Source organism: Chlorogloeopsis sp. ULAP02 (assembly GCF_038404745.2).
Classification (GTDB): domain Bacteria; phylum Cyanobacteriota; class Cyanobacteriia; order Cyanobacteriales; family Nostocaceae; genus Chlorogloeopsis.
In genome coordinates, this window is sequence record NZ_JAYKTT020000079.1 from 1 (window position 1) to 99,181 (window position 99,181).

At 41.3% G+C, this 99,181-nt stretch carries 84 protein-coding genes, 2 tRNA genes and 3 pseudogenes; 32 read left to right on the forward strand and 57 right to left on the reverse strand.

Annotation, left to right across the window (positions count from 1 at the left end):
- Positions 1 to 1,009 precede the first annotated feature (1,009 nt).
- The 5 genes from U2718_RS28060 to U2718_RS28080 form a co-directional block, all read right to left on the reverse strand.
- The gene (locus U2718_RS28060) at positions 1,010 to 2,446 is read right to left on the reverse strand and encodes a hypothetical protein (RefSeq protein WP_341993497.1); all 1,437 of its coding nucleotides are present in this window, start codon (positions 2,444 to 2,446) and stop codon (positions 1,010 to 1,012) included.
- The gene (locus tag U2718_RS28065) at positions 2,427 to 3,230 is read right to left on the reverse strand and encodes an alpha/beta hydrolase (RefSeq protein ID WP_341993498.1); all 804 of its coding nucleotides are present in this window, start codon (positions 3,228 to 3,230) and stop codon (positions 2,427 to 2,429) included. The genes U2718_RS28060 and U2718_RS28065 overlap by 20 nt, the downstream gene beginning before the upstream one ends.
- Before the next feature lie 27 nt (positions 3,231 to 3,257).
- The gene (locus U2718_RS28070; protein ID WP_341993499.1) at positions 3,258 to 4,226 is read right to left on the reverse strand and encodes an SDR family oxidoreductase; all 969 of its coding nucleotides are present in this window, start codon (positions 4,224 to 4,226) and stop codon (positions 3,258 to 3,260) included.
- A 521-nt stretch (positions 4,227 to 4,747) separates the two neighbouring features.
- On the reverse strand, positions 4,748 to 5,368 hold the full coding sequence (locus tag U2718_RS28075) for a hypothetical protein (RefSeq protein WP_341993500.1): 621 nt from the start codon (positions 5,366 to 5,368) through the stop codon (positions 4,748 to 4,750).
- Positions 5,369 to 5,371: 3 nt separating this feature from the next.
- The gene (locus U2718_RS28080) at positions 5,372 to 6,565 is read right to left on the reverse strand and encodes an AbrB family transcriptional regulator (protein ID WP_341993501.1); all 1,194 of its coding nucleotides are present in this window, start codon (positions 6,563 to 6,565) and stop codon (positions 5,372 to 5,374) included.
- A gap of 167 nt (positions 6,566 to 6,732) precedes the next feature.
- Between U2718_RS28080 and U2718_RS28085 the strand changes: the two genes are divergently transcribed.
- Entirely contained in the window at positions 6,733 to 6,879 is a 147-nt protein-coding gene (locus tag U2718_RS28085) for a hypothetical protein (RefSeq protein ID WP_341993502.1), read from the forward strand.
- A 7-nt stretch (positions 6,880 to 6,886) separates the two neighbouring features.
- On the opposite strand, the pseudogene U2718_RS28090 reads toward U2718_RS28085, so the two are convergent.
- The 4 genes and pseudogenes from U2718_RS28090 to U2718_RS28105 form a co-directional block, all read right to left on the reverse strand.
- Positions 6,887 to 7,048 (reverse strand): annotated as a pseudogene (locus U2718_RS28090) (carboxyvinyl-carboxyphosphonate phosphorylmutase); the annotation flags it as partial.
- Between the two features lie 72 nt (positions 7,049 to 7,120).
- The gene (locus U2718_RS28095; protein WP_341993503.1) at positions 7,121 to 7,549 is read right to left on the reverse strand and encodes a type II toxin-antitoxin system VapC family toxin; all 429 of its coding nucleotides are present in this window, start codon (positions 7,547 to 7,549) and stop codon (positions 7,121 to 7,123) included.
- Entirely contained in the window at positions 7,546 to 7,857 is a 312-nt protein-coding gene (locus tag U2718_RS28100; RefSeq protein ID WP_341993504.1) for a type II toxin-antitoxin system HicB family antitoxin, read from the reverse strand. Before U2718_RS28100 ends, U2718_RS28095 begins: the two co-directional genes overlap by 4 nt.
- A 405-nt stretch (positions 7,858 to 8,262) precedes the next feature.
- Entirely contained in the window at positions 8,263 to 9,144 is an 882-nt protein-coding gene (locus U2718_RS28105; RefSeq protein WP_341993603.1) for an oxaloacetate decarboxylase, read from the reverse strand.
- Positions 9,145 to 9,547: 403 nt separating this feature from the next.
- On the opposite strand from U2718_RS28105, the gene U2718_RS28110 reads away from it, so the two are divergent.
- The 4 genes from U2718_RS28110 to U2718_RS28125 all read left to right on the forward strand — a co-directional run bounded on the left by U2718_RS28110 (position 9,548) and on the right by U2718_RS28125 (position 14,590).
- Positions 9,548 to 11,029 (forward strand): dihydroorotase, encoded by a 1,482-nt coding sequence (locus U2718_RS28110; RefSeq protein WP_341993505.1) that lies wholly within the window; start codon positions 9,548 to 9,550, stop codon positions 11,027 to 11,029.
- A gap of 228 nt (positions 11,030 to 11,257) precedes the next feature.
- The gene (locus U2718_RS28115; protein ID WP_341993506.1) at positions 11,258 to 12,106 is read left to right on the forward strand and encodes a thermonuclease family protein; all 849 of its coding nucleotides are present in this window, start codon (positions 11,258 to 11,260) and stop codon (positions 12,104 to 12,106) included.
- 401 nt (positions 12,107 to 12,507) lie between these two features.
- Positions 12,508 to 13,788, forward strand: coding sequence for an ABC transporter substrate-binding protein (locus tag U2718_RS28120; protein WP_341993507.1), 1,281 nt, complete (start codon positions 12,508 to 12,510; stop codon positions 13,786 to 13,788).
- Positions 13,789 to 14,083: 295 nt separating this feature from the next.
- Positions 14,084 to 14,590: a gamma-glutamylcyclotransferase family protein gene (locus U2718_RS28125; RefSeq protein WP_341993605.1), complete on the forward strand. Its 507-nt coding sequence runs from the start codon at positions 14,084 to 14,086 to the stop codon at positions 14,588 to 14,590.
- Positions 14,591 to 14,618: 28 nt separating this feature from the next.
- Here the strand turns inward: U2718_RS28125 and U2718_RS28130 are convergent, their stop codons facing one another.
- The 5 genes from U2718_RS28130 to U2718_RS28150 all read right to left on the reverse strand — a co-directional run bounded on the left by U2718_RS28130 (position 14,619) and on the right by U2718_RS28150 (position 18,568).
- The gene (locus U2718_RS28130) at positions 14,619 to 15,488 is read right to left on the reverse strand and encodes an aminotransferase class IV (RefSeq protein WP_341993508.1); all 870 of its coding nucleotides are present in this window, start codon (positions 15,486 to 15,488) and stop codon (positions 14,619 to 14,621) included.
- A complete protein-coding gene (locus tag U2718_RS28135; protein ID WP_341993509.1) occupies positions 15,489 to 16,337 on the reverse strand; it encodes a hypothetical protein in 849 nt (282 codons plus the stop codon).
- A 51-nt stretch (positions 16,338 to 16,388) separates the two neighbouring features.
- Entirely contained in the window at positions 16,389 to 17,468 is a 1,080-nt protein-coding gene (locus tag U2718_RS28140) for a hypothetical protein (RefSeq protein WP_341993510.1), read from the reverse strand.
- A gap of 477 nt (positions 17,469 to 17,945) precedes the next feature.
- On the reverse strand, positions 17,946 to 18,173 hold the full coding sequence (locus tag U2718_RS28145) for a hypothetical protein (RefSeq protein WP_341993511.1): 228 nt from the start codon (positions 18,171 to 18,173) through the stop codon (positions 17,946 to 17,948).
- A gap of 146 nt (positions 18,174 to 18,319) precedes the next feature.
- Complete coding sequence (locus tag U2718_RS28150; RefSeq protein WP_341993512.1) at positions 18,320 to 18,568, reverse strand: hypothetical protein; 249 nt, start codon at positions 18,566 to 18,568, stop codon at positions 18,320 to 18,322.
- Between the two features lie 1,011 nt (positions 18,569 to 19,579).
- On the opposite strand from U2718_RS28150, the gene U2718_RS28155 reads away from it, so the two are divergent.
- The 8 genes from U2718_RS28155 (at position 19,580) to U2718_RS28190 (ending at position 33,771) form a co-directional block, all read left to right on the forward strand.
- Positions 19,580 to 21,904: a GMC family oxidoreductase gene (locus U2718_RS28155; RefSeq protein ID WP_341993514.1), complete on the forward strand. Its 2,325-nt coding sequence runs from the start codon at positions 19,580 to 19,582 to the stop codon at positions 21,902 to 21,904.
- 163 nt (positions 21,905 to 22,067) lie between these two features.
- Entirely contained in the window at positions 22,068 to 23,132 is a 1,065-nt protein-coding gene (locus U2718_RS28160; protein ID WP_341993515.1) for a DUF6765 family protein, read from the forward strand.
- Between the two features lie 321 nt (positions 23,133 to 23,453).
- Positions 23,454 to 25,151 (forward strand): alpha/beta fold hydrolase, encoded by a 1,698-nt coding sequence (locus tag U2718_RS28165; protein ID WP_341993516.1) that lies wholly within the window; start codon positions 23,454 to 23,456, stop codon positions 25,149 to 25,151.
- Between the two features lie 143 nt (positions 25,152 to 25,294).
- Positions 25,295 to 26,758 carry a hypothetical protein gene (locus U2718_RS28170; protein WP_341993517.1) on the forward strand — a complete coding sequence of 488 codons (1,464 nt, stop codon included), beginning with the start codon at positions 25,295 to 25,297 and terminating at the stop codon, positions 26,756 to 26,758.
- A 37-nt stretch (positions 26,759 to 26,795) separates the two neighbouring features.
- Positions 26,796 to 28,463, forward strand: coding sequence for a hypothetical protein (locus U2718_RS28175; RefSeq protein WP_341993518.1), 1,668 nt, complete (start codon positions 26,796 to 26,798; stop codon positions 28,461 to 28,463).
- 460 nt (positions 28,464 to 28,923) lie between these two features.
- Positions 28,924 to 30,291 (forward strand): cytochrome P450, encoded by a 1,368-nt coding sequence (locus tag U2718_RS28180; protein WP_341993519.1) that lies wholly within the window; start codon positions 28,924 to 28,926, stop codon positions 30,289 to 30,291.
- Positions 30,292 to 30,513: 222 nt separating this feature from the next.
- Entirely contained in the window at positions 30,514 to 31,344 is an 831-nt protein-coding gene (locus U2718_RS28185) for an N-acyl homoserine lactonase family protein (protein ID WP_341993521.1), read from the forward strand.
- A gap of 144 nt (positions 31,345 to 31,488) precedes the next feature.
- Entirely contained in the window at positions 31,489 to 33,771 is a 2,283-nt protein-coding gene (locus U2718_RS28190; protein WP_341993522.1) for a family 1 glycosylhydrolase, read from the forward strand.
- Positions 33,772 to 34,037: 266 nt separating this feature from the next.
- Here the strand turns inward: U2718_RS28190 and ilvA are convergent, their stop codons facing one another.
- The gene (gene ilvA, locus U2718_RS28195) at positions 34,038 to 35,549 is read right to left on the reverse strand and encodes a threonine ammonia-lyase, biosynthetic (protein WP_341993523.1); all 1,512 of its coding nucleotides are present in this window, start codon (positions 35,547 to 35,549) and stop codon (positions 34,038 to 34,040) included.
- A 118-nt stretch (positions 35,550 to 35,667) separates the two neighbouring features.
- Between ilvA and U2718_RS28200 the strand changes: the two genes are divergently transcribed.
- From U2718_RS28200 to U2718_RS28210, 3 genes are all read left to right on the forward strand, one after another.
- Positions 35,668 to 35,811, forward strand: a complete 144-nt coding sequence (locus U2718_RS28200; protein WP_341993524.1) for a hypothetical protein — start codon at positions 35,668 to 35,670, stop codon at positions 35,809 to 35,811.
- A 95-nt stretch (positions 35,812 to 35,906) separates the two neighbouring features.
- Positions 35,907 to 36,731, forward strand: coding sequence for a M90 family metallopeptidase (locus U2718_RS28205; RefSeq protein ID WP_341993525.1), 825 nt, complete (start codon positions 35,907 to 35,909; stop codon positions 36,729 to 36,731).
- On the forward strand, positions 36,722 to 36,892 hold the full coding sequence (locus tag U2718_RS28210) for a hypothetical protein (protein ID WP_341993526.1): 171 nt from the start codon (positions 36,722 to 36,724) through the stop codon (positions 36,890 to 36,892). Before U2718_RS28205 ends, U2718_RS28210 begins: the two co-directional genes overlap by 10 nt.
- A 77-nt stretch (positions 36,893 to 36,969) precedes the next feature.
- Here U2718_RS28210 and U2718_RS28215 read toward each other — a convergent pair.
- Together U2718_RS28215 and U2718_RS28220 are read right to left on the reverse strand one after the other, a co-directional pair.
- Positions 36,970 to 38,001: pseudogene (locus U2718_RS28215) on the reverse strand (AIPR family protein); the annotation flags it as partial.
- A 19-nt stretch (positions 38,002 to 38,020) separates the two neighbouring features.
- A complete protein-coding gene (locus tag U2718_RS28220; protein WP_341993527.1) occupies positions 38,021 to 38,689 on the reverse strand; it encodes a hypothetical protein in 669 nt (222 codons plus the stop codon).
- A 248-nt stretch (positions 38,690 to 38,937) separates the two neighbouring features.
- Between U2718_RS28220 and U2718_RS28225 the strand changes: the two genes are divergently transcribed.
- Positions 38,938 to 39,339, forward strand: a complete 402-nt coding sequence (locus tag U2718_RS28225) for a hypothetical protein (RefSeq protein ID WP_341993528.1) — start codon at positions 38,938 to 38,940, stop codon at positions 39,337 to 39,339.
- Positions 39,340 to 39,983: 644 nt separating this feature from the next.
- Positions 39,984 to 40,292 (forward strand): hypothetical protein, encoded by a 309-nt coding sequence (locus U2718_RS28230; protein ID WP_341993529.1) that lies wholly within the window; start codon positions 39,984 to 39,986, stop codon positions 40,290 to 40,292.
- Positions 40,293 to 40,948: 656 nt separating this feature from the next.
- Here U2718_RS28230 and U2718_RS28235 read toward each other — a convergent pair.
- Both U2718_RS28235 and U2718_RS28240 read right to left on the reverse strand, forming a co-directional pair.
- Positions 40,949 to 41,815, reverse strand: coding sequence for an NAD(P)-dependent oxidoreductase (locus U2718_RS28235; RefSeq protein WP_341993530.1), 867 nt, complete (start codon positions 41,813 to 41,815; stop codon positions 40,949 to 40,951).
- 376 nt (positions 41,816 to 42,191) lie between these two features.
- Positions 42,192 to 43,547: a class I SAM-dependent methyltransferase gene (locus U2718_RS28240; RefSeq protein WP_341993532.1), complete on the reverse strand. Its 1,356-nt coding sequence runs from the start codon at positions 43,545 to 43,547 to the stop codon at positions 42,192 to 42,194.
- A 241-nt stretch (positions 43,548 to 43,788) separates the two neighbouring features.
- On the opposite strand from U2718_RS28240, the gene U2718_RS28245 reads away from it, so the two are divergent.
- Both U2718_RS28245 and U2718_RS28250 read left to right on the forward strand, forming a co-directional pair.
- A complete protein-coding gene (locus tag U2718_RS28245) occupies positions 43,789 to 44,241 on the forward strand; it encodes a globin domain-containing protein (RefSeq protein WP_341993533.1) in 453 nt (150 codons plus the stop codon).
- Positions 44,242 to 44,259: 18 nt separating this feature from the next.
- A complete protein-coding gene (locus tag U2718_RS28250) occupies positions 44,260 to 44,514 on the forward strand; it encodes a hypothetical protein (RefSeq protein ID WP_341993534.1) in 255 nt (84 codons plus the stop codon).
- A gap of 9 nt (positions 44,515 to 44,523) precedes the next feature.
- Here U2718_RS28250 and U2718_RS28255 read toward each other — a convergent pair whose 3' ends face one another.
- The gene (locus U2718_RS28255) at positions 44,524 to 44,724 is read right to left on the reverse strand and encodes a DUF2281 domain-containing protein (protein ID WP_341993535.1); all 201 of its coding nucleotides are present in this window, start codon (positions 44,722 to 44,724) and stop codon (positions 44,524 to 44,526) included.
- A 769-nt stretch (positions 44,725 to 45,493) separates the two neighbouring features.
- Here U2718_RS28255 and U2718_RS28260 point away from each other — a divergent pair.
- The gene (locus tag U2718_RS28260; RefSeq protein WP_341993536.1) at positions 45,494 to 46,426 is read left to right on the forward strand and encodes a hypothetical protein; all 933 of its coding nucleotides are present in this window, start codon (positions 45,494 to 45,496) and stop codon (positions 46,424 to 46,426) included.
- Between the two features lie 65 nt (positions 46,427 to 46,491).
- Here the strand turns inward: U2718_RS28260 and U2718_RS28265 are convergent.
- The 4 genes from U2718_RS28265 to U2718_RS28280 all read right to left on the reverse strand — a co-directional run bounded on the left by U2718_RS28265 (position 46,492) and on the right by U2718_RS28280 (position 49,388).
- Positions 46,492 to 46,563 (reverse strand) — tRNA-Thr (locus U2718_RS28265).
- Positions 46,564 to 46,636: 73 nt separating this feature from the next.
- A tRNA-Tyr gene (locus U2718_RS28270) sits at positions 46,637 to 46,719 on the reverse strand.
- A 187-nt stretch (positions 46,720 to 46,906) separates the two neighbouring features.
- Positions 46,907 to 48,730 (reverse strand): ABC transporter ATP-binding protein, encoded by a 1,824-nt coding sequence (locus U2718_RS28275; protein WP_341993537.1) that lies wholly within the window; start codon positions 48,728 to 48,730, stop codon positions 46,907 to 46,909.
- Positions 48,731 to 48,905: 175 nt separating this feature from the next.
- Positions 48,906 to 49,388 carry a MarR family transcriptional regulator gene (locus tag U2718_RS28280; RefSeq protein ID WP_341993538.1) on the reverse strand — a complete coding sequence of 161 codons (483 nt, stop codon included), beginning with the start codon at positions 49,386 to 49,388 and terminating at the stop codon, positions 48,906 to 48,908.
- A gap of 270 nt (positions 49,389 to 49,658) precedes the next feature.
- Here U2718_RS28280 and U2718_RS28285 point away from each other — a divergent pair, with 270 nt between their 5' ends.
- Both U2718_RS28285 and U2718_RS28290 read left to right on the forward strand, forming a co-directional pair.
- Positions 49,659 to 50,252, forward strand: a complete 594-nt coding sequence (locus tag U2718_RS28285) for an SgcJ/EcaC family oxidoreductase (protein WP_341993539.1) — start codon at positions 49,659 to 49,661, stop codon at positions 50,250 to 50,252.
- A gap of 14 nt (positions 50,253 to 50,266) precedes the next feature.
- Positions 50,267 to 50,803 (forward strand): SgcJ/EcaC family oxidoreductase, encoded by a 537-nt coding sequence (locus U2718_RS28290; protein WP_341993540.1) that lies wholly within the window; start codon positions 50,267 to 50,269, stop codon positions 50,801 to 50,803.
- A gap of 21 nt (positions 50,804 to 50,824) precedes the next feature.
- Here U2718_RS28290 and U2718_RS28295 read toward each other — a convergent pair whose 3' ends face one another.
- The 7 genes from U2718_RS28295 to ffh form a co-directional block, all read right to left on the reverse strand.
- Positions 50,825 to 51,604, reverse strand: a complete 780-nt coding sequence (locus U2718_RS28295) for a DUF6816 family protein (RefSeq protein ID WP_341993607.1) — start codon at positions 51,602 to 51,604, stop codon at positions 50,825 to 50,827.
- Positions 51,604 to 52,011, reverse strand: coding sequence for a ChuX/HutX family heme-like substrate-binding protein (locus tag U2718_RS28300; protein WP_341993541.1), 408 nt, complete (start codon positions 52,009 to 52,011; stop codon positions 51,604 to 51,606). The genes U2718_RS28295 and U2718_RS28300 overlap by 1 nt, the downstream gene beginning before the upstream one ends.
- A 102-nt stretch (positions 52,012 to 52,113) precedes the next feature.
- The gene (locus U2718_RS28305) at positions 52,114 to 53,067 is read right to left on the reverse strand and encodes a PhoH family protein (RefSeq protein WP_341993543.1); all 954 of its coding nucleotides are present in this window, start codon (positions 53,065 to 53,067) and stop codon (positions 52,114 to 52,116) included.
- A gap of 376 nt (positions 53,068 to 53,443) precedes the next feature.
- Positions 53,444 to 53,617 (reverse strand): 30S ribosomal protein S21, encoded by a 174-nt coding sequence (gene rpsU / locus U2718_RS28310; protein ID WP_289790874.1) that lies wholly within the window; start codon positions 53,615 to 53,617, stop codon positions 53,444 to 53,446.
- Positions 53,618 to 53,893: 276 nt separating this feature from the next.
- Positions 53,894 to 54,325: a KH domain-containing protein gene (locus tag U2718_RS28315; RefSeq protein WP_341993545.1), complete on the reverse strand. Its 432-nt coding sequence runs from the start codon at positions 54,323 to 54,325 to the stop codon at positions 53,894 to 53,896.
- A complete protein-coding gene (gene rpsP / locus U2718_RS28320) occupies positions 54,288 to 54,548 on the reverse strand; it encodes a 30S ribosomal protein S16 (RefSeq protein ID WP_341993546.1) in 261 nt (86 codons plus the stop codon). Before rpsP ends, U2718_RS28315 begins: the two co-directional genes overlap by 38 nt.
- A 218-nt stretch (positions 54,549 to 54,766) precedes the next feature.
- Positions 54,767 to 56,230 carry a signal recognition particle protein gene (ffh, locus tag U2718_RS28325; protein ID WP_341993547.1) on the reverse strand — a complete coding sequence of 488 codons (1,464 nt, stop codon included), beginning with the start codon at positions 56,228 to 56,230 and terminating at the stop codon, positions 54,767 to 54,769.
- A 691-nt stretch (positions 56,231 to 56,921) separates the two neighbouring features.
- Between ffh and U2718_RS28330 the strand changes: the two genes are divergently transcribed.
- A complete protein-coding gene (locus tag U2718_RS28330; protein WP_341993549.1) occupies positions 56,922 to 58,211 on the forward strand; it encodes a pentapeptide repeat-containing protein in 1,290 nt (429 codons plus the stop codon).
- Between the two features lie 92 nt (positions 58,212 to 58,303).
- Here the strand turns inward: U2718_RS28330 and U2718_RS28335 are convergent, their stop codons facing one another.
- Entirely contained in the window at positions 58,304 to 59,731 is a 1,428-nt protein-coding gene (locus U2718_RS28335; RefSeq protein ID WP_341993550.1) for a sodium/proline symporter, read from the reverse strand.
- 118 nt (positions 59,732 to 59,849) lie between these two features.
- Positions 59,850 to 60,347, reverse strand: coding sequence for a DUF427 domain-containing protein (locus tag U2718_RS28340; RefSeq protein ID WP_341993551.1), 498 nt, complete (start codon positions 60,345 to 60,347; stop codon positions 59,850 to 59,852).
- Between the two features lie 533 nt (positions 60,348 to 60,880).
- Between U2718_RS28340 and U2718_RS28345 the strand changes: the two genes are divergently transcribed.
- The 3 genes from U2718_RS28345 to U2718_RS28355 all read left to right on the forward strand — a co-directional run bounded on the left by U2718_RS28345 (position 60,881) and on the right by U2718_RS28355 (position 65,738).
- Positions 60,881 to 61,876, forward strand: a complete 996-nt coding sequence (locus U2718_RS28345) for an AraC family transcriptional regulator (protein WP_341993553.1) — start codon at positions 60,881 to 60,883, stop codon at positions 61,874 to 61,876.
- A 171-nt stretch (positions 61,877 to 62,047) separates the two neighbouring features.
- Positions 62,048 to 64,708: a TonB-dependent siderophore receptor gene (locus tag U2718_RS28350; protein WP_341993555.1), complete on the forward strand. Its 2,661-nt coding sequence runs from the start codon at positions 62,048 to 62,050 to the stop codon at positions 64,706 to 64,708.
- A 43-nt stretch (positions 64,709 to 64,751) separates the two neighbouring features.
- Positions 64,752 to 65,738: an iron-siderophore ABC transporter substrate-binding protein gene (locus U2718_RS28355; RefSeq protein ID WP_341993557.1), complete on the forward strand. Its 987-nt coding sequence runs from the start codon at positions 64,752 to 64,754 to the stop codon at positions 65,736 to 65,738.
- Here U2718_RS28355 and U2718_RS28360 read toward each other — a convergent pair.
- The 14 genes and pseudogenes from U2718_RS28360 to U2718_RS28425 form a co-directional block, all read right to left on the reverse strand.
- Positions 65,710 to 65,838 carry a hypothetical protein gene (locus U2718_RS28360; protein ID WP_341993558.1) on the reverse strand — a complete coding sequence of 43 codons (129 nt, stop codon included), beginning with the start codon at positions 65,836 to 65,838 and terminating at the stop codon, positions 65,710 to 65,712. The two genes, U2718_RS28355 and U2718_RS28360, sit on opposite strands and share 29 nt — an antisense overlap.
- Before the next feature lie 219 nt (positions 65,839 to 66,057).
- A complete protein-coding gene (locus U2718_RS28365) occupies positions 66,058 to 66,621 on the reverse strand; it encodes a Uma2 family endonuclease (RefSeq protein ID WP_341993559.1) in 564 nt (187 codons plus the stop codon).
- 238 nt (positions 66,622 to 66,859) lie between these two features.
- On the reverse strand, positions 66,860 to 68,443 hold the full coding sequence (locus U2718_RS28370) for an HlyD family efflux transporter periplasmic adaptor subunit (RefSeq protein WP_341993561.1): 1,584 nt from the start codon (positions 68,441 to 68,443) through the stop codon (positions 66,860 to 66,862).
- A gap of 92 nt (positions 68,444 to 68,535) precedes the next feature.
- Entirely contained in the window at positions 68,536 to 71,535 is a 3,000-nt protein-coding gene (locus U2718_RS28375) for a peptidase domain-containing ABC transporter (RefSeq protein ID WP_341993563.1), read from the reverse strand.
- A gap of 248 nt (positions 71,536 to 71,783) precedes the next feature.
- A complete protein-coding gene (locus U2718_RS28380) occupies positions 71,784 to 72,539 on the reverse strand; it encodes a peptidylprolyl isomerase (RefSeq protein ID WP_341993565.1) in 756 nt (251 codons plus the stop codon).
- 335 nt (positions 72,540 to 72,874) lie between these two features.
- A complete protein-coding gene (locus U2718_RS28385) occupies positions 72,875 to 74,464 on the reverse strand; it encodes a B12-binding domain-containing radical SAM protein (RefSeq protein WP_341993568.1) in 1,590 nt (529 codons plus the stop codon).
- A 150-nt stretch (positions 74,465 to 74,614) separates the two neighbouring features.
- Positions 74,615 to 74,959: a hypothetical protein gene (locus U2718_RS28390; protein ID WP_341993570.1), complete on the reverse strand. Its 345-nt coding sequence runs from the start codon at positions 74,957 to 74,959 to the stop codon at positions 74,615 to 74,617.
- Positions 74,960 to 75,276: 317 nt separating this feature from the next.
- Positions 75,277 to 76,074 carry a DUF2993 domain-containing protein gene (locus tag U2718_RS28395; RefSeq protein ID WP_341993572.1) on the reverse strand — a complete coding sequence of 266 codons (798 nt, stop codon included), beginning with the start codon at positions 76,072 to 76,074 and terminating at the stop codon, positions 75,277 to 75,279.
- 135 nt (positions 76,075 to 76,209) lie between these two features.
- Positions 76,210 to 76,407 (reverse strand): NblA/ycf18 family protein, encoded by a 198-nt coding sequence (locus U2718_RS28400; RefSeq protein WP_016876721.1) that lies wholly within the window; start codon positions 76,405 to 76,407, stop codon positions 76,210 to 76,212.
- A 78-nt stretch (positions 76,408 to 76,485) separates the two neighbouring features.
- Positions 76,486 to 76,914 carry a photosystem II assembly protein Psb34 gene (psb34, locus tag U2718_RS28405; RefSeq protein WP_341993574.1) on the reverse strand — a complete coding sequence of 143 codons (429 nt, stop codon included), beginning with the start codon at positions 76,912 to 76,914 and terminating at the stop codon, positions 76,486 to 76,488.
- 111 nt (positions 76,915 to 77,025) lie between these two features.
- A pseudogene (locus tag U2718_RS28410) lies at positions 77,026 to 77,181 on the reverse strand (Rieske (2Fe-2S) protein); the annotation flags it as partial.
- 21 nt (positions 77,182 to 77,202) lie between these two features.
- On the reverse strand, positions 77,203 to 77,562 hold the full coding sequence (locus U2718_RS28415) for a response regulator (RefSeq protein ID WP_341993609.1): 360 nt from the start codon (positions 77,560 to 77,562) through the stop codon (positions 77,203 to 77,205).
- A 3-nt stretch (positions 77,563 to 77,565) separates the two neighbouring features.
- Complete coding sequence (locus U2718_RS28420; protein ID WP_341993577.1) at positions 77,566 to 77,718, reverse strand: hypothetical protein; 153 nt, start codon at positions 77,716 to 77,718, stop codon at positions 77,566 to 77,568.
- A gap of 288 nt (positions 77,719 to 78,006) precedes the next feature.
- Complete coding sequence (locus U2718_RS28425; protein WP_341993611.1) at positions 78,007 to 78,408, reverse strand: fasciclin domain-containing protein; 402 nt, start codon at positions 78,406 to 78,408, stop codon at positions 78,007 to 78,009.
- Positions 78,409 to 78,851: 443 nt separating this feature from the next.
- On the opposite strand from U2718_RS28425, the gene U2718_RS28430 reads away from it, so the two are divergent.
- Positions 78,852 to 79,112, forward strand: coding sequence for a hypothetical protein (locus tag U2718_RS28430; protein WP_341993578.1), 261 nt, complete (start codon positions 78,852 to 78,854; stop codon positions 79,110 to 79,112).
- 346 nt (positions 79,113 to 79,458) lie between these two features.
- On the opposite strand, the gene U2718_RS28435 is transcribed toward U2718_RS28430, so the two are convergent.
- The 3 genes from U2718_RS28435 to U2718_RS28445 all read right to left on the reverse strand — a co-directional run bounded on the left by U2718_RS28435 (position 79,459) and on the right by U2718_RS28445 (position 81,659).
- Positions 79,459 to 79,944: an allophycocyanin gene (locus tag U2718_RS28435; RefSeq protein ID WP_341993579.1), complete on the reverse strand. Its 486-nt coding sequence runs from the start codon at positions 79,942 to 79,944 to the stop codon at positions 79,459 to 79,461.
- 157 nt (positions 79,945 to 80,101) lie between these two features.
- The gene (locus tag U2718_RS28440; protein WP_341993581.1) at positions 80,102 to 80,431 is read right to left on the reverse strand and encodes a pentapeptide repeat-containing protein; all 330 of its coding nucleotides are present in this window, start codon (positions 80,429 to 80,431) and stop codon (positions 80,102 to 80,104) included.
- A gap of 328 nt (positions 80,432 to 80,759) precedes the next feature.
- Positions 80,760 to 81,659: an acyl-CoA desaturase gene (locus U2718_RS28445; RefSeq protein ID WP_341993583.1), complete on the reverse strand. Its 900-nt coding sequence runs from the start codon at positions 81,657 to 81,659 to the stop codon at positions 80,760 to 80,762.
- Positions 81,660 to 82,147: 488 nt separating this feature from the next.
- Here U2718_RS28445 and U2718_RS28450 point away from each other — a divergent pair, with 488 nt between their 5' ends.
- Positions 82,148 to 82,360 carry an NACHT C-terminal helical domain 2-containing protein gene (locus U2718_RS28450; protein WP_411813381.1) on the forward strand — a complete coding sequence of 71 codons (213 nt, stop codon included), beginning with the start codon at positions 82,148 to 82,150 and terminating at the stop codon, positions 82,358 to 82,360.
- Between the two features lie 197 nt (positions 82,361 to 82,557).
- On the opposite strand, the gene U2718_RS28455 is transcribed toward U2718_RS28450, so the two are convergent.
- Positions 82,558 to 91,176 carry a phytase gene (locus U2718_RS28455; protein WP_341993585.1) on the reverse strand — a complete coding sequence of 2,873 codons (8,619 nt, stop codon included), beginning with the start codon at positions 91,174 to 91,176 and terminating at the stop codon, positions 82,558 to 82,560.
- 309 nt (positions 91,177 to 91,485) lie between these two features.
- The gene (locus U2718_RS28460) at positions 91,486 to 91,818 is read right to left on the reverse strand and encodes a Uma2 family endonuclease (RefSeq protein ID WP_341993587.1); all 333 of its coding nucleotides are present in this window, start codon (positions 91,816 to 91,818) and stop codon (positions 91,486 to 91,488) included.
- A 379-nt stretch (positions 91,819 to 92,197) separates the two neighbouring features.
- On the opposite strand from U2718_RS28460, the gene U2718_RS28465 reads away from it, so the two are divergent.
- The gene (locus U2718_RS28465; protein ID WP_341993589.1) at positions 92,198 to 93,220 is read left to right on the forward strand and encodes an AraC family transcriptional regulator; all 1,023 of its coding nucleotides are present in this window, start codon (positions 92,198 to 92,200) and stop codon (positions 93,218 to 93,220) included.
- Positions 93,221 to 93,256: 36 nt separating this feature from the next.
- Here U2718_RS28465 and U2718_RS28470 read toward each other — a convergent pair whose 3' ends face one another.
- From U2718_RS28470 to U2718_RS28480, 3 genes are all read right to left on the reverse strand, one after another.
- Positions 93,257 to 93,520: a type II toxin-antitoxin system RelE/ParE family toxin gene (locus tag U2718_RS28470; protein ID WP_341993591.1), complete on the reverse strand. Its 264-nt coding sequence runs from the start codon at positions 93,518 to 93,520 to the stop codon at positions 93,257 to 93,259.
- Positions 93,517 to 93,741 (reverse strand): hypothetical protein, encoded by a 225-nt coding sequence (locus tag U2718_RS28475; protein ID WP_289790893.1) that lies wholly within the window; start codon positions 93,739 to 93,741, stop codon positions 93,517 to 93,519. The genes U2718_RS28470 and U2718_RS28475 overlap by 4 nt, the downstream gene beginning before the upstream one ends.
- Positions 93,742 to 93,828: 87 nt before the next feature.
- Positions 93,829 to 94,041 (reverse strand): hypothetical protein, encoded by a 213-nt coding sequence (locus tag U2718_RS28480; RefSeq protein WP_341993594.1) that lies wholly within the window; start codon positions 94,039 to 94,041, stop codon positions 93,829 to 93,831.
- Positions 94,042 to 94,259: 218 nt separating this feature from the next.
- On the opposite strand from U2718_RS28480, the gene U2718_RS28485 reads away from it, so the two are divergent.
- Positions 94,260 to 96,875: a TonB-dependent siderophore receptor gene (locus U2718_RS28485; protein ID WP_341993595.1), complete on the forward strand. Its 2,616-nt coding sequence runs from the start codon at positions 94,260 to 94,262 to the stop codon at positions 96,873 to 96,875.
- Complete coding sequence (locus tag U2718_RS28490) at positions 96,863 to 97,897, forward strand: iron-siderophore ABC transporter substrate-binding protein (RefSeq protein ID WP_341993596.1); 1,035 nt, start codon at positions 96,863 to 96,865, stop codon at positions 97,895 to 97,897. The genes U2718_RS28485 and U2718_RS28490 overlap by 13 nt, the downstream gene beginning before the upstream one ends.
- 185 nt (positions 97,898 to 98,082) lie before the next feature.
- Here the strand turns inward: U2718_RS28490 and U2718_RS28495 are convergent, their stop codons facing one another.
- The gene (locus U2718_RS28495) at positions 98,083 to 98,445 is read right to left on the reverse strand and encodes a DUF4351 domain-containing protein (RefSeq protein WP_341993598.1); all 363 of its coding nucleotides are present in this window, start codon (positions 98,443 to 98,445) and stop codon (positions 98,083 to 98,085) included.
- A 6-nt stretch (positions 98,446 to 98,451) separates the two neighbouring features.
- Complete coding sequence (locus tag U2718_RS28500; protein WP_341993600.1) at positions 98,452 to 99,036, reverse strand: YdeI/OmpD-associated family protein; 585 nt, start codon at positions 99,034 to 99,036, stop codon at positions 98,452 to 98,454.
- Positions 99,037 to 99,181 lie beyond the last annotated feature (145 nt).

The window sequence follows — 99,181 nt, forward strand, 5'->3', positions numbered from 1 at the left end:
ATTACAAATCACAAAAGGTAGAGATAGCTAAACTCTTATGTGTTTTTCGAGTTGGATTAGGTAAATGTGAGTTATTAATATTGAACTATATAAATTTCAGTTTTTTTCAGTAGCTAGATCTAGTCTTTTCTGGTTGAGTGCAATACAGTAATAGAAGTTGATTTACTCATAATTGACTAGTTTAAAAAAGCTTATAATTAATGTGAGATAATTTTTCAAAAGATATTGCTAGATAGTTGTTGTATTATATACAATTGAAAATTAGTAAATATTCTTTTTGAAATCTAAAAAATAAACTATTGTTATATTAAATATAAATTATTGTCAAAAGTCTTCAGGGATAAAACTTTTACCGTCTAAGTCATAAAAAAATCATGGGAATTTTTATAAAGATTGTATGAAGTTATTTCTACAGCACTCTATAAAAAATAATTGATTTTCTGGTATGGTAGTATCATTAACAGAATGAATACTCTAGAATCAAGAAATAAGTAAAGAGTTTTCGTGTTGAGTAAAATTCAACGAATTAAATTTTAAATTTAACTGAAGCTAGAACACCACTATTGCTTCTAAATATCAAAATTTTAGAAGTTAGAAGTAGGCTTGCAAGAGGCTGTACAAGCAGACATTAGCCCTTCACAATTGCAATAATGATTTAACTTATCCGTCTTGGATAGGGTGTATTAGCGATCACTACTGCTACCGATTTTGACTTATGGTGCAAGAAACTGTATAAATTGCACAATGATGCTACTTGTAAATGTTCCAATCTCAATTTAGAGCTGGAAGATTTTAAAGAGCTAGCAGTACCATAAACTTTTCGATACCGCAATTCATATCACGTCTGCTTAAAGACTTATTAAGGCAGACGCGGTGAAGAAGCTGTTCTCCAAACTTCTACAAAGTCGGCAGAGCCAAGGCAGGTGCTGCAACATGAGGAACCCCCGCACTAGCTCCTTAACGCAACACCTCGTCCCCAATCTGCCAATCTTTGCGCACCGAACCACTATCACTCCCAATTTACCAGGAAGCGATCGCCCGTTTCTTGAACAAACTGATCTAGTTGCTCTAAAGTTAACGAACCAGGGAGCGGGTAGCGTGATGGAATAACTCGTTGTAAATCGGTGTAATAGCGAATTAGCGTAGCAAAATTCCTGGGGAATTTATCCTCTTCCACGCCAATAAACTCACCACGTTTGCGAGCTCGCCTGAAAACCTGACGCCATGATTCAATGCTAGGTAAACCTACCGCATCTACCCCGTGGGAGAAAAGGATCATGTAAATTTCATCGTAGGGATCGGTGTTTTCCAAATAATTTTCAATCCACTCTAGCGAAGGCTGCATATTAAACTTCATCCAAAATGGCACGGAACCAGTACGCAAAGCCCACATTGGTTCTAGAAGAATAAATGATTCCACCAGCAAACGGTTGGCAAGCATACCGCGCTGTTTGTACCAGTGGCGATAAAGTTCAGCTACAAAAGGACTGAGATGCTCTGGTTCTTGAAAGACAATCCGCCGGATTTGATAGCCGCGATCGCGAGCAAAATTTTCTATATCATTGCGCAAGCTAGGCTCAAATCCCCATTCGGCTTCAGGGCGATCACCATCGGGTGTAGGCGGATTCCACTGCTGCTTGGGTACGTTGTAACGCTCCAAGTATTCTGGCACGCGATCGCTACCGTGCATAAATTCTTCCGGTGTCGCGCCACCCAGCGCCCCAAACTGGAAAATGTGGCGATCGCTAACTTGCGTCGTCGGCCAGGTGCGCTGACACTCGACAATAAAAATAGTGCCACCTCTGGGCAGACAATCTTGTAAAAACCGCTTGTAAGTTTCACCAAGGCGCAGGCGCTTGACGCGGAAATAATCCATGCCCCGCAAAGTCAAACGATCTTGGTTGGGATCGTACATATGATGCAATACCAAGTCTGGGTTAGCATCAAGGAGAGGCTTTGCTACTTGCCTGCCCCACTCCATCGCCTCTTTGGGATTATCTGGATTCAACTCCGGATGCAAAACCGGGATCATAAAGGTTTGCGGCAGCCAAGGCATATCCAATGCCGCACTCAGGTGAACAAGCGCACCACTGGCAGAACCAATTGCAACTGCTGGATATTGGCGCTGGGGATACTCGCTCACCATCCACTGAGAAACTACCTCGGCACTTACACCTGATAACTGTTGGGGAAGAATTGCCTCACCTGCACTGCCCAGTGTGTAGATGAATTCTTGAACTTGTTGGGGGAGCTTGTTAATCAAAGTTGCGATCGGTTCTGCGGCGGGTGGTGTTGTACCCATGCCAGGAAAATCTTCTCCACGCAGATAAGCAGCAGTGGCACGCAGCATAGCTGAACCGGAATCAAAATTAGCAATATAAGGCGGTGCAATCCTAAACTTGGCAGCCAAAGAAGCCACATTCCGATTAAACAAGGGTGTTTGCATTAAACTTCTCCTTTTGTTCTGTAGCGTCGATAAACGCTCTTGTCACACGAGATAGTTCCAGGGGTTTACTGTAATTGAGGGTATGTCCTCCGCCCGGAATTACAACTAGTCGAGCATCTGGTAAGAGATTGACGACTTCCTCAGCCCACTCTTGAGACACAACCGGATCTTCTTTACCGCGTACGACGAGGGTAGGCACGCGCACATAAGGAAGTTTGGTTTCGATGGGATCTGTTAGCGCCATCTGAACAGTACGAGCAAAGCGTGGCAAGCCAGCCAGCCAATAATCATAAATTTGAATGGGGGTTTGAGAAGGATCTTCCAAAGGGGCGTTGAGCATAAAACGCCAGAGTTGTTGCGGTAAATTGCGTGCGTGTCGATCAATTGTCGGCCCCTGCAACACCGCTCGCTCAAGGCGATCGCTATGGCGCACGGCAAACTCTGCAATAATTTGACAGCCAAAGGAGTTACCGAGCATTGTTGCCCGCTCAATTTCCACCGCATCCATCCATCGACATAAAGTGTCTGCCAACTCCGGCAATTCTAATACGTGCTTTGGCTTGTCACTTTCACCATAACCAGGAAAATCTGGTGCATAGACACGATAATAGGGAGCCAGCAACTCGGCAGTAGGAATCATATAACGGCTGGAAACCACCACCCCATGCACCAAAATCACCACAGGAGCATTCTGGTAAAGTACATCCACTGATACGCGTGAATGCATCCACAAACCGTCAACATTTGTGTACTGGCTCTCCAATCTTCCTTTGCGTAGGTTCATATTTTAGCCATTAACAATTAACTATGCTTAGTAAATCGGTATACCTAGTACCTTTGCAGCCCGTCTTGCCAAGTCCCAAACATCTTGCGTTGTGATACCGCCAGTACCCAGCCAATTGCCACTGATACCTGTGTAATCTTGCATTGGCTCAAACAAATTGCCATCTGTTGGTGTGGCTGGTTTGTAGTCTTGGAAATGATCCTCATCGACTTGCCGTGCCATCATCCGCTCTTCTAAATCGGGTGCTACGGTTTTTTCTAGGGCGAGAAGATAACCAGCTTGTCCGACAATGATTTCGCGTTGCGGTTTTTCCACCAATCCAACGATCGCATCAGCCACATCTTTAGCAGGATATACGGGGCTGAGTGCTTTGGTTTTGCGACCGGTATAGTTAGCTGCGTGTTGAAATATAGGTGTATCTATGGAGGCTGGCAACACAGTGCAGACATGAATATCAGGTGCGTTGTCTAGGTACAACTCCATGCGGAGGGAATCGGAAAGGCCGCGAATCGCATATTTACTAATAGTATAAGGGCTAGTGTATGGCTGACCGGTTATGGCTACAATCGAGGAAACATTAATTAAGTTACCGCTTCCCTGTTCGCGGAAATAAGGTAGAGCTGCACGCGCACCGTGAATATAACCAAATAAATTAGTATCGATTACCCGTCGAAAAGACTCCATCGGCACTTGCTCAAACCGAGCAAACAAACTGACGGCAGCATTGTTTACCCACACATCCAAGCGACCAAAATTTTCAATTGCACGGCGTGCCAGTGATTGCACATCTGATTCAATTGTCACATCGGTTGGCACAGCTAGAGCTTGTCCGCCCAAGCGATCGCACTCCTGGGCAACTTCTTGCAAAGCAGCTTCGCGCCGAGCTGCCAGCAGTAACGTTGCGCGTTGTTTGGCAAACTCCAGCGCTGTGGCACGCCCAATTCCGCTTGACGCACCCGTAATCACGATGACTGAATCTTTGATTGCTCGTGGCATATGACTGACTCCTTATTTGGTGGCGATCGCGCTTGTTAAGAGTGAATGTCCACTTTTAATGGAAAGTTTGTCTGCAATCAAATTTCCTCTTCCTAGCGAGTGAAAATGCTTTTTTCAAGCATTAAAAGCTTGTTGATAATTTTCAGCTTAACTTCTCAAAACCTTTATTGATTCCTTTTGTTTTTAAAGCAATTTTTCCGTTTTTTGGTTGAAAATTATTTATATGCCAATCCTGAATTGATAATAGGGAATAAAGGGACTTAGAACTCCGACTTCTTTAATAAGTAGGAGTTATATCCTTCACGGTTTCTGTCCTTCACGTATTTCTATCTTAGGATAGAGGAAAAATTAACTAATTTAAATTAATCGCTTGAGTGACTAAATAGTATGGTTCTAAATCATGTAGATTGAAGCAAATTAAGTCGTCTACCCTAAATTATTTAAAATCTAAGCTCAATTACTGAGGTGTATGAGTAAGGTACTGCTTTTTCAAGTGTTATTCAATACCCAGCCTCTTAAAATTAAGAGTTTAATATACTTACTAAAATATTAACCAGTTCGGCTAATTCTTCTGGTACACGATATAATTTTATATCTTCATTTATCTGTTTAATTTGACGATAATATATAGCAAATCGCCAATCTTCACCAGTAGTTACTGCTCCATAAAGAACGGGTGAATCTGAATTTATCCATTTATCTAGCGCAATTAATTCGACAGCTAATTGTGTAAAACCTCTACTTAAATCTGCTTGTTTAGCTTCAACTACCAATAATCCTTTTCCTTTCCCTTTATCAATGTAGTAATCCAAGTTTCCTTTGAGTTGATCGCTAACACTAATTGAGTACTCGATGTTCAATTGAGCTTGGGTAATTTCACAAACTTCTAGCAATATGGGTGCAATAATTGCTTGTTTACGTGCATCTTCATTAAGTAGCTTGACATGCAACAAATTGCGTTCAATTATTCGTTGTAATTCTTCAATCCGATTGAAGTTAAACTCTGATTTTGGTAAATGTAAGCGTTCGCGTTGATGAGAACAGCCAAGCTCTGCCAGAATATCTTCTGGAGAAAACGGTAGCTCAAAATATTTGCTGAATGTATAACTTTGACTGGGCTGGATTATACGAGGGCGGCTCATAATTTACAATAATTCCTCTGTTTGATTGTCAAGATGACGAAATAGAAATAGCCAAATCGGCAAGGAACTGTTAATAGCAATGAGCCGCACTAAATGACTTGCCGTGACAACTTCTACATTATGATTTAATGCCAGAGCCACTAGGATCATCTCGGCAGAGCCTCCTGGTGCTGTTACTAAAAGACAGGTTAACCAATCCCAAGATGTTAGTTGCATAGCAAGAATAGCAGCGATCGCCCCTGTTGCGAGAGTCATCGCCACAGACATTAAGGCATATCCTATAGTCCGTTTCTCTAAAACGGGTTTTTCACCCCAATACTCACCAATGGTAATTCCCAAAAGCATTTGACCTAGTAAATTTACTAGAGGAGGAGGAATAAAATTAACATCACCAACTAGATGCAAGCAATTCAGCAAAGGATTAAATGCAATTCCAACCAGTAATGCTCCAAAAAAATCGCCAGCAGGAATTTTGCACAATACAGCCAAATAAACTCCTAATCCGCACAACAGCAGTGCCAACAAGAGTAATTCAATCCCAGATGCATCGAGACTGAGCAATGCACCTGTAATCAAGCGTGGTTGTGGATAAATTAAATTACCAGAGTAAAATGTCTTAATAAATAACGGAATCAGAAATACTACGCAAGTGACGCGAAGCGCTTGAACTAATGACACAAGGGACACATTTCGATTGTAATCGGCGGCGATCGCTGACATCGGCCCCACACCTCCGGGAACTGTAGCCAGCATCGCTGTCAACAAATTAGTATTGCTTAAACGAGAGTAAATGTAGCCAATCAGACTACCACACAAAAGTAAGAATAAGGTAAGAAAAACAAAAACAGGAATACCAAACGCAGCACCAGCTAAATTACCGTGAGCAATGGAAAAGCCAACATTTAAGCCAACAAGCGCCATGCCGATTTTTCTGGCAGTTCGATTCGGTTTAGGGGAATGGTTGTAAAAAACCCGACAAGTTTGCAGTATCGCTGCACCGGAGGCAATACCACCGAAAATCCAGGCAATTCCCCCAACATTAAAGCGGGAGAGAGCTAAACCTAAAGGTAAAGCTAAAAGCAGTTCTAACGCAAGGACTACTAGTTGCTTGAGAAATTGCTGTTGCTTAGTAACAACAAGATTTTCTGTTGTGCTGTCCTTACTTATAGTAGGAGCAACGCTTAAGCTTTGATTCATTAGCAGGCGCTTTGTAAAGTTATTTTGCTATGTAACCAAGCTAGCGCGATCGCATCACAGATGCAGTAACTTTGGTAGGATTTGTGATTTTTGCACAGATAGATGCGGGAATTAGAACTAATTAGACGGACAAGCACCACGCTGGCGTACATTTAATTGTCGTAAATGTGGAGATTGATCCAGAATCGCTAGAGCAGTTTTTTGTGGAGGATGGGCAGTATGGTTCTGATGTCCAGAAATTGCTGTTCAAAGGGGAAGACTGGAAACTCTCATTTTATCCCACCGTAACTCTAGCAATGCGATCGCCCACATAACCAATTCCTAACCACCAAACTGCTTCTCCATTTGCAGATATTTGGGAACGCCCATCAGTTCTTGAAAATCTTTAAACTTAACTAAATCTTGTAAATTAGCTGTAGTTCCCTGTTCTTTAATGTGCCGCAACCAAGCAGTCATAGTCTGTGTTACTGCCAAAACAGCAGTGCGATCGCGGATCTTGTAGGGTGCGTTAATAAAATGTAACGCACTATCTGTATGCTACCAATATATATTGAGCTATGCTGACCAATCTTGAATAGTTAGCCCTGGTACTTTCTCAAAGTCCTTCAAATTTCTACTTAATAAAATACCGCCATGAACGAGAGTGATTGCAGCGATTCGTAAATCTAAAGTACCAATACGAATTCCTGTTTTTCTAAATTCTCTAAAATATTCATCTGCTTTGAGGTCGTACTCTAAAATGTCTAAATCCGAAAACAAAACGAAGATTTCCTTTAATTTATCATATGCCCCAACCAATGCTTGAGGTGTAGTAGCTTTACGAATTTGAGCTATACGTCCAGCATACTGCTCCTCAAGACTCACAACTGTTGTATACAGTGTGTCAGATGAGTGTTGCCGCGTCCTAACAACGCGAGCGCACACTTTAGAGTGAGCGCGCTCGTAGAGACTGAGATGGTCTGTATCCATTATGTAGCAAGTCATTCAAAGACTTCTTCTTCTGAAACCTGCTGACGATAAGCTGCAACTTCTGCCAAAAAATCGTCAAATGTTGGGTCTGATGCAAAAATACCCATATGCTTGAGCCAAGGGTCTGTTTGTTGCTGTGAGTGTTCTTTACCCACCTCGATTGTAACTAACTCACCCGATGCCAGTTGGGACTCCAAGGCAGCTTTGGCAAGCGCTATTGCTTCTTCTCTTGTACCACCTTCAACTGTGCTATTAGGAATACCAACCACAGAAGCAATAAATTTATTCTCTGAATAACTTTGAACAAGAACCTGATACTGCATAATTAATTTTTTTACATATATTATTATTTATTTTAAAACAAATGGATTGAGACCTCATAGTTTATATTTATACTGATGTAACTACTTGTATTCTGCTCTCAGAAACTTACTCAAACCTACCTAATTCCAAGATTCAATAGATTCAACGTTCAGTGTGATCGCGGTTCTTGTAGGGTGCGTTACATTGCATTTAAAATATGGATCAATTTGGCATGGATACAATAACTACGTTGCAAACAAAGTGCTAGATGATCTCGAAAAATATCTCCTCAAAACCCCTTAACCCTAGCCGCTTCTTCTCTCTTCGCCAATCTTACCCCCGAAGAAAGTGCTCACTGCAATATTAACAAAAGCTCCGCAACGGCAAGCAAAATTATTCCTTGCGATCGCCCACATAACCAATTCCTAACCACCAAACTGCTTCTCCATTTGCAGATATTTGGGAACGCCCATCAGTTCTTGAAAATCTTTAAACTTAACCAAATCTTGTAAATTAGCTGTAGTTCCCTGTTCTTTAATGTGTCGCAAGCAAGCAGTCATAGTCTGTGTTACTGCTAAAAGGGCAGTGACTGGAAAAAACACTATCTTAAAACCCAACTGCTGTAACTCGGATGCAGAAATCTGAGGAGTTTTGCCGCCTTCGACAATGTTTGCAATTAGTGACACATTTGGGAAGGCTGAGGCTATTGCTTGCAGTTCCTCAACAGCTTGGGGTGCTTCCACAAACAGTGCATCTGCCCCAGCTTCAATGTAAGCGCTGCCACGTCGAATTGCTTCTTCTAAACCTAGTTGAGCACGAGCATCAGTGCGGGCAATAATCACCAAACCGCTATCACCTCTTGCCTGTGCTGCCGCCCGAATTTTTCCGGCGTGTTCTGCCATCGAAATGACTCGTTTCCCCTCGAAATGACCGCATTTTTTCGGCCATTCTTGGTCTTCCAAAATCACTCCTGCTACACCTAACTGTACGGCATCTTTAACTGTACGAATCACGTTCAAGGCATTACCGTAGCCAGTATCTAGATCGGCAATCAACGGAATGCTTACTGACTGAGCAATTCGCCCGACAGTGTATAGCATTTCTGTGACAGTCAGAAAACCATAATCTGGTAAACCGAGCGTAGAAGCAGCTATACCAAAGCCACTGGTAGCAACAACATCAAAGCCTAGTTGTTCCACTAGCTTGGCTCCCAGACAGTCGTAAACTCCAGGAATTACAAGAATTTCCGGACGTGCAAGCAACTGTCGCAGTTTTTGTCCAGAAGTTTGCTCAACGCCTGATGGCATATACTCAAAACTTGACGGCATCTAAAGTTTGCTGACTCAGCATAACATGGGAGTGCTTTGCAAACTATAACTTTAACTTTGAAAATCGATATTTCACCAGTTTAATGCTTCTTGTTAAAGGTAATCACACCGCCTGAGCAGGCGATCGCTTCACAAGGGTATCAGCTTGTAGCAATAATATTATCGGTATTGATATCATCTCTGAAAATTTAAACTTTAGATTTTGCAATAAGTTTCAACTTTTTTGTAATAAAAATAAATTATTTTTATTGTGTTTATAAATGAAATAATCTCATCAGCTTTTATAACAACCCTAAATGATTCATGAAATAATCTCGTTGTATACTTTGTGGTTCGTTACAGATAAAAATTATTTCTGCTTTACTGTTAATTGAGGTGCATTATGTCTGAAAATTCTCTACTAGATAAAGTCATAAAAAATGTTCGAGTAGTGCGTCCCAACCAAATTTCGATGGAAACACTCGATATTGGCATTAAAAATGGCAAGTTTGCCCAAATAGCACCTCAAATCAGTCCAGAACAAACTAAAGAAGTCTTTGATGCTAAGAATTTATTGGGTTTTCCTGGTATTGTCGATGCTCATATGCATATTGGTATTTACCAACCTCTAGCACAGGATGCAGTGAGCGAAAGTAAAGCAGCAGCAATGGGAGGTGTTACCACTAGCTTAAATTACATTCGCACAGGTCAGTATTACTTGAACAAAGGCGGTTCCTATCGAGATTTTTTTCCAGAGGTTTTAGCTCTATCTAAAGATAATTTTTATGTTGATTACAGCTATCACATTGCACCTATTGCCAGCCAGCATATTGACGAGATGGCTATGCTATTTGCAGAGTATGGAGTCTCCTCATTCAAAATCTTCATGTTCTACGGTGGTTATGGGCTGCATGGTTTGTCAGATCAACAAAACCTGTTTTTGATGATTAATAAAGAAGAACGTTACGACTTTGCACATTTTGAATTCATCATGCGTGGTTTGACTCGCTTAATGGAAGAACACCCAGAAAAGCGAGACAGCATTAGCTTGAGTTTGCATTGTGAAGTTGCGGAAATTCTTAACGCCTATACCAAAATTGTTCAGCAAGAAAATACTCTCACTGGCTTACACGCTTACAGCGCAGCCCGCCCGCCTCATTCTGAAGGCTTGGCAATCTGCATTGCTTCTTATTTGGCACACGAAACAAATTGCGCCAATATCAATTTGCTGCACCTAAGTTCTCGCAAAGCGATGGAAGCAGCTTTAACTATGCAGGCGGCTTTTCCTCACATCAACTTTCGCCGAGAAGTAACCGTCGGGCATTTGCTTTTAGATGTGGATATTCCCAATGGCACTTGGGCAAAAGTCAATCCGCCGATTCGTCCGCGTGCCGATGTAGAATTCGTATGGCAAGCAGTGCTAAATCGCCAGGTAGATTGGATTGTCAGCGATCACGCTTGTTGTTCGGCAGAACAAAAAAGAAGTGCTTTAGAACCGAATAATATTTGGCTGGCAAAATCTGGGTTTGGTGGTACAGAATATTTGCTTTCCGGTGTCTTTAGCGAAGGTAGCAAGCGCGGCATGAGTTACAATCACATGGCAGAATTATTATCTTGGAATCCTGCCCAGCGCTTTGGACTTTTTGAGAAAGGCGATATTGCTGTTGGCTATGATGCTGACTTGGTGCTTTTAGATCCAAATGAAAGCTTTGTGGTGCGTGCTAGTGAATCTCAGTCTCAACAAGGATATACACCTTTTGAAGGTGCTGAGTTAACTGGTAGAGTCAAGCATACATTTTTGCGCGGTCATTTAATCTACGACAAGGGAGAGGTAGTTGGTTCACCGACTGGACAGTATTTGAAAAGAAATGTTCGCAGGGTATAAATTTAAGTCTAGGTATTAGCGATCGCTTACAGGTATCAAGCATCTATATGGCTACAAAATTTTTACTCAGCAATTAAACCCACCTGTATAGATATATCTGCTCAGGGAAGCCCAGGCTAAGTATTGATAGAAATTTAAAATATTTCAGCCAATGTTGCACTAAATTACATACATCGTGATTGTATCCCTAGTTGACCTATTGAACTTTTCAACACTAAGGACAAGATTATGCCGTTTTTGCTGATTAGAGGGACTTTTGAACCAACCAGCGGGGTTCCCGATGGAGATTCAGTTCGGTTTCAGGCAGAGGATGATACATTGTTTGATAAGTTAGAGGGGCGAATTGAATTCAAAAGTGGTGGACAAGTTCAGCTGCGCTACGAAGGTATCGATGCTCTTGAAAAAGCAGCGATTCAACCCTTTTCCTCAAACGCTACCAAACGGAATATAGAGTTACTTGGGGGTGAGCAATCCGGATTACCTGGATATATTTTATCCAGCCATGCTGACGGCAATGGACGTCCTGTTTGCTTTGTCTTTACTGGCGATCCACCAGATTGGGACAATACCGGAAGGGGGGATGAACTTCAAGCCGACTTGCTGCGTCAAAGCATCAACTACAATTTGCTCCAAGAAGGGCATGCCTACCCGATGTTTTATGATACTCTTTATAAAGAGTTGCGCGATGAGATGGTAGCTGCAACTGAAGAGGCACGAGCAGCAAATCGAGAAATTTGGTCTAGCGATCGCTCAACGGATGGATTTGAAGTAGATGTCCCTCCGGATCTCTCAGCATTACCACCTATCTTTCCAAAACTTTGGCGGCGGCTGCAATCGTTTTATCAACGTCGATCTAATCGCAATAAAGGACTTGAGGCGTTTATTCGAGAGCTATCGAGAGGAAAAGATCGGCTTTTTACCATTCCCGATCAACGTTGGATTAAGTTTTCCACGGCACTACAAGTGGATGGGAATAACATCAAAATGCTGTATAAACCTGAGGAAATGGTGTTTGAGTCGGATGTTCGTTTAGAACGTCTGGCTGCTAGTATCGCTATGTCCTCTATCTTTGCATAAGCAGTCTTTACCACGGCTCCTTGGCAGAATACTAGGGGCTAACTTGGTGCGGAGCTATGGAAATCCCTGCTCAAGACTGCGACGTTTCAAATCAGACGGGCAGATATCCAAGGTAATGCTCAGTCTGTAATCTGAGATGAATAGTAGTCCGCCACGCAAATTGTGAGAGGTTATAGATCCCCGACTTTTTTGAAAAAGTCGGGGATCTCAATAGCAGCAAGAGCGATCGCACAGTCTGAGGTATTCCTGAATTTCAAAAATAAATATGATGAAGTTTATGAATTGATTGCTAGTTAGTTTTAAGCGATATTGAAATGTAACAGAAATAATGCATTTAACACTTGGTAAAACACCAGGCAAAGTTTAACAAATATTTTAGTAAATATATGCACGCTAAGAGGATGAGATTCTTCCACATTCGCTTTAGTCTATTGGTGCTACTACTACTAAGTACTTCTTGTGAATTCAGAGCTAATTCATCTGTTAGTAATTCGCTCAAAATTGGTACACTTTTACCTTTAACAGGAGAGATTTCTGCATATGGTATACCTATGCAAAAAACTGCCAATCTCTTAATCAAAACTGTTAATGCTTGTGGTGGAGTAATGGGGAAGCCAGTCACCTTAATTTCGGTTGACGATCAATCAAAACCACAAGTAGGAGCCGAGGCTATGTCTAAACTAGCTTATTTAGATAAAGTTTCTGGTGTGGTAGGAGGCGCTGGAAGTGCTACATCTGCGGCAGCAGTAAATATTGCTGTGAGAAATCAAATAGTGATGATTTCTCCTTCTAGCACTAGCCCTAGCTTTACAGAACGAGCAAAGAAGGGAGATTTCAAAGGCTTTTGGTTTCGTACAGCTCCTCCAGATACTTTTCAAGGGCCAGTAATTGCTCACATAGCTCAAACAAAAGGATATAAAAAAGTTTCTATTTTAGCTGTTAATAATGATTATGGAAGAGGTTTAGTTAATGCTTTTATACCAGCTTTTAAAGCTTTAGGAGGACAGATAGTAAATAAAAATAATCTTGCTTTTTATCCATCCAATGCAATTACATTCAACACCGAAGTATTAAATTCCTTTCAAGGTAATCCAGATGCTGTACTCTTGATAGATTATTCCCAAACAGGTAGCCTCGTATTACGTTCTATTTATGAACGCGGATTGTTAGCAAAAACTCCATTAATTTTATCTGATGGATTGAAGGATGCTAATTTATCTCAACTAGTAGGAAAAAGTCATGATGGAAAATTAATTTTGCCGACTGCTAATATTACTGGTACAGCACCTAGTGCAAAAGGCCCAGCATTCTCAAAATTTAGAGAGATTTATAAAAAAGCCTACAATGGTCAAGAACCAAGTATATACGATCCTAATACTTGGGATGCTACGACTGCTTTAGTTTTAGCAGCAGAATCAGCTAAATCTACCTCTGGTGAAAATATCAAAGAACATATACGAACAGTTACTAACCCTCCCGGAGAAAAAGTTAGTGATGTTTGTCAAGCATTAGATCTGATTCGACAAGGTAAGAAGATTAATTATGAAGGAGCTGGGAGTAATGTTGATTTTGACTCTCAAGGAGATGTCACTGGTAACTATGATATCTGGACTGTTGTGGGTGATGGAAGTATTGAGGTTGTTGAGCAGATAACTCCTGAAAATCTTCAGGCATTTAAATAGCAGTTCATTGTGTAAATATATTTTTTTACAAAAATAAAATTAATAAGTATTATTTGTAGCAATTCTATAAATATAAATGGTCGTACAATATTTATTGCATATTCTAAGTAGAATGACTAAATTAAATTAAAGTTCGTAGTCTGCGGCTCTAGCCCTCAAAACCTCTATTAAGAGCGATAAATCGCTTACTATGAATAAAACTCTAATCTTACATTTAATTATGTCTACCTACTGAGTATGCAAAATATTTCTACTTTTGACAAAATATATACTTGCTGGTTGTTGAAATATGAATATGCAATCAATTCATAAAGGTGAACAAAAAATTACAAAGAAAAAATTACATAATGTCTTTTCGTATGGTTCAAATCTAAATCCAATGCGTTTGCGATCACGGATTCGGAACTGGGATGGTAGCTATCAGCTTGCTTCCTTGTCAGGATATGAATTGCGTTTTAATATGTTTGCAGAACAACAGAGAGTAGGAGCAAATATAGTTCCCCATCCTACACGACAAGTCAGAGGAATTATTATTCAACTTGACGAAATAGATTTATTTGAGTTAGATAAATATGAAGGGCATCCTATACTTTATAAACGTGTTGAAGTCAAAGTAAACTTAGATAATACCTCTAGAATTGAGGCTTATACTTATGTTGCTCAACCTCAATGGATTACAGAGGGATTACTACCGACAGTTGACTATTTAGAACATATTATTAATGGAGCTTCGGTTTGTGGTTTGCCCGCAGATTACATTCAAGCTGTTCAAAAATTGGGTACATTTTTACATATAAAATAATTAAGCTTTAACAAAAAAATTAATAAAGTTATTGATGTGTGATTTCTCTAAATTCTTTTAAAAGGCAACGATATAAAGGATGACTTGAGGAATTATATTTATACCAATCTATCCTTTCTAATGGTTTTAATTCCATTAAAGTAGAAGCTAAAAAAGCTCCCTCAAAATTTTCCAATTCCTCAGGATATACATCACGCTCTACTACTTCTATGCCTAAAGACTTAGCAATATCAAGCAAGGTGAATCGCGTTATTCCAGGGAAAATTTCTGGAGTGAGCGCAGGTGTGACAATTGTTTCTTGATTCAACAGAAAAAGATTTGCAGCCGATGCTTCTGTAATTCGACCTTTTTGATCCAGCATAATACCATCATTAAATCCAGCTTTCTCTGCTGCACGTCGGGCTAGGTAACTGTTGACGTAAGAACCACAGATTTTCCAAGTGACGGGAATTGCAAGGCTGGATACGCGTTCATAGGGGGAAATGTGGCAAGAAAGAGGTGTGTCAAGATCACGTGGAGCAATAACCCCAAAAATTGCCACATCAACAGCCATGCGATCGCTTCCTGTGACATTGATTTGAGGACATGAACGGTAGACAATAGGTCGAATATAATAATCAGTTGGGGGAAGCTGACTTAAAAGTTCCTCTATACCTAGTTTTAACTCATGACAAGACCAAGAAAATCCTAGATCCATTTTTTGGGAACCGATGCGAAAACGTTCTAAATGTGCATCAATTTGGTGAACGTAGTAGCGATCGCGATTCCAATAAGCCATCATTCCATCAAAAACTCCAATGCCTAAATGAAGAGAGTGGCTAGCAATGGATGGTGCAGCTTGTTCGCGCTCAACTAAACGCCCATTATACCAAGCAATTTGTGTAGCCTCAAATAGCATCTAAACGACTCCTACATTTGCCATAAGGGATTCCAAATGAGGGCGTGATGCAATTGTAACTTTATGCCAAGGAATGCAGTCTAAAACATGATAATCAGATGTCTCTGGTTCTTGATAATCTGAAGGAGTGTCATTAAAGACAAAAAACTGTAAAGGTTGACCATTACTAGCTGATACCAAATTATGCTTAACACCTGGTTGCACAAGAATAATATCGCCACTACGCACAGGCCAAGCAATATAATGTCCATCATCTTCAACAACTAAGTAACCTACAGTAGCTGCTGATGAACCTTGAATAAAAATTAAGTTTTTTAGTCTTTGATGTATATGTAAACACGCTTTTTTTTCTTGTTGATTTTCTTCTGGTGGTATATTAATTGCGTATCCATTCCAAGGAAAGAGAAAGTCACTACCGTATACTTCAAAATTTAATTTTCCTACCCAAGCTTCATACTTGTCATACCACACTAACTGCGGACAGTGGTATAAAATATGCTCTGGAATTGTTGAATCTTTTAATGACCAAGTAATTAATGCTAACGTGCATCCTTCTTGACTAGCAAATACTTGATTAATTTTAGATAGACTAGCCAGCGAACCTCGTTCTAATTTCATTTTTGGAGTGACAAGCGAACCATCAAGTACAAGTAGTAATATTGCTGTTTTGGCAACTTGTTCATCTGTCCATCCTATTGCCTTTTCAAGCAATGTATTAGCTTGCAGTTGTATAGTTATAAACTTGCGATCGCCAAGAGCAGGTAACTGAGATATGGAAACAGAATCTGCTGATGATTTTATTGCATCGAATTTAACAATCTTGGGTTTGAATAAATGTTGCTTTTTCATGATTTTTCTTGATTTTACTTATAATCCAACATCTACTATAATTTATCTATGCTAAATGTGGTAATTTAGGTCATAGGCAAGATAAGTCTCTTTAAGAAGATTATTATTTAAAACGTTTTCCAGAAGTTTTGATAATTGATTTAGGCGAAATAGACGACCACAAGGCATATGAACTTCGATAATTATATATCGTCTATCAATAGAAACAGAATAACCTTCTAAAACATCTTTAAATTCTCGAATATGTGTACTAATATTGGCAATTAATCTGTCGCTGATTGTACCATCTCCAACAAAACGTAACTTAATAAAGGCTTTTACACTACGAAGCTCTTCATAGGGAAACTCTTTTTGATAAAGACGTTTTCCTGGCTGAAAAATATCTTCTTGTGATGGAAAAGATGCGTGAGTATGAATTCGTGAATATTCATCACTGATTTTAATCAAAAAAATACCATAGTGGCTACCATCATGAGGCTCATCTAATATTCCAGAAAGTTCTTCGTGCAGAGACTGATTAAAACTATTAATTATACTCTCCGTAGCTCTAAATGTGACTAGTAATTCGGCGTTGCCAAGCAAAGACCAAACAACGGCTTCTTGAACAGATTCGCTGAAAAGTTCATCCGATTTATATTGCAAGATAGTTCTTAAAAGCCTAGCTTTACAATTTTTGAAGTGCCTGGTGTTTATGAAAATATAGCAAAGGTCTGAATTACTTGAAGATTCAATTGTAAAGGTTTCTTGATAATGTTGATGAAATAAAATGTGGGCTGGACAAAAATCAAACCCTGGGGCGATCGCATCTTCTTCAGAGTAATTCTCTATCAATGTGGAATTTTCTTGCGTTTGATTGCCTTCTGGCTGTGAATGCTGCAACCATGTCTGCTCTATTACACTTCGTAGATTCTTTTTGGTAACTTTTTCTCCTATTATCCTTGTCAGCAGATTCCACAGTTCGGGAGCAACTGTTCGCTCTATGTATCCAGGAGCGTAACCAGGAACCACAAACTCCCCATATTTCTGCCCATGCCAAGCAGCTACAAAGACTATCCTTTGAGGCTCAGATAGACGCTCTTCTATTGGTGTAAGCAATTCATCTATAAACCGTAATGCTTCTTCAATCTCCATAATCTATGAGTTTCTTGAAGTCAAGAAAGTAAAAAATTTATACTTTGCCAATGTGCTACTAAAAAGAAGCCCTGACAGTAATCACTACAAATACTTAGTTTTATATTTAGCATAGGTTATTTTTTCTTAACTTTTTTAAATATCTTGCCTTTAAGCTCTCAACCGCCAAGAAATAAATTTAACCGCGAGAAGCTAAAGTCTACTAAAGTAGACTGAGTAAGGTTTTCAGTCAGATTTAACAGACTTGAACTATAAGCCTGGTAGACGCTTTGCGTAGGGTACTTTACCAGGCGTTTGAGGGGCGAGGTACAAGATCTAAGTTTTCAAACCTGTTCTGTTGTAAACAATTTCAGCTGTGATTAAGCAGCCTTTGGTTGAGAATTAGTCAGCCAAAGGCATACAGCAAGAATTATGAGATATTTTGGTCAAATTTCTACGTGCCTAATCCAAGAAAATAATGGCGGGACTTTACTGTATTTAGCGCACAGATTCAATGATGATGGTGATTGCGATCGCACAAAATAGGATAATGCCCACTCGTACAACAAAATCTATGACTATCGGCAGTAACATAACAGCAATATTTAATGCGCCAAAACAGGCTGAGATAACATAAGCGATCGCAAGTCCTATTAATGCTAATAAAAAATATTTGAGAGAGTTAAAAGCAAACTTAAATAGACGACTGTCCTGATTGGTTTTCATTGTTCTGCACTTGAAATTGATAGTTAATTACCTTGAAACTCCTCATCCCACACTTATAAATTTCTTTCTCCTGCTCTGAGTTGCGAATCATTATTTAAATTCGCTGAGGATTTCAATCATTAATATTTTCATCAAGAGCTTGGTTATTAATAATTAAGTGGTGATTGTGTAGGAGCCTCAATAGGTATTGTTTTTACTAATGGACAGGTAGGATTTTTTTGGTCATTTAAGTGGATATTTTCTAGATGGTAAGGTAAAAAATCCACCTGATAGCTTGTAATTAGTAAGCTAGCGAGGGCGCTAATTATAGTAGCAACTCCATTTACAAATTTACTACCACGACGACTACTATAATTGGGAAAAACTTTGATAATGACATGAAAGATAATTCTCATTTTGCTACCTCATGTTCTGATATTGATAAAAATGATAGTGATTTAACAATCACTGATTAGATATTGATTATTCATCAAAAATTTACTGATTTTTCTTGTAGATGCCTAGTATAGTATTGGTTATGTAAATCATTTGATTTTTGTAAGTTGTTTATATAATAGATATAAATTACATAGATATGTCAATTCATAATACTCATCATTAAATAAAATATGAGTAAAAATATTTTTTAAAAAAGAATTTATTGTTTTCTGAACTTTATTTATGAACTTTGGTCAAATTATTCATAAAAATCAGAGGAGAATTCTCATAAAATAAGTTCCCCGACTGCTTTGAGAAGTCGATGAATTCTATCTTGAAAACTCTTCTTGGCTTTGCATTTCCTCAGTCTCCATATCGTCAAGATGCAAGAGTGAGTAGGTAATAAAGAATAAAGACTTGCAGAAATGCTATTCATTAATTAAGACCATAGGAACAGCATACGCTCTCATTGGAAATCAAGAGTTTTCCCTGAATACACTTGCCTGTGCTAATAATGTCACTACTTTCGTAAAAAATAGTTAAAATTTACACTCGTATAATTGCTTACAGTTATACTAGCTCTCGAAATTCTAATTAAACCTGCTATTAGCCTAAATCTAACCCTTTAAACAACTTAGTATTTGTTTAACTAGTCCATCTCTTTAGAGTAATCATTTTACTTGTAGGCGAGGGCTAATCATGATGAGATTAAGTCGAATTAGCTACTAAGAGGTTCCAGAGAAAATCATCAAGCCGTGTTGTCTTCTATTGTTATTCTTGATTGAATACAACTTTGCATCAACCTGGATGCATTCACTTGAAACCATCAAAATTTGTAAATTTTACAGAATTACTTCTTTTGTTGTTGAAGTACACAATTAACCCAGCGATATCTCAATATCTCAGCTTTGGTTCGATGGACTGTATTAATTGTTCTGCATTGGCTGGGGTGCATTAGCTAATTTCTATTATTACAAGGAAAAGATAGCATGGTTCGCTTATCAAGTCCGATTGAGAACATTAAAAATCACTATACAGTTGTTGTTATAGGTTCTGGATATGGGGGCGCGATCGCTGCATCACGCCTATCTCGTGCCGGACAACAGGTATGCGTACTAGAGCGGGGTAAAGAATTTAAGCCCGGTGAATACCCCAACAACACCAAAGAAGCCTTAGCAGAAATGCAACTAGACTTACCTGGTGGTAAGCATGTTGGTTCACGCACGGGTTTGTATGATTTTCATATAGATAAGGATATCAATGTATTTGTTGGTTGCGGTTTGGGTGGTACATCCTTAGTTAACGCTAACGTATCGTTGCGAGCGGAACCTCGCGTTTTTACAGATCCGCGCTGGCCGAAGGGTTTGCGTGACGATTTAGATACTCTATTAGTAGAGGGATATCGTCGTGCCGAAGAGATGCTCAAACCAACTCCCTATCCAGAAAATTTGCCAAAGCTACGAAAATTACAGGCATTAGAAAAATCCTCTAAATACCTAAACGAAAAGTTTTATCGACCACCCATCAACGTTACTTTTGAAGATAAAGTCAATCACGTAGGTGTAGAACAAAAAGCTTGTAACCTCTGCGGTGACTGTGTATCTGGTTGCAATCATCAGGCAAAAAATACCGTATTGATGAATTATTTACCCGATGCAAAGAATCACGGAGCGGAGATTTACACCCAAGTAAGCGTGCGGTATCTGGAACGGGAAGGCGATCGCTGGCTGGTTCACTACCAATTACAGAATGCTGGGCAAGAAAAGTTTGACGCTCCAACAATGTTTGTCAGTGCCGATCTTGTGATTTTAGCGGCAGGCACTTTGGGTTCTACAGAAATTTTATTGCGTTCTCAAGCAGCTAGTTTGTCCTTATCCGAAAAAGTAGGACACAACTTTACTGGCAATGGAGATGTGCTGGCATTTGGTTACAACACCGAGCAAACAATTAACGGCGTTGGTTTTGGCGAACGTCTCCCAGAGCAACAAGAACCTGTCGGCCCTTGCATTACAGGTATTATTGATATGCGCGAGCAGCCTGTACTGGATAACGGCATGGTGATTGAAGAAGGCTCAATTCCCGGAGGGCTGGCTCCCATCCTACCGCAAACCTTTGCCGCGGCTGCCCAAATACTAGGCAAAGACACTGACTGTGGCATAGGCGATCGCATTAAAGAAAAATTCAGAGAAGCACAAAGTTTAGCTCAAGGTGCTTATACGGGCGCAGTTCGCAATACCCAGACATACTTAGTCATGACTCATGATGATGCCGCTGGACGCATGTATCTAGAAAGCGATCGTCTTCAGATCAAATGGGAAGGTGTCGGCAAACAATCCATCTTTCAACGAGTGAACAATCGCCTAGAAGAAGCAACTCGCCCCTTAGGCGGTACACAAATTCCCAACCCGATCTGGACTAATGTTTTTGGACACGATCTGATTACCGTCCATCCTTTAGGTGGCTGTATCATGGCAGAGGATGCCGAATATGGTGTAGTTAATCACAAAGGACAAGTATTTTCCACACAGCACGGCACAGATGTCTACAAAAATCTCTACGTTGCCGATGGTTCAGTCATTCCCCGTACGCTAGGAGTAAATCCATTACTAACAATTTCTGCTATTGCCGAGCGCTGCTGTGTCCTTATTGCCAAAGATAGGGGTTGGACAATTAACTACGACTTGTCTTCAGTGCCAGTAACCCCAGCTACTCCAGGCAAACTAGGCATTCAGTTCACCGAAACTATGCGCGGCTTCTTTTCAACGCAAATTCAAGACGACTATCAAAAGGCGGCACAGCAAGGTAAAAAAGACGGCACACCCCTACAATTTACCTTAACCGTAATTTCAGACGATTTGGAGGTGCTCCTTAACGATCCTAACCATCCAGCCAATATAGTTGGTACGGTAACAGCGCCCGTTATTTCTCCAGAGCCACTCACAGTTACCAACGGCGAGTTCAATCTATTTGTACTAGAAAAAGACCAGCCCCAGACACGACAAATGCGTTACCGGATGCAGATGACTGCGGAAACAGGAGAAATTTACTACTTTGAGGGCTTTAAGGAAATTCACGACGATCTGGGCTTAGATGTTTGGTCTGACACCACCACTCTTTACATCACCGTTTATGCAGGTGACAGCAGCAACAGTCCCGTCTTGGGTAAGGGCATTCTCAAAATCCATCCCACAGACTTTATCAAGCAAATGACTACAATCAAAGTCACAAATGCTGAAAATCGCTGGCAACAAATGCAAGCCCTCGATCGCTTTAGTCGTTTCTTTGTTGGCACGCTATCTGAAGTCTACGTCTGAGCGATAGGGAGAGAAAGACGCGGGGACGCGGGGACAACAAAGCAGGGGAGCAGGGGAGCAGGGGAGTAGGGGAGATGGGGAGATAAGGAGAGAACAACTAACCACTAACCATTAACAAATGCCCAATCACCAATGACAAATGACCAATCACCAATGACTAAATATGCAAATTGACTTTCATCATGGTGTTACTTACGTCACTGCCCGACTGGCTGGATTTGAACATCAAGCTGCTAGTATTATCGCTTATTGTGCTCAATACGTAGATGATGCCACTAATGCCGGGGTGATTCGTTTTGATAATGGGGCATTATTTAGCCGCATCAGTTCCGCCCACAAAATGCTCGACTACCGCAACTTTCGGGAATTGGCAAATAACCTCGTCTGGATTCCCTTTCATTTTCTGCCAGGTAACGATGGGCTACCAGCAACAGCAGATCCTCTAGATAAATTTATTGACAAGCTGATTTGTCGCCCCAACAGCTATGTCGCTCAAGAAATGGTCAGAGAGTGTATCCTCCGTCAAGACACTCCCTATGCTCTGCATCGCCTCGGTATCACAATGCATGTCTATGTTGATACATGGGCGCATCAAGGATTCGCTGGTGTTAACCATCGAGTTAACGAAGCTAGAAACTTAGTGGACGAATATGGCAAACCCGATCGCAGTCTCATGGATCGCCTCACAAATTACTTTGTCAGTGAAGCTTTACCTCTGGGACATGGGGCAGTTCTCAGCCATCCCGACAAGCCTTTTTTACGCTGGGGTTACACCAACGGACGGGGCGAAAAAATCGTCAGAGACAATCCCAAAGACTTTTTAGAAGCGGCCGATCAAATGTGTAAAGCTATGCAGCGTTACCTAGCAGGCGATCCCAATGCCACTGTCACAGGATTGCCAGAACCGGATCGGACTGCGATCGCTCTCTTGCTAAGAAAAATCACAGAGAATAGCGGTAGTTTAAGACACCAAAAGTGGTTGCAGGCGATCGCTGAGGGTAAGTTTAGTTTTGGCAAAGAAATTGTTACCTATATCCCCAAAGGCAAAAATTCATGGAAATTTCTAGCCCTTGGTACTGAAGAAACTATTGACCGGGGAAACGAAGTATTTTCCTATCATCCCACCTTTTTAGCCAGTGATTGGAAATTATTTCACGACGCTTTGCAAGCCCATCACTTCTACATCAGCCACGACCTATTACCCAAATATGGCATCTGTGTTGCTTGATAGTGGTTAGTCATTAGTCATTGGTCATTAGTCAAGAGTCATTAGTCCCTAAAGCGTGTTTTCAAAGTCTAATGATCCCCCCAACCCCCTTTGGAAAGGGGGAAATAGAATCAAAGTCCACGGCAGGTGCTTTATGCCGGGGAACCCGTCCACCGCACTGCCTCCCCTTTTTAAGGGGGATTTAGGGGGATCTAAAAACCTGAAATGGCATAACGATTAGTTTGAAAACATGCCCTAGTTCCTGTTCCCCCAACCCCGTTCCCTTTTCCCTGTCTCCACGAATAAATTTAATTTTGCCCAACTACTTAACCGAGGTGTTCAATGCCAACAACCCAAGCTACACAAAATAAAGTGGGAATTCAGTTCACTGAAACCATGCGCGGCTACTTTTCAACGCAAATTAAAGACGACTATCAACGTGCAGCCCAGCAAGGTAAACAAGATAACTCCCCGTTTGACTTCACCGTTACTGTCACCTCCGAGGATTTGGATGTGATGCTCACCGATGAAAGCCACAAAGCCAAAATCGTTGGCAGTGTCACAGCGCCCGTTCTATCGCCTGAACCTCTAAAAGTCACCAATGGCGAATTTAACTTATTTATTATCGATCCAGACTGGGTGAATACGCGCCGCATGGTCTATCGCATGACAATGACAGCCAGCGATGGTAAAGTTTATTACTTAAATGGTTTTAAAGTTGTACACAATGATCCGGGCTTTGATATCTGGGCAGACACAACAACTCTGTATATTACTGTCCATGATGGTGACAATCTCAACGCTCCAGTGCTAGGGCGGGGAATTTTAAATATCCAGCCAGCAGATTTTCTGCGGCAGATGTCTACATTGCAAGTTACCAATACCACCAGTCTCAAGCAACAGTTGGAAGAAACCGCCCGCTTTGGTAGCTTTTTTGCTGGAGTCTTGTTCAACATTTACGGTGGAATATTTGCCCCCTCAAAAGTATTCGATCCAGATGCACCACCCCGCCAAAAGCGTCCCCTGCGGATGTCGGCTCCCCAAGTTCATTTCTTTAATACAACTGATGGTGTACAACTGCGACTAACTCGCTATCAAGGCGGAACGAAAGGGCCAGTTATGCTCGCACCAGGCTTTGGCACTTCTACCTTGGCATTTTCCATCGATACTGTTGAGACAAATCTACCGGAAGTATTGTACGCTCAAGGCTATGATGTCTGGTTGTTCGATTATCGAGCTAGCGCCGATTTACCATCTGCTACTACTCAGTTCTCTACTGATGAAATTGCCCTTTATGATTGGCCAGCAGCAGTGGAACAGGTACGTACTCTCACTGGGGCAGAAACAGTCCAAGTTGTCGGTCACTGTGTTGGTTCGATGTCTTTCTTGATGGCTATGCTAGCAGGTCTTGAAGGAGTACGTTCCGCAGTTTGCTCTCAACTTACCACCCATCCCAGAGCTGCAACCCTCAACGAAATCAGAGCTGGTTTACGTCTGGCATCGTTTCTAACAGTGTTGGGGGTAGAAACTCTTAATCCTGACTTTGATACCCATGCCGATTGGCAGGATCGTCTTTATGACATGGTTTTGAGGTTTTATCCCACCAAAGAACCTTACAACAATCCTGTTGACCGTCGGATTCTGTTCATGTACGGAGAAGTTTACAAAATAGATCAGCTCAACGAAGCTACTCACGACGCCATTCATGAGATATTCGGCCCGGCAAATATGACTTTCTTCAGACATATTTCTCTAATTTTGCGTCGAGGGCAAATAGTAGATAAAGATGGTAAAGATATTTACTTGCCTCATTTAGATCGGCTTGCAATTCCGATCGCATTTATTCACGGTGCAGATAACGCCTTTTTCCTACCTGAAGGTTCGGAAATTACTTATAAGCTATTGTGTGATAAAAACAGTAAAGACTTGTACGTGCGCCATGTCATCCCCGATTATGCACATATGGACTGTTTTATGGGTAAAAACGCAGCCAAAGACGTTTTTCCAACCATTTTGGCGGAATTAGAAAAGTTTAACTAGTTTTACTTGTTGGTTCCGAAACAAACGCCCAACAGCTTGAAGTCTATCTTCGGCTGTTGTTTGTAAAGCGGTTTTTTGTAAGGTGGGCATTGCTCACCGATATCTCAAATATTTACTTTGACGGGCAATGCCCACCCTACTATATGAGCGAAACTAATCAACTCATCAGTGAACCTCTAGCATCTACGATCGCAAAACATCCAGGTTTGGTGGAGCTATTTCGCTATCCATTAATGGAAGCAATTGTAGAGCGTCGCACCCGCAGAGTAGCTCGTGGTGCTTGCATATCGGCAGGAGAACTCAGCTATACTAGCCCGAATCAACCCGAACCCCTCAGTCCTCTAGAAGAGGCGATTTTAATTGTAGCCACGGGGATGACAGGAATCACGACTCACGACGGGCCGCTCTATAAACCAGAAGGAGGCAAGGAACTAGGAACTCCTTTTTTGAATATTGTTGCTCGTTCGGGTAGTAGTGCAGATAATTCCCAAGCCACATCCTTTTTCATGATTAATGACGAAGGCATCTGGCTGATCAAGAAACTCAAGGGACGCGAAGCTTTAGCCGCTCTTGGCGATTTGCCTCCCAAATGGGAAGACTGGACAGAGGAACACTGGCTCAAAACTGCGGCAGCTGTTAAGCATCGAATTAGCGATCGCCGTCTAGATTTCCCCCGGATCTATCCTTATTACCTTGGCTGGAACAAGCAAATTTCTAACCTGCCAGGGACAACTGTCTTTTTCCCAGTTGTCGATTGTACCCGCCAGTATATTAATGTTCTGCTCATCCTGCTATCTGAACCGGAAGGACAAAAACCCTTGTTCGTGGATGACTGGCAAAAGTTTCGACCGAAAAGCTGGGCAGATTGGAAAGCATGGATTGGTATGCATTTAGGGTTGGTTCCCTGGATTCCCTATCAACCCATCGGCGGCATCGATCGCGCCCAAGGAGGCTTTGTCAATCCTAACAACGTTGTTCCCTTGGGACTTGCTCAAACAATGCGTACTGATTACGAGTGTTTTTTCATCTTGCAGAATTTAATGCTCATCAGTCAGGCAATGGGACTTGGTAGCTGGATACACGGTTCAGTCTTCCAGCCTTACATTCTGGAGCGCAATCCAGCCAAGGATTGGTATGGTTTAGGATTCCGCATGGAAAAACCCACTCCCGCTAAAAAACGGTGGGCACCACTACCGACTCCTCAAACTAACCCCGTAGGTATTGATGGAGTGCTGGAAGGACTATGCCCGCCTTACGTGAAATCAATGGATGAAGCAGTGGATCGGGTGATCGAAGACAAATTCGGCAGCCAAGGAGCCTATGGAGATAAGGACGTATTTACCCGCCCTTACAAAAATCGCAGCAGTGGTGAAGCTTTCTTGCGCAACGCCGAACCCCACTCTAAGGAAGCTATTCAGTATACCAAAGATATCTGCAATTATATCTGGGAAACTTACGGTCGCTTCCCCGCACACATTGACGCATTTTACGTTCCTGGCATCTGGCTGCAATTCTCGAACCTGGAGATGGAATATTACCAGCAATACTACGATCCAGAATTGTTCCGCCGCCAAGCCCAGCACGATCAAATTTGGGGTAAAAAGTAACAGCTTGATTTTGATTTTGGCGTTGCTGATTTAGAGTATGAACTCACGCAAAGCCGCAGAGCCGCAGAGAGTAAGAGTTTTAAATTTCATACCTCAATTCCGCAACGTCTGGATTTTCAATAGCCGAGAAAACAATATGCTCAAAATCATTAAAATTGGTGCTATTTCCCTGATTACGATCTTGCTGGTAGCGATCGCTGGTTTTTTCTTCCTACAATCAACTTGGGTAAAGCCAGAATTTAGAACTCCCAAAGAGGCATTTCTGCACGGCAGTATCGGTACTGAGTTAATGCCTTTGCCAGTGTTTCAAATCCTGCCAGATTTATTCCCCGATAAATTTCAGCCCGCAGGTAAAGAAGCAGGAGATTGGATTCAACAATTTGGATTTATTAGAGGAAAACCCAACGAGAACGAAGGACTACCAGTAGGTTTTAATACGTCCAATTATCAACCACAATCGGGATCGCCTTCACCCACAAAATTCGTAGGCTTTAGTTGCGTATTGTGTCACTCCTCGCACATTAGAAGGTTTGAGGGAGATGAGGAGATTGTAGTCACAGGCATGGGCAGTACATCTTTAGATTTATTTGCTTGGGTTGATGCAGTCAAATCATCCCTGCTTGATGACAAACGTCTTACCCTCACAAATATTGCCCAGGCGTATGAATCCAAGTACGACAAACAATTAGGGATTTTAGAAAAAGCCACGATCGCCTTTTGGTTATCAACAGCAAGGCGGGAAGTAGCGGCTTCACTGCCTAAGTGGGACAATCCTTATACTGGCAAAGACCTGAGAAACCCTCACCTAGAACCTAACGGCCCCGGTCGCACTCAACCTTTTAGAGAATTAGTGCGCTTTGTCATGGATCGACCAGGGGCATCGGATCGGTCTTTTTCCAAACTTCCTTCCTTATACGAACAAAAAAATCGCGAATGGGTGCAGTATGATGGTAGCGTTCGAGACCGTCTCAGCCGTAGCGTTCTCGCTGCGATCGCAGCCGGAGCCAATCCAAATAACTTACTGGTGCCGGAAATTTCTCATAATGCTGTCCAAGCTATTGAGTACACGTTAGATTTAAAGGGGCCAAAATATACAGAGGTCTTTAAAGATATAAAACTAGATCCGCAGAAAGTAGAACGCGGTCGTGCTGTATATATGCAAAATTGCAGCACCTGTCACGGGTATCGCAACTCAAAAGATGACAGTTGGATCAAAGGAGAAGTTCAAGGTTTAATTACACCGATCGCAGAAATTCAAACCGACTCCGAAAGACTCAACTATCGTTACTATCAAGAACTGCCCGATGCTGTGGAGACTTACTTTCCTGAAGATCATCCCTTAAAGCCAAAGCGGGAAAACCTCAGACCGGGGCCAATGGGAGATACCAAAGGTTTTATTAATGCTCCCCTAGAATCTGTTTTTGCCCGCGCTCCCTACTTGCATAATGGTAGTGTCCTGACATTAGCAGAGTTAATTAATCTCAAACCAAGGCGTGAGATTTTTTATCGCGGAGATAATCTTTACGATCCAATTGATGTAGGATTGGCTTCACCAACAGAGCCAAACGAAAAAACCTACTATAAATTAGATACCCATGCTTTAGGTAACTCTAATAAAGGACACGATTATCCTTGGCCTTATCAAGGCGCGGGTTGGGATAAAGCTGCTTTGGAAGATTTATTGGAGTATCTCAAGACTCTTTAGTAAATAAACCGAGATCCTGATTTTTTCTCGTGAACTAGTTAAGGTCGTCATATGTCCTTTGTCATTGGGAGCCACTGCGGTGGACGGGTTCCCCGGCATAAAGCAAGTGGCGTCAACTGGCGTTCATTGGTAAAGCGTTTATGTTTCAACCTCTTGCACCCCTTATATCTTCAAATAAATCGACCACAGATAGACACAGATGTACACAGATTTTATCGGTCTCCATTGGTGGTTGTAATTAACCGAGAACTTGATTTTTTCTCGTTACCAGGTTCAACCTGGTAACAAAAGTTTCGAGATTTTGTCTCCAGGCTATTAGTAGGAGTGCAAGAATCAATTTCTTTCTTTGTGTTCTTTGTGTTCTTTGTGGTTTTTTTAAATTAAGTACATCTTCAAGAAGAATTGGTATTACTTGTTGAAGTTTTAATAATTTATTAACAACATAACTCACACAAAATTTATGCAAATTCAAAAAAAATTCCAACGTAAAGATACTGAATCAAATATCAAGAATAAGCCCTTACCGCCTGGTTCTTTCGGTTTGCCCTTGATAGGAGAAACTATTGCTTTAGCTTGGGATATCCATAGCTTTTACCGCCAGCGATTAAAAAAATACGGCCCAGTCTTTAAAACTCACCTGTTTGGTAAACCAGTCATCGTCTTTATCGGCCCGGAGGCTTTTACTTTCTTTCTGAATCAGGAATACTTTACCCGTGAGGATGGCAACCCGCAACCAGTTCGAGAACTATTAGACTGGGATGCTCTGCCTTTGTTGGATGGAGATGAACATCGCCGCCGGAAAAGGTTAATTCTCCAAGCTTTTACACCACAGGCTTTCGATAAATATATTCCAGTTATGGAACAGAATGCTGCGTACTATCTAGAGCGTTGGGAAAAGCTGGGCAGTTTTACTTGGTTAACTGAATACCGCAAAATGTGTGCTTCTTTGAGCAATGCTTTGTTTGTAGGGGGAATGCCTGGTTCAGCAAGTGAAGCTGTAGGAAAAATCATGGACACTTTTATCAAAGGTTTTTCCGCAGTTCCGATTAATCTGGGTTTTAATGGCTACGCAAAGGCACTCAAAAGCCGCGACTGGTTGCTCAATTATCTCGATCGCGCGATCGCTCAACACCAAGAGCAACCTCAACAAGATATTTTAGGAGTGCTATTAACAGCCCGTGGTGATGATGGTTCCACCCTAACCGAAGACCAGTTGCGCCGCGAAGTATTGCACCTATTTTTTGCAGCTTACTCCGGTTTTTATGTGGCGCTAACTCTTCTGTCCCTAACCTTAGCCCAACATCCGGAGATAATGGCACGCGCTAGGCAAGAAGTCAATCAATACGCTGCCGATGGTGCGTTGAATATGGAAAAGTTGCAAAAACTGGTATATCTGGAGCAAATCACTAAAGAGATTCGCCGTTTTTATCCGATTAACGCTGCTACTTTTTTCGCCAAGGTAAAGACAGACTGCGAGTATAAAGACTTCCGCATTCCTAAAGGATGGGGTGCTGTAGCAGGCATCCATACTACCATGCATATGCCACAGGTATTTTCCGAACCAGAAAGTTTTAAACCCTGCCGCTTTGCTCCAGAACAATTTGCGACTTTGCCACCAAACAGCTATGTACCCCAAGGAGGCGGCGCGAAAGACGGCCATCGTTGCCCTGGTGAAGACATGATTACAGTACTGCTCAAGGTAATGGCGGTGCATTTGCTACGTCGATATACCTGGGAACTGTTGCCGCAAAATCTGGAATTTAACCGCGATTTGTTTCCAACTCCCCGTGATGGTTTAAAGGTGCGGTTTGGCATTGATTCGCTCTGAAATAACCAGAACTTACACAAAATACATCTCTAATACCAATTCTCTAAAATTTTGCTACATATCAATCTCCGCGTCTTTTTGTCTTTGCGTCCCGCATTCCTATCTGTAACCGCCTTTTGGAGAATTAGTATAACTCTTACTCGTCCGTGCTCTTCGTGACTCGTGCGTAAGTTTTGATAGCTTGCGATCGCTGAAAGTAAAAACATAAATCAAGGTTAAAAAATGCGAATTCATCCTGTTAAGAGTGGGCTTGTTGCGATTAAAACCTGTCAGTGCTACAGCAAAGGCCATGGAGCCATGCGCCTTGTCAACACCATTCTCGATCGCAATTGGACTGAGCCTTTACCCATTTACAGTTGGGCGATCGAACATCCAGAAGGAATTATATTAATCGATACAGGTGAAACTGCGCGCACTTTAGAACCAGGCTATTTTCCTTGGTGGAATCCCTATTTTCAGTGGAGTATTAAACCATGTTTGCAACCCGAAGATGAAGTTGGTAATAGGTTGCAAGCCTTGGGTATAGAACCGGAAGATGTTCGTTGGGTGATTCTCACTCATCTGCACACAGATCATATCGGTGGTTTAGAGTATTTTCCTAATGCAGAAATTATAGTCTCTCGTCGGGAGTACGAGGTGAGCGGTGGTTGGAGCGGACAGCTAAAAGGCTATTTGAACCATCAATGGCCTAAGTGGCTAGCTCCTCGCCTGATAGACTTTGAACCCAAGCCAATTGGCCCTTTTCCAGAAAGTTTCACACTCACAAAGGCTGGGGATGTCTGCTTAATTCCTACACATGGCCATACAGCGGGGCATCTATCAGTACTGGTTCAAATTGATGGGCGATCGCTATTTTTTGCTGGTGATGCCTCTTACTCGCAACAGTTGATGTTAGAGCAGATTGTTGATGGTGTTGCCCAAGATGAAAATTCTTCTCGCCAAACTTTGCAGCGAATTTTGCAATACGTCCAAGAATTTCCTACAGTCTATCTTCCCAGTCACGACCCCGATGCTGCTCAAAGATTAGCAGAGCGAAGCATAGTGTCAGTTTAACTAGCTTGAAAATAGGGGCTAGGGGCTAGGGACTAGGGGCTAGAGAAAAGAGATTTTCATTTCCTCGTGGTGTGATTTATGACATGAGTGTCTAGTTTAACTGTTTATACATTTGCAAATTTAGATCTAAAAGGAGTTATTTCAATGAGCGATCGCTACTCACCCCTACCAGAATCATTTCTGTTTGGTGTTGCTTCTGCCGATCACCAATGCGAAGCTTACGATTCTCGTTTTGAAGATATTCGCGATGTTTGGGAACGTCGTCGCGCTCTCACACCACGCGGTCAAGCAACTGATTTTTGGAACCGCTATGCTGAAGATATTGGCCTCGCTAAATCTCTTGGTTGCAAAGCATTTCGCTTTTCGATCGCTTGGTCGCGGGTGGAACCTGAGCCAGGTAAGTTTGACGATGCAGCCTTCGAGCACTACCGCCAAGTCATTCAAACTATCCGTTCCTACGGGATGGAACCAATTGTCACTTTGCACCACTTTACCCATCCATTACACGTAGAAGGGCGAGGCGGTTTAACTGCTGAGGAGTTTCCGGCTATTTTTGCCAGCTACGCCACAGAAGCAGCTAAACGTCTGGGCGATTTAGTCCGCTACTGGATTACCTTTAACGAACCGAGTCAACTCATTTACGGCTACGTCAAACCTTGGTGGGAAAGGGCTTATTTCATGCCTCCCGGTTTACCTCGCGGTGCTTCTATGTCACAGCAGATGGCAGCAGTGGGCGATTTGATGCGCAATTTATTTATAGCCCACACTAGAGCTAGAGCGATCATTAAGCAATTCAACCCAGACGCCCAAGTCGGAGCAAATCCGATGTTGTTGGGTTTACCTCTGTGGTTGCAAAAAATAGTGGATTCCAACGTAACTCGGCTTCGCAGTAAAGAAGATTTAATTAATCAGGGCAAGCGTTTCACAGAACGAGCGTTACTGGAGAAAGGTGAAGTAGACGTAGTTATTGCTACTTTAACTGTCACCCCAGAGCGAGGAGAACAAGTGGCGTTTTCCGAAGTGTACTATCTGGCAGGCGAAACCTTACTAGTGAAGTCCCAAAGCCAGATTCAAGAACTCAGCGATGTGGCTGGTAAAAAAGTGGCAGTTATACAAGGCAGTACTGCTGAAACAAATATCTACGCACTTCTTCCTCATACAGATGTGGTAGTACTAGCAGATTATGAAGAAGCCCTCAGAGCGCTAGATTACGACCAAATCGCTGCCATCTTGGCTGATGACACAATTTTATTAGGAATAATGCAACTGCATCCGAAACAGTATCGATTTGTAAACCATCGCTTGACAGAAGAACCCTACGCCGCAGCTGTAGTCAAAGGCGATCGCTTCTTGCTTAATGCTGTAGATGTAGCAGTGCGGCGCTTCAAAGAATCTGGAGCTTGGGCAGAAAGTTTTGCTCGTTATTTCCCTGATGAACCTATACCAGAAATACCTCGGATGGGACGACGTTCTACTCTTGGTGATATCAGCGGCAGAGATAAAATAAATGACACGGGGACAAGGAGACAAGGGGACAAGGAGACAAAGGGACGAGAAGAATTCTTCCCCTACTCTCCCCCTCTCCCCCTCTCCCCCTCCCTCACTCCTCTTCTTGCCAAGCCGGGAACGCCGTTGCGTCGCATTCAAGACAGGGGTTATTTAATTGTTGCTGTGAAAGACAACGTCCCTGGATTTGGCTACCGCGATCCGAAGACGGGTGAGTTTAGTGGTTTAGAAATTGATTTAGCGCGGGCAGTGGCAGAGGAAATTTTTGGCGATCGCAATAAAATTCAGTTTCGCCCCGTCAAGACTGCGGAACGCCTACCGTTGCTACGCTCTATTGTCAGTATCTTCGATCCCTTGCAAAAGATTTTTAGCATCCTGTCAACCTCCCTAACTAGTAACTGGTGGCACCTGGGCATGGCAGGGAAATTACCGGAATTTCTCTGTCCGAAAGATTGTGTCGATCAGCAGGATTTTGTCGGTTTTGATTATTACTGGGGTATTAGTAATTTGCGAATTAATCGCGTTAAGCAGTTAATGGATGCAGCCTTCGGACGTTTCAACAATGCACCTGTCTGGTCTGGCGTGCTTTATGATATGCTCAAGTTCCACGCCAACCTGTTCCCCGGTAAAGAAATTTTGATTGTTGAGAATGGTTGCGTTGAAATCGCAGATGGTGTGAAGCGAGAAGAGTATATCCGCCAGCACTTCGCGGAAGTGCAACGGGCTTATAACGATGGCGTGAAAGTAGCAGGTTATATCTGCTGGAGTGCCACCTCTAACCGAGAGTGGGGACTGAAATTCGGCCCGGCAAGTAATTTTGGATTGTATCATATAGAACTTGATAACGATCCAGAATTAAAACGGTTGCCCACTGCCGCAGCGATCGCATACAAGGAGATTATTCAAAAGCGGGGTGTGTAAAAGATGTGGGGACAAAATGCTAGAGAATTAGAACAAAAACTTGAAGAGCTTGAGCGGTAGCACGACTTGCTCACTAATTTTCTTAACCTCTGGGGAGTGCTACTCTTAATCCCCAGTGCTAAATTGTAATTGTTTGACTTAATAAGTAAAACAACCAAATCAAACTTAAAATGTGCTTTGTAAGATCCCCGACTTTTCTAAAAAGTCGGGGATCTATGTTTTTAGTTTTTTAGTTTATTTATGTTGACTTACTTAGCAGCATCACCCTACGCCAAAAACAGCTTATATGCCGGATTCTTATTCTCATCCCAATAGCGATAGCCCAGGGTATCGAGAAATGCTTGCCACTCTTCCATCTCATGGGGAGGAACTTGAATACCGACAACAATTCGCCCGTAATCTGCGCCGTTGTTGCGGTAGTGGAACATACTAATATTCCAGTTAGGACTCATGGAATCCACAAACTTCATTAATGCACCGGGGCGTTCGGGAAACTCGAAACGATAAAGTAATTCATTGTGAGCAAGGGGAGAACGTCCACCTACCATGTGCCGCAGGTGCAGTTTTGTGAGTTCGTCATCGGTTAAATCGATAGTTTTGAAACCGCACTCTTCAAAATTTGCAACCATCTTTGCCCTATCAGCACGCTTTTCAATTTGCACGCCTACAAAAATATGTGCCTCTTGTTCATCGGCAATGCGATAGTTAAACTCAGTCAGATTGCGCCTGCCCATGCATTGACAAAACTTACGCAGACTACCCGCCTCTTCCGGAATTGTGACTGCAAAGATGGCTTCGCGGCGTTCGCCCAACTCTGCTCGTTCTGCGACAAAACGCAAGCGATCAAAGTTCATATTGGCACCGCAAGCAATTGCAACTAAAGTTTGCCCCTCGATTTGTTCTCGTTCCACGTAGGCTTTTGCACCAGCGATCGCCAATGCCCCCGCCGGCTCTACAATTGATCGCGTATCCTCGAAGACGTCTTTAATTGCCGCACAAGTGTCATCTGTGTCAACCAGAATAATGTCATCCACATATTGCTGACACAGATGAAAGGTTTCTTCACCTACCTCTCGCACTGCCACACCATCGGCAAATAAACCCACCTGAGACAAGCGTACTCGTTTTCCGGCTTTGAGGGATTGATGCATGGCATCAGCATCCACTGGCTCAACCCCAATAATCTTAATTTCTGGGCGCAATCGTTTCACGTATGCCGCAATCCCAGAAATTAATCCGCCACCCCCAATCGCCACAAAAATTGCATGGATGGGTTTTTGGTATTGCCGCAGAATTTCCATCCCAATTGTTCCCTGCCCGGCAATTACATATGGATCGTCAAAAGGGTGAATAAACGTCAAGCCCTTTTCCACTTCCAATTTCCGGGCGTAGGCATAGGCATCGTCGTAAGTATCCCCATGCAACACCACCTCGCCTCCACGTGCTTTGACTGCATCTACCTTCACTTGGGGCGTAGTTACTGGCATCACAATAATTGCCCGCGTTCCCAGGCGACGCGCACCAAGAGCCACTCCCTGAGCATGGTTGCCAGCCGAGGCAGCAATCACACCTTGTGCTAACAAGTCTGGTGGCAGGTTCACCATTTTGTTATAAGCACCCCGCAGCTTAAAGGAAAATACTGACTGCATATCCTCACGCTTGAGCAGAAGCTTATTATTGAGTCGTGCTGAGAGGTTTGGAGCAACTTCTAGTGGTGTTTCCTGGGCAACATCATACACGCGGGCAGTCAGAATTTGTACCAAATAATCGCAGAGCATGGGTGTAAAAAGGATAGCAGATGCCGGATAAAGTACAATTTTACGCCAGTTGTGTACCTGTTTTGTGGAAACGAACTATTCTTACTTTACTAAGTTATTTCCGACTCATCTGCTGTAGGTGCTGTTTTGGCACGGAGCAGAAACTTATCTTCTCCTCGCACCTCCATTCCTACAACCGCAACTGTGCATCTGGATTATTTTCAGCAAGTTGCTTGAAGGCGATCGCTATGTACTTGCTGCTGAACTAGTACAGCTTGAGTAAGCTAAAGAAAGACAACAAAGCGATCGCTTATTACCAAGATCAGGCGATTAAAAAGGCTCTATCAGTGGATCAGCAGCGGCAAGCGCTAAAACACAATGCTTCAAATAATGATTTTTTTTCTGATTATTGGGCTAATTATCACAGGAATTTTAATCTATCCCGTCTTAAATAAACAGCGACGCAACCGTCTTCAGCGCCGTCCTTTCCCGCCACTTTGGCATGCAATTATTGAGAATAATCTTCCTATTTACCTCCGTCTTTCTGCCACTGAACGCAGACAGTTGCATGGACGTATTCAAGTTTTCTTAACAGAAAAACAATTCATTGGCTGTCAAGGATTGCAAGTGACAGAAGAAATGAAGTTGACTATCGCTGCTGTTGCTTGTTTGCTTCTTTTGAATGAACGAGGAGAATATTTTTCTAAACTTCGTTCGATTTTAATTTATCCCAGTACTTATGTGGTTACTGAAACTGTTGCGAGCGGAGATTATGTTGTCGAAGAAAGGCGCGTGGCAAGATTGGGAGAATCGTGGAGTCGTGATCAAGTAGTGTTGTCTTGGGAACAGGTGCAACAAGACATTGGTAACTGGAGTGATGGGCATAACGTTGTTTTGCATGAATTTGCCCATCAGTTGGATCAAGAGGATGGGAAAGCAGAGGGGGTTCCGATTTTGCCAAGAAAATCAGACTATCCCACGTGGGCAGAAGTGATGGCAGAAGAATATCAATTACTTTGTCATGATGTTCAACAAGGTGTAAAGACTGTAATGGATAGTTATGGTGCAACTAATCCCGCAGAATTTTTTGCCGTAGCAACTGAGACTTTTTTTGAGAAACCACAGCAATTACTAAATCTGCATCCGGCACTTTATAAGTTACTGCAACGCTACTATAAAGTAGATCCTGTGCAATGGGTTTGAATATTAGTTCAATGCGATCGCTTTGCTACTTTGAAGGTGCGTTAGGCTGGGTACACCGCGATCTAACTACAACAACTCGTGTCGTAACCACAGCTTATCGAGATCTAACTACAACAACTCGTGTCGTAACCACAGCTTGTGCGTTGGTAACAGCAGGTTAAGTTGAAGTAATAAAAGATATTAATTTTACTGCGTTAATCCAACCTAAAGTTACTAGGAAAGTATGTTGAGCTTATGCCTAGCCTCTAGGCGAAACAAAATTTTTGAATGATGTCAACACAGGATTAGGGTTGGTAACGTGATTTGTATAGATGGCAGTGCTAACGCTTTTAGCAATATTGTCAAGAACATTATCTTCAGATAGAAGCTCAGATAAGTCCTTGTCAATAGAATTTGCTACATATGCTAAAACAGTAGTCACTACTGGTAACCACAAGGCTATTAAGTCATTTATAGATCTATTTTTAGCATTGGCTGTGCTAGGAGTAAACGCAACTTGTGCCAAATCAGTTCTTTCATCAAGAATTGATTCCAGACATCTTCCAATAACAGCTATCAAAAAGTTTTTGAAGCGAAGATTTCTGAACAGAGAAATTTGCTTCTCTTCTAAGCTAAGTAGTCTATTGCTATTATACTTTGTCTTAAGTTCTAGCTTTCGAGCATCTATGGACTTTGATAGTGTGTGTACGAAAAGGATATGTCTAGCTTTTTTATCTTTAAAGGCTTGTTCGTAAGAGCTACGACGCTCAAATAACGAATTTTTCCCTCTACTAGCACTCTGGAATTCACCAGAAAATGCAAGCAGAGGTTGAATAACTTGTTCAATACCTAATCCAACTGATGATGAGCTAAATCCCCGCTTCAATGAATAGTCATAACCTAAATTTTTAAATTCCTCAGCAATACGTTTTTGTTCAGAGCTATTGCTATACTGATCCCAGGTTGTGATTTCATTTTGCGTGTTGTTATATTTAACTATTTGATTAATAGTATTTGCGTCAGAACATTGAATAACACGACATAAAACTTTTACTCCTTTCAAGTCATTCTTAGTTATATCTACCGAACCAATAGAACCAGTAGTTTGAGCACCATTAATAATAGAAATTCCTTGAAGAGCCGTGTTGATTGACTTACCTTCATCAAAACTTAGGGTCAGAATAGTGATTCCATTATTGTATACCCAAAAATTATTTGGATCGCTTTCTGCGGATTGACGAATACCCGTATTAATTTTCCGACGTTTAGTTATTCCTAAAAAACCTCTATAGTTTGCAGAAAAAAGGTCATCACCATATTTCTCTCAACCACATCCCAGGAACAGAGAGTATAGCGGATTTCCAAGATGGTCCTTCTTCAGTAAACTCAACTTTAGCAGGACATATAATAGTTTCCTTTACAGCAATGGATGATTCTTGTGCAGAATAAAGTCTATCAAGTGTTTCAGTTCCCAACTCACGAAAGAAAACTTTAACATTTAAATCTCTTAATAAACTTTTTTCAAGATAAGCAGCAGCAGTATTTAGTTCCTTAGATACATTTACAGATTCTGGGAGATTATGAACATAGAGCAAGTCAATCTGCTCTATATCCCCATTCTCTAAAGCCTTTCGGCAATCGACTATAATGGCTCTCAGTTTTTCTGGAACTTCATTTAAATCTCCTGTCAAGAGCCAAGCAGATGCAGTGTTTAGGTCAGATGCTTTGTTTGCAGGAGCACTATCAACTTTTTTAGAAGTGTAGTAACCTTGAGCAAATACAATTCTCTTCATGTCCCAATCAAGGTGTATAAAATCTATTTTCTTATCATTACTATCGTCTGTAAGAGAATTAATAGCTAACTGCTCCATGTCTGGGCAATCTAAGTAAAGAGCCATTGCCCATGCTAAGTACGCATTTCCTTCACCAAAATTTTGAATAAGAGATGTATTTGCTTTAAAGGCATTTAAATAGATCATAATGTTCGTTCAGAAAGTCTTGTATTCATGATAGTTAGCTCTTAAACTTAATTGGTAGAGTAGCTCCAATTAGAGCTTGCTGCACTAGCTATATGGAATGAATTATGCGATCGCATTTATGTATAATTTTGGATAAAAGCGATATCTGAGGACAAGCCGTTGCGCGTCTGTGCAAGCGTTAACCTGTACACCCCTGTCTGAAGTTAACCCAACTATAATTAATAAGCAAGAGGCTCTCAGAGAAGAACATGACGACAGTTTCTATCTTGCCAATATCTGATGCAAATGGTGAGAGAATTTATCGAGCGATCGCAGGAGATAAGCAATCAACTGGCAGAACCGCAGGTGAAGCATTGGATGCTTTGACGGCTCAGTTAGAAGGTGACGAATTCAATGCATTACTAGTGATCCAAAACTTTTGCCCTGACTGGTTTTTTAGTGTCGAGCAGCAAAAGCGTTTATCTGAGTTAATGAATCTCTGGCGTTCTGCCCGCGATCAAGGACAAACACTCCCGCCCGAACAGCAAATAGAGCTAGATAGTCTTGTTGAGGTTGAATTGAAAGCTGCCACAGCTAGAACAGCAATCTTGTTGCAGCAGGCGATCGCAAGCATGAATAAACACAGCGATCGCAGATTTGTTCAAACATAGCTGACGATGATTATTATCAATCATAATCCGCTTGTTTTTTGTTTATTTCTGCTCAAACTCAGCCAATATTTGTTGAATTTCTTTTGCTGCAATATTTTCTTGCTCAGATTTGGAGTGAATAGTAACTAAGATAATATTGTTGCTGGTTTTAAGAGAATATATCAACAGATATTCACCACTCTTACCATTTTGGGCATTGAGTCGAGAACCCCAAAAAACGAAAATAAAGGCTGAAAAAGCTTATCTTATATAAGTTTAACCTTTTAATTCTCTGTTTTAACCAAACACAAGAAGGTTACAAGCAGACGTAAATTAGTACCTATTTACTAATTAATACAGTTAGAACTTAAATACCAACTTATAATCTAAAGTTAGTAAAACTGAAAAATTTGATCCAATACCCTACAAGCATAAGTGACCAAATCAATACAGATATAAAGACATATGCTTGCATTGCCAATAGATGTAAAGAAAGCATTCTGTTTTTTAAGAGGAGAGAGATAATTATTAAAAATGACAACTGTTTTTTAAGAATGATTACGTTTAAACATTAATATGTAAAATGAGTAATTTTGCTACCCTATTGCATTTTATAATGGTCTTAAAATTTTCATTATTTACATCATCAATACGACCAAAGCACCATGAAGAAAATACTTTTTACTCTAAGCGTTTTTTCTGGAGTAGCGTTATTAGCTATTTACTTTCTTCCGTACCAACACGCTGTATCTGAAGCCAAACAAATTGCAGATTTAAGACTACTCTGTCCAATTGCAGCGCTCTTAGGAGATCCTCTAGGATGTTCACTAGGAGGAGGATTCATTCAAAAAGGACTTCAACAGAAAGTCTCACTTTGGACTACATGGCTATTTATATTGGCTTCTATATCCTTCGTTTGTTTATTTATTGGCTTAATATTACCTAAGTATAGCGATATAAAGAAAAATCTTTGACAGCCATTATATCGATCACTACACTCAAAATATAATCACGGTAGGCCAGTCCGTAAAATTATAAATTTATATTCTATAAATACATGACAATTAAACTACATAGCAAAAATCTGAATCAGGAAAAAATGATAGTAGTTTTATATCAATCTTGTAGTGGAGAGATGAAGTAAATACATAAGCTCAAATAGCAAATTATAATGTAATGTTGATAAAAAGATAAGAACCCAATATACTGGCGGTAACGCGAACTTTTGTTGCGTCAAGTTTCACCATATGTATGTACTGAATACTTCACCCAAACCCTAATCACTGAAAGTTGTAAAACGGAAAAAATGAGCTTGCTGTCTCTGGGCGCAAGTCGCAGAATCAACGCACATATGAGGATGTGTGATCGCAGGAATATTTCTTCTTCTGTATAGGAAAACCGACTTCAGGTATGTGATCGCCTGATAATTCTCCAGCTTGAAATAGTTCAATAATTTTCATTGACTAACTTTCAGCCACCCAAAAACCTGCTCTACTGTCAAATCTAGTGTTAAAAATTTTGGCATGGGCAGGCGATCGCTAAGAGTGAGTGACGGAGGAAGTACTGTAGTCATAAACAAAAGCGCGATCGCGTTGCTACTGAGCCAAAATTTTATTAATAATATATATTCTTAATTTTCCCCTGATTTAATGGCAGTAAATATAGATGAATAATCTTCGTGAGCAAATGACATTTTCATTGCCATATCTAAAACTTTGCGCACACCTTCTATACTGCTGACATTTAAACCAACTGTTTTTGCTTCATCGATAAAGAAATCAATATCTTTCATCAAGTGTTTTGTCGGAAAATTGGGATTGGCATAATTGCCATCTAGCATTCTTGCCAATTTTTTATCAAAAGTGGGTGCATAAAGAGCGCTCTGACGCAGAACGTACATCAAAGCATCCACATCAATGCCATAACGCTGAACAAAACTAAGGCTGAGGGCAAAAGCTGCTGTCTGGGAAGCAATTAGTTGATTTAACCCCAGTTTAAGTGCTGCCGCAGTTCCCACAGGCCCTACAAGTAAAGGTTCTGGGCCAAAATATTTAAATAGCTCTAAGTAGCGCTGATATTGTTCTTGACGTGCGCCTACCATGACAATTAAATTACCAGCTTTTGCTTCTGGGATGCTACCAAGAACAGGCGCTTCTATATACTCTCCACCTGCGGCAACTACTGCATCTCTAATTTCTCTACTTTCTGTGGGAGTAATAGTTCCCATTTGAATGATACTGCGCCCCGCCACAGCTTGCGAAGACCGATCTGAAAGCAACACACTATAAATAGCTGCGGCGTTAGTAAGCATCAGAATTACACAATCAGCAGCACGAATTGCTTGATAGGGCTTTGTGACAACTTCTGCACCAGCTGCTTTTAAGGGTTCCAACTTTTCTGGGGTGCGGTTGTAGGCAATTAGTTCCACATTTGCTTCTAACAACTTCTGCGCCATCGGCAGTCCCATTAATCCAGTCCCCAGAAATGCTACCTTCATCTTCTACATTCCTTTGGTTGAGCGATCGCTTTTCGTTCTAAAAAATTATATTTAGAGGCTAGAGATTAGAGGCTAGAAGCTAGTAAATTAAAAAGTAAATATTTTGTAGACGCGTAGCGGCTTCCGCAGGTATTCTGCATTTTTAATTTTGAATTGATTTATCCTAGTCCCTAGCCCCTAGTCCCTAATTATCCTCCTGCGGCAAAAGTAACCATAATCATCACGGAAAGTAAAATACCGGGTATCAGTAGCACAATTAGCGTTAACAAGTCATGAGTAGTCATAATTCTTACCTTTTAATTGTCTCCTTTTTCACTTTCATTAGTGTGATGCTAAATTAACTATTACTCAACTACTTTAATAGAGTTTTAACTTATCAAATAGACTCTTGTTCTAGCATAGTAAATCCCTTTAGTGGTTGGGAACTTTCTGTTTGCCTGAGTCCTTTACTTTGGAGTAAAACACCAAACCCGCCTAGCCCCAAGGGATCTACAAGCTGGTGTAAGGCATCGCGACGACGTAACATTTGGGAGATGGACTTTTCTTTGTGAGAGAGTGAGGCAATGCGATCGCCCAAACCCAGCATCATCAAAAATAGTTCTTGTCGCGTAAAACTAACTTTATTTAATCCGCAGCCCTCACCCCATCTTTCCAAAGCAGTAAAGTCAACATGAGCCGTGATATCTTGTCGTCCAACATTGATATAGGGATTGTGATGGCGTTGATGATGCCAGTAGCATTGTAATGTGCCTTGCGATCGCCTGGGATTGTAGTAGCTACTAGCAGGATAGCCATAATCTACAGTTAACACATACCCCCGCTGCAAACGGTCTGCTACTACACCTAACAAATTCAAAGCCGCTAAATTTACCTCACTGCGGTAGCCTTCTGGATAAACATTTTCTGTAAACTGAATGCCAACCAAATCAAAATATTCAGCCAATTTTGGTGTAGAAAGTTCACCCGTAACTTCCACGAATGGTGAAGGGGATGAATCGGAGAGGGGGGGAGTCGGAGAGTGGGGGAGTGGGGGAGTGGGGGAGTGGGGGAGTGGGGGAGTGGGGGAGTGGGAGAATTCAGAATCAAGAATATTCCTTCTGCCTACCTTCGGTAGGCGCGCAGCGACTTCTGCAAGTAGCCACTTCGTGTCTACTGCCTCCTGCCCTCTGCCTTCTTCTGTCGTGACATAAATTTCTCGCAGTTGCCCTGGTTCTAAAATAAACTGATGCACTGGCAAAGCATCCACCAACTCGTTTGAAAAAAAGCAACCTGTAATTGAGCTATTTGGTATGTCTTCTAAACTACACCAGCGTAATTTAAATTCTTGCAAGCGTTCCTGTTGTACTTGCCTTAAAGCTGGTGACTTTTCCACAATTATGTACTCCAGCGCTGCAAAAAAATCTGGATAGCGCTGCTGTACATACTTTAAAATATCTAATGCTAAATGCCCCTGCCCTGCACCCATTTCAACCAGAGAAAATGGTACAGGTTGCCCCAGAATTTCCCACATCTGAGCAAATTGTTCAGCCAGCAATTCGCCAAAGTCTGAGCCAAGGTGAACAGAAGTAAAAAAATCACCCTGCTTGCCAATATTCACTGCCTGAGTGGAATAATAACCGTATTCTGGGTGGTATAGCACCAAATCCATGTACTCGGCGAAAGTTATTCGCTTGTGGGGATTGGTAGCAATGCGATCGGCTATAACTGCACACAGTTCTAGATTAGAGTCCATAATTTTATAATTTACACATTTTATAAATAGCTTGCAGCGTGCTTTAGTAAAACCGTGCCAAGCAGTTACAACTGATGCACTCATTAAGTAAATCATTTGTAGTATGAGCTATCTCATAGAAGCAATTGGCGATGCTCTCTAAGATAGGGATAAATCAAATGAATTGGAGTAATTTTCAAGCTCTAATTACTCCTATTTTTTAGCTTAATTCCTAAATTAGAAGTTTACTAAGGAGTGAGATATGCTGAGTCAAAAATCTATAGATATAGTCAAATCTACAGCACCAATATTAAAACAGAATGGTTTACAAATTACTAACAAGATGTATGAAATTATGTTTTCTAACCATCCAGAGGTAAAAGAAAAATTTGATATGTCGGCTCAAGCTGATGGTTCTCAACCTGCAAGGTTAGCATCTGCAATATATAATTATGCTAGTAAAATTGACGATTTATCTGCGTTAAAACCAATGGTTGAAAGGATTGCCAATCGCCATGTGCAAACTCATGTTTTACCAGAGGAATATTCGATTGTCGGCTCAAGTTTATTGCAAGCGATGCAGGATATATTAGGTGAAGCAATTACCGACGAAGTGATGGCAGCTTGGACAGAAGCTTATCAAGCTTTGTCTGATATATTTATTGCCAGAGAACACGATATTTATCAAGAACAAAAGAGCGTTATTGCCCCATAAGCAAAACTTGGTGACTTGATGGCGCGATCGCCTATGACGGGCTTTGCTCATTGCCCAGCATCTCGCCAGCAATTGAAGGCTTTGGCTACTGTAATCGGAGTTGATGCCGATAGGTTAATGCAGATGTTATCACCTGCTGGGGTGGGGATGAGAATGGAGCCTATTCGATTATGTGCAGCTTGTGATGCTGAGTCGGCTTGTCTCACCCCAATAATAATATTGTGTTTAGCCCAACTTTTTCACCAAATAGTTTTAATAGTAGTTAAAGCTTGAATTCGCAAATCACAACATTTCTTGACGCGCTTGAGCAATATTTTCTTCAGTAATATCAACTTTTAAATCAGCACATAATCCTTTAACAGTTTGTAAAGGAGTCTTAGGAGTCGTTTTTTGAGATAAAAATTCTGCAAAATCTAATAGTTGCTGCTGTTTGTCAATAGGTAACTGGCGTAATCTTTCTAACACTGCTTGCTCAATATTCATCTAACTTCCTCCTAATTTAACTTTCCAAAAGGGCTTTAATCTCTGCCATGATTTCAGCTACTCGCCTATCTTTTTCTAAGATATCAGCCATTAACTGTTCAGGCGGTAAATGCTCAAAATCCTCCTGACTATTCGGGTTTTTGCAGTCAAGATTATAAATTGCCTGGTAAATAGCATTACCTTTTGCTTTCTCATCCTTAGCAATCTCGCGCTTGCCTCATCATTGTTGATGAAACTTTTCAGGCGATCGCCCATAAAATTTTCAGTCTTCTGCCCAATCTCACCAGCGATAAGGCGGTTGAATGGTTCGTTTCTGCTAAGTTTCACTTAATACTGATATTACAGCAACCATTATGGGATAAATAACATCAGTAAGTAACTATATAAGTTAGTTATGGATTACGCAAAGTCAATGAAGTTAGGTGGCGAAATCGTTTATCCAGATGAATGCAATTTTTCTTCCTCAAAAAAATTATTGTTATGTTGCTGTTTTTGTGGTTAAGAAGTTTTTTTCAAAAAAGGTGGCATTAGAAAACCTCGTTTTGCTCACTTTCCAGGTACAGATCCTAAACAAGTAGAAGAATGCGAACTGAGAGTATCATCTTATTCTAAGAATACACAAATAAATAGTTCTATTGAAGATAGAGGTCAAAGAGCAGCAATATTTCAACAGTACTTCATAAGTCTGATTTATATTGAAAACCAAAAAATTATTGATGACGTAAATTTTGAAAACTGGATTAATTTAGTACAAATTCAAAATATCCAAGTGATCAATAATATTACCAAAAATTGTACACAATATTTTCTAAATCATCAAAAAGGAATAAAGGAAATTTATTGTGTTCCTCTAATACAAATCAATGATAATAAAAATTTACTGCAACAGCGCATTGCTTTAGAAGCGATTGATTACCTATGTGTAAAGTCTAGTTTGCATTTGTTGGAGTATGTATTGCATTACAGTATTTACAAGTTGTATGAACATGAGCGACACAAGCTATTTAAACAAGAATTTACAATAAAATATATAAATAAAATATGCCAATATACAGTAAAAATTATTATGTTTAACCCTTGGTTAGAAGCATTTGAATTAATAAAGGATAGACAATTCAATCACAAAATTATTGATACAGGTGAAAAAATACTTTCAAATCATGCTCAAGTGACAGTTTTAGAATCTCAAGCATATAACGCATCCATTGGTAAATCAAGAGAACATAAAAACGGTGGATACTCAGGAACACACAATACAAAAACCAAAGTTAGCACAGGTGTAACACTTAGTACATCAGTTCAAAAATTAATAGATACTAGGTTGTTAAGTAAGATTTTTCAACTAGATAAATACAAATATGGACTGCAATTAAGAATAACTAGTGAAGGTAATATCAGACTTAACGAGTTTTTACCTTCAGGTATTAAATCCCACGGAACTCTTGCACATATAACTGGTATACATTATGAGACTTACGCTAATCAAAATATAAGAATATTTGATTGGGAATATTACGATAATTTCAAAAATCGCGATCCAAATTTAGATAAACAAATTAAGATTCATTTAGCTAAGTGTAATCTAGAGGTTATAAACTTCTTAGCTTATTATCGGAGTTTTGAAATTAATGAAGATGTAGGAGAGGTAAGAAAAATGGGTAAGAACAAACGTAAGAAAATCAAAGCTAAGTATATAAAGTGATACTGATAGAGTAAACACCTGTTTATGCGACTAGCTAGAACTGTTGACACAAGAGTATTTTAAAAAGCCCGTGACGAGGATTGAACTCGTGACCTCACCCTTACCAAGGGTGTGCTCTACCACTGAGCTACACGGGCAAGTTTGAACTAAAAATTAAAGATATAAAATCAATTTTTAATTTTACATTTTTAATTTTTAACTTTTTAGAGGTGGGCCGGGCTGGATTCGAACCAGCGTAGGCGCTAGCCAACGGATTTACAGTCCGTCTCCATTAACCACTCGGACACCGACCCGTGAGACCCACGATTAATTATCTTAGCACAATGTTCTAGAAACTCAAGTATTTTTTCAAAAAAGTGGGGAGTAGGGATTAGGAGACGCGCAGAGGTTGAGACGCGGTGACGCGGAGAAATTATCAAACATATTCCCCGCGTCTGCCTTAATGATAAGTCTCTAAGCAGATATGATAATACGCGTTCTCTAACTCAACAATTCCCCAGTTTCTTGGAGTGCGTGCAAGCGATGGTATATTCCACCATGACGCAATAGTTCTTGGTGGCTACCCACTTCGACAATCTTGCCTCGATCCAAAACTACAATTTGATCTGCCTCTCTGACTGTACTCAGACGGTGGGCAATAATAATTGTGGTACGAGTTCCTTGGAGCGATCGCATTGCCAATTGAATGGAACGCTCAGATTCGTAGTCGAGGCTGGAAGTCGCTTCGTCAAAGATGAGTACGTCTGGTTCTACCAGCAATGCTCTGGCAATTCCCAAACGCTGTCTTTGTCCACCAGATAATCTTACACCCCTCTCTCCAACCACTGTGTAGTAACCTTGGGGTAGGTGCTGGATGACTTCATCAAGTCTGGCGATTCTACAGGCTTCCTCTACCTGCTCAAAAGTGGCATCAGCTCTGCCATAAGTTAAGTTATCCAATAAAGTACCGTTAAAAACATCTACCTCTTGGTGAACGATCGCTAGCCGACGTCGATAATTTCTTACATCCAAGGTGCGAATATCTTGTCCATCAATCAAAATTTGACCTTGATTTGGTTCAAAATACCGCAACAGCAACTTCACTAATGTTGATTTGCCCGAACCCGATCGCCCTACCAATGCAACTGTTTGGTACGGCTCAATCAAGAAGTTGATATCTTCTAAAACTCGGCGGCTAGGTTCGTAGCCAAAACTAACGTGCGAGAATTCGACTTTCCCGGTGAATTTATAAGGTGATTCAGCAGTTTCGTGTCGTGCTTCCAAAAGACTAACCGCATCAACTCCCGATGGTTCTTGGAGAAATTCATGAAATCGCACCATAGAGGTGTAACGACGAGCAAAAATCTCTGCTAGGGTACTAATCGGTTCTAACTCTGCATAAGCCATACTCGAAAGAGTTAAGGTCATGATAAAGTGACCGAGAGTAATCTGTCCGTTTACTGTCGCTGCTAGCGTCAAACCCAAGATTATAAATACGCAAAACTGGATGATAGTGCGCTGCCAAGTTTGTAGTCTGACATAACCTCTGTGGATGCGATTATCAACTACAGTTAGTTCGCGTTCTAAACGTAGTTTTTGCCGTTGTCGTTCTTTGGCTTCTGTTGCAAATGCTTTTACTGTTTTGATATTACTGATAATTTCCGAAGTGCGGCTTTCAGTATTTTCCATGTATTTATCTAGACGGTTATCATGCCAAATTAGCCGCTTTAATTTCTTCAGGGTAAAGCCAAGGATAACCACAAAAGAAATTAGATATAAAATTGCTATTCGCCACTCCACAAACCAAATAAATACAAAAATACCTAATACTCGAAAAAGCTTCGGAATCATCTGTCCGGCTATTTCGGGATAAGTCCACGTGTGATTAGCAACACCTCTAGCTACTCGTCCGGAGATACGTCCGGGGTTATTTTCGTCATAAAATTCTAGTGGTAAAGTCAGAACTTTCTCAATCGCTTTTTGATTCTGATCCCGACGCGCTCTTAAGGCAATATCCCAGTGAAACCAACTGGTTAACCAAGGCTGTGTCGGCGCTCTCAAGACGGTGACAATGAAGATTAAACCTAGTAATACACCTAATGATAGAGATTTTCCCACTGGGTAATTAATAATTTCTGCAATTGTGGCGATCGCTCCCTGAAGTGGTTTATCTAACGGTTGATTGGACAAAATATTTAAAATTTGCCCGATCGCATAAGGTACAACCAAATCGATAATCTCGTAAGCACTGGTTGCTGCAATACTAAAAATACTCAGCTTCCAGTAAGGACGAAAATAATTGAGAATATCTCGAAAGTTTGCCATGATGCACACTATCCAAGAGTGTGAGCCTGTTACTCTGGAATTTTTATACTACAATCATATTACATTGTAGTCAAGAGGCTAATGAGCAAATCATACTTTTGAAGGAGGCAAGGGAACAAGGAACAGTAAAGGAATACAGCGATTTCAGTCATGTTGCAAAATGGCTAAATTTGTACTAATGAATCTCCTCTCGTAGTTTTGTAGCTTCCTGTTGAAGTACTTTGGTGCTCTTATTCATAAAGTCTAAGATCAGTGCAAGTTCTTGATCGCTGTAGTTTGAGTACAACTCAGCTATCGCTTGTCCCATTGAACCGAACAACGGAGCAATCTGACGCTCCATTTCTTCTTGAATGGGCTGGATGATAACTTGCCGCCGATCGCTTGGATCTCTTTCACGCCTCACAAAGCCAGCCTTTTCAAGTCGATCGACAACACCCGTAATCGCTCCAGTAGTTAATCCTGTTCGTTCAGCAAGTTCGCCTGCGGTGATTGCCCCTGTTTGAGCAAGGATATCTGCACACTTGTGATCGGTGGTATTCAGTCCGAGTTTTTCTGCGATCGCACTATGGAACAGCACAGTTGCTGCACTGAGTTCCCGCCCTGCCCAATTCAGTGCCTCGGCTAACTCGGCACGTTTTAATTGCTCGCTTGGCATCATCTCATATCTCCGCTCATACCATTTTGGATTGTAGATTTTGGATTTTAGATTTTGGAGCCACTGCGCTCTTGGAGATTTCTTTGTTGAGTGCAAGTGACATGATTGTGAAACATTTACTATATGAGCGTTTCAGATTTCCATCTGTCGCAATTATTGTTCAAATTGATATTAGTTGTTAATTAATTTAGCTACTAAGATGTTTCTAAAGTAAGATATAAATAATTTAAGAATATTAGATACTAAGATTGTATCACCAATAAGGAAAAATTTATGCCACTGAGAATTACCCAATTCGCCAGCCTTTTGCTGCTGGCAGGAACTCTGCTTCCATATACGCTCTTGGCATCTGCAAAAACTACCTTTGCAGGTGAGGCTCATACGACATCTGCTCAAAAAGTAGACGAAACTGCGATTCGGCAAGTTGTGCAGAAAATGCAGGATGGACAAAATTCCAAAAATGGACAGATGTTCGCCTCTGCGTTTGCCAAAGAACACGACTACATTGTCATTGATGGTAAATTCTTGCCGAATCAAACACGGGAAGCGAATGCTCGCGCACACCAGGCGCTCTACGATGGCGATCGCACAAGTTCTCTAGGGGGTAATCTTGGAGAAGTAGGTATAAAGCTAAACGTTGCGAAAATCCGCTTCTTAACTCCCCAGGTAGCAATAGCCCATATTGAAAGCCAATCCTATCTAAAGAGTCAGCCAGACAAAAGAGCGAACAATATTATCACCACCGTGATGCAGAAACAGCAAGGCAAGTGGGAGATTGTGGCATTTCACAATGCTCCGGTGCAAAAAACCGAAGGAGACGATTTCGGCTTTGTGATTGACATTCAAGGACTCACACAGAAAAGATAGATGAGGAATACGCGATGAGTTTACAAACATCTCCAATACTTACCTCAAATCCGACTGACGAGACTGCTATTCGCGCAGTTGTGCAGCAAATGGTTGATGCTTGGAGGAGAAGCGATGGTACTGCCTATGCTGCTGTGTTTACCGAAGATGCAGATTACATCGCCTTCAATGGTACACACTTCAAAGGACGTCAGGAGATTGCTTCTTCCCATCAGCAACTTTTTGATACGTTCTTGAGGGGGACGGATCTCAAGGGTGAGATCAAGAGTATGCGGTTTTTAAGTTCCGAAATAGCTTTGGTACACGCAAATTACAGAATAGTCGATTCCTGGCGAACAGAGGTTTCATCAATGCGAGAGTCGATTGAGACTTTTGTTGCCGTCAAACGTGACAATGGATGGATTTTAACTGCATTTCATATTACTAGAGTGCAGCATCGTAACTGGTTGCAATGGGTGCTATGTGTGATCGCCTCTGGCGGGTGCGGCGGGGGCAGCAGCGAAGCTGCCGCTATCCCCGCTCGCACCATCGCCTTACGTTTTAGTCGTTAGCTAAAATTTCTCCATTCATCCTTAAACCCCTGTTGGAAAAAATTCCAAGCGATATCGATAAAGAGCAACTGGACGAGAACCAGCTTTAAAGTAATCTGGATCTTGCGGTGAAAGGTAGACAGCAGTAACTTGATCTGCTTCTATTGCTGGGTTTGATGTTGGTAATTTGCGGTAGGCTGTTGTGGATTCTACAGAGTTGAAATAGGGACTTTTACCACCTTTAAATAATTGTTGAAACACTTCTGTAGCAATAAACCTGCCATCAGATGTAGTTTCTGTAGCCCGTGCAGAAACAATGGAAACTAACTGGCGTTCGCCCCTTAAAAAAGTAATTTGACGATTGGGTGAATCTGGATCGACTTTAACTGATAAAACTGCTGTTTCACCTAAATAAGCCCGTGCCAAATTTAAGCCATTAAATACCCTATCCGCCACTATTGCTGCTTTTTCGCTTGGGCGAGGAAGAAGTTTTAACCCAGAAACAAAGCTTTTTTCTTGCACAAATCGCACTGGAAAACTAATAGGAACTTGGAGATATTGACGATTACCTTCAAATCCGGGTGTAACAATATCAGGAGCCAAGGGTGCAACTAAATCTACAAGTGTGCTTTTTAAGAGCCAATCACCCCCCATCCAATCAGGATAAGCTAAATCTCCCACTGCTGGTTGAACTGAAGATATTTTCTCCCATTTCGGAAAATTCTCTAAATGCTCGGTTAATTCTCCTGCTGTTGCTTCTGCTGTTCCCAGCAGGAATAAAAATATCAAGCAAAAACTCCAAATTACCCTCATAGCAATCATCAGATCTCTAACACGGGTGCAGGTTGCCATACTTCTCCATACTGTTTTCGCAGAGCCTGCCAAGCTTCTACCTGCCCTGGTTCATATTCACCCGGCTTCCCCCACTGTAAAAATAAACTCAAAGCAGGCTCCTGTTTTTCATCTAACAATCGAACAGCATAGGTAGTAAAATTGCCTCGTTTGGCTTCGCCTGTTTCAAATTTCACTTCCGTAATTTTATCCATATTCAAGTGAAATTCAAAACCTTCTGTATGCATATTTGCATATTTACCTTTAGGCAGTTCTGCATAAAACAGTTTTTGGATCTTGCCACGTGCTTCTAAGACTGCGGCGCTACTAGTGACAATTAAGCGCAAAGTTCCTAAAGTTTCGCAAGCCTCCAAAAATTCTTTTAAAGTTGCTGTCATAATGTCCTTTGTCCTTTGTTATTAGTCATTTGTCATTTGTCATCAGTCATTAGCTAAATACAAATGACCAATGACCAATGACTATTGACTATTGAGTATTGTCTATTTTTCATACTGTTCGTATGCATTTACAATACGCTGAACTAGGGGATGGCGCACGACATCTTTTTGGGTAAATTCGGAGAAGTAAATGCCTTCTACATGTTTTAAAATTTGTAAAGCTACTGCTAATCCAGACTCTTGGTGTGCTGCTAAGTCGGTTTGTGTCATATCACCTGTTACCACCATCCGAGAATTAAAGCCTAAGCGAGTCAGAACCATTTTGATCTGAGATGGTGTGGTATTTTGAGCTTCATCGACAATTACAAAAGCGTTATTAAGTGTGCGTCCTCGCATATAAGCTAAAGGAGCAACTTCAATCACACCTCTTTCCAGCAAAGATGGTACTTTTTCTGGGTCGATAAATTCATTGATAGCATCGTAGAGTGGACGGAGATAGGGATTAACCTTCTGCTGCAAGTCTCCAGGTAAAAAACCGAGTCTTTCACCTGCTTCGACAGCAGGACGAGTTAAAATCAGTTTGTCAAAATGGTTCGCAAGGAGTGCTTGTACGGCTACCACAACAGCAAGAAAAGTCTTACCAGTACCAGCTGGGCCTGTGCAGAAAATTAAGTCGTGTTTGCGTAGAGCCTGGATGTATTGTCTTTGCCGAAAAGTTTTGGCACGAATTTCTTCGCCTCGACGAGTTTTAGCGAGAATATCTCGCTGTAAATCTTGTAGTTCTCCTTCTCGATGGGTGTCGAGGGCTTGACGGGCTGTGAGAATATCGGCGCTGGAAACAATATTGCCTTTGCTCCACAAGTCTTCAAGCGATCGCACTAATCGAGAAGCTAAATCAATCTGCTTGTCTGTACCGGAAATCAGGAGTTCTTGTCCGCGTAGTACTAGTGTCGCTCCTGTTTGCTTAGAGAGAATTTTGAGATTTTCTTCTCCTTGTCCTGCTAAAGCGATCGCACTTGTGACATTCGGCAGTTCAATGGTAAAGGCTTCTGCCATAGTATTTACTGATTTATGAAAACCTTTTTTTGATAGATTTGACAAAATTTAATATTCAAATTCAGAGGGTAAAGCACAATACTATATTTAAATTAACTACTGCCTAATACCAATTGGCGAGCGGGAGTCTTGTTTCAAAATTTTGGAATAGCCTGTTAATAGATGGTTTTACTCCAAAATCTAAAATCCTAAATTGGTATAAGTGGTAAAACTACAAACACGTATGGATAAAAAGTAGAGGCGCGAGCAGCCTCTTAATCCGAAGCAAAGCCTCCACGTCTCTACTGTTGTTGGGTTGAGTTACAACTGCACTCAAACCTTTTGTTGTACCAATGACTTTGGCTAATTACCTTCACCAAAACATGGTTTTGATCTACTAGCGGATACCTTTTCGTACGGTTTCCGCTTTCCGCTTACGGCGTAGACTGGGTTTTTCATATCTTTCTCGCCGCTTGACTTCGGATAAAATCCCAGCTTTTTGAATTTTCTTTTTAAAACGTCTTAGTGCCGAGTCAATCGACTCGTTCTCACCCAAACGGACTTCAGCCACTCCCTGGTTTCACCTCCTTACAGAGATCATCTGAGTCACTTAACTCCACTTGTTCACCACAAGCGTTTCATCGCTGGCTTTTGCTGTTTGCAAACTTCCGTCTGGTGGTTACAGCAAGGAAGTTTGATGCATGAGCGCTCATTAGTCTAAGCGTTTGCTAGTGAGAGTATCTCACCCTATCGATGCCAGTGTACCAAATTTGGCCATTGATCAGGGAGTTAGAAAAGACACAATAAACTTGTTGATTTCTACTCCTGTGTGTTCTCTAATTTAAACTTATAGAGAACGGGATTTAACAACAGGGCGAGTTCCGTTTCCACGTCGTTCTTTAGATCTGGGTTGCGGTAATCGCTCTTCCCCTTCTTGTTCAAAAGAAACGCCCTCTCGACCAATATCATTGCTGCCATAAATATCTAAGTATACTGAGTGACCAGCGGCTTCAGCAGCAGCGGCAATGACTGTACGAATAGCCTGGATATTGCGTCCTCCCCGACCAAACACTTTTCCCTTATCTGTGCTTTCAAAAGCGATGCGAATCCAAGCCCGCTTGTGGGTGTGATACATTTCACAATCGACGCTCAAAGAATCAGGCGATTCTAAAAACGGTTGTATTAAAAACCGTATTAACCCAACGTAGTCAGGGCTGATCGTTGGGGATTTTGTTGCGACTTTAAGAAGCGGCTTTTGCACTGACCTGTTCAAAGACATTAGCTTTTTGTAGGATGCGACGCACGGTGTCAGTCGGTTGAGCACCTTGTTGTAGTCGCTTGACGATGCCGGGAACATCTAGTCGTACTTCGTCAGTTCTAGGGTTGTAGAATCCTAGTTCTTCTAGCGGACGACCATCGCGGCGAGCGAGGCTGTTAATAGCGATTATGCGATAGCTTGCTTCCCGCTTTTTGCCGTATCGTTTCAAGCGCAGTTTAATCATGGTTGAGAGATTGTTCTCCTAATCGTTGGTGATGAGTTTGTAGCTAGTTAGTTGGTTTCCAAGGAGCAATTACTATGAGGTTATTTTTACCCAAGCAATTGTTCATTAGTTTCGTGTTAGTTCCTCTTTTTAAAGGATCATAACTTAATAATGCCGAAATGCTAATTTTAGCACTTGCTCAAGTTGTTTGTCCTTTGACTTGCTCGGTAAGCCTATGACTATAAAGTACCAAAGCCTTTCTTCTTTTTGTCCTTTTTAGGCTTCTTTTTCGCGCTGGCAGCGCCACCATAACCCCGCCATCCTGGGGGAGCGGGACGATTGCCAGCAGCAGCGTAAGGATCGCCTCCCATGCCACCGCCAAACATTCCCGGCATACCAGGAAAGTGGCCTTGCCCCATTTGCTGCATCATCGAACGCATTTTTTGAAAGTCACTGACTAGCTTGCTAACATCCGGCTCTTTATAGCCACTCCCGGCTGCAACCCGTCGCCGCCGACTGGGCGAACTTGCTAACAAGTCTGGGTTTTTGCGCTCTTGGGGAGTCATGGAATTAATCATCGCTTCACAGCGTTTGAGCTGAGTTTCGCCTTTTTGGAGCTGATCGTCTGTGAGCTTGTTCATTCCGGGGATCATCTTAATGATGCCTCCCAGGGAACCCATATTTTTCAGCAAGCGCAGCTGTTTGAGAAAGTCGGTAAAATCGAACTTTGCTGCCAGGATTTTCTCCTGCATTTTCTCAGCATCGGCAAGATCAATTTCTTCTTGGGCTTTTTCTACCAGAGTTAAGACATCACCCATTCCAAGAATTCGCGATGCCATGCGATCGGGATAAAACGGTTGCAGAGCTTCAACTTTTTCTCCGACACCAACAAACTTAATCGGCGCTCCGGAAATCCGTCGTACAGATAGTGCTGCACCGCCACGACTATCACCATCGAGTTTGGTAAGAATTGCACCAGTAATACCAACCTGTTCGTGGAATGTGCGGGTAAGATTTGCTGCTTCTTGCCCGGTCATCGCATCAACCACCAACAGAGTTTCATCAGGCTGAACTGTTTGCTTAATGCGGATTAACTCTGCCATCATATCTGCGTCAATTTGCAGACGTCCGGCAGTATCAATGATTACGGTATCGACTCCTTCTAATGTGCCACGCTCTACACCCTGCCGTGCAATCTCAACGGGATCGGCATCGCTTCCCATTTCAAATACTGGAACTTCGATTTGCTTACCCAAGGTTACGAGTTGGTCGATCGCTGCTGGGCGATATACGTCTGTTGCTACCATTAAGCAGCTGCGATCTAATTTCCGTAAATGTAATGCTAACTTAGCAGTTGCAGTGGTTTTTCCTGTACCCTGCAACCCAGCCATCAGCACAACCGTAGGTTTATTTTCTGCTTGCGCTAGGGGTATGTTGGTTTCCCCCATTACCTGTACCAACTCATCGTATACAATCTTGATGAACTGTTGATCGGGGCGTACTCCAGCAATTACCTCGGCTCCCTGTGCTTTGGCTTCAATCTCGCTAATAAATTCTTTGACTACCTGGAGATTAACATCTGCCTCCAACAAGGCACGGCGAACTTCCCGCAAGGCATCTTGAATATTGGATTGGGAAATTTTGTCCTGTCCCCGCAGTTTTTTCCAGGCAGATTCTAAACGGTCAGCAAGTGCATCAAACATAATGATTAAATTTGTTTACAGGTAGTTAGCCAGCTAAAGTTTCTTCCCCTTTGGGTGGCGACTGGCACGTCGCTCAGAAGTTTGGTTGAGAATTTAAGGTGCTATTTACCAGCTTAGTAGTTTTCCTGAGCAACTGTTGCGACAGAGTACTAAGGAGCTTTTCCCTTTCATATTTTTGAGGCAACTTAAAGTTGAGCACTAGGCTTTGGAGCTTTTTGCTTCCACCGTGGCGCATGGCGATCGCACAAATTCCTGAATCCTACTAAACTGTAGCTTTTTATACTAAATTTTACTTTCTTTATATTTTGTGATAGCTTAATTATAGGCGTTTAATTAATCATAATCATCTTGCTAAAAAACAAATTAATATATTGAAAACATATTTTGATTTTTAATAAAATCTACAAAAAATTATAGTAAACATATTGTTTTTTATTCAACAATATTGAGAAGTAAAAACTAATTTCAGTGAGATTAAGTTTATAAGTCTCGCATAATAATAATCTTGATATGTAGATTTGACAACTGTTTATATCATTTCTTAGCTCTAAATAACCAAAAATTATTGAGTAATTAATTAATAAATAACTTCTAGGTAAATTAATTTATTTTGATTGTCTTTGTATGTGCAATTCAAATAAATTCATAAGCATATCTAAGTAGTTTTAGTACTGTGAATGGAGATTTTGGAATGACTATAGCCAAGCTTAAAGATATTAATGTATACGAAGGATTGATGTCATTTAAACAAATATGTTTATTTGGATTAGGTTTAACAGTTATTCTAAGCATAATCAAGGATAGATTATTAGCATTTTTACTAATTTTAAGTTATTGCTTAAGTATTTTATTGTTTTTTTGGTACCAGCAGCGGCAGCAAAAAAAAGAATCTCAAAAAGAAATAGAAAATTCTCGTGCTAAAAATCTATTAGATGATTTTGTGGATAGTAATAGCATTAAAAATATAGAAAATAATAAAATAAAAGAATTTAGCATAATTCAGAATTCTCTCCAAAAAATTCTTAACCAAAAAACAGAAAACAAAACTAGTAGCAATGTAACTTTTATTCTTGCAGACTTGAGTGACGCTCAGTTGGCAGACATAAATCTTGACGCGGTTTATCTTAGTGGTACAAACCTAAAAAATGCCAATTTGAGAAATGCTAATTTGAGAGGTGCAAATCTCAGTAATGCTAATCTCGAAGACGCTCGGCTTGAGGAGACTCATTTAGTCGGCGCTAACCTTAATAATGCTCGACTAGCAGGTGCCAATCTTAGCAATGCCGATTTAACAGATGCGAACCTTGGTAATGCCAACCTTAGTAATGCTCAGTTAGTAGGTGCTAATTTTAGTGGTGCTAACCTCAGCAATGCTCAGTTAGTAAATACAAATTTCAAAAATGCCAATCTTAATGGTGTTTATTTATGGAATGGGAACCTGAACAATGCTCAATTAGCAGGTGCCAATCTGAGTAGTGCTTATCTGAGTAATGCTAAGTTGAATAATGCCAATCTTAGTAATGCAGTTCTCAAGAAGGCTCAACTCAGCAATGCCAAGTTAAAGAATGCCAAGTTGAAGAATGTTGACATCAGTTTTGCTCAGTTAGTTGGTGTTAGCTTTAATCATGCGGATCTTACCGATGCCAACCTAGAGAATGCTAACTTGGAAGGCGCTAATCTTACTGGTGCTAATCTCACTGGTGCTAACTTAAAAAATGTCAAAATTAATCAGGCAACAAAACTGGATTGGAAATGGCGTTTAGTTTGGGAGATTGTCAATCAAGGGCTTGAGGGTAAAGATATTAAAAATGCCGATTTTCAGGATGCCAATCTTCAGGATACCGACTTTAGAAATGTCGATTTGAGTGGTGTTAGATTTAAAGGGGCAATATTAGAAAATGCTCAATTTGGTGGAAATCAAGGGCTGTCTGTTGAGATAAAGCAACAGCTAAAACAACAAGGAGCAATTTTTGAAGATTAGTTTTGAAGATGATTTAGGCGATCGCTCATCTGGAGTAGTCGTGGCGATCGCTTTTGTCATATCAATACATCCGATATTCAATGGCATTTAACCTATCTTTTTCTCTCTAGAAATGGATTGGCATTCATCAGCCGAGCAACCAAGTAAACTAAGGTACTAGCAGCCATGCCTGGAAGCACTTCGTACACAACACTTGACCATTTAAATACTAAACTCCAAATCATGGCAGCAGTAATGCCAACAGCCATCATCAACAGCGCTACAAATGTACTTACAGGTAATTGCCAAACACGTAATATTAGTAATGGGCCTAGACCAGAAGCTAAAGCTGACCAAGAAAATGTAACCAATAGGAAGACATTATCATCACCTGCTAGAGCAATACTTAAAACAATCATTGCTACAGTCAAGGTTCCGAGCTTGACTAATTTATAAGAGTTGGCAAAATTAGGAAAAATGTCTTGGGTGAGTGCTGCTGAACAACAAAGAATCTGTGAATCGGCGGTAGACATGGTAGCAGCAAACACTCCTGCTAGCATAAGCCCAACAAAGATAGAGGGCAACAACTCCTGGGCAAGATAGGGCAAAGCTAACTCTGGATCTCCCCCATCCATCAATCCAGGTAAAAGAACTCGTGCTGCTAAACCTACACCGATCGCAGAAAAAGAATTCACTAAACCGCAAATAGTTTTGATATAAAGAGCTTGATTCACATTGTCAGGTGAGTCAATCGCCATTGCTCGTGTCAGGATATGAGGTTGTCCTACCACACCAAATCCAGCTACAATCCAACCAAACAAAAAGGGTATAAAGCCTAGAGGAAGATTTGTAGGACTCAGGCTAACTAGTTTTGGATCAATAGCTGCTAGTTTTGTCCACAGTTGTGCAACTCCACCACCGTTAGTGATCGCAACCGTCAATAACAGCAGTAACGAACCAATCATAATGATCCCTTGGGCTGCATCCGTCCAAATTTCGGCGCGCACACCTCCAGAAAAACAATAAATGATGACAATGATAGTTCCAAGTACAATTCCTAAGTAGTAATCCCAACCAAACACCACATTTAGTGCCTTGCTGCCGGCAACAAGTTGTGATGCAGCATAGGAACCAAGAAACGCAATAATTATTACACCTGAGACAATAGAAATCCAACGAGCACCTGAGGTATTATGAGCAAGTAAGGCAGAGACTGTGTCAGATGAGGTTTCCTCAGAAATTTGTCTTAACCGTTTGAAAAAAAACCACCAGGCAATGTAATCTCCTATTGCCCAGCCAATCACCAACCAAATAGAAGAGATTCCTATTTTATAGGCAAAGCCAACCTGACCCAAAAATAACAAGCCACTCTGCCCGGTTGACATTGCTGATAGTGCTGTGAGCCAAGGATTTACGCCTCGGCTAGCGAGCAGGTAATCAGCAGTTGTATTTTGCTTATGGGTTGCAGAGTAGATTCCGACGAAGATAATTAAGGCAAGAAATGCGATGAAAGTTACTGCAATAGACAGTTGACTAGCCATAAAGAATTAGGGGAACTTCGTTAGAGAGCTTACACTCCTAAAGGCACACCAAATCATCCCTTAATTTCACCAAAAAGTAGAATCTACCTGCGAATAGATTTTCAAACTTCAGGAAGTATCACCATCCCCAACTACCGGCAATACCTTTAAAAGGCCCGACAATATCACTAGTAATCCAGCCACCATAGAAATTGCCTGGTTGGGGTTGCACCTTTTCCTCATTGAGGTAGCAGGCATCCATGAGGTGGGCATAAAAAGCTACATAGTTTTTAATAGTTGCAAAGGCTGGTGTGGGATTGGGATAGAACCAAGCAGCATTTTTTACTTCTTTTTGATTCACGCGGATAGTGTAGTAACCAGCGCCTCCTTTCCACTCACAAAAGCTAGATTGCGGTGCCTGGATTAAGTACTCCATTTTGATATCTTCTGGAGGAATGTAGTATACAGGTGGGTGACTGGTTTCTAAAACACGCTTGGCACGATGGGTATCTGCAATTATGACATCATTAAATATGACTTTGATATGCTTGTTTGTATCCTCCAGGCGAGGAGGGCGGGGATAGTCCCAAACTGATTCTTGTCCGGGTGCAGGATCAATGCGTTGAGGTTTTACCATCTTTTGAGATTGTAAAGGGGAATGGGGACTAGTGACTGGGGATTAGGAAGAGTTTTTTTAATAACTCTTGATAAATTGTAATATTTTTTAATATAGACTAAAAGGGGCAGAAAGATCACATCTCTATCTGCATCTTCAATGTTTCCCGTTCTTACGAATGTGAGTTGATGTACACCTTGGACATTGCATAGCAATCGCACTCATTCATATTTTTATTCTGCAACGCCCAAAATTTTTAATGGGAAAAATTAATTGCTTCCCTAAAATTTAATAAGGCCATTCTTCGATAACTTCGAGAAATCATCTAGAAATTTGTGATCGCCCACTCTACTGACTTTTACATAAGGTAATGCTTGGGTTGGTATATCTATGTCAGAAGGCGATCGCGTCCATTTCTGGTTAATAACGGCAAAAACCGCAGCAATATTGGTATTCTCATTACTTATTGAGAAATATTATTGTTAATCTTATATATTCATGTAAAATGACAATAACTTTTGATAACCATACTATTTATTATCAGCCCTTTATTTATGACTATCACCCTGACAGCAGAGGAAGAAGATGAACTATGGAAAAAGACACGACAAAACACTATATGTAAATCTGCATTGCCATCCTTTGAGTTCTGGTGGGAAATGCCTAAGCAACTGGGTAAAGGTTATGCACAATATATTGAAGTTTATCCTCAACTTCAACTAAAAATAGAGGAATCTGAATTTAATGATGATCTCATAATTCACACTCCTGAATGGCAGCACCCCTTGCAATTTGGTGTTTTCTTCCCACAGACATCCAGAGGTGATTTGGTGGAAGTCAGAAGATGGACAACATTTATTTCTGGTGGGGGAATTCAACGGGCTAATAATTTTTTCTGTCCCAAATCTCAAAAAACGGTTATTGTTGATATTCATATGCCACCGGAATTGCTGGCAACTTTTTTTCCTGGAGAAGATGGAGAAATTCTCCCCGAATTGAAAATATTTGCTAAAGGTAACGACTGGCAGACATTAGTTTTTCCAGAAGCGACAACCGCCATCCAATCAGTAGTACAGCAAATTGTCAATTGTCCCTATCAAGGGACGACTAAGCGAATATATTTGCAGGCAAAAGTAGTGGAGTTAATGGCATTGCAACTAGCTCCCATTCTGGCAGAACAGAGGAAAACGCAACCATCCCCACATTTGCGAATAGAAACGATCAATTCAATTTATCACGCCAAGGAAATCTTACTCTCCAGTCTAGAAAATCCGCCATCACTATGGGATTTAGCGCAAACTGTGGGGGTAAGTGAAAGAACTCTCCGCAGGGGATTTCAGGAATTATTTAACACAACTGTTTTTGGATATTTGACTAGCCAAAGAATGGAAAAAGCTAAGAATTTATTGTGTTCTGGGAAAGTGACTGTGGCAGAAGTAGCAATGATGGTAGGTTATTCCAACTGCTCGCATTTTGCCGCAGCTTTCAAACGTCAATTTGGCATTACCCCTAGAGATTGCTTGGCGGGGAAATTGTCCGTTTGGCAATGATGCTTGCCGTTTCGGGGTAGATTTTGCTGCTAACTTTCTTTTATACTCGGCATCACTCAAGTTAATAATTTTTCGCAATAGTTGTTGATTTAGTTATCTAATAAACAACTTCGATTGAAGCTGGGTAAATTTCTTGAGTTGGTGTGTGAGGAGTATAAATAGGGAGTGATTATGAAGCGTTGCGACTTGACCGTAAGTGTGAGTTTGTGGTTTTTTGTCGGAGTTTGGGGATATTTGAGTGCGATCATCGCAGCACAGCCTGGATGGACACAGGAAAAAATACCAAACATTCCCCAACTAAGCGACATCGAACTTCCCGCAACCAGAGCGCAAATGTTGGTACAACAATCAACACCAACCAATCCACCTGCAACTCCAGGGAAAGTAGTAGTAATTACAGGAGTCAAAGCCAATCCCACCGCACAGGGTGTGGAAGTGATTTTAGAGACAACCCAAGGGGAGCAACTGCAAGTCACAAATCGCAGTGCAGGTAATAATTTTATTGTTGATGTATCAGGTGGACAATTGCAATTACCGTCGGGTAAAGCGTTTACGTTTAAATCGGAAAAACCCATAGAGGGAATAACCCAAATTACAGTTACGAATATTGACGCAAATACCGTGCGGGTGACGGTAGTTGGAGAAAAAGCTTTACCTGCCGTTGAGTTATTTGATGATAACGTCGGGTTGATTTTTGCAGTAGAGTCCACAGCAACAGCAGCACAGAATCCCACCCCGCCTACGGCACCCCTACCCTCACCAAGGGAAGAGGAAGGGGAAGAATCAGAGGAACCCACAGCGCAACAGGATGAGCCAATTGAGTTGGTGGTGACGGGAGAGCAAGATGGGTATCGCGTACCAGACACTTCAGTGGGAACAAGAACCGATACACCTTTGCGTGATATTCCCCAGTCAATTCAAGTTGTACCACAACAGGTACTACGAGACCGTCAAGCCAGAACCATCACAGACGGATTGGAAAATGTCAGCGGTGTCAACACAATTGGGTATGGAAGTAATTCAACTAGAGACTATTTCACGATTCGAGGCTTCGAGGCTTTTGCTGCTCTCGTCAATGGACTTCCCGATCCACAAATAACAAATGATGCTAGTTTTTTCAATGTGGAACGCCTAGAAGTGCTGAAAGGGCCAGCCTCAGTTTTGTATGGAGACAGTGCATCGGGTGGGATTGGTGGTACGATTAACTTTGTGACTAAACAACCACTGCGCGATCCGTTCTACGAAGTCAGCGCAACGATTGGGAGTTATAACGATTATCAGGGAACAATCGATCTCTCCGGCCCTTTAAATGACTCTAGAACAGTTCTCTACAGACTAATTGCGGGTTATCGAAGTAATGAGACTTTTATTGACTTTAACGATGCCAGAATTTTCGCTGTTGCTCCTAGTTTGAGCTTTAGCTTGGGTGAAAATACAGACCTCATTTTCGAGGGTGATGTCACCATTCAAGAAAGAATTGGACAAACACCCAACGGATTGCCAGCAGTAGGTAGTGTATTACCGAACCCCAATGGAAAAGTACGCCGTAGTTTTAGCCCTACTGGGCCATCAGAAGACATCCAAACTATTAATGGCAGAGTTGGGTATCGCTTAGAGCATCGATTTAATGAAAACTTAAAGTTGCGAAATGCCTTCCGTTATACGTTTGCTGGTGGCGATAATGAAGGAGTACCTCTTATTTTTCCCGCTAGTTTAGAGGCTGATAATCGCACGCTAAATCGAATCGCTACAATTCCTCTTAGCAGTGGATTGGCGAACACCTACTATCTTGATACCAACTTACTGGGTCAATTCAGCACTGGCTCGATCAATCATCAACTTCTAGTTGGCTTTAGTTTGAGTCGAGATGAGAGTCGTAATAACTTTGCATTTGGTGTTCCTCTTATCCCGGTAGACATCTTCAATCCAGTCTATGACCAAACCTTTGCTTCTCCCGATCCTAGCACCGACAGTTTCAGAACCAGAGATACGCTTGGTATCTACCTCCAAGACCAAATTACTCTCGCCGAAAACTTGAAGCTTCTGCTAGGTGGGCGAGTAGATATATTTGAGGAGCGCACAACGGATCGACTTGCAAACACAGAAACGAGTCAATCAGACACCGCATTTAGTCCACGAGTGGGGATTGTCTATCAACCGATCGCACCGATTTCCCTGTATGCGAGTTATTCTCAATCTTTTACACCAACCATTGGCACATCTGCTAGGGGAGAAACATTCCAACCAGGACGTGGGACACAGTATGAAGTAGGTATCAAAGCTGACTTGACTAGCAGACTTTCTACGACTCTCGCTTTTTATGATCTAACTCGCTCCAATGTGACGACAACCGATCCTGATAACCCTAATTTTTCGGTTCAAACTGGAGAACAAAGAAGTCGAGGAATCGAATTGGATATCAGTGGCGAAATTCTACCAGGATGGAACATTATTGGTGGCTATGCCTACACCGATGCCAGAGTCACCAAAGATAATACAATTCCAGTGGGTAATCGATTATATTCTGCTCCCAATCACGCATTCAATCTGTGGACAACCTACAGAATCCAAACAGGAGATTTTCGCGGACTGGGATTTGGTTTAGGCTTCTACTATGTTGGTGAAGTAGCAGCAGATTTGGCTAATACTTTAGAACTACCTAGTTACTTCCGTACCGATGCAGCAATTTTCTATGAGCGTGACCAATTCCGCGCTGCCCTAAATTTCCGTAATCTCTTTGATGTAGAGTATTATACAGCTTGGGGGTCTGGAGAAAATGTGTATTTAGGTAATCCTTTCACCGTGCAAGGAACAATCTCATGGAAGTTTTAGGTTTTTAAGGAACGGACATTTCAGAACCTAAAATTAAAATCTTATGTTTGAAAACAACTATAAATTAATTACTCTGTTCCTACTGAGAAATTTGGTAATTTTTATCCTAACTGCCTGCTATGTTCAAGAAGTTAATCATCTACCTAGCCCAACCAGGGTATCTTCTATTGCAAACTGTCGTGTTATTAAGCATCTAATGGGAGAAACTTGTGTTCCTGCTACTCCCCAGCGCGTTGTCACCTTAGCACCGGATGCTTTGGGAAATACACTAGCTCTCAATGTCAAACCTATTGCTAGCACAAATGATTTCTTTAAAGAAGGAGAGTTTCTTCCATATTTAAACTCTAAAGCACAAGGGATAAAAACATTAGGAACTGCTGACAGACCTAATATAGAAAAATTATTGTATCTTCAGCCTGATCTAATTTTCGGTTGGGGTGGACATAGTCTCGAAGCAATTTATCCTCTACTATCAAAGATAGCCCCTACGGTATTATACCGTTGGCAAGACGATACATGGAAAGGAAATTTCAACTTCACAGCTAAGGTTTTAGGAAAACAAGAAACTGCCAAAGCAGCTTGGCAGAATTATCAAAAAAGGATTCAAGAGTTTAAGAATGTACTGGGCAATCGTTATCAAGATAAGAAAATATCTTTTGTATATTTTTCTATTGGTAAAATAGGAACTTATGTAAAAAACTCACTTCCAGGTTCAATTTTGAGTGATGTTGGTTTACAACGTCCAGAATCGCAAGATATTGTAATTGAACCTTGGGGATATACAGAGTTTTCTGAAGAAGAATTAGAGAAAGCTGATGGTGATATTTTGTTCGTAGCAACTTTAACTGATAGTGATAAACAATTACTCGAAAAAATTAAACGTAAGCCTCTTTGGAAAAAGCTAAAAGCTGTTCAACAAAATCATGTTTATTTTGTTAATGGCTCTAGTTGGTTGTCAGGTTATGATATGACAGCTGCTGATGCTGTAATTGATGATTTATTTAAATACTTAGTGCCGCAATCCCTATAGCGCGATCGCAAACCTCCATAGCGAAGATACAGACAAACCCAATTAAATTACTCGTAATCAGCGATCGCTTCCAACCAAACATCCAAATCAGCCATACCACTAAAAAAATCCCTGGAAATTTGCAATCCTCCACTCTACTGACTTTTACATAAGGTAATGCTTGGGTTGTTATATCTATGTCAGAAGGCGATCAGCTTTACTGTCAGGAGAGATGGCAACAGTGCTATCTATTTTGCAAGCAGGTTTAGCTACCACTGAACATCAAGAATTCATGCAAAAATTGAATAGATACGAGGAATAGGTGCAAGCGATCGCCTACCTAAACTTGCAACTCAAACCCAGGTAATACATCTTCTCCAGAAAGAATCGCTGGCATTTGTATAACTTCTACAGCTTTTCCACTGCGGTAAATTTCCACTCTTGCATCTTGGGGATTAATTAGCCATCCCAAACGCAAACCATTTTCTATGTATTCTTGCATTTTCTCTTGGATACGTTGCAGCCTATCTGTCTCAAAACGCAGTTCAATCAGAAAATCGGGTACCAGTGGCGGAAATTTTTTTCGTTGTTCTGGCGTTAAAGCTTCCCATCGTTCCAATTTTACCCAAGCCGCATCAGGGGAGCGTTTTGCACCATTCGGCAGGATAAAGATAGTCGAAGAACTAAAGACTTTGCCTAATTTAGCTTGACGATTCCAGATTTCTAAATCAGCGATCAGTCTAGCTTCTTGATTTCCGCTTTCTCCTCCTACTGGTGGCACAATAATTAATTCTCCTGCTGCATTCATTTCCAGGCTTAAATCACGATTGGCAAGACACAATTGATAAAATTGCTCATCACTTAAATGAGCGATCGGTTCTAGATTGAGGACAACAGTATTCATTGAAGCTTTCCTCGTGGCTTTTTGGCTAACACTTAGTTCCCTTTAGTTAAAAGTTTAGCAAGAGGAAATTAACTTGAGTTCGACCGATATTAAAGCCATAAGCGCGCCCACCACTAATTCCTACTCCTAGAGTTATTTACCAGGATTTATCGCAACACCCAACAATGCCAACATCTTTACAACTAGACGTTTAGCTATTTCTTTATTGAGTAGAACCTGCATGGTGAGTTTTCTTTGACTAACGTACTTCTTTGAGACTTTCAATTTGCTTAGTGAACAGTTCTGTAAATAGACTCATCACAGTTCTTTCTTCACGAACTTTAATGTTAGCACTAATAGACATTCCCGATTGCAGAGGAATGGTTTTACCTTTAATGTTTAAAGACTGTTGATGCAAATTAATTTTGGCTGGAAAGCGATAGTAGGGATGGGTTTGATCTGGTGGTAAAGCATCCGAGCCAATCCAAGTGACTGTTCCCTTAATGTCACCAAATTCACTAAAAGGGAAAGAATCAATTCGGACATCAACTTTCATACCCTGGCGAATAAAACCAATATCTTTATTTGTAATCAAAACTTCAGCAATATAGTTATCATTTGGTACAATTTTTAGTAGTTCCTGGCTGGCATTTGCTACAAATCCAGGGTTATTAGCTTGTAAATCGAATACAGTTCCCGCTACAGGCGCACGAAGACTTTGATATTTAGTGTTCAATCGTGTTTGTGAGATTTTGCTATTAACTTCAGCTAACTGCTTTTCATTTTCTAACAAAATTCTAGTTAGCTGACTATCGATATCAGCAATTTTATTTTTGTTATCACTTATTTTCTCTAAAACACTTTTTTCAGAAGCAGATACTGTATTTTTTAATTCTTCTTTTCCTTGTTCGATGTCAAATTCAAGACGCTTATTTTCCTCAATTAATTGCGCTAATTGTGCGCTATTATTTTGTACTTTTTGTTGCTGTTGGAGGTACTGAAGTTGAGCGATCGCTCCTTCTTCAGATAGTGTTTTCATTTTATCTAAAATTTTTGATTCTATAGCTAAACTGGCTTGGGCATCAGATATTTGAATTTGATTTTGCGAAAGTCTTTTCTTGATTTGCTCAATTTCCATCTGGGCTGCTGTAGAACGAGAATCTAATTCTCTTTTCGCTGCATCTAGACGTTGTTTTTCATCAACTCCCATTTTGATATCTGAAAGAGAATTCTGTAATTCTTTCCGTAACAATTCATTCTCTGCGACTAAAGCAGCACGATTCTTCAACAAAAAAGCAGCTTCTTTCGGTAAGTTGCCACGCAAAAGCTCTACATCGGCTGCAACAGGAGACGTGGAAGCAAATAAATTCCGATATATTTGTATTTCTTGAATTAAAGAAGCACGAATTTTATTTAAAGAGTCTAATTCAGCATTATTAGCAGTAGGATCAAAATCTAGTAATAATTCACCAGATTTTACTTTTTTTCCATCTTTAACATAAACAGCTTTTACTACTCCATTAACAGGAGCTTGAATTTCCTTTACAGTTCCTTCTGGTTTTAATTGCCCAGTAGCGGGAACTACTTGCTCAATCTTGGCAAAATAAGTCCAAGTTATTCCAAAACAAGCCAATCCAATTAAACTTATCATGATTGCGCGTGACCACACTGGAGATTGACGTAGCACAACAGATTGCTCAAAGGAATTTTCTTGATAAGATTTTGAAGGATTTGAAAGAGGTTTAGAAGCTTTAGAATCTGCAAGAGTTAACACCTGTTGATTCTCTAATTTTGCTCCATTTTCATGATTGCCGTTAGAATTATTTCCATTTAGTTGATTCATAGACGTTACTATATTTGGAGATAGTGAGATGAATAAGACAACATAATGACTAATTACTGTTGTAGAGACGCGATATATCGCGTCTCTACAATTTATACATTCACTTCTTGCTGTTGAAATAAATAAAAATAATGACCTCTTAAAGCCATTAATTCTGCATGACTTCCTTGTTCAATAACTCTACCACCATCCATGACGACGATGATATCTGCATTCCTGACAGTGTTGAGACGATGAGTAATGAAAAATACTGTTGTTCCTTTAAAAGCTTGTGCTAAGTTGAGGCACACTTGCCGTTCTGTAGGATAATCTAAGGCGCTGGTTGCTTCGTCTAGAACTAATAATTTGGGTTTTTGTAAAACTGAACGCGCGATCGCTATTCTTTGTCTTTGCCCACCAGAAAGTGCAGTACCCCTCTCACCCACAGGCGTATTGTAACCTTTAGGTAAGTTCATAATAAATTCGTGAGCGGCTGCAATTTTGGCAGCTTCGATGATTTCCTCTGTTGTGGCATCGGGATTCGTCAGAGCAATATTTTCTTGAACTGTACCGTCAAATAACAGTGTATCTTGAGGAACTACACCAATTTGTCGGCGCAGAGAGTAAAGTTCTACTTTGGCTATATCATAACCATCAACTAAAATCCTGCCGGATTCTGGCTCATACAACCGAATTAATAATTTCATTAAAGTACTTTTACCTGCACCACTTTTACCAACAATTCCCACAAATTTACCGACAGAAAAATTGAGGTTGACATTATCAAGTTGTAGCGCACTACCTGTATTGAAGCGGAAAGAGATATTTTCATATTTTACCGCTCCTGCGATTGCAGGTAAGGGAATATTATAACGGTCTGATTCTGCTTCTTGTGGTGTATCAACAATATCGCTTAAACGTTCCAAGGACAAGGCAGTTTCTTGAAAACTTTGCCAAAGTTGTGCCAAACGTAATATGGGACTGGTAACATAACCAGAAATAATTCTAAAGGCAATTAATTCTCCTAAAGTTAATTCTCCTTGCAGTACTAAATAAGCACCTAACCAAAGTACTAATAAACTACTGAGTTTATTGAGGAAATTGCTAGTAGAATTAGCAAGGGTAGAAGTAACTACAGTTTTAAATCCAGCAGCCACATAACGAGCATAACGCTCTTGCCAGGAAAAGCGCGATCGCATTTCAATATTTTGCGCTTTGACAGTTTGAATACCAGACATAACCTCAACCAAGTAAGATTGAGTCTGGGCATTGCGTTCAGCTTTACTGCGTAGTTGTTTACTCACTGTGGGAGAAGCAATTAAAGTGATAATTATAAACACCGGAATTGTTGCTAAAGCAACTAGCGTGAGTTGCCAGCTGTAAATGAGCATGACGATGATATAAACCACTGAAAAAAGAGCATCTAAACCCACTGTTAAAGCAGTGCCAGTGAGAAAAGAGCGAATGTTTTCTAACTCGTTTATGCGAGTGGAAAGTTCTCCAACAGGACGACGTTCAAAATAGCGTAAAGGTAAGCGTAACAAGTGGTCAATAATTTCTGAACCTAACCCCATGTCAATGCGATTAGTAGTATCGACAAATAAATAAGTTCGTAGTGTGCTAAGTACAGCTTCAAATAAGCTTACTACTAATAGTAAAATACCTAAAATATGCAAGGTATTTATACTGTTTTGAGCAATAACTTTATCGATAATTAACTGAATGACTAGTGGGTTAGCTAGTGCTGCCAATTGCACAAAAAATGAAGCAATAAATACTTCTAACAGTACACGACGATAGCGCGATAAATAGGGAATAAACCATTGTAAACCGAAGCGTTCCTGAGGTGTCGTTTTGCTGGGAGAAAGTAGCAATACCTTTACTTGTGGTGGATAGCTGTTTTCTTCTACATTTAATTGGGCAACTACTTCTGTCGGTTTCCAGCGCAGAATTCCTTGTTCGGGTACACCTAAAACAACAACACGCGAGCTTGCTTCATACACCACTGCATAACTATCAGCATAGGAAATCAACGCTGGGGTAGGGATGCGCGTGATATTGGCAACAGGTATATCTACTAATTGTGCCTTAAGTCCGATTAACTCTGCTAAGTAGGCACAAACAGGAAAAGATATACTACCAGTACGTTTGATTTGCTCATTCAAAACGCGGCGAACAACTTCCCGTCGAAACGGTATTTGTAGATGTTGGCACAGCATTTGAAAACAAGCGATCGCACTCTTTAATTCTCCCCTGCCACGTACAAATGGATACTTTTTGATTTTCTGTTCTGTCTTGATAGCAGTAAAGTCTGGCAGTGATTCTTCCTGAGGTGCGTAAGGAATATCAAGATTATCTGTATGATTTGATTGACTCTGTTGGGTGGAAGTTTGTACCTGATAACTATGAGGTAATAAAGTTGAGCTACTTAACCCAACTAAACGCGCTGGATTTTTTCCCTTCACCTCAAGCACATCTTGTTCATTACTCGATTCCAAACGAGAACCAACAGGAAATTCAGTTATTGCTCCACCGCCACTCACAAACCAAATGTATTCTCTATCTAACTGGTGAAATGAAGTTTTACCTGGTGGAAGGTAATATACCTTTGCTTCTGGTAATGCAGTTTGAGCAAGTTCTTTAATATTAAGATTTGCTTGAGCTTGTACTTGTTGTTGCGCACCTAAAATATCAAATATTTCGATTAAATGACACTGATTTTTGCGAGTATCGCTAAAAGCTGAATACTCATCCAGTAAACGCAAATAGTCTGTGGAACTGATTGTTAAACATATGACTTCCGTCGAAGCGATCGCACTCTCGCAAGCTATATCCCTTAGTAAACTTATTTCGCCAATAATTGCTCCTGGCTCTAGCAATTTTATAGTAGTTGGCATTTGGGTGCGGGGATCATATACCAACAAACGTATTTTACCTTCATAAAGAATTGCTATCCGGTCAGGTATTCTTTCTTTATCAAGAATTTTTTGACCGATACGATAACGCCAAGGTTGTAGTTGTTGAGAGAAATGTGTGACTAATGTGGAGGGTAATTTATTAAAGCCTTCAATACTAGAAATAAATTTTGTGAAAGAGCTTTGAATATAAGTCATGATAATTTCAAATTATAACAGTTCTATTTAATTTGTCGGGAAAGGCAGAGGGCAGAAGCTTAATTAAAAGGTTTTTAATAAAGTTAAGTCATCTATGCTCTCTGCCCAGATGGGTTTAAGTAAACATTAGACACGCAGCAAATTCCCATCAGGCTAGTACACGAAGAAAAAGAAAGGAAGATTTTCATCAATGATTTAAGATTGATATAGAGTTTTTGCCAATAGTTAATTATCATTAACTGTTAACTTTAATGATGGGTAGTAGCAGCTAATTCAGATTGATTAATCTGCCAATTCTGTTCTGAAACTTGCATTTGCAACCATTGATTAAAACGTTCATTGATTAATCTTTGACGCATCGAGGGTTCTAACTTAGCTGTTAGTAATTTTTCTAGGCGAATAATTATAATCCAATCGCCTACTTGAGTAGGTGGTAATAATTGTTGGGGTTGACTTGCTAACAGTAATTTTGCCAAAACTGGATGAAGTGTTTGTAACTCCACAGGGCCAATTAAACCATCTGTTTCCTTTTCTGGGCCTTGTGCATATTCTCGCGCTAGTTGGGTGAAAGACTGTTCTCCTTCCTTGATACGAAAGTAAAGTTCTTGGGCGATGCCTAGATCAGTAGTCCTAATTAGAGAGTAAACAACGCGATCTAACAACGGTTTACGTTGAATAAAATAAGTATCTAAATCTTTTCCCCAGTTGATTTGTTTAAATTTTTCTAGTTTTAATTGTCGAACAGCCAGCGCCTCAAATTGCTTTACACTCATATTATTTTGTTGCAACCAAAGCTGAAGCATAGCATCAGAAGTGAGTTTATTTTGTTGAGCAAATTGTTGACAAGCAAGTTTAGTCTCCTCTGATGTAAACTCAATTTCTGCTATTGCTTGGTTAATTACTATTTCTTTTACTAGCTGCGGTAACAGTTGATATTCTGCTAACAGTGGTAAAACTTCTGTGGCTGTCAGTATGCGATCGCCTACTTGCAGAACTGGAGACATAAAACTTTTCAAAGGAGTTGCGATAGTAGTAGATTTTCTCAAACTAATTAGTCACATAAGGTTAAACTCAGGTTAAAAAAAGAGAATTGCATTCAGGCTCAATATGTGCGTTTGGAATTGTGCACAGTCTACTCAAGCCATATTTATGCTTGTGAGGTGTATCCTAATTTAGGACATCAAAAAGACGCTATGGCAGTCCTAAATCATTCGTGAAAAGCACAAGATACCCGACTTCTCAAATGGAGCCGGGTATCTGTGTATTTAAATTTTTACAAACCAACAGGTCTGCTGTATCTTTCAGTCTAGGAAAACGCACGAGATAAGGCGATCCTCTTCTAAGCAACTACAGCCTCTGCTTCTACCTCTATCTTGCTTCTCGCTTCCTCTGCCAGAAACTGCGCTATTTGTTCATTAATCTCCCTTTTGACAATTTGGCGATACTCCACAAAATGCTCGATTTGAGCGCAAACGGACAGATAGCTACTTAACCCACCTGGATTATAGCGCCACATATTCCAAAGATTGCGCCAGAACTGCCAACGGGTTTTGCGAAGGACACCTTGTCGCCAGCATATGGTCAATAAGGCACGAATTGTTACCCAATTAATTGGTTTTTTTGCACCTTTACCTTTCTTGGGATAAGTTGCCTCGCCCAGAATTCGGTAATGGCGATAGGCACGATCAAGGAACTTTGCTGGGTCGTATAATTGCCAAAATGCCTCTACATATTCATGGGCAATCTCCTCTAAGGGACGGGTTGGTACGTAATTCATCAACGTAGTTTGGTTGATGTTAGCTGACTTACTGCGGAGTCGTCCTTCCTTTTCTAAGCGATGCCACAGAGCTGTATCAGGCAATGCTTGCAACATACTAAACAGCGCCGTAGGAATAGATGTTTGTTCTACAAATTGCACGATTCTCGCGCCTGCGCCCGCCTTCTCACCATCGAAGCCAATGATGAATCCTGCCATCACCCGCAAGCCCGCTTTTGCGATCGCATTCACTGCCTCAGTCAAGGAATTCCTTGTGTTTTGGTGTTTTTGGGTTAGAGTCAAACTAGCTTCATCTGGTGTTTCAATGCCTAAAAAGACGGCTCCAAAATTGCACTGCACCATCCAATCCATTAATTCTTGGTCGTTTGCCAAATCGACTGAGGCTTCTGTGGCAAAGGAAAAAGGATACTGATGTTTCACCATCCAGGGTTTTAGTTCTTTGAGGAACAGTTTGACATTGCGTTTATTGCCAATGAAATTGTCATCCACCATAAAAATGCTGCGTCGCCAACCCAACTCGTAGAGGCGATCGAGTTCTTTAAGCAGTTGTTCCGGAGTTTTCGTGCGCGGCTTGCGACCGTAGAGCACAATAATGTCACAAAACTCGCATTGGAAGGGACATCCTCGCGAAAACTGTACTGACATTTCTGCATAAGCATCGAATTCCAACAGGTCAAACCGGGGAATGGGTGTATGGGTAACATCTGGTCTTTCGCCATTGGCACGGAAGATTCCCGATCGCTCGCCCCGTGCGATCGCAAGGGTAAACAGGGGCAAAGTTATCTCTCCTTCATCCAAAATCAAATAGTCTGCCCCTACCTCCATCACTTCCTGAGGTAATGCAGTTGCGTAAGGCCCACCTACTGCTACCCGTTTTCCTCTACGTTTCGCCTCCTGGATTTGCTTTAATAAATCTTCCTTTTGCACGATCATGGCAGACAGAATCACCAAATCTGCCCAATCCCATTCTGCTTGGTTAACTTCGCGTATATTGCGATCAACTAGCTTAAATTCCCATTCCTGCGGCAAAATAGCGGCAACCGTCACTAACCCAAGCGGTGGCAACATAGCTTTGCGATTGAGTAATGCCAGGGTCTTCTCAAACGACCAAAAGCTTTTTGGAAAAAGGGGATACAGGAGCAAAATATTCATAAAAACCTCCAATTAACTGTATCCCTCGCTGAGACTGAATGGTGTATTCAAAATACCACTCGCTGGAGAGTAAGATACACGCTGATTAACTTAGATTACTAGAATTTAGAGTCTTTAAAGACATTAAGTTTAGCTCGCCTGTTAACCAAGCTAAATACCGATAGAAACTGTAGTGTAATTATAAGCTCTCACAAAGCGTCTATGTCTAAGAATTGCCCCTAAATTCGCTAATAGACAGATACTTGCCAAACCCAACAAAATGTATGTAGGAGCCATAACTACTCCAATCATGAACCAAGCAAGTACATGCAGTATCATGAGTAGAGCAAAGATATTGGCAATTCCAGCAGCTTGCCAGACCTGAACAGCCGGACGATGCAACAGTGTAAAAATTATTGTCAATGAGGTAGCAAGCAGGTTGGCTGGAATTAGAAAGGCACAAATGCCAATACAGTAAGTGCTTGAGAATTCAGTCAAGGTGTTGAAGTCTAACATTAGTTCTCTTGGGTTAAGTTAACAAATTTTGGCGTTGCTGCTATACAGATCGCAGTCTCGCTGTCCTTGGCATCAAAACTTTTATAATAGTTGCAATCAAAATCTTCAATTTTTAAAAGAGTCATAACATTTTTCTCATCATTTTGTGCGGTTTATTTTCTTGACTATTTATAACTAGACAAAAATAATTGGTTCTACTCTATCTTTTCTCATCCAGACTTAACTCAATTTCAGAATTCAACATCTTTATAAACTTCTACTAAGGGGCATATTAAGGTTATACGTCGCCCGACTGAGATGTGTAAAAAAGCGTAATGTTAGCTGTAGCTAGCGGACATGCGCTCGATCTGGGCATAGCCACTGAATATCAACTGTTGACCTTGGGTTTCTAATCGGTTGAGCCACATCGTAATGCCATCGAGATCAAAGCGATCCAAATCAACCATGCAATCCAAAACTTGAGCTAATACGGCGCTCAAAGTTTCAGATATGTGCCGTTGAAATTCTGGCACGGTGTCTGGTTCAAACTTCGGATCGTAGAAAGCAAGGCGGCGTCGCCGCTCAATGGCTATGGTTGCACTCAGGCTGATTGGCACTAGTTCGCCGTTGCTTAGGTCGGCCTTAGCCCAAATTCGCACCCGATTGTTGGGCAACAACTTTAACTGGATGGCTTCAAAAGAGACCAACTCACTGGTAGATATGTCGGATAAGGCAGGCAGGGAGAGATTCACCAGACGCTTTTTCACCAGTTCCGCCTTGAAAGCGTGGTTGATGCCTGCTTCTGAAAGGATGACTTGAGCCACCGCTTGGGTAGGTTGCTTGAGAGTGAGTTTGCCGCTCAAAACACTGCTGAAGTCAATTGCTACGGCATCGGTCTGAAAAGACACTTCTTCCGCCCTGAAATCATTGCGGATGACAAGCCCACGGCCATTCATTTTGAAGCCATCGATGCTGCCTTGCAAGAGTTTACTGGAAGGGTGGCATTGGACAAAGACTTCTACTGACTCGCTTTGAGTAAATAAGTAACGAATCGTTTTGCTAGCAACAGTGTTGAGTAAGCGCTCTCCCCAATCGCTTCCAGTGGGATTAGTTAAATCATTACGGCTGCCAAACATAGAGGTTTCCTCCACAAAACTTCTTCGGCTCAATATGGATGCCAGGGAGCTAGTTGAGGAGGTAATCAAGCATTGATGCTAGCAGGGTTTGGCCTCGTTTTCTGGCATTGTGAACAAAAATAAAATGACCAAGCTTTAGCTAGAGACGGTGCCTGAATCTAGCCTCCACTCATGTTTCAGCAATTGCTGGTACGTTATATCCTGAATAATCATCTGCTTATACAACATGAGTAAAAACTCGTGGGCTTGTTCACGGGACATATGCTGTACTTGGTCGGCAAAGCAACGGATGCTAAATTCTTGCTCTAAAGATAATTTGATGGGCTGATTCATCGCTGGCTCCTGTACCAAATTGGGACGAAAACTAGAGAGTCAATCCTAGCTAGATATCTTAAGTCTGAACCTAAATACCTAGCTCACAGCAAATGCAGTCATCAGTGTCAGAGCAACAAACAGGATAGCTACTGCCCCTTGGAAGATGTAGCGCTGTTGCTGTTCTGGTGAGGGATACTCTGCCAAGGACATACCAGGCTGAATTGCGTAGTTATTAATCATTCCCTCATCATCTAATGTGTAGCCAGTTGCGAGAGGCATATTCAGCAATTGACTGCCGTCTCTGTGCCTACGCGCTTGAACTTCAGCGGGGATCAGTTCACTGCCATCACTACGAAGATGTGCAATTGCTTTCTTCGGTTTGTTTCCTGCTGTTAACTCTCCTTCTTTGTTGAAATGCATTTCCAATGGCTCGCAGATGTACACTTCAGCTTCAATAAAGAAGCTGTCAGCAGTCATACAATCATCAAGGTTGAGGGTCTTCCCTTCTTTATCGGTGTAGCGCATGGGCGTGACCTCATGTAAAGTTCTATATAGTTATTATAACGAATTATTTACGAGGTTTACGAGGTTGATATACTTGTGATATTATTATCTGTTATTTTATTGATAACATCTTTACGGACAAACGATTGCATTGTCTTCCGTTATTTTGCCACCTTGCAGAGGCAGCCTCATGTGAGGACAGGCATTATCCATCGCATAGATCTGCTCTTTGTGATGCAGGAGTAAAATCGCGTGGTTACCCACTTTCACCACCTTCCGCGCATCTTGGGGAAGCGCATCTTGACCATGCTAACTTGAAACTGACGGTTCTAACTGCTTTTCAGGATTTAAATCACCATGTCTAGGAACATGACCTAAAATCTGTTGAGCGATCGCGTATGAAGACTGTTGGCAAATCGCTAAAGTGGCAAGCACAGCAAGGAACTCATTAATATCCAGGGGTTTGGTGAACCACAGGTCAAACCCAGCACACAGAGCACGTTGAAGCATCTTTTCATTGACATAGCCCGTCACAGCAATGGCTAGCACCACTTCCCCTCGCTCTCCCGCGTTGGTTCTCACTTGTTGAATCAGGGCATAACCATCTTCCTTTGGCAAAGCAATATCACTCACGAGGACATCAGGTGGCCATTGCCCAAATATTTCCAGAGTTTACTGGACTGAAAACGCTTTTTGCACCTCAACACCATAGAGTTGCAGCAGCATCGCAATCAAATCGCAGAAATCGACATTATTGTCTACAACCAGTACTCGCAGCCCTTGGAGGAATGAAAAATTAGTAGGAAATTCATTATTTGTATACATCGCAACTCCAATCCAGATTTCACGTGCAAGCTGTTGTAAAAAGTTGATCGTTCAAACAGGAGTTAACTGGAAGGTAACTGATGTCTTATTGATTCCCCTACAGCATGACAAGTTGCTGTTTTATTTCTGGGGTTATTTGGTTAACTTCGACATGAAAAGTAAGGAAAGTTTCAGTTCTGAATTCCTTCTATATTCTTTTACTAAAAACATCCAAAAAGTTGTGGGACAGTGACTATTTCTATTTATAGTCACTGCCCCATAGATACTATTTCCTATCTAAGCGTTTGCTTACGCAGAAATCAACACTGTATCAATGATATGGATCACACCATTATCAGCAGCAACATCTGGTGTTGTGACTGTGGCATTGTTTATCTTGACACCATTAGAAGCGTCAATTTTCACATCTTCACCTTCAACCGTTGTAGCCGATTTCAGCTTCACCACATCTGCCGCCATCACTTTGCCTGAAACAACATGACAGGTCAGGATTTTTTTGAGCTTGGGAATGTCCTGAAGCAATGCGTCTACTGTACCTTTAGGAAGCTTTGCAAACGCCTCATCAGTGGGCGCAAAAACGGTGAATGATCCAGTCCCTTTAAGAGTATCTACCAGACCAGCAGCTTTGACCGCAGCTACTAGGGTGCTGAAAGAACCAGCATTAACAGCAATATCAACAATGTCAGCTATGTATTTCACCTAGTGAGCGTGGAATCTGTTAACAAGGTTTAGTATGGCACCCTGTTGTCATATATCATGTTTGAGCAAGCGTTTGATTAGCGTATAAGTTGTATAGTTTTTAATATAAATATTCCAATTTTTAAAATAAATTGCAAGCTTATCATCTCAAATTATGCTTCAGTAAATACAACAGTATTATCACTAAAATTAAAATGGAAGGTTATTGCTGAGATAGTATGTTCTTCCAGTTACCCAACTTGTATCCTGTGAGCTTTTAGAAAACTATAAACTGCTACTTTAGAATTTTCTTATATACATTTATCAAAAGGTTGATTTTTTAAATATAAAATAAAATATCTTGCAGTCTTTCTTAGCTCTGTATTAATATTGTCCTTTAATTTTTCTTTGTTGGATTGTTAGAATGTAGTTAAGCTCATGCGAGAGACAAAGTTATGGTTACAAATAAATTTGATGATACATTAGCAGCCATTGAGTTAAATGCAGCCAGAAAATTAAACTGGGATTATAGCCAGTTTAAAGATTTTTTTAGTTTTACAGTCAATAAAGAAGCTATTGAGATAGCGCTCAAGAATCAAATCGAAGAATCTCAGTTGGAAACTTTAAAGCAAGCTTTATTAGATTATGGTTTTCAGTACAAAAAAACCGTAAATGATTTGATCTTGGTTTTTGAGCAAGATGTTGAATTAAGATAAAGCAACATCGTAGATTGCTAAGAATACTGCCCTAGCAAGTATTACATGGAAATAAGTTGAATCGAACTAAGATTTCCGGAGCGCAGTGGAAGCGGAAAAATGTACCTCAAGTCCTTGCCCGTCGCTGTGTCTACCCCAACGGATTATTGTCTGTTTGAACTACCTTAAAAAATGAGATGCTCCCAGTTCAATCAGTCTCAGTAAACTAAGGTCGAATGGTTTGAGTCAACAGTCCTCAAACCCCATCTCCAGAATTTAGCCAAGACTATCGGTTATCTGGGTTGTGACGCGCGTAGACGCGGAGCAGCTTGTGGCTAGACATCGCTGTTGAAGTAATTCCTGTTGTCTACTGGAGAGCATTAATTAGATAGTCGAAGTAAGTGCCAACAACAAGCGCATCTTCTCCAGACAACATCGAGCTAGTGATGTTCTTCATGGCACGGACACTTTCGGCAACGGCGTCAATAGGGGTGCCGAGGGATCTGTACATTTGGCGAACACCAACGATTCCGATCTGTTGAATTGGCGTAACGTCTCCAGCCGCAACACTGTAAGTGATCAAGCGCAGATAGTAATTCATATCCCGCAGGCAGGTGGCAGTCATCTGGTTGCCGTAGGCATTTCCACCTGGAGAAACAAGGCTGGGACGCCTTTGGAAGAGTTGGTTTCCAGCTTGCTTAATAATGCGATCGCGGCTTTGAGTTAAAACTTCCACAAGGTGTAGACGGTGCTCACTGCTCTTAATAAAGATCTTGATCTGATCCAGTTCTCCAGGGCTGAGATAGCGAACCTCGGCATCTGCATTCACAATCATCTTGGTAATAATACTCATTAACAAACTCCTGAAATTAAATTTAGGTCTATCTGAAACGATTAAATTGTTTGCAGTTTGAACCTAGCTCTGCAAAGGGTGCAGTGTAGCATCTGGCGATGAGCGGTGCTTTTAGATTAACGACACCGCTCACAAATGGCAGATTAATTGTTAGGTATTAGCCAAAATAATTGGCAGACTTTAAGCGATCGTTGTGCATTCTCCCATTAGGCATTTTTGCTCTTCTCAGATTAGCCCTGCTTAGATTGGCTCCTTTGAGTTCAGCCCAGTTTAGATTAGCATTGCTTAGATCTGAGTCGCTCAAATCTGCGTTGCTCAAGTGTGTCCCAGTCAAATCTACCCCACTCAAATTTGCTTTAGCTAAACTAATCCCTCTCCAGTCTGCCTCTCTAAAATTTCTTTCCCCGGCTGCATATTGCCTCAAAACTTTATTGGCATCCATATTGGTTGCCTCGCAACGTGTAGCGTTGTCGCTATGTTTGTTCATTATAATCCACAATGTGCCACTGTAACATCACAAGTTCACTCTTTGCGATCGCATCTTTTTACACTCTCATTGTTCAGCCGATTGGAGTCTAAAAGAATACTGTGAAGTACAGGGAATTATCTCCTCAACTGCTTGCTGACTATTATTGAAGCCAAACAGAGTCATACTAAGAATTTTATATAGCGGTTTCTAGTCTGCTCAGGTACAAATTTATCTGTGTTTATCTGTGGTTAATTATTTCTTCCTGTACCTCACTGGGTCGGTAAACGCTATAAAGCAAGCGTAAATGAAAGGGAGAAGGTTGTTCTTTAAATGGACATTACTATCATCAATTTTGATAATTTGAGACGTTTGAGTTGTGAGTATTGAAAACATAACGATCGTAGATTTTTCTGGGAGGAGTTCTTAAATCCCAAACGATTCTTAGCCATGAAAGTAGCTTCAGAATGTAATGGGTAACATCTATTTCCCACCAGTAGAAGCCTTGTCGTTCTGAAGCAGGATAATAATGATGATTATTATGCCAACCTTCGCCGAGGGTAATTAGAGCTAAAAACCAATTATTGCGACTACTATCTGTTGTGTTAAAACGACGATAACCAAAGATATGGGCAAGAGAATTAATTGTAAAAGTAGTATGATAAAGCAGCAAAGTACTTAAACAAAATCCCCATACAAGCATCTGTAACCCACTCGTTTTTAGCTGAGGAATACATAATTGAAACACTATACCAATCGCAGTTAAAATGATTGCTAGTACAATAGGAACAGTCATATGGAAACGGTTTAACCACCGCAACTCTGGATATTGTGCAAAATCTCGGACTTGCTTTTCGTCTGTTTTAGAATATTTAGGACACATCACCCAGCCAATGTGCGACCACCAGAAACCATTAACAATGGGGGAATGAATATCTTGTTCTGTATCTGCATAGCGATGGTGATGACGATGACGCGCTGCCCACCATAACGGGCCTAACTGAGCTGAGGAATTGCCTAAAACAGCAAGAATAAACTGAAACCAACGTGTTGTTTTATAAGTGCGATGTGAAAAATAACGGTGGTATCCTGCTGTGATCCCAAACATCCGTATAAACCAAAGTGTGAGGCATGTAATGAGAGCAGGCCAACTAAAACCCACCCAAAAAATTAATAGGCTACTAACATGAATTGATATAAAAGGAATATTGCCTAAAATATCTATTTTATATTCTTGTCTTGATAACATATGCAAGCTTTTGAATCAGTTTCGGAAATAGCAATTATTACTATAAAAAACTATAAGAACTTCGTTTTAAATATCTGTAATATTGCGCTCTTCTAGTTATAGTAATCAGGTTCTTATCTACTGTCGTCGCTCTAAAGAGCTAACCAGTGTTCATAGAGAAGCTCTGAATTTGTACTCCTCCAGGATGAAAGATGGGTGGTTGAGATTAAGTTTTGGCAAAGGTTAGAGGTGTATAAGATGAGTGAATAGCGTTTGAATTTGTTACAAAAATTTAAACACTTGGATGACATTATAGTCGTTTTCTGACTTTTGTATGATTTAACTAGAGCAAAAGATAAATAGCATAAGAAAAGGTATAAAATCCTTAGTGTTCATAAAAATTTAAGTTCAGAAATTTTCATATGAGTTTTTTGTCTTATGGTCAGGCGATCGCTCCAAGCATCACAGATTGGAATTCAACAGGCTAAAAGAGCGTTTGCCCGCAAGGGGTGGACTCAGGAAAATTTGGTGTTAGAAGTCGGCTTAAAGACTCGATAACCCATTTGGCGGTTTTTTCTGGGCGCTCATGCTACTATGATGCCAATCAGTTATTGCTCGATTGCTTGAATAGTAATTGTGAGGTAACAGCTGCGATTAGGCAAAAAATTGAAGCAACTTTATTGTTGCCTCAAAAGGAACTTGAAGATAGGGAATGGCAATAGCATTGAGATGAAAAATAAATGTCCCTGGGGAAGTTTCCCACAGGGCACAAAAATAGCAGACTCAATGCATATCAATCGAATTAGCTAAATTCGCCATCAAGCGATCGCTATTCTTATACTAAGTTGCAATCATAGGTAGTATTTCTCCCCCTGCCCCCCTGCCTGCCAAAACTAATATGTTTGAACGCAACTTGGTATTAGGTAATACTCAAATTCACCTTCACAACAAAATCGTTGTAATCTTTGTCGCCGCCTCCTAATACATCCTCAAAACAGAAGATGTTGTTATCTAACAAATGTACATGATCCATCTTGTCTGGATTTGCTCCTAAGAATGGGAAGTACACTGCTGGATCGTTATTAGTCTTGCCATCTAAAATTGCTTCTGGTTTACCATTAGCAATAATAAATGGTGCATAGATGCTGCCAGGCTGAAAAATGCCTGTATAGGTAGCTTGATTGCTCACAGTCAAGTCAACGTCTGGAATACGCCCACCCAAAGCAGCTTGAGTATAACCATCTTGCCCAGGAAAAATATCTGCCGTGCGATCGCCATTAATATCAATACCACCCATCTCATCGGTTACCTGATAGAAGCCGACAAAGTTTTTGAATGCCGCTTTTGTGTTAACCACAAACTCAACTTTCACTTGTTGTGTCACATCCCGCAAATCAATTAGTTTTTTTTCTAGCTTTTCTTGCCAGCTTTTACCTAAATCATGAAACGGGTTATTTTTGTCCTCGTTGTCTGGGATGTCTGGAGTGGGAGTAAGCAGATTCAGTGGCTTGTCTAATTCCAGAATGATAAATTCGTTGTTGTCAATGTCTGGCGGTCGTCCCACTGAAAAGGGATAATTGTTATCGTTGGCAACCAAAAGTGTTTTAGCATCTAGTACCAAAACATCTTCGATTGTTTGGAAGGGGAAAGTGAACTTGCTGCTGCCATCTTGATTCAAGTCGTTAGGATCTTGAATATTCAGCAGATCGACGATTTCTTCTTTGGCAACAAAGCCATTGGCATCTTTTTTCGATAAGTCAACTTTATAGATTTTCTTGAATCTGGCTTCAGCACCTTGATTGTTATCTCGCTCAATCACCAGATATTCGTTGTGGTTGACGGCGGTAAAGTCACCAATGGCATGATTGGGATTTTCCAACTGGTAGTAGCCAAATAGCCCCTTATATTGCTCAGATACCACATCAAACTCGTAGATGCGCAGCGAACCAGTAGGATCGCCGAAGACAGTGCCTTCGAGCAACGGATACAAAGTTTGTTTATCCGGGCTAATTGCTAAACCCTCAAAACCTCTGGAACGAGCAAGATTTGAAACAACTGGCTCACCCACAAAGCGATCGCGCACGAGATCGCCTGTACCGGGAAAGTCGGTAAAGTAACCATCAACCCCTAAATTAATAAACTGCTCAAATTCTTTTTGCGGATCGCCGTTGTAATCAGATGCCAGGAAAATGCCTTCGTTGCGGAAGGTATACGGGTGTACCAACAAGCCTGCGGCGTGGGCATCTTTCACTAAGGAAGTGGGAGTACCCAGAACTCTATCGGCATCAGTAATCGTGCCATCGCCATCCAAGTCATCCGGTTTACCATCACTATCACGATCTACTGTATCAGCGGGGACAATCAACCGTTTGTTGGGGCCAATTCCAGTGGCATACTCTGCTATTTTAGCCAGTTCTGCTGGCTGGGTGAGGTCGCCGTATGTGCGGGAATCGCCACTGACAATAAAATCATAGGGCTTGCCTGTTAAGCCACCAAATAACTGAACCAAGGGTAAGTCAATGCCAGCCTTTGGCATCAAGTCATTTTTCAGTTCCTTGAGATTACCCACCTCAAAAGACTGAATAAATACCCGCTTTGGATCGGTGAAGTTGTTAGCAACTAAGGTATCAACTAACTTCTCACCCAAATTGATACCGATATTTGCAAAGTAGGTAGGATGCTTAGTTTCTGGATATATGCCAATTTTGCGTCCAGTTTCTTGTTCTACCTGCTTCACTAAATCAATAATTTCTGTGAGAGTGGGAACCTTTAAGTTGTCGTTGTCAAATTTGGTTGAGCGCAGATTGGGCAGACGTTCAATGGCATTGAGGGTTTTCAGTTCTGCCAAAGTCAAATCTTCGGTAAACCAACCCGTAACACTACGTCCATCGATAATTTTAGTAGTTTTGCGATCGCTAAATTCTGGACGCAGGTAAATGTCTGTACTAGTGTCGGTAGTGTTCACCGTGCCATCGGCGTTGAGAATTGCTAGGGCATTTTCGTGCCGCGCTACCAAAACCCCGTCTTTCGTAGCTACCAAATCTGGCTCGATGAAATCTGCCCCATCAGCGATCGCTAATTTGTAGGCTGCCAATGTGTGTTCTGGACGTAAACCACTCGCGCCTCGATGCCCGATGACAATAGGTGCATTGCCATCTAGGGTTTGAAACTCAGTCTTTTTGAGTACATCGGGATGATCGGGCGATCGCACAATCTCTGCGGTAATTTGATCGCGTGCTACATCGCCCGTACCAGGAAAGTCAGTGAAGTAGCCATCAACACCTAAATTAATGAACTGCTTATATTCCTGTGCAGGATCGCCGTCATAATCTGATGCCAAGTAACGTTCTTCATCGCGGAAGGTATAGGGGTGTACCAATAGCCCGGCATCATGGGCATCTTCTACTAGAGAAGTTGGTTCGGTGAGGGTTTTGTCGGCATCATTAATTACACCGTCGCCGTTGATATCGTCGGGTTGTCCATCGCCATTTGTATCGACAGCTTTCACCGAGACTATCATTCGCTTCCACGGGCCGATACCATCAGCATAGGTGGCTATTTCTTGCAAGCCTTGAGGCGATCGCAAATCTGCGTAGGTGCGAGAATCACCATTAACAACAAAATCGTAGGGTTGAGTTTCAATTAGCGTTCCATCATCTTTGACATCAACTGCATCTAAGAGTTGAACCAGAGGGATGTCGGTTTTCTGATTCAGTTCTTTGAGGTTGCTAGCTTCAAAAGACTGGATATATATTCGACTGGGATCGGTAAATCCAGTTTTCTCTAAAGTTGCTAGCAGAGGTTCTTCGAGAGACAAGCCCAGGTGATCGTGGAAAGTCGGGTGCTTGGTTTCCGGATAAATGCCGATTTTACGTCCCGTGTCTTTTTCAACTTGTTTAACTAGCTCGATGATTTCCTCAAACGTAGGAATTTCATACACGCCGTTAAATGCTTGGGTACGGAAGCTTTGCGGCATCTTTGCCCGCAGTGTTTTGATTTCTGCCAGGGTAAAATCAGAAGCAAAAAAGCCTTCTTCTGCCTTGCCATCAACAATTTTCGTGGTTTTGCGATCGCTAAACTCCGGACGATCTGCAACATCGGTGGTGGCAATCAAGTTTGGTTCGTGGCGAGCAATTAATACACCATCCTTAGTAGAAACTAGGTCAGGTTCGATGAAGTCTGCTCCCCGTTCAATTGCTAATTTATAGGCTCCCAGAGTGTGTTCTGGTAGTTCCCCACTAGCACCACGATGTCCGATTACAATTGGTGGTTTACCATCTAATGTATTTAAATTGACTGTATTTGGTGTGGGGATGGGAGCATCTAACAGCTTGCCAGTGGCATCGAAGTGGAGCAAATAAGGGCCAAATTCATCTCCAATCCAGATTGTGCCATCAGCAGCGATCGCGATAGATTCTACATCGAAATCTGCACCAGTTAAGAGGCGATCGCTTGTATTTCCATTCACAATCTCGAAGGGAACTTTGCGATCGGGGTCAGATAATTGGATAAAGTCCAACACCTTGGCACTACCATCACCCCCAACCTCTGCACCTCGGAAGCTAGGATCGATGCGATAAATCCGCAGTAGATAATCTGCGCTGTTGTTCTTAGCGCCAAAACCGTTGTCAGAAAGGAACCAGAAGGAATTGTCATCGGCAAACTGGACACCGCTAAATCCTTGCACTGGTTGTTTAGCAAATGGAACAGTGCGTCCGTTGGTATTACCTGTAATTGCACTGCCTGATGGAGGCCCTTCTGCGAAGGTATCGGCTGGGAGTGAGGCGAAACCTTTAAGTGTAACTTTGGGTGGAGAAGCGACTTCCAGGTTATTGGGTAACTCAAGAATACCGAGTTTTTCCGGAAGAGAAGCGACTTTGATGTCAATGCTGCCATCAGGATTGGCTTGAGTTTCTGTCACACCAAAATCGTTATCGTTGAGCAGAGCCAGAGTATTTGGTGCTACCAGTGCTAATCCTTCCAGTTTTTCAACTCCGGTATAACCAAGTTGAGCAGCATTGGCGATGAGGCTCTTGCTGACAGGATTTATCTTGGCTACAGCTAATTCTTCAGTGGTTAACTGTTCGATAGTCTTATCGGCAGGCAATGTACCCAAGAAAGCAGGATTATTGATATTAGTCGCTCCTGCCAAGTCAATCTGGTAGATCAACTTATTGGCAGTGTTATCACCTTCGTCGTCTCGCTCTACCACCACGAATTTACCATTGCCGAGAGCGACAGCATCGCCTATTTTGTCAGTTCCCGGTAAACCTTCCAGGATATATAGATACTCTCCCGTTACCTGCTTTGTAACTGTGTCAAATTCTAGAATTCGCAAATTGCGAGAATTTCTAGAAGTTGCATCATTGCTGACATCTGGATTATCAATTGCACTTTGAATAAAGGCATAAAGTTTTGTACCATCCAGCGCCACAGCTTCAAAGCCGCGATTATTCCGTCTTTGGGCGTAAACAGCAGGTAGCACGGGCGTACCGTAAAAAGTGCCGCCATTTTTGCTCGCGTTAGTAGCATCACCTTCGGGAATGAAGCGGTCAATTAGTTTACCATTGCTATCAAAGTGGTAAATTGCCGGGCGGTACTCATCTACCATCCACAAGTCGCCATTTGGGGCAACAATAATCCCCTCCAAGTCAGCACCTAGCGGATCGTTTTGCAGGGTTTTGTTTGCTAGATCTACAGGAATTTCATCGGTGTAAGCCGTACCGTTTGCAGCAGCTTGGAGGTTGGGCAATCCTGTGAGCGGCGTTTTGCCATCTTGCCGAAATAACCCTGTTCTCTTGGTAATCCTAATTTCACCCGTAGTGCGGTTAAGTTCAAAACTAACCACTTCTGGCTGGAAGTCAGGCAGGGGAAATGGTCTGTTGGCACCGATACTTTCTCCATTTGGCCCGCGATCGGTGTGGGTGACAAACTTGAGATTGCCATTTGCTGAGAGTCCTTGGAAATAAAGCCCGGAGAAACCGCCCAGGAGAATATCTTGCCCAGAAGAGGTGGTTCCTAACTTGGGCAGGTTGTTAAATTCGTAGGTAGTTAGCTTGGGCTGGGCAACGGGAGTGCGGGGATTGTAACTGCTGGTGTCAATAGTTAGTTGTTCGGGGAAAGCTTTGGCAATGTTTTCCCAAGGTACGAGCTTAAAGTTAGTGTTGATATTTTCACCATCAACAGTTACGGCAGGTTCATTGGAGCCGTCTTGAGTGACAAATAAGCCAAATGGGAATTTGGGGCCAAGCGGTACATTGATGACATCTGCGCCATCCGACTCTTGTACGCTGTCAATTGCACCGTTGTTACCTACACCAAAGCGCCCGATGTATTCGTTGTTGCCTTCACGGGTATAAGCTACAAAGGTGTTGTCTCCTTGGCTGGATGCGAGTAAATAACCTGTGCCATTTTTGCCGTAGTAGATGGTTAATCCTTCAACATCATCGCTAAGGTAATTACCGCCCAAGGCTTTGACTTTATCGATCAGTTTACCTGTTGTGCCACCATTGGGTTCTGCTTGGAACTTCCAGATACCGACATTTTCCTGCCCAATATAGAGGAAGCCGGTTTCTTGATCGGCAACCATGCCTTCAGTTTGCGGATCGACTCCATCGGCTGTGGGGATGGTAAACTCCCGCACTCGTTCAGCCCCAATTTTGCCATTACCTTGATCTATGAGTTTGAACTGTGCTACATCTGGGGTTTCGCGACGATTGACAAAGACGTAGTAATCATTGGTGATGGGGCTACGGTACATGGCAACTCCGTAAGCACTCCGCGATGATGGTTCATAGGGAGGACTAAAGGGTGCTGCTTGGAAGAGAGTACCAATACTGCTGTCGGTAATGTCTTCTAAATATTGACCGGGGGTGGTGGGGTTGGGGTTAATTTTGAAAATTGCGAGTTTGTCGTTTTGGCGATCGCTAGCAACGGCAATATCTATTGATTGACCATCCAATTTAAAACCGTATTGCAAATCGATGTTGTTGTAGCGAATACCACCAGGATTTATTTCCTGCAATAGGTTTCCAGACAAGTTATAAACCCGCAATCCGGCATTTTTAACTGCTGTTAGTACCAGACTTTTAGCGGAATCAGTCGCATTTATATAGATAGCTGGATCGTCAGCATCCGCACGTTGACTTGTGGGCAGTGTTTCATCGTCCAGTAGATCGGGACGGGTTTCAACTCTGGGAGCGGCGGTGGGAACTACGTCTGCATCCAAAGCTAGGATTTGGGTAAATTGGGTTTGGCTGAAGTTATTGTCACTCACCAAAACTATCGATTGTCTGCCATCTGGTAATTTGGGGCCGAAGGCAATACCCTCAATGTTATCTGTACCAGTGGGTAAGTTCAGGGAATCGAGATTCAATAACAGCCGCTTTTGGGCAGGTTGAATTGCTGCTAGTTGAGTTTCGCTCAAATTATCGAGAGAGTCGATGGTGCTAATGTCAGTTGCACCTTGAAGCGAAATTTCGTAGATTTTGATCGTATTGCCTGTGCCGGGAACTCCAGAGGAGAAAGAACGCTCTAGCGCCAGTAAAGTCCCGCGGTTGTCAATTGCCAGTAAATCTACTAAGCCATTAGTATTAAATCCATCTGCTGGGTTTGGCGGTACAGCAACCGGATCGGTAATGTAGAGGTATTCCTTTTCTGGCTGTCCGGTAACTAAATTGTATTGCAGAATGCGAGAGCGGGTGCCTGTCGTGGTAGAGGCAACTGCCCCGTCTTGGAAGAGGGCGTTTTCGGTAGCTGTAAATAGAGTTTTCTGGTTGGGTGTGATGGTGAGGCTTTCAAAGGCTAGGTTGTTGCGAACACCTGATGTCTGCGTATCGCCTGCATCGATAACGCCATTACCGTTGGTATCCTCTACTACTGGCAAAAACTTTTTGGGTACGGGCAGAGAACGCACTTCCTCTCCGGTAGCCACGGAAAACTCTTTAATGAAAGGATCGCTGACTCGTCCTGCACTAGGATTTACTTCGCCCTCGGAGGAGACGAAAACTGTACCGTTGTTGGTGAGGGCAATACCTTCAGGATCAAGGCTGTTGAGTGCAAAGAAGTTGCCACTACTATCTTTGAGGGGCGTAACATTGGTAAAAGTTACTCCCGCTGTGGCAATGTTAGCTAAATCGACAGTGAAAGTATAAAAGCGGGCAGGAGCAAATTGAGAGCGATCGTCTGAAATAGCGTAGAACTGATTTGTAGCAGCATCGTAGGTAATGCCCGATAGTCCACCCAAAGCAGTCGGTGTTCCATTTACACTTCCTGCTGCACCAGGGGGAATAAAGCCTGTAGGGAAAGTAGTTTGTCCCTGAAATTCGGCGCTGGGAATAGTCTTACCTGGTTGCGTTGCTCCTAACTGCACATCTACCCGCACCAGACGGTGATCTGAACTGGGAAAACCACCGGGAAGATTAGGATCGAAAGTGCCTACTAAGGGAAATAAAGGATCGGTATTGAGGGGCCAAAATACTCCTGAATCAGCAATTGTCAAGTCAACAGAAGGTAACACGTAATCTGTTCGCAGGTTCCCAGGAGTCGAATCAGCAAAATCTGCGGTGTCAAAGCTGGGATTACCCTTTTGATTGAGGTTTGCACCACCCTGTAAAATTGCCTGTTGAGGAGCGCCGGGACTGGTGGGGATGAAATTAGTATTGATATTGGGGTTCTGCAAAAGTTGCAGAATAGCATTGTTATAACTGTCACCATCAAATGGATCGGCATTTTGGTCGCCCATAATCACAAAGCGCGAGCCGGCAGCTAGTCCACCTTGTTTGCCACCATCATCATAAATGTAATCTCCGTTACCAGGAGTGATGTAATCTGCCCAAAAGCGAATCTCATCGTGGTTGCGCTTGCCGTTGCGGTCTTCCTGACCATCGAACACTGGTGGTGTAGGATGGCTAACAAGGACGTGAATTGTCTCTCCGTTCACCTGTATGGGTACATCCCAGTGGCTCTTGGAGGAAAGCCGCAAAATATTTTGTTCCTCTGGCGAGTACCAAGGTTCAGAAGAGCCAGGAGTGGCAATGGTAGGTAGCAAAGATCCAGGCATATCCTTCCAGAGGAAATTTTGGAAGGTGCGGACATTGGCAGTATCGATAGGATGTTTGGAGAGCAGCACCATGCCAAATTGTCCGGGGAAATTGCCAAAACCAAAGGCATCGTCGCCGTATCCTGGTGTTTCTGGAGTGGTGACTACTGTGCCGTTGTTGTTTAAATCAAATCCCGAAGCAATACCAGTATTGGAGGGAGCAATGTAAACATAGGGGTAGCTCACGGGAGTTGCACCATTTTGACTAACACCAAGATAATTTTCCAAGAAAAGTTGGACTGGTTGCAAAGGATTTTCTTGGATGTAGTCAAACTCGTTGATCAGTAGAATATCCGGGTTGGTACGTTGGATAATTTCGGCAACAGCTTTTGCCTGAGCATTATCGGGGGTAGATAAATCGGTTACTAACTGACCTTCAGTATTGCGGTTGAGGGAAGCATTAAACTGAGCAAAACGAATTGTGCTAGAAGTTTCCATCTTGATTATGAGTTGTTGACCGCTAATTACTAGCTGGGATGCAAGCGAAGATAGCAAACTTACGCTTCTGTTTTTCCTTCCGTGGGAATGGGACAAGTTTAATTAACTACCGTGGCTGGAAGTTAACCAGAGAGCGCTGTATGCTTTTTGGTATAAATTTGTATTCAGTAAAAGAAAATACCTCAAAAATATTAAGAATTAGCTAGCAAAAGGTTAAGAACGAGGATTATTTGCTAGGCAAAATTTAAGTAAAAAATACACAAGTTTGTGATTATGAATCACGGTATGATGAGAAAATATATCCTCAAATTATAGTTCCTTAGATTTTTTCGCTACACCGATGAGGAGCTCAACTTGTATCGATACATCAGGAAAGGCTAGGGTTGAAATAGTGCCTGTGGTGAGTGTCAGTTCAGTTGTGTGTTGCCCATTTTTGAGTTCACGAAATACTTTTAGTTGCGGTGTTTTCAGGTTGACAACCCAATATTCAGTAATGTCTGCCTCAGCGTAAATTTCTTTTTTCTCACCTAAATATTTGCTGAGAGTGGCATTGGAGAATTCAATCACCCAGAAAATATCTTCAGGGTAAGGATGGTGTTCTAGGTAAACTTCACCTAAGGTTTTGACAAAGCAATGTCGCAAGTCGAGAAACCCGCAAAGGCATAGTGGCTCCCCTTTCTAAGGGGTTGGGGGATCTGAGTGCGTAAGTCCCAATACCTACCCATTGAGAGTCAAGAGAATATTATGTATGATTATTGAAAATAATTTTTATTTGCTCAACCACTTTATTGCTGTGGAAAAATCGGAGAAGTAACACAACCCGACCGCCTACGGCACCTCACGCCAGTCCGCACAACGGGGGAAACCCCTGCAAGCGGCTGCCTCTCCTTGATAAGGGGAGGTTGGGAGGGGTTAAACATATATCACTCAAAAACTGAATTGGCATAATACATTCTCAGAAAATCCACTGCGATAAAACTCCCATATAGCTGTTTCAAATATATCAAGATAAAACTTAAAAATGCATATACTAACAGAAGAAGAATATGACCAGTTGTGTGAAGAAAGTATCAAAACAAATGGTAAACGATTATTAAATCATGATGGTTTTGATGAGATTTGTCAATGGGAAAATCAATTTGCTACAGGATTATTTTACGAAGTTGAACTACGTCCCGGACTAAGACTGATAATTGCAGATGCAATACATCATCAAGAGTTAAAAGTTTGGTCTCACCACGAACAATCCTATCCATTAATTTCTAAGTTTCATATTTCTGGGAATTTACGAACAATCACCCCAAGAATTAAAGAAATCGCAGATGATTATATTGAGAAAGTAGGAAAAAACTATTTGTTTTATTTACCTAATGTAGATGAAATTCATAATTTTTCAGATGGAGAGTATGAATCAGTGGTAGTTATTCATATAGATATTGATGTATTTAAAACTTTCAGTCAAGGCTTTGAATATTTACCAACTTCCTTACAAGCGTTAATCAAGAAAAATTCTCCACCCAGGTTTCATTATACTGTTGGAAAAATTACACCAGCAATGTTTGTGGTTTTGCAGCAAATTCTTGAACCCCCTTTTCAGGGAATGATGAAGCGGATGTATCTAGAAAGTAGAGTTTTAGAATTATTGGCACTGCAATTAAATCAGTTTTTGCATCAAGAACAAGCTATTCGAGCAGTTGCAAATTTAAGACCTGTAGATATTGAAAAAACCTATTATGCTAGAGATATTTTAATTCGTCGAATCGAGAATCCACCCTCACTAATTGATTTAGCAAAATTAGTCGGTTTTGGCGTTCGCAAACTGCGTTACTGTTTTCAAGAAGTATTTGGAACTACGGTATTTGGATATTTACACGATTATCGCATGGAGCAAGCAAAAATGATGTTAGCTGAAAGTAAGATGCAAGTTGCAGAAGTAGCGAACGCTGTTGGCTATTCACATTTGGGTTATTTTGCCAAGGCTTTTAAAGAAAAATTTGGAGTTTCACCGAAAGAATTCCAATGTGGTAAAAAGTCGCTTAAATAATATCATGAGGGGATTTAAGCAGATTGTGTTACTTTACTATTCTTCTCGATAAACTTCTCTACGATGACCTATTCTGACTACAGTTATTAATAAAATATCATCACAAATATTGTATAAAATACGATAATTACCTACTCTAACTCGATAGCGGTTTTCGCCGTTCTTAAGTTTTACAACGCCACTAGGACGTGGGTCGTTTGCAAGTTCATCAATTTTCCTTTGGATGCGTTCTTGCAGTTCTAGAGAAAGTTTATTAAATTGCTTCAATGCACCCTTAGAAAATTCAACTTTATAAATCATGCAATATTTCTTTTCATATTCCGTTTAATCTCTTCCCAAGGAATAGTACCGTTTTCTGCTATATCTTTTAATCCTTCTTCAAATTCTCTTTCATCCTCTTTATCTTCTTGATTACGAATTTTGAGTAGTTCTAAAATTTCTTGTAAAGTGTCATCATAAGCATTTTCTAACTCAGCATAAATTGCCTTGAGTAATGCTTGTTTATCTATTGTATGTTCCATATTTAAACCTCGTCGTCGAGAGAAGTTACTTTTGTCTTTAATTTCACGCTCACAAAAAGCTTAAAGCTTAGATTCATCTTGGTAACTTTACTTAGCTAATTTACGCCATTCTTGTCCAAGACAAACTGTTTCATCAAAAGTAGGGTCGTTTTCAAAGCTACCCGCAACTTTTAACCACCAGGGTTCTTTTCTCTTGAGGGACTCAGCTAATGTTTGTTTAATCTTTGCTAGTTCTTTTTCTAAAATTGCAACTCGCATTTCTAGTTGTTGAGAATATTCTTCAAGCTGCTGATTAGTCATTTGTGGTGGATAGCAAACTCTCTTAGAATTATACCGCTTTTTACGCAAGTAACCTTCGTCCAACATGATTAGAACACAAGTCAGTATTTTATATTTTTGCTAAAAAGCCACTTAAGTGATATAAAAATGCACTTCTACAGATAGACGGAACTAGATCAAACCTCGTAATCTAACTCTACGGGGGTATTTGAGAATCTTTATCTACAGGTGTAGGAGTTATGCAAAAATTTTTAGTGGCTTTTGGGCGGTTAAATTGGCAGTTATGGATTGTAGCTTTGTTATTAGTTACATCGCAACCAGTTTGGGCTGATACAAAACCAGAAAATGATGCAGAGATTCCCCACTTGAGCGAAATCGAACTTCCTGCAACTAGCGCTCGAATGTTGGTACAGTCATCAACTAATTCCCCTATTTCCCAAGAGGATGTTGTAACAATTACGGGTGTGAAAGCTAATCCCACAGATAAAGGTGTAGAGGTGATTTTACAAACCACTCAGGGGGAACAACTGCAAATCACCAATCGTAGTGCTGAGAATAACTTTATTGTTGATATTCCTAATGCCCAGCTGCGTTTACCCAATGGAGATGCTTTCATATTTCGCTCGGAAAAACCAGTGGAGGGAATTACTGAAATAACGGTTACGAATGTTGATGCGAATACTGTGCGGTTGACGGTAATCGCAGAGAAGGCTTTACCAACGGTTGAGTTATTTGATGATAATGTAGGTCTGGTTTTTGGTATAACTTCTGCCGCAACTGCAATGCAGCCTCCACTGCAACCAGAACCAGAGCAGCCCACAACTGATACACAGCAACAGCAACCAGCAGCGCAGCAGGATGAGCCGATTGAGTTGGTGGTTACGGGGGAACAAGATAGCTATAACGTACCAAATGCAAGTACAGCGACGCGGACGAATACACCATTGCGGGATATTCCCCAGTCGATTCAGGTTGTACCCCAGGAAGTATTGCGTGACCAAAATGTCATTCGCTTGGAAGAAGCTCTGAGAAACGTTCCTGGTATAACTACAAACGTCTCTTCGCTCTACTTTGCCAACCTTTTTAACATTCGAGGCTTCACAGCCGATCAGAGTAATTTTCTCAGGAACGGATTGAGAGATCGTCTTGCAGGAAATGCACTTGCAACTGATTTCTCTAATGTCGAAAGAGTCGAAGTACTCTTAGGTCCGGCTTCCGTTCTTTACGGTGGTGCTGCTCCAGGTGGAATCATTAACGTGGTAACGAAACAACCCCTGCAAGATCCATTTTATGCTATTGATGCCACCATTGGTAACTATGACTTCTATCGAGGTGGAATCGATTTATCTGGACCACTCAATGACTCTAGGACGGTTCTCTATCGCCTAAATGCATCCTATTTAGATCGGGGTAGCTTTGTCGATTTCTATGAAGACCAGAAGTTTACCATTTCGCCAACTGTAAGTTTTGAAATTGGTCAACGCACGCTTCTAACATTAGAAGCACAATATACAGATACAAACTATACCCCTTATTTTGGTATACCCGCCGTTGGCACCGTGCTTCTCAACCCAAATGGACGCATATCGCGTAACCGCTTTCCTGGAGATCCTGAAGGTCGCGCTGATAGAGTGTTCGGCAGAATTGGATATCGATTAGAACATCAATTCAGTGACAACTGGTCGCTACAAAATTCATTTCAGGTAGGGTTATTATCTGATGATACTAATGAAAGGTATTTCATCCCGACAGGTCTTCGCCCCGATAACCGAACCCTAGAGGGTATAAACTATGCCAGTTCTGGCAACTGGGAGACCTATGACTTGTCAACAGACCTAATCGGGAAATTTTCAACTGGCTCAATTGAGCATCAGTTAGTTCTTGGTCTATCGCTAAATAGGTACGATTATAGATATCAAGACAGATACGGAAATGCTGCCCCGATAGATCTATTTGACCCAGTTTATGGACAGCCCGGAGACCCTCTTAACATTGAGAGTACTTTTCGCAACACAGTAGATTCGATTGGGATTTATGTCCAAGATACAGTGACGCTGACAGATAATCTAAAATTATTGCTGGGCGGACGGTTTGACCTATTTAGGCAGATATTACAAGACGAAGACCAGTCGGGTGATGCCTTTAGCCCCCGTTTAGGCATTGTGTATCAGCCTATCCAGCCGATTTCACTCTATGCCAGCTACAGCAGATCATTTAACCCAGCACTTGGAGTTGCTTTTGATGGAAGCCAATTTCAGCCTGAACGGGGTACCCAGTATGAAGTTGGAGTCAAGGCAGACTTAAATGAGCAATTGTCTGCGACCCTCGCTTTTTACGACTTGACCCGCTCTAATGTCTTAACGGCTGACACTAGACCCGGCGTACCACCAGGATTTTCAAATCAAACTGGGGAACAGCGCAGCTGGGGTGTTGAACTTACCGTTCAAGGGGAGATTTTGCCAGGATGGAACATTATTGCGGGGTATGCTTACACCGATGCTCAAATTACTGAAGACAATACCCTGCCTAAAGGTAATCGTTTGAGAAATATCCCTAAAAATGCCATAAACCTATGGACAACCTACGAGATTCAATCAGGAGATTTTCAAGGCTTAGGATTTGGGCTGGGATTATTCTTTGCAGGGGAGCGGCAAGGTGATTTAGGCAATACATTCCAACTTCCGAGCTATTTGCGAACAGATGCAGCAGTTTTCTATAAACGCGATCGGTTTCGTGCTGCCCTCAACTTTAGGAATCTATTCAACGTAGATTATTTTGAAAGTGCTGCAAGTAGATTACGAGTTTATCCTGGAGAACCATTCACAGTACAGGGTACGATTTCATGGGAGTTTTAAGTAAAGCTACACCAGTGAAAATATTGCAATGCCGTACTACTTATCTGCTCTTCCTGGAAATCTTGGTTTTTTCAGTCGTTTTGGCTTGTGGCAGAAACGTTAATTACACTGCCAAATATTCGGAACAATCAGCTCCAGAATGCCGGGTCGTGCAGCATATTGCAGGAGAAACTTGCGTTCCGAATCATCCTAAACGGGTTGTTACCATTCCTTTTTTGACTTTAGCTCATGCTATTCTTCTCGATATTAAGCCAATTGGTAGCACCTCTTCTGGCTACGGTCTTGGCTATGATTTGTCAGAGGAATCAACTGCGACTTATCTAAGCAATCAAACTTTTCTGGGAGATAAGGCAGCAGGGATACAGGACGTAGGCGAAACGTACATGCCTAACCTGGAGAAAATATTGGAGCTTAAGCCCGATTTAATTTTGAGTTGGCAAGCTACTCAGGATATTTATCCTCTACTTTCTCAGATTAGCCCTACCGTTTTGGCTCCCTGGCAGGGTCCACCATCTTGGAAAGAAAATTTTAGCTTTGTAGCTAAGGCATTAGGAAAAGAGGAAGCTGCACAGCAAGCCTGGGATCGCTATTATCAGCGCATTGAAGAACTAAAAATAGCATTAGGCGATCAATATCAAGACAAGAAAATTTCTGTTATTAATCTTGGTGGTGGAGTTATCTTGGCTCACGCCAAAAATTCATTTTCGGGTTTTATTCTGGATGATATTGGATTGCAACGCCCAGAATTACAAAATGTTGTTACACCTTTTGGTTCCATCTTGAATATCTCTGAAGAAAGACTTCAGGAAATAGACGGTGATGTTTTATTTGTTCTAGTTTTTGACTCAAGAGACAAAAATAAGCTTGAAAATCTGCAACGAAAGCCGCTCTGGAAGAAGCTCAAAGCCGTTCAGCAAGGTCAGGTTTATCTTGTCGATAGTGGTGCGTGGGCTGGGAACAGCTTGCTTGCTGCTGATGCTGTAATTGATGACCTCTACAAATACCTCGTCAACACTCCTTAAAGTAATGCCCAAACACACGTTATTCTGGAAACAATGTCCTCAACTGTTGCCATATGCTATTTTCGCAAAAATTCCACCTGTAGCCACACAAAATTATATTACTTAGCAAAAATCAACCCCAAACAAAAAGCCTTGTTGATTAATCCAAACTTGTAAATCACCCATACTGCTAAAATCAAGCAACGCTACTCTACGAGAAGCCGCTTCGCGTCTACACCGAGATTTTCCAATTGTTCCAAAGGTAGAGTTTCTATGCGCTGACGTACCTCTTGAGGTAATACTCCTACCCGTCGGGTTAATAGACGCATAACAAGCGATCTTTCTCTTTGTAATCCTCGTTTTTCTCCCTCCTGTAGTCCTTCCTCAAGGATTTCCTGATAAATTACTGACTCGCGCATCATACCCTCCCGGAATAATTGTCGAATTAAATCCTTCCTATATTTTAATCCCGCTAAGATTTGCGTATAAGCAGATATTTCTCCTCGTTTGTTCACAGAAATTTGATTAACTTTTTCCACAACTTGTTGCAATAAATTATCCAAGGACATTAGTTATCATCGTGTTAAAGGATTTTTATTCTGTGCTGCTGCAATTATAGTTTGTTCAATTCTCTTCAACCTTGTTTGTTGGCGTTTAGCACTTTCAATCCAAAAGAGGATATTCTTTTTAGATGAGTTACTAAATGTCTCAAAATGCATCTTGGCAGTTTCGTTTGCTTCTAATTCTTGCTTTAAAACTGTCGGAATTATTAACTCTTCTATCGCATCTAACGTATTCCATGAACCATCTTTTTTTGCTGTTTCAATTTTTTCCAAACCGGCTTTAGTCATCAAACCTTGTTCTATAAGTTCTTCAATATATTGCTTATTTAACTTTGACCATACGCTTTTCGGTTTGCGGGGTGTAAATATTTGCATATAACGTTTTTCATCTAATGATTTAACTTTACTGTCAATCCAACCAAAGCATAAGGCTTCTTTGACTGCTTCACTATATTTAATGCTTGGTTTACCACTTTTTACTTTATAGTAGACGAGCCATACACCCCCGGATATCTGATGGTTTTGCTCTAACCATTCTCGCCATTCTTCACGATTTTTGGCATAAAAGGTGTACAGTTGATTATTAGGTTTAGACATAATAGAAAGTTATTTCATGTTTGAATTTTATCAACATTTGTACGGTATAGCACTCTTATATAGTAGTCCTAAATTGTTCATGAAAAACAAGATCCCCGACTTCTCAAAGAAGTCGGGGATCTGTGTCATTAATAACTAAATTAAA

Excerpts from the sequence above, each read along its gene's own strand:
- U2718_RS28060 (WP_341993497.1), bottom strand. The coding sequence starts at position 2,446 with ATGCAAACACCCTTGTTTAATCGGAATGTGGCTTCTTTGGCTGCCAAG.
- U2718_RS28065 (WP_341993498.1), bottom strand. The coding sequence starts at position 3,230 with ATGAACCTACGCAAAGGAAGATTGGAGAGCCAGTACACAAATGTTGAC.
- U2718_RS28070 (WP_341993499.1), bottom strand. The coding sequence starts at position 4,226 with ATGCCACGAGCAATCAAAGATTCAGTCATCGTGATTACGGGTGCGTCA.
- U2718_RS28075 (WP_341993500.1), bottom strand. The coding sequence starts at position 5,368 with ATGAGCCGCCCTCGTATAATCCAGCCCAGTCAAAGTTATACATTCAGC.
- U2718_RS28080 (WP_341993501.1), bottom strand. The coding sequence starts at position 6,565 with ATGAATCAAAGCTTAAGCGTTGCTCCTACTATAAGTAAGGACAGCACA.
- U2718_RS28095 (WP_341993503.1), bottom strand. The coding sequence starts at position 7,549 with ATGACTTGCTACATAATGGATACAGACCATCTCAGTCTCTACGAGCGC.
- U2718_RS28100 (WP_341993504.1), bottom strand. The coding sequence starts at position 7,857 with ATGCAGTATCAGGTTCTTGTTCAAAGTTATTCAGAGAATAAATTTATT.
- U2718_RS28105 (WP_341993603.1), bottom strand. The coding sequence starts at position 9,144 with ATGCCATCAGGCGTTGAGCAAACTTCTGGACAAAAACTGCGACAGTTG.
- U2718_RS28110 (WP_341993505.1), top strand. The coding sequence starts at position 9,548 with ATGTCTGAAAATTCTCTACTAGATAAAGTCATAAAAAATGTTCGAGTA.
- U2718_RS28115 (WP_341993506.1), top strand. The coding sequence starts at position 11,258 with ATGCCGTTTTTGCTGATTAGAGGGACTTTTGAACCAACCAGCGGGGTT.
- U2718_RS28120 (WP_341993507.1), top strand. The coding sequence starts at position 12,508 with ATGAGATTCTTCCACATTCGCTTTAGTCTATTGGTGCTACTACTACTA.
- U2718_RS28125 (WP_341993605.1), top strand. The coding sequence starts at position 14,084 with ATGCAATCAATTCATAAAGGTGAACAAAAAATTACAAAGAAAAAATTA.
- U2718_RS28130 (WP_341993508.1), bottom strand. The coding sequence starts at position 15,488 with ATGCTATTTGAGGCTACACAAATTGCTTGGTATAATGGGCGTTTAGTT.
- U2718_RS28135 (WP_341993509.1), bottom strand. The coding sequence starts at position 16,337 with ATGAAAAAGCAACATTTATTCAAACCCAAGATTGTTAAATTCGATGCA.
- U2718_RS28140 (WP_341993510.1), bottom strand. The coding sequence starts at position 17,468 with ATGGAGATTGAAGAAGCATTACGGTTTATAGATGAATTGCTTACACCA.
- U2718_RS28145 (WP_341993511.1), bottom strand. The coding sequence starts at position 18,173 with ATGAAAACCAATCAGGACAGTCGTCTATTTAAGTTTGCTTTTAACTCT.
- U2718_RS28150 (WP_341993512.1), bottom strand. The coding sequence starts at position 18,568 with ATGAGAATTATCTTTCATGTCATTATCAAAGTTTTTCCCAATTATAGT.
- U2718_RS28155 (WP_341993514.1), top strand. The coding sequence starts at position 19,580 with ATGGTTCGCTTATCAAGTCCGATTGAGAACATTAAAAATCACTATACA.
- U2718_RS28160 (WP_341993515.1), top strand. The coding sequence starts at position 22,068 with ATGCAAATTGACTTTCATCATGGTGTTACTTACGTCACTGCCCGACTG.
- U2718_RS28165 (WP_341993516.1), top strand. The coding sequence starts at position 23,454 with ATGCCAACAACCCAAGCTACACAAAATAAAGTGGGAATTCAGTTCACT.
- U2718_RS28170 (WP_341993517.1), top strand. The coding sequence starts at position 25,295 with ATGAGCGAAACTAATCAACTCATCAGTGAACCTCTAGCATCTACGATC.
- U2718_RS28175 (WP_341993518.1), top strand. The coding sequence starts at position 26,796 with ATGAACTCACGCAAAGCCGCAGAGCCGCAGAGAGTAAGAGTTTTAAAT.
- U2718_RS28180 (WP_341993519.1), top strand. The coding sequence starts at position 28,924 with ATGCAAATTCAAAAAAAATTCCAACGTAAAGATACTGAATCAAATATC.
- U2718_RS28185 (WP_341993521.1), top strand. The coding sequence starts at position 30,514 with ATGCGAATTCATCCTGTTAAGAGTGGGCTTGTTGCGATTAAAACCTGT.
- U2718_RS28190 (WP_341993522.1), top strand. The coding sequence starts at position 31,489 with ATGAGCGATCGCTACTCACCCCTACCAGAATCATTTCTGTTTGGTGTT.
- ilvA (WP_341993523.1), bottom strand. The coding sequence starts at position 35,549 with ATGCTCTGCGATTATTTGGTACAAATTCTGACTGCCCGCGTGTATGAT.
- U2718_RS28205 (WP_341993525.1), top strand. The coding sequence starts at position 35,907 with ATGCTTCAAATAATGATTTTTTTTCTGATTATTGGGCTAATTATCACA.
- U2718_RS28210 (WP_341993526.1), top strand. The coding sequence starts at position 36,722 with ATGGGTTTGAATATTAGTTCAATGCGATCGCTTTGCTACTTTGAAGGT.
- U2718_RS28220 (WP_341993527.1), bottom strand. The coding sequence starts at position 38,689 with ATGATCTATTTAAATGCCTTTAAAGCAAATACATCTCTTATTCAAAAT.
- U2718_RS28225 (WP_341993528.1), top strand. The coding sequence starts at position 38,938 with ATGACGACAGTTTCTATCTTGCCAATATCTGATGCAAATGGTGAGAGA.
- U2718_RS28230 (WP_341993529.1), top strand. The coding sequence starts at position 39,984 with ATGAAGAAAATACTTTTTACTCTAAGCGTTTTTTCTGGAGTAGCGTTA.
- U2718_RS28235 (WP_341993530.1), bottom strand. The coding sequence starts at position 41,815 with ATGAAGGTAGCATTTCTGGGGACTGGATTAATGGGACTGCCGATGGCG.
- U2718_RS28240 (WP_341993532.1), bottom strand. The coding sequence starts at position 43,547 with ATGGACTCTAATCTAGAACTGTGTGCAGTTATAGCCGATCGCATTGCT.
- U2718_RS28245 (WP_341993533.1), top strand. The coding sequence starts at position 43,789 with ATGCTGAGTCAAAAATCTATAGATATAGTCAAATCTACAGCACCAATA.
- U2718_RS28250 (WP_341993534.1), top strand. The coding sequence starts at position 44,260 with ATGGCGCGATCGCCTATGACGGGCTTTGCTCATTGCCCAGCATCTCGC.
- U2718_RS28255 (WP_341993535.1), bottom strand. The coding sequence starts at position 44,724 with ATGAATATTGAGCAAGCAGTGTTAGAAAGATTACGCCAGTTACCTATT.
- U2718_RS28275 (WP_341993537.1), bottom strand. The coding sequence starts at position 48,730 with ATGGCAAACTTTCGAGATATTCTCAATTATTTTCGTCCTTACTGGAAG.
- U2718_RS28280 (WP_341993538.1), bottom strand. The coding sequence starts at position 49,388 with ATGATGCCAAGCGAGCAATTAAAACGTGCCGAGTTAGCCGAGGCACTG.
- U2718_RS28285 (WP_341993539.1), top strand. The coding sequence starts at position 49,659 with ATGCCACTGAGAATTACCCAATTCGCCAGCCTTTTGCTGCTGGCAGGA.
- U2718_RS28290 (WP_341993540.1), top strand. The coding sequence starts at position 50,267 with ATGAGTTTACAAACATCTCCAATACTTACCTCAAATCCGACTGACGAG.
- U2718_RS28295 (WP_341993607.1), bottom strand. The coding sequence starts at position 51,604 with ATGATTGCTATGAGGGTAATTTGGAGTTTTTGCTTGATATTTTTATTC.
- U2718_RS28300 (WP_341993541.1), bottom strand. The coding sequence starts at position 52,011 with ATGACAGCAACTTTAAAAGAATTTTTGGAGGCTTGCGAAACTTTAGGA.
- U2718_RS28305 (WP_341993543.1), bottom strand. The coding sequence starts at position 53,067 with ATGGCAGAAGCCTTTACCATTGAACTGCCGAATGTCACAAGTGCGATC.
- U2718_RS28315 (WP_341993545.1), bottom strand. The coding sequence starts at position 54,325 with ATGTCTTTGAACAGGTCAGTGCAAAAGCCGCTTCTTAAAGTCGCAACA.
- rpsP (WP_341993546.1), bottom strand. The coding sequence starts at position 54,548 with ATGATTAAACTGCGCTTGAAACGATACGGCAAAAAGCGGGAAGCAAGC.
- ffh (WP_341993547.1), bottom strand. The coding sequence starts at position 56,230 with ATGTTTGATGCACTTGCTGACCGTTTAGAATCTGCCTGGAAAAAACTG.
- U2718_RS28330 (WP_341993549.1), top strand. The coding sequence starts at position 56,922 with ATGACTATAGCCAAGCTTAAAGATATTAATGTATACGAAGGATTGATG.
- U2718_RS28335 (WP_341993550.1), bottom strand. The coding sequence starts at position 59,731 with ATGGCTAGTCAACTGTCTATTGCAGTAACTTTCATCGCATTTCTTGCC.
- U2718_RS28340 (WP_341993551.1), bottom strand. The coding sequence starts at position 60,347 with ATGGTAAAACCTCAACGCATTGATCCTGCACCCGGACAAGAATCAGTT.
- U2718_RS28345 (WP_341993553.1), top strand. The coding sequence starts at position 60,881 with ATGACTATCACCCTGACAGCAGAGGAAGAAGATGAACTATGGAAAAAG.
- U2718_RS28350 (WP_341993555.1), top strand. The coding sequence starts at position 62,048 with ATGAAGCGTTGCGACTTGACCGTAAGTGTGAGTTTGTGGTTTTTTGTC.
- U2718_RS28355 (WP_341993557.1), top strand. The coding sequence starts at position 64,752 with ATGTTTGAAAACAACTATAAATTAATTACTCTGTTCCTACTGAGAAAT.
- U2718_RS28365 (WP_341993559.1), bottom strand. The coding sequence starts at position 66,621 with ATGAATACTGTTGTCCTCAATCTAGAACCGATCGCTCATTTAAGTGAT.
- U2718_RS28370 (WP_341993561.1), bottom strand. The coding sequence starts at position 68,443 with ATGAATCAACTAAATGGAAATAATTCTAACGGCAATCATGAAAATGGA.
- U2718_RS28375 (WP_341993563.1), bottom strand. The coding sequence starts at position 71,535 with ATGACTTATATTCAAAGCTCTTTCACAAAATTTATTTCTAGTATTGAA.
- U2718_RS28380 (WP_341993565.1), bottom strand. The coding sequence starts at position 72,539 with ATGTCTCCAGTTCTGCAAGTAGGCGATCGCATACTGACAGCCACAGAA.
- U2718_RS28385 (WP_341993568.1), bottom strand. The coding sequence starts at position 74,464 with ATGAATATTTTGCTCCTGTATCCCCTTTTTCCAAAAAGCTTTTGGTCG.
- U2718_RS28390 (WP_341993570.1), bottom strand. The coding sequence starts at position 74,959 with ATGTTAGACTTCAACACCTTGACTGAATTCTCAAGCACTTACTGTATT.
- U2718_RS28395 (WP_341993572.1), bottom strand. The coding sequence starts at position 76,074 with ATGTTTGGCAGCCGTAATGATTTAACTAATCCCACTGGAAGCGATTGG.
- U2718_RS28400 (WP_016876721.1), bottom strand. The coding sequence starts at position 76,407 with ATGAATCAGCCCATCAAATTATCTTTAGAGCAAGAATTTAGCATCCGT.
- psb34 (WP_341993574.1), bottom strand. The coding sequence starts at position 76,914 with ATGCGCTACACCGATAAAGAAGGGAAGACCCTCAACCTTGATGATTGT.
- U2718_RS28420 (WP_341993577.1), bottom strand. The coding sequence starts at position 77,718 with ATGTATACAAATAATGAATTTCCTACTAATTTTTCATTCCTCCAAGGG.
- U2718_RS28430 (WP_341993578.1), top strand. The coding sequence starts at position 78,852 with ATGGTTACAAATAAATTTGATGATACATTAGCAGCCATTGAGTTAAAT.
- U2718_RS28435 (WP_341993579.1), bottom strand. The coding sequence starts at position 79,944 with ATGAGTATTATTACCAAGATGATTGTGAATGCAGATGCCGAGGTTCGC.
- U2718_RS28440 (WP_341993581.1), bottom strand. The coding sequence starts at position 80,431 with ATGAACAAACATAGCGACAACGCTACACGTTGCGAGGCAACCAATATG.
- U2718_RS28445 (WP_341993583.1), bottom strand. The coding sequence starts at position 81,659 with ATGTTATCAAGACAAGAATATAAAATAGATATTTTAGGCAATATTCCT.
- U2718_RS28455 (WP_341993585.1), bottom strand. The coding sequence starts at position 91,176 with ATGGAAACTTCTAGCACAATTCGTTTTGCTCAGTTTAATGCTTCCCTC.
- U2718_RS28465 (WP_341993589.1), top strand. The coding sequence starts at position 92,198 with ATGCATATACTAACAGAAGAAGAATATGACCAGTTGTGTGAAGAAAGT.
- U2718_RS28470 (WP_341993591.1), bottom strand. The coding sequence starts at position 93,520 with ATGATTTATAAAGTTGAATTTTCTAAGGGTGCATTGAAGCAATTTAAT.
- U2718_RS28475 (WP_289790893.1), bottom strand. The coding sequence starts at position 93,741 with ATGGAACATACAATAGATAAACAAGCATTACTCAAGGCAATTTATGCT.
- U2718_RS28480 (WP_341993594.1), bottom strand. The coding sequence starts at position 94,041 with ATGACTAATCAGCAGCTTGAAGAATATTCTCAACAACTAGAAATGCGA.
- U2718_RS28485 (WP_341993595.1), top strand. The coding sequence starts at position 94,260 with ATGCAAAAATTTTTAGTGGCTTTTGGGCGGTTAAATTGGCAGTTATGG.
- U2718_RS28490 (WP_341993596.1), top strand. The coding sequence starts at position 96,863 with ATGGGAGTTTTAAGTAAAGCTACACCAGTGAAAATATTGCAATGCCGT.
- U2718_RS28495 (WP_341993598.1), bottom strand. The coding sequence starts at position 98,445 with ATGTCCTTGGATAATTTATTGCAACAAGTTGTGGAAAAAGTTAATCAA.
- U2718_RS28500 (WP_341993600.1), bottom strand. The coding sequence starts at position 99,036 with ATGTCTAAACCTAATAATCAACTGTACACCTTTTATGCCAAAAATCGT.